Annotated in this window: 98 protein-coding genes, 1 tRNA gene and 5 pseudogenes; 56 read left to right on the forward strand and 48 right to left on the reverse strand. The window is 66.3% G+C overall.

Going from position 1 to position 107959, the window contains the following annotated elements:
• The 3 genes and pseudogenes from LH400_RS20180 to LH400_RS20190 form a co-directional block, all read left to right on the forward strand.
• Positions 1 to 88: pseudogene (locus tag LH400_RS20180) on the forward strand (IS5/IS1182 family transposase); the annotation flags it as partial.
• A gap of 26 nt (positions 89 to 114) precedes the next feature.
• Positions 115 to 294: a hypothetical protein gene (locus LH400_RS20185; RefSeq protein ID WP_370638444.1), complete on the forward strand. Its 180-nt coding sequence runs from the start codon at positions 115 to 117 to the stop codon at positions 292 to 294.
• 226 nt (positions 295 to 520) lie between these two features.
• Positions 521 to 1300 (forward strand): PLP-dependent aminotransferase family protein, encoded by a 780-nt coding sequence (locus LH400_RS20190; RefSeq protein ID WP_229155061.1) that lies wholly within the window; start codon positions 521 to 523, stop codon positions 1298 to 1300.
• On the opposite strand, the gene rsgA is transcribed toward LH400_RS20190, so the two are convergent.
• The 3 genes and pseudogenes from rsgA to LH400_RS26435 form a co-directional block, all read right to left on the reverse strand.
• A complete protein-coding gene (gene rsgA, locus LH400_RS20195; protein WP_229155063.1) occupies positions 1203 to 2288 on the reverse strand; it encodes a ribosome small subunit-dependent GTPase A in 1086 nt (361 codons plus the stop codon). The two genes, LH400_RS20190 and rsgA, sit on opposite strands and share 98 nt — an antisense overlap.
• A 488-nt stretch (positions 2289 to 2776) precedes the next feature.
• Positions 2777 to 5386 carry a cation-transporting P-type ATPase gene (locus LH400_RS20200; protein ID WP_229155064.1) on the reverse strand — a complete coding sequence of 870 codons (2610 nt, stop codon included), beginning with the start codon at positions 5384 to 5386 and terminating at the stop codon, positions 2777 to 2779.
• A gap of 770 nt (positions 5387 to 6156) precedes the next feature.
• A pseudogene (locus tag LH400_RS26435) lies at positions 6157 to 6297 on the reverse strand (IS3 family transposase); the annotation flags it as partial.
• On the opposite strand from LH400_RS26435, the pseudogene LH400_RS20210 reads away from it, so the two are divergent.
• The 3 genes and pseudogenes from LH400_RS20210 to LH400_RS20220 all read left to right on the forward strand — a co-directional run.
• Positions 6298 to 6471 (forward strand): annotated as a pseudogene (locus LH400_RS20210) (IS110 family transposase); the annotation flags it as partial.
• A gap of 106 nt (positions 6472 to 6577) precedes the next feature.
• Positions 6578 to 7324 carry a c-type cytochrome gene (locus tag LH400_RS20215; protein ID WP_229155066.1) on the forward strand — a complete coding sequence of 249 codons (747 nt, stop codon included), beginning with the start codon at positions 6578 to 6580 and terminating at the stop codon, positions 7322 to 7324.
• Positions 7324 to 8481 carry a c-type cytochrome gene (locus LH400_RS20220; protein ID WP_229155067.1) on the forward strand — a complete coding sequence of 386 codons (1158 nt, stop codon included), beginning with the start codon at positions 7324 to 7326 and terminating at the stop codon, positions 8479 to 8481. Before LH400_RS20215 ends, LH400_RS20220 begins: the two co-directional genes overlap by 1 nt.
• Positions 8482 to 8704: 223 nt before the next feature.
• Here the strand turns inward: LH400_RS20220 and LH400_RS20225 are convergent, their stop codons facing one another.
• Both LH400_RS20225 and dsbD read right to left on the reverse strand, forming a co-directional pair.
• A complete protein-coding gene (locus LH400_RS20225) occupies positions 8705 to 9511 on the reverse strand; it encodes a TlpA disulfide reductase family protein (RefSeq protein WP_229155068.1) in 807 nt (268 codons plus the stop codon).
• Positions 9508 to 11472 carry a protein-disulfide reductase DsbD gene (dsbD, locus tag LH400_RS20230; RefSeq protein WP_229155069.1) on the reverse strand — a complete coding sequence of 655 codons (1965 nt, stop codon included), beginning with the start codon at positions 11470 to 11472 and terminating at the stop codon, positions 9508 to 9510. Before dsbD ends, LH400_RS20225 begins: the two co-directional genes overlap by 4 nt.
• 112 nt (positions 11473 to 11584) lie before the next feature.
• Here dsbD and LH400_RS20235 point away from each other — a divergent pair, with 112 nt between their 5' ends.
• Entirely contained in the window at positions 11585 to 11773 is a 189-nt protein-coding gene (locus tag LH400_RS20235; RefSeq protein ID WP_229155070.1) for a response regulator, read from the forward strand.
• 204 nt (positions 11774 to 11977) lie between these two features.
• On the opposite strand, the gene LH400_RS20240 is transcribed toward LH400_RS20235, so the two are convergent.
• The 4 genes from LH400_RS20240 to LH400_RS20250 all read right to left on the reverse strand — a co-directional run bounded on the left by LH400_RS20240 (position 11978) and on the right by LH400_RS20250 (position 14008).
• The gene (locus LH400_RS20240; RefSeq protein WP_229155072.1) at positions 11978 to 12493 is read right to left on the reverse strand and encodes a DUF421 domain-containing protein; all 516 of its coding nucleotides are present in this window, start codon (positions 12491 to 12493) and stop codon (positions 11978 to 11980) included.
• Between the two features lie 101 nt (positions 12494 to 12594).
• On the reverse strand, positions 12595 to 12717 hold the full coding sequence (locus tag LH400_RS26100; RefSeq protein ID WP_255618061.1) for a hypothetical protein: 123 nt from the start codon (positions 12715 to 12717) through the stop codon (positions 12595 to 12597).
• A complete protein-coding gene (locus LH400_RS20245) occupies positions 12714 to 13103 on the reverse strand; it encodes a rhodanese-like domain-containing protein (RefSeq protein ID WP_229155073.1) in 390 nt (129 codons plus the stop codon). Before LH400_RS20245 ends, LH400_RS26100 begins: the two co-directional genes overlap by 4 nt.
• Before the next feature lie 11 nt (positions 13104 to 13114).
• A complete protein-coding gene (locus LH400_RS20250) occupies positions 13115 to 14008 on the reverse strand; it encodes an MBL fold metallo-hydrolase (RefSeq protein ID WP_229155075.1) in 894 nt (297 codons plus the stop codon).
• Between the two features lie 88 nt (positions 14009 to 14096).
• Here LH400_RS20250 and LH400_RS20255 point away from each other — a divergent pair, with 88 nt between their 5' ends.
• Positions 14097 to 14387 (forward strand): ArsR/SmtB family transcription factor, encoded by a 291-nt coding sequence (locus tag LH400_RS20255; protein ID WP_370638445.1) that lies wholly within the window; start codon positions 14097 to 14099, stop codon positions 14385 to 14387.
• Positions 14388 to 14495: 108 nt separating this feature from the next.
• On the opposite strand, the gene LH400_RS20260 is transcribed toward LH400_RS20255, so the two are convergent.
• The 4 genes and pseudogenes from LH400_RS20260 to LH400_RS20275 form a co-directional block, all read right to left on the reverse strand.
• Positions 14496 to 14571 (reverse strand) — tRNA-Val (locus LH400_RS20260).
• A gap of 198 nt (positions 14572 to 14769) precedes the next feature.
• A pseudogene (locus LH400_RS20265) lies at positions 14770 to 14961 on the reverse strand (IS3 family transposase); the annotation flags it as partial.
• A gap of 199 nt (positions 14962 to 15160) precedes the next feature.
• Positions 15161 to 16693, reverse strand: coding sequence for an aldehyde dehydrogenase (locus LH400_RS20270; protein WP_229155077.1), 1533 nt, complete (start codon positions 16691 to 16693; stop codon positions 15161 to 15163).
• 32 nt (positions 16694 to 16725) lie between these two features.
• Positions 16726 to 17361, reverse strand: a complete 636-nt coding sequence (locus tag LH400_RS20275) for a GntR family transcriptional regulator (RefSeq protein ID WP_229155078.1) — start codon at positions 17359 to 17361, stop codon at positions 16726 to 16728.
• Between the two features lie 253 nt (positions 17362 to 17614).
• On the opposite strand from LH400_RS20275, the gene LH400_RS20280 reads away from it, so the two are divergent.
• The 8 genes and pseudogenes from LH400_RS20280 to LH400_RS20315 all read left to right on the forward strand — a co-directional run.
• Entirely contained in the window at positions 17615 to 18850 is a 1236-nt protein-coding gene (locus tag LH400_RS20280) for an ABC transporter substrate-binding protein (RefSeq protein ID WP_229155079.1), read from the forward strand.
• 20 nt (positions 18851 to 18870) lie between these two features.
• The gene (locus LH400_RS20285; RefSeq protein ID WP_229155080.1) at positions 18871 to 19731 is read left to right on the forward strand and encodes a branched-chain amino acid ABC transporter permease; all 861 of its coding nucleotides are present in this window, start codon (positions 18871 to 18873) and stop codon (positions 19729 to 19731) included.
• Entirely contained in the window at positions 19728 to 20726 is a 999-nt protein-coding gene (locus LH400_RS20290; RefSeq protein WP_229155081.1) for a branched-chain amino acid ABC transporter permease, read from the forward strand. The genes LH400_RS20285 and LH400_RS20290 overlap by 4 nt, the downstream gene beginning before the upstream one ends.
• Complete coding sequence (locus LH400_RS20295; protein ID WP_229155083.1) at positions 20723 to 21466, forward strand: ABC transporter ATP-binding protein; 744 nt, start codon at positions 20723 to 20725, stop codon at positions 21464 to 21466. Before LH400_RS20290 ends, LH400_RS20295 begins: the two co-directional genes overlap by 4 nt.
• Entirely contained in the window at positions 21456 to 22175 is a 720-nt protein-coding gene (locus tag LH400_RS20300; RefSeq protein WP_229155085.1) for an ABC transporter ATP-binding protein, read from the forward strand. The genes LH400_RS20295 and LH400_RS20300 overlap by 11 nt, the downstream gene beginning before the upstream one ends.
• A 12-nt stretch (positions 22176 to 22187) precedes the next feature.
• Positions 22188 to 23000, forward strand: a complete 813-nt coding sequence (locus LH400_RS20305; protein ID WP_229155087.1) for an alpha/beta fold hydrolase — start codon at positions 22188 to 22190, stop codon at positions 22998 to 23000.
• A 17-nt stretch (positions 23001 to 23017) separates the two neighbouring features.
• Positions 23018 to 23839, forward strand: a complete 822-nt coding sequence (locus tag LH400_RS20310; RefSeq protein WP_229155089.1) for an alpha/beta fold hydrolase — start codon at positions 23018 to 23020, stop codon at positions 23837 to 23839.
• An 86-nt stretch (positions 23840 to 23925) separates the two neighbouring features.
• A pseudogene (locus tag LH400_RS20315) lies at positions 23926 to 24126 on the forward strand (transposase); the annotation flags it as partial.
• A gap of 12 nt (positions 24127 to 24138) precedes the next feature.
• On the opposite strand, the gene LH400_RS20320 reads toward LH400_RS20315, so the two are convergent.
• The 11 genes from LH400_RS20320 to LH400_RS20370 form a co-directional block, all read right to left on the reverse strand.
• Positions 24139 to 24453: an FCD domain-containing protein gene (locus LH400_RS20320; protein ID WP_229155090.1), complete on the reverse strand. Its 315-nt coding sequence runs from the start codon at positions 24451 to 24453 to the stop codon at positions 24139 to 24141.
• A complete protein-coding gene (locus tag LH400_RS20325; RefSeq protein ID WP_229155091.1) occupies positions 24359 to 24661 on the reverse strand; it encodes a hypothetical protein in 303 nt (100 codons plus the stop codon). The genes LH400_RS20320 and LH400_RS20325 overlap by 95 nt, the downstream gene beginning before the upstream one ends.
• 481 nt (positions 24662 to 25142) lie before the next feature.
• A complete protein-coding gene (locus LH400_RS20330) occupies positions 25143 to 26516 on the reverse strand; it encodes an amidase (RefSeq protein ID WP_229155093.1) in 1374 nt (457 codons plus the stop codon).
• Positions 26513 to 26713, reverse strand: a complete 201-nt coding sequence (locus LH400_RS20335) for a hypothetical protein (RefSeq protein WP_229155095.1) — start codon at positions 26711 to 26713, stop codon at positions 26513 to 26515. The genes LH400_RS20330 and LH400_RS20335 overlap by 4 nt, the downstream gene beginning before the upstream one ends.
• Positions 26710 to 27453 (reverse strand): DUF1028 domain-containing protein, encoded by a 744-nt coding sequence (locus tag LH400_RS20340; RefSeq protein WP_229155097.1) that lies wholly within the window; start codon positions 27451 to 27453, stop codon positions 26710 to 26712. Before LH400_RS20340 ends, LH400_RS20335 begins: the two co-directional genes overlap by 4 nt.
• 25 nt (positions 27454 to 27478) lie before the next feature.
• Positions 27479 to 28210, reverse strand: coding sequence for an ABC transporter ATP-binding protein (locus LH400_RS20345; protein WP_229155099.1), 732 nt, complete (start codon positions 28208 to 28210; stop codon positions 27479 to 27481).
• Positions 28207 to 30030 carry a branched-chain amino acid ABC transporter ATP-binding protein/permease gene (locus tag LH400_RS20350; RefSeq protein ID WP_229155100.1) on the reverse strand — a complete coding sequence of 608 codons (1824 nt, stop codon included), beginning with the start codon at positions 30028 to 30030 and terminating at the stop codon, positions 28207 to 28209. The genes LH400_RS20345 and LH400_RS20350 overlap by 4 nt, the downstream gene beginning before the upstream one ends.
• A complete protein-coding gene (locus LH400_RS20355) occupies positions 30023 to 30859 on the reverse strand; it encodes a branched-chain amino acid ABC transporter permease (RefSeq protein WP_229155102.1) in 837 nt (278 codons plus the stop codon). The genes LH400_RS20350 and LH400_RS20355 overlap by 8 nt, the downstream gene beginning before the upstream one ends.
• Before the next feature lie 71 nt (positions 30860 to 30930).
• Entirely contained in the window at positions 30931 to 32040 is a 1110-nt protein-coding gene (locus LH400_RS20360) for a substrate-binding protein (RefSeq protein ID WP_229155394.1), read from the reverse strand.
• Positions 32041 to 32117: 77 nt separating this feature from the next.
• Positions 32118 to 32987 carry a nitrilase family protein gene (locus LH400_RS20365; protein WP_229155104.1) on the reverse strand — a complete coding sequence of 290 codons (870 nt, stop codon included), beginning with the start codon at positions 32985 to 32987 and terminating at the stop codon, positions 32118 to 32120.
• 248 nt (positions 32988 to 33235) lie between these two features.
• Entirely contained in the window at positions 33236 to 33817 is a 582-nt protein-coding gene (locus LH400_RS20370) for a cupin domain-containing protein (RefSeq protein WP_229155106.1), read from the reverse strand.
• A gap of 638 nt (positions 33818 to 34455) precedes the next feature.
• On the opposite strand from LH400_RS20370, the gene LH400_RS20380 reads away from it, so the two are divergent.
• From LH400_RS20380 to LH400_RS20395, 4 genes are all read left to right on the forward strand, one after another.
• Positions 34456 to 36210, forward strand: a complete 1755-nt coding sequence (locus LH400_RS20380) for an alkaline phosphatase (RefSeq protein ID WP_229155107.1) — start codon at positions 34456 to 34458, stop codon at positions 36208 to 36210.
• Positions 36211 to 36323: 113 nt separating this feature from the next.
• Complete coding sequence (locus LH400_RS20385) at positions 36324 to 36788, forward strand: hypothetical protein (RefSeq protein ID WP_229155109.1); 465 nt, start codon at positions 36324 to 36326, stop codon at positions 36786 to 36788.
• A gap of 3 nt (positions 36789 to 36791) precedes the next feature.
• Positions 36792 to 37499, forward strand: a complete 708-nt coding sequence (locus LH400_RS20390) for an ABC transporter ATP-binding protein (protein ID WP_229155111.1) — start codon at positions 36792 to 36794, stop codon at positions 37497 to 37499.
• A gap of 38 nt (positions 37500 to 37537) precedes the next feature.
• Entirely contained in the window at positions 37538 to 38776 is a 1239-nt protein-coding gene (locus LH400_RS20395) for an FtsX-like permease family protein (RefSeq protein ID WP_229155113.1), read from the forward strand.
• Between the two features lie 162 nt (positions 38777 to 38938).
• On the opposite strand, the gene LH400_RS20400 is transcribed toward LH400_RS20395, so the two are convergent.
• The 3 genes from LH400_RS20400 to LH400_RS20410 all read right to left on the reverse strand — a co-directional run bounded on the left by LH400_RS20400 (position 38939) and on the right by LH400_RS20410 (position 42079).
• Complete coding sequence (locus LH400_RS20400) at positions 38939 to 39871, reverse strand: aminotransferase class IV (RefSeq protein WP_229155114.1); 933 nt, start codon at positions 39869 to 39871, stop codon at positions 38939 to 38941.
• A 267-nt stretch (positions 39872 to 40138) separates the two neighbouring features.
• A complete protein-coding gene (locus tag LH400_RS20405) occupies positions 40139 to 40972 on the reverse strand; it encodes a universal stress protein (protein ID WP_229155116.1) in 834 nt (277 codons plus the stop codon).
• Between the two features lie 213 nt (positions 40973 to 41185).
• Positions 41186 to 42079: a GntR family transcriptional regulator gene (locus LH400_RS20410; protein WP_229155118.1), complete on the reverse strand. Its 894-nt coding sequence runs from the start codon at positions 42077 to 42079 to the stop codon at positions 41186 to 41188.
• 237 nt (positions 42080 to 42316) lie between these two features.
• On the opposite strand from LH400_RS20410, the gene LH400_RS20415 reads away from it, so the two are divergent.
• From LH400_RS20415 to LH400_RS20430, 4 genes are all read left to right on the forward strand, one after another.
• Positions 42317 to 43363 (forward strand): ABC transporter permease, encoded by a 1047-nt coding sequence (locus tag LH400_RS20415; protein ID WP_229155119.1) that lies wholly within the window; start codon positions 42317 to 42319, stop codon positions 43361 to 43363.
• 87 nt (positions 43364 to 43450) lie between these two features.
• On the forward strand, positions 43451 to 44392 hold the full coding sequence (locus tag LH400_RS20420) for an ABC transporter substrate-binding protein (protein WP_370638449.1): 942 nt from the start codon (positions 43451 to 43453) through the stop codon (positions 44390 to 44392).
• A gap of 116 nt (positions 44393 to 44508) precedes the next feature.
• Positions 44509 to 45282: an ATP-binding cassette domain-containing protein gene (locus LH400_RS20425; protein WP_229155122.1), complete on the forward strand. Its 774-nt coding sequence runs from the start codon at positions 44509 to 44511 to the stop codon at positions 45280 to 45282.
• 40 nt (positions 45283 to 45322) lie between these two features.
• Positions 45323 to 46333, forward strand: coding sequence for a zinc-binding alcohol dehydrogenase family protein (locus tag LH400_RS20430; RefSeq protein WP_229155396.1), 1011 nt, complete (start codon positions 45323 to 45325; stop codon positions 46331 to 46333).
• Between the two features lie 99 nt (positions 46334 to 46432).
• Here LH400_RS20430 and LH400_RS20435 read toward each other — a convergent pair whose 3' ends face one another.
• Entirely contained in the window at positions 46433 to 47128 is a 696-nt protein-coding gene (locus LH400_RS20435) for a FadR/GntR family transcriptional regulator (RefSeq protein WP_229155124.1), read from the reverse strand.
• A gap of 270 nt (positions 47129 to 47398) precedes the next feature.
• Between LH400_RS20435 and LH400_RS20440 the strand changes: the two genes are divergently transcribed.
• The 12 genes from LH400_RS20440 (at position 47399) to LH400_RS20495 (ending at position 62406) form a co-directional block, all read left to right on the forward strand.
• A complete protein-coding gene (locus tag LH400_RS20440) occupies positions 47399 to 48277 on the forward strand; it encodes a fumarylacetoacetate hydrolase family protein (RefSeq protein ID WP_229155126.1) in 879 nt (292 codons plus the stop codon).
• On the forward strand, positions 48274 to 49053 hold the full coding sequence (locus tag LH400_RS20445) for an alpha/beta fold hydrolase (protein ID WP_229155128.1): 780 nt from the start codon (positions 48274 to 48276) through the stop codon (positions 49051 to 49053). The genes LH400_RS20440 and LH400_RS20445 overlap by 4 nt, the downstream gene beginning before the upstream one ends.
• A gap of 66 nt (positions 49054 to 49119) precedes the next feature.
• A complete protein-coding gene (locus tag LH400_RS20450; protein ID WP_229155129.1) occupies positions 49120 to 50451 on the forward strand; it encodes a metal-dependent hydrolase family protein in 1332 nt (443 codons plus the stop codon).
• Between the two features lie 28 nt (positions 50452 to 50479).
• On the forward strand, positions 50480 to 51478 hold the full coding sequence (locus tag LH400_RS20455) for a branched-chain amino acid ABC transporter permease (protein WP_229155130.1): 999 nt from the start codon (positions 50480 to 50482) through the stop codon (positions 51476 to 51478).
• Entirely contained in the window at positions 51475 to 52518 is a 1044-nt protein-coding gene (locus LH400_RS20460; RefSeq protein WP_229155131.1) for a branched-chain amino acid ABC transporter permease, read from the forward strand. Before LH400_RS20455 ends, LH400_RS20460 begins: the two co-directional genes overlap by 4 nt.
• A gap of 41 nt (positions 52519 to 52559) precedes the next feature.
• Complete coding sequence (locus LH400_RS20465; protein WP_229155132.1) at positions 52560 to 53813, forward strand: ABC transporter substrate-binding protein; 1254 nt, start codon at positions 52560 to 52562, stop codon at positions 53811 to 53813.
• 111 nt (positions 53814 to 53924) lie between these two features.
• Complete coding sequence (locus LH400_RS20470) at positions 53925 to 54707, forward strand: ABC transporter ATP-binding protein (RefSeq protein ID WP_229155133.1); 783 nt, start codon at positions 53925 to 53927, stop codon at positions 54705 to 54707.
• On the forward strand, positions 54700 to 56940 hold the full coding sequence (locus LH400_RS20475) for an ABC transporter permease (RefSeq protein ID WP_229155134.1): 2241 nt from the start codon (positions 54700 to 54702) through the stop codon (positions 56938 to 56940). The genes LH400_RS20470 and LH400_RS20475 overlap by 8 nt, the downstream gene beginning before the upstream one ends.
• 5 nt (positions 56941 to 56945) lie before the next feature.
• Positions 56946 to 57779, forward strand: a complete 834-nt coding sequence (locus LH400_RS20480) for a phosphoenolpyruvate hydrolase family protein (RefSeq protein ID WP_229155135.1) — start codon at positions 56946 to 56948, stop codon at positions 57777 to 57779.
• A gap of 64 nt (positions 57780 to 57843) precedes the next feature.
• On the forward strand, positions 57844 to 60414 hold the full coding sequence (locus tag LH400_RS20485; RefSeq protein ID WP_229155137.1) for a flotillin family protein: 2571 nt from the start codon (positions 57844 to 57846) through the stop codon (positions 60412 to 60414).
• A gap of 9 nt (positions 60415 to 60423) precedes the next feature.
• Positions 60424 to 60861: an SRPBCC family protein gene (locus tag LH400_RS20490; protein WP_229155139.1), complete on the forward strand. Its 438-nt coding sequence runs from the start codon at positions 60424 to 60426 to the stop codon at positions 60859 to 60861.
• A 24-nt stretch (positions 60862 to 60885) separates the two neighbouring features.
• Positions 60886 to 62406 (forward strand): zinc-binding dehydrogenase, encoded by a 1521-nt coding sequence (locus tag LH400_RS20495; protein WP_229155140.1) that lies wholly within the window; start codon positions 60886 to 60888, stop codon positions 62404 to 62406.
• A gap of 31 nt (positions 62407 to 62437) precedes the next feature.
• On the opposite strand, the gene LH400_RS20500 is transcribed toward LH400_RS20495, so the two are convergent.
• Positions 62438 to 63106: a pentapeptide repeat-containing protein gene (locus LH400_RS20500; protein ID WP_229155403.1), complete on the reverse strand. Its 669-nt coding sequence runs from the start codon at positions 63104 to 63106 to the stop codon at positions 62438 to 62440.
• A gap of 387 nt (positions 63107 to 63493) precedes the next feature.
• Here LH400_RS20500 and LH400_RS20505 point away from each other — a divergent pair, with 387 nt between their 5' ends.
• From LH400_RS20505 to LH400_RS20535, 7 genes are read left to right on the forward strand one after another with little or no spacing between them, the layout of a single operon-like run.
• Positions 63494 to 64624: a transporter substrate-binding protein gene (locus LH400_RS20505; RefSeq protein WP_229155141.1), complete on the forward strand. Its 1131-nt coding sequence runs from the start codon at positions 63494 to 63496 to the stop codon at positions 64622 to 64624.
• Positions 64621 to 65223, forward strand: a complete 603-nt coding sequence (locus tag LH400_RS20510; protein ID WP_229155142.1) for an ANTAR domain-containing response regulator — start codon at positions 64621 to 64623, stop codon at positions 65221 to 65223. The genes LH400_RS20505 and LH400_RS20510 overlap by 4 nt, the downstream gene beginning before the upstream one ends.
• Positions 65201 to 66115 (forward strand): ABC transporter permease, encoded by a 915-nt coding sequence (locus LH400_RS20515; RefSeq protein ID WP_229155143.1) that lies wholly within the window; start codon positions 65201 to 65203, stop codon positions 66113 to 66115. Before LH400_RS20510 ends, LH400_RS20515 begins: the two co-directional genes overlap by 23 nt.
• Positions 66115 to 67035, forward strand: a complete 921-nt coding sequence (locus tag LH400_RS20520; RefSeq protein WP_229155145.1) for an ABC transporter permease — start codon at positions 66115 to 66117, stop codon at positions 67033 to 67035. Before LH400_RS20515 ends, LH400_RS20520 begins: the two co-directional genes overlap by 1 nt.
• A gap of 25 nt (positions 67036 to 67060) precedes the next feature.
• Positions 67061 to 68737, forward strand: a complete 1677-nt coding sequence (locus LH400_RS20525) for an ABC transporter substrate-binding protein (RefSeq protein ID WP_229155146.1) — start codon at positions 67061 to 67063, stop codon at positions 68735 to 68737.
• Positions 68727 to 69671, forward strand: a complete 945-nt coding sequence (locus LH400_RS20530; protein ID WP_229155148.1) for an acetamidase/formamidase family protein — start codon at positions 68727 to 68729, stop codon at positions 69669 to 69671. The genes LH400_RS20525 and LH400_RS20530 overlap by 11 nt, the downstream gene beginning before the upstream one ends.
• Complete coding sequence (locus tag LH400_RS20535; RefSeq protein WP_229155149.1) at positions 69668 to 71533, forward strand: ABC transporter ATP-binding protein; 1866 nt, start codon at positions 69668 to 69670, stop codon at positions 71531 to 71533. Before LH400_RS20530 ends, LH400_RS20535 begins: the two co-directional genes overlap by 4 nt.
• 137 nt (positions 71534 to 71670) lie before the next feature.
• On the opposite strand, the gene LH400_RS20540 is transcribed toward LH400_RS20535, so the two are convergent.
• From LH400_RS20540 to LH400_RS20580, 9 genes are all read right to left on the reverse strand, one after another.
• Positions 71671 to 72054 carry a hypothetical protein gene (locus LH400_RS20540; protein ID WP_229155150.1) on the reverse strand — a complete coding sequence of 128 codons (384 nt, stop codon included), beginning with the start codon at positions 72052 to 72054 and terminating at the stop codon, positions 71671 to 71673.
• 369 nt (positions 72055 to 72423) lie between these two features.
• Positions 72424 to 75156, reverse strand: coding sequence for an ATP-dependent helicase (locus LH400_RS20545; protein WP_229155151.1), 2733 nt, complete (start codon positions 75154 to 75156; stop codon positions 72424 to 72426).
• A gap of 126 nt (positions 75157 to 75282) precedes the next feature.
• A complete protein-coding gene (locus tag LH400_RS20550; protein WP_229155152.1) occupies positions 75283 to 76254 on the reverse strand; it encodes an ABC transporter permease in 972 nt (323 codons plus the stop codon).
• Positions 76251 to 77192: an ABC transporter permease gene (locus tag LH400_RS20555; protein ID WP_229155153.1), complete on the reverse strand. Its 942-nt coding sequence runs from the start codon at positions 77190 to 77192 to the stop codon at positions 76251 to 76253. The genes LH400_RS20550 and LH400_RS20555 overlap by 4 nt, the downstream gene beginning before the upstream one ends.
• Positions 77192 to 78682, reverse strand: coding sequence for a sugar ABC transporter ATP-binding protein (locus LH400_RS20560; RefSeq protein WP_229155154.1), 1491 nt, complete (start codon positions 78680 to 78682; stop codon positions 77192 to 77194). Before LH400_RS20560 ends, LH400_RS20555 begins: the two co-directional genes overlap by 1 nt.
• 106 nt (positions 78683 to 78788) lie before the next feature.
• On the reverse strand, positions 78789 to 79814 hold the full coding sequence (locus LH400_RS20565) for an ABC transporter substrate-binding protein (protein WP_229155156.1): 1026 nt from the start codon (positions 79812 to 79814) through the stop codon (positions 78789 to 78791).
• Between the two features lie 44 nt (positions 79815 to 79858).
• Positions 79859 to 81139 carry a TRAP transporter large permease gene (locus tag LH400_RS20570; protein ID WP_229155158.1) on the reverse strand — a complete coding sequence of 427 codons (1281 nt, stop codon included), beginning with the start codon at positions 81137 to 81139 and terminating at the stop codon, positions 79859 to 79861.
• Between the two features lie 16 nt (positions 81140 to 81155).
• Positions 81156 to 81719, reverse strand: a complete 564-nt coding sequence (locus LH400_RS20575; RefSeq protein WP_229155159.1) for a TRAP transporter small permease — start codon at positions 81717 to 81719, stop codon at positions 81156 to 81158.
• Positions 81720 to 81798: 79 nt separating this feature from the next.
• Positions 81799 to 82779, reverse strand: coding sequence for a sialic acid TRAP transporter substrate-binding protein SiaP (locus LH400_RS20580; RefSeq protein WP_229155160.1), 981 nt, complete (start codon positions 82777 to 82779; stop codon positions 81799 to 81801).
• Positions 82780 to 82979: 200 nt separating this feature from the next.
• On the opposite strand from LH400_RS20580, the gene LH400_RS20585 reads away from it, so the two are divergent.
• The 3 genes from LH400_RS20585 to LH400_RS20595 all read left to right on the forward strand — a co-directional run bounded on the left by LH400_RS20585 (position 82980) and on the right by LH400_RS20595 (position 86273).
• Positions 82980 to 84494, forward strand: a complete 1515-nt coding sequence (locus LH400_RS20585) for a UxaA family hydrolase (protein WP_229155161.1) — start codon at positions 82980 to 82982, stop codon at positions 84492 to 84494.
• A 126-nt stretch (positions 84495 to 84620) separates the two neighbouring features.
• Complete coding sequence (locus LH400_RS20590; protein WP_229155162.1) at positions 84621 to 85082, forward strand: YbhB/YbcL family Raf kinase inhibitor-like protein; 462 nt, start codon at positions 84621 to 84623, stop codon at positions 85080 to 85082.
• A gap of 243 nt (positions 85083 to 85325) precedes the next feature.
• The gene (locus LH400_RS20595) at positions 85326 to 86273 is read left to right on the forward strand and encodes a ring-cleaving dioxygenase (RefSeq protein ID WP_229155163.1); all 948 of its coding nucleotides are present in this window, start codon (positions 85326 to 85328) and stop codon (positions 86271 to 86273) included.
• A gap of 69 nt (positions 86274 to 86342) precedes the next feature.
• Here the strand turns inward: LH400_RS20595 and LH400_RS20600 are convergent, their stop codons facing one another.
• Positions 86343 to 86729 (reverse strand): hypothetical protein, encoded by a 387-nt coding sequence (locus tag LH400_RS20600; protein WP_229155164.1) that lies wholly within the window; start codon positions 86727 to 86729, stop codon positions 86343 to 86345.
• 166 nt (positions 86730 to 86895) lie between these two features.
• Between LH400_RS20600 and LH400_RS20605 the strand changes: the two genes are divergently transcribed.
• The gene (locus LH400_RS20605) at positions 86896 to 88053 is read left to right on the forward strand and encodes a winged helix-turn-helix domain-containing protein (RefSeq protein WP_229155166.1); all 1158 of its coding nucleotides are present in this window, start codon (positions 86896 to 86898) and stop codon (positions 88051 to 88053) included.
• Between the two features lie 94 nt (positions 88054 to 88147).
• Here the strand turns inward: LH400_RS20605 and LH400_RS20610 are convergent, their stop codons facing one another.
• Complete coding sequence (locus LH400_RS20610) at positions 88148 to 88630, reverse strand: response regulator (protein ID WP_229155167.1); 483 nt, start codon at positions 88628 to 88630, stop codon at positions 88148 to 88150.
• A gap of 493 nt (positions 88631 to 89123) precedes the next feature.
• Here LH400_RS20610 and LH400_RS20615 point away from each other — a divergent pair, with 493 nt between their 5' ends.
• On the forward strand, positions 89124 to 89993 hold the full coding sequence (locus tag LH400_RS20615) for a GGDEF domain-containing protein (RefSeq protein ID WP_229155168.1): 870 nt from the start codon (positions 89124 to 89126) through the stop codon (positions 89991 to 89993).
• A gap of 147 nt (positions 89994 to 90140) precedes the next feature.
• The gene (locus LH400_RS20620; RefSeq protein ID WP_229155170.1) at positions 90141 to 90389 is read left to right on the forward strand and encodes a hypothetical protein; all 249 of its coding nucleotides are present in this window, start codon (positions 90141 to 90143) and stop codon (positions 90387 to 90389) included.
• A 185-nt stretch (positions 90390 to 90574) separates the two neighbouring features.
• Here LH400_RS20620 and LH400_RS20625 read toward each other — a convergent pair whose 3' ends face one another.
• Entirely contained in the window at positions 90575 to 91159 is a 585-nt protein-coding gene (locus LH400_RS20625) for a Uma2 family endonuclease (protein WP_229155171.1), read from the reverse strand.
• 165 nt (positions 91160 to 91324) lie between these two features.
• On the opposite strand from LH400_RS20625, the gene gatB reads away from it, so the two are divergent.
• From gatB to LH400_RS20650, 5 genes are all read left to right on the forward strand, one after another.
• A complete protein-coding gene (gene gatB, locus LH400_RS20630) occupies positions 91325 to 92824 on the forward strand; it encodes an Asp-tRNA(Asn)/Glu-tRNA(Gln) amidotransferase subunit GatB (protein WP_229155173.1) in 1500 nt (499 codons plus the stop codon).
• Entirely contained in the window at positions 92821 to 93330 is a 510-nt protein-coding gene (locus tag LH400_RS20635; protein WP_229155175.1) for a GNAT family N-acetyltransferase, read from the forward strand. Before gatB ends, LH400_RS20635 begins: the two co-directional genes overlap by 4 nt.
• Before the next feature lie 96 nt (positions 93331 to 93426).
• Positions 93427 to 93903 (forward strand): phosphate-starvation-inducible PsiE family protein, encoded by a 477-nt coding sequence (locus tag LH400_RS20640; RefSeq protein ID WP_229155177.1) that lies wholly within the window; start codon positions 93427 to 93429, stop codon positions 93901 to 93903.
• Between the two features lie 131 nt (positions 93904 to 94034).
• Positions 94035 to 94418 (forward strand): NADH:ubiquinone oxidoreductase subunit NDUFA12, encoded by a 384-nt coding sequence (locus LH400_RS20645; RefSeq protein WP_229155178.1) that lies wholly within the window; start codon positions 94035 to 94037, stop codon positions 94416 to 94418.
• A 168-nt stretch (positions 94419 to 94586) separates the two neighbouring features.
• Positions 94587 to 95015 (forward strand): DUF2155 domain-containing protein, encoded by a 429-nt coding sequence (locus tag LH400_RS20650; RefSeq protein ID WP_229155179.1) that lies wholly within the window; start codon positions 94587 to 94589, stop codon positions 95013 to 95015.
• Here LH400_RS20650 and aat read toward each other — a convergent pair.
• The 5 genes from aat to LH400_RS20675 all read right to left on the reverse strand — a co-directional run bounded on the left by aat (position 94955) and on the right by LH400_RS20675 (position 99941).
• Positions 94955 to 95620: a leucyl/phenylalanyl-tRNA--protein transferase gene (aat, locus tag LH400_RS20655; protein ID WP_229155180.1), complete on the reverse strand. Its 666-nt coding sequence runs from the start codon at positions 95618 to 95620 to the stop codon at positions 94955 to 94957. The genes LH400_RS20650 and aat overlap by 61 nt on opposite strands.
• A gap of 4 nt (positions 95621 to 95624) precedes the next feature.
• A complete protein-coding gene (accC, locus tag LH400_RS20660) occupies positions 95625 to 96974 on the reverse strand; it encodes an acetyl-CoA carboxylase biotin carboxylase subunit (RefSeq protein ID WP_229155181.1) in 1350 nt (449 codons plus the stop codon).
• Positions 96975 to 96984: 10 nt separating this feature from the next.
• A complete protein-coding gene (gene accB / locus LH400_RS20665; RefSeq protein ID WP_229155182.1) occupies positions 96985 to 97473 on the reverse strand; it encodes an acetyl-CoA carboxylase biotin carboxyl carrier protein in 489 nt (162 codons plus the stop codon).
• 303 nt (positions 97474 to 97776) lie between these two features.
• Positions 97777 to 98535 carry a DsbA family protein gene (locus LH400_RS20670; protein ID WP_229155184.1) on the reverse strand — a complete coding sequence of 253 codons (759 nt, stop codon included), beginning with the start codon at positions 98533 to 98535 and terminating at the stop codon, positions 97777 to 97779.
• Positions 98536 to 98558: 23 nt separating this feature from the next.
• Positions 98559 to 99941: a M48 family metalloprotease gene (locus tag LH400_RS20675; RefSeq protein WP_229155185.1), complete on the reverse strand. Its 1383-nt coding sequence runs from the start codon at positions 99939 to 99941 to the stop codon at positions 98559 to 98561.
• A 290-nt stretch (positions 99942 to 100231) separates the two neighbouring features.
• On the opposite strand from LH400_RS20675, the gene LH400_RS20680 reads away from it, so the two are divergent.
• On the forward strand, positions 100232 to 101389 hold the full coding sequence (locus tag LH400_RS20680; RefSeq protein ID WP_229155187.1) for a pyridoxal phosphate-dependent aminotransferase: 1158 nt from the start codon (positions 100232 to 100234) through the stop codon (positions 101387 to 101389).
• Positions 101390 to 101628: 239 nt separating this feature from the next.
• Here LH400_RS20680 and LH400_RS20685 read toward each other — a convergent pair whose 3' ends face one another.
• Together LH400_RS20685 and LH400_RS20690 are read right to left on the reverse strand one after the other, a co-directional pair.
• Complete coding sequence (locus LH400_RS20685; protein WP_229155188.1) at positions 101629 to 102453, reverse strand: PRC-barrel domain-containing protein; 825 nt, start codon at positions 102451 to 102453, stop codon at positions 101629 to 101631.
• Between the two features lie 247 nt (positions 102454 to 102700).
• Complete coding sequence (locus LH400_RS20690) at positions 102701 to 105763, reverse strand: Rne/Rng family ribonuclease (RefSeq protein ID WP_229155189.1); 3063 nt, start codon at positions 105761 to 105763, stop codon at positions 102701 to 102703.
• A 914-nt stretch (positions 105764 to 106677) separates the two neighbouring features.
• Between LH400_RS20690 and LH400_RS20695 the strand changes: the two genes are divergently transcribed.
• Entirely contained in the window at positions 106678 to 107808 is a 1131-nt protein-coding gene (locus LH400_RS20695) for an N-acetylmuramoyl-L-alanine amidase (RefSeq protein WP_229155190.1), read from the forward strand.
• Positions 107809 to 107959 lie beyond the last annotated feature (151 nt).

Here is a 107959-nt window from a genome sequence, read left to right on the forward strand (position 1 = left end):
GCGTGATTACGAACAGCGCATCGACGTCTCGGAAGCCATGATCCATGTCGCCATGGGCAGCCTCCTGCTCCGACGCATCAGCCATTGATACCATTCTCAAACGGACTCTCAGTCATGGATGCCGGGCGCCGTTCAGCCTTCGCCACCAACAAGCGCAGCGCCAATGCGCCGAAATTCGCCTCGAAGGGGCATGGCGCCGGCTGCGGTTGCTGCTCTCCCTGGAAGCCGACCGCCGCGACCGTCTCCTCCGGGGCCGGGGCGGCCAAGGGCTTCCCGGGAAGCGGCCTTGGATGATCAGCCACTGATACCAGCGGGCGAGGATGCTGCTGACGCATCCGCCCGCTGCACAGATCCAATTTTCGACGCCAAGCCGAAGACGTGACGAAAATCGGGGTTCGGAGCCAGGAGCCGTTTCCAACGCCTCCCGGTATGAGCCGCCCATGGAATTCGTCTGCCATGGTCGCCGATAGATCGTCGGCGACCATGGCCGCGAGGCTTTCACTCGTCGCGATGCACCCGCATGGGGGCCAGCTCTGACTACCGGCATCATCTCCAGCTGGTTGATGTTCATATGCGCGGGCAAGGTCGCGACCCAGAAGAACGTCTCGGCGATGTCGTCCGGTTGCAGCGGCTTGGCGCCGCCGTAGAGCTTGTCGTGGGCCATCTGGTCGCCGCCTTTGCGTCAGAGGCTTTGAACAGGGCCAGCGGCCGGCTTCGGTGGGCCAGGCGGGACCCATCGACAATTCGTCCTGGCTCTTTCCGGCGCGGGCCGGCTGCGCTCAGCTGCGGTCTTCCCGAGACGCTGACACGCGATGCTCGCCCGGCCGATGAAATTCACCCATCACTGGCTGCCGTTCACCTAAACCGCCTGTTTCGCGAGACCCCGCGGATGTTCGCGAAGGCGGAGGGCGTGCATTGCCTGACGTGTGAAGGCGTCGATATCCTCGACGGCTCTTCCGGCTCTTCCGGCTCTTCCGGCTCTTCCGGCTCGTTCTGCAAGCCCGCCAGCCACGCCCGCCGCGAGATCGCCGATGCGGTCCACGCGCAGCTGATGACGCTCGACTACACGCCCCATTTCCAGCCGGCCGCTCCGATCTCCTTCGAACTCCCCGAGCGGCTTTCCGGCCTTCTGCCGGAGGCAATCGACCGCATCTTCTTCGCCTCCTCCGGCTCGGAAACCGTCGACAGCGCCCGATATTCATCTAGGGTTCGTGGCGCGACTTGGTCTTCATCACGCTGCGTACCATTTTCCCGAATTCCCGGCGCTTGTGCCGGCGTTCGGCGAGGCTGGCGGAGTTGAAGGCATCTTCGGCCTGCAGCTTGCGCCAGCGGTCAAGGCGCGAAGGATCGAGGCGGCCGTCGGCGATCGCCGCTCGTACGGCGCAGCCGGGTTCGGTTTCGTGCCCGCAGTCGGTAAAGCGGCATTCCGCCGCCAGCGCCTCGATATCCTCGAAGACGTCGGCAATACCTGAGGCAGCGTCCGTGAGCTGCAGCTCGCGGATCCCTGGCGTATCGAGGACGAGGCAGCCGCCGGGAATCTGATGCAGCTCCCGGCTCGTTGTCGTGTGGCGGCCGTGCGAATCGCCTTCGCGAATGGTTTGGGTCGCGATCGCCTGCTGACCGAGCAGCGCATTCGTCAAGGTGGACTTGCCGACACCCGAAGAGCCCAGGAAGGCGATCGATCGCCCGGGCTCGCACCATTCCGCCAACGCCATCGCCGGCTCGTTGCCACGGGCATCGAGGGCGATCACCGCTACCCGGTCGGAAATGCCGCGAGCCGGGTCGACATACGGGGCAGGGTCCTCGACGAGATCGGTCTTCGTCAGCACGATAACCGGCTCGATTCCGGCTTCGAAGGCAAGCGCCACGTAGCGCTCCAGTCGGGGCACGTTGAAGTCCTGGTTGCAGGAGGTGACGACGAAGACCGTATCAATGTTCGCCGCGATCAGCTGCACCTGCCGGTCCTTGCCCGGCGCGCGACGCTTCAAGAGGCTTTTTCTGGAAAGCACGCGGCTCGCCCTGGGGCGGGCGGTGTCCAGCAGCAGCCAATCTCCTACGGTCGCCTCGATCCCGGGCGGGATTACCTCGTCAATGCCATCGCCGACCACCTGCAAGCCGCTGCGGTGAACCGCGACGACCCGCACCGGCGGTGTCTCGGCGAGAGCCGTCACGTCGATTTGTTGCGCGAAGAAAGGCCCCCAGCCGAGCCGTTCCAGAACGCTTAGCTCGCGTCTGGCGGGGCGGGCGACAGCGCCGCCGGGAAAAAGGACTGAATAGTCGCGTGCCATAGGTTCAGTTCTACCCTGTAGCGATCTCGGTGCCTATCGCCCAATGAGTTCCCGGCCGGAGGCATCCAATCTGTTTCCGTAGCTGCTGGCACCGCCGAGGCAGCCAAGAAGGCTCAGTTCGCGAGTTGCCAACCGTCCGACAGTGTCAATGTCACGGCGCCCCTTCCATTGTTCCGCGAATGCCTGCCACCTTTCGGAAGGATCGGCCTTCTGGGCTGCATCCGCACGAAGCTTGCCCCGTGGATGAATAATTTGCAGTAGCGCTGGCTCAAGCGGTTATCGGTCCGCCGCCCTCTCTTGAGGGCCTTGTTTCATCCGTCCTGCAACATTGCCGAACTCGGTTCCTAGCCGCTCGCGATCGGAGCCACGGAGGGGCTCAATCTCCAAATGTTCCTGGTCGCCGAAGCCATCGGCACGGCGCAATCGCTGATCGTGCGCAACGGGGCGGGTATTGAGACGCCGACCTGAAGGCAAGCGGGAAAGCTCGCTTAGCGCCGCAATCCCAGCCTGATCTGCTTCTCGATTTCGACGATTGCGAAGAAGGCAACGCCGACTGCGACGATCAGAAGGCCATCGCGCCAGGAAACCGGTTCGGTGCCCAGTATCGCCTGCAGCGGCGGGGCGTAGGTCACGGCGAACTGTGCGATCGTGATGACGACGACGACGGTCCAAACGATCTTGGTTCCCTTGGCCGCCGCCCATGTCAGCGAGGAGCCGTTGAGGTTGCGGATGAAAAACAGATGGAAAATTTCCAGAACCACGAGCGTGTTCATGGCCATGGTCTGAGCGGACGCCAGCGAGTGCCCGCTGTCGGTCGCGTAGGAGAACACGCCGAACACCGCTGCGAGGAACAGGAGCGCGACGAGCACGACGTGCCAGACGAGTTCGCCCGACAGGATGGGAGCGCTCCGCGGCCGAGGCGGGCGGGCCATCGTGTCCCGCTCGGTCGGCTCGAAGGCGAGCGCGAGCCCCAGGGTGATCGCGGTGATCAGATTGACCCACAAGATCTGCACGGGCGTTACCGGCAAGGCGAGGCCGGCCAGCAAAGCCAGGATCACCACCATTGACTCGCCGGCACCGGTTGGCAGCGTCCAACTGATGACCTTTCTCATATTGTCGTAGACGGTGCGCCCTTCTCGGACGGCGGCGACTATCGTGGCAAAATTGTCATCTGCCAGCACCAGATCCGCGGCCTCCTTCGCGGCTTCAGATCCCTTTAGACCCATGGCGACCCCAGCGTCGGCACGCTTCAGCGCGGGAGCGTCGTTCACGCCGTCCCCAGTCATGGCGACCGACAGACCGTCGGCCTGAAGAGCCTTCACGAGACGTAGCTTGTGCTCGGGGCTCGTGCGGGCGAAGATGTCGGTTGCTCTGACTTCGAGTGCCAGTTGAGCATCGTCCAGCCGATCGAGATCCGCCCCGGTCAGCGCTCTTTCCGTATTCTCAAGCCCGATCTGGGACGCGATGGCGACTGCGGTGCCGGCATGGTCTCCGGTGATCATCTTCACGCGAATCCCCGCAGCGCGACATTCCGCGACTGCGGCGACGGCTTCGGGGCGCGGCGGATCGATCAGGCCGACAAGGCCGAGGAAATTGAGGCTGCCTTCTAGCTCCGTGACGTCGATCCGCGCGCCGCTCTGCGTCTTCTCGGCGAGCGCGAGAACCCGAAGTCCACGGGCGGCCAGGGCATGAACGTGGCCCAGCCATTCGGCGACATCGACGTCGGCGCACATCCGCAGCAGCCGCTCCGGCGCCCCCTTCACGTAGGTCGTGCGAGTGCCTGCGCTTTCGGCGAGCACCGCCATGAAGCGGTGGCGGGAATCGAAGGGAACGGCGTCGAGCCGGCTCGCCTCGGCCTTGTCTCCACCCGCGGCCTTTCGCGCGAAGGCGAGGAGCGCTCCCTCCATCGGATCGCCTTGGACCTTCCAAATGCCGGTGTCGCAGACAAGGGCCGCGTCGTTGCAGAGCCTCGCGACCTGCGCGATGCGCGACAGATCACCCGCAGGTGTGACCTGACCTTCGGGAGCGTAGCCTTCGCCCGACACCTCGAAGGATCCTTCCGGAGTCATGACAGCGACCACGACCATCTCGTTTCGGGTCAGCGTGCCGGTCTTGTCGGTGCAGATGACGGAGACGGAGCCGATCGCCTCGATCGCCGGCAGGCGACGGACGATGGCGTTCCGGCGCGCCATGGCCTGAACCCCGATGGCGAGCGTGATCGTCATGACCGCCGGCAGGCCTTCCGGAATGGCGGCAACCGCAATCCCGACGACGGCCATGAACATTTCGGAGAAGTCGTGGTGGCCGACATAGTAGCCGTAGGCAAGCAGGAGAGCCGCGACCAGCAAGATCATGAAGGACAGCCAGCGCGCGAAGTGGTTCATTTGCGCGACGAGCGGGGTGGTCAGCGGCTCGATGTCGGCGATCAGTCCGCCGATGCGGCCGATCTCCGTGGCGGCACCGGTCGCCACCACCAGTCCGCGTGCCGTCCCTTGCGTGATCAGCGTCCCCGACCACAGCATCGACCGGCGGTCGCCCAAAAGCGCGTCGGCGGCAACGGGATCCGAGGTTTTCTCCACCGGCACGGATTCTCCGGTAAGGATCGCCTCCTGCGCCGCCAGCCCCCGTGCCTCGAAGACGCGAAGATCGGCCGGCACCTTGTCGCCCGCCTCAAGGATTACGATGTCGCCTGGAACGACTTCCGCAGCGTCGACGGCCACGCGGGTGCCGTCGCGCAGGACTGTTGCATGCGGGGCCAGCATGCTGCGAATTGCCGCCATGGCCGCCTCGGCTTTGCCTTCCTGGACGAAGCCGATAATCGCATTGGCGATCACCACCGCCACGATGACTCCAGTGTCGATCCAGTGCTGCAGCACCGCTGTGACTGCAGCGGCGCCCAGAAGCACGTAGATCAGCACATTGTTGAATTGTGCGGCGAGCCGAAACAGCGGCCCGCTGGCGCGTGTCCCGACCAGCCGGTTGTGACCGTGCTCTAACAGGCGCCGCGAGGCGTCTTCCGTGCTGAGGCCAGTCGTTTGAGAGTTCAGAGCGGCAAGGCAGGTCTCGGCCGGCAGGCTGTGCGGTTCCGTCAGGCGCATCGGATCTCTCTCGGGTCTGCGTCCGGCCAACCAGGCTCGCCCCGCGAGGCGGGTCCGGGCACGAAATCGCCCGACGCTTCAGACGGCGTGCCACCGCGAAGCGGCACATCGCAAGTCGGGGGACGCGGGAAAGGTTTTGTGACGCACGTGCCCCGGTGGTTTGATTTAGAGCTATAAACGGTAGTCGCAGTTGCCACCCCAGAGCGGGAGGCAAAGCTGATCGGAGGAGCGCTCCGGCCTTGCAGAATATTTTTGGCGCGCCCGGCGTTCTGGCGTATCCTTCCTTGCCTGGCCTTGTTGTCGAGGCTCCTGCTCCTGAATTCGAATGCCGGCGATACACAGGGTAGACGAAGAAATTCTGAGTACACCCCGGGGCGTGTCAAGTGTTCGGCGAATCTCCTGGCGGCTACCGAGGGAGTAATTTTGAATATGTTTCGGTTTCAGGAGGCTGCATTGATCTAGGTCAACGCGCAGCCGTGATGTCACTGCGATGCTTTAAACAAGTTCATCGGAGCGGTGATCGGGATGCATGGGAGGCTCACGCCCTCACGTGGGGAGAAGCGATCTCCCAAACACATGACGGCGTTCCCCGAGATGGCGCGGAAACGGTGCCGAGGGCGCGGCCGCCGCTGCAGAAGGCCAGCTCGACTGGACGGGCTCGTCGGTCGCGATCTCCGCAGGCCGGGGCCCTCCGCAAGAAGCGCGGTATGCTGATCAGACTGCGGCCGCGCATATGGCCTGCCCCTCTGGGTGGTCCGGTGGTAATCTTGGTGCGGTGTCGGCCGTTGCGCCACGATCGGCGTAGCCGGCGACGCCGATCCGTTGAGCGGCGCCGGCCACTCAACGGCCTGCGGTGCTGGCGGCCGGTAGCCGAGCGATGAGTGCGGACGCACCTTACTATAATGGCTTCGTCAGCGGGCAACTGTCACCGCACCCTCGCGCACCGGCTGCTGATGGCCAGGTTCGAGTTCCGCCTCGTCTCGTCGGTCGCGTTCGCCCGAACGCGGGAGGCTCTTCACTATGGCTGGGACATGAACGACCCGAAGGATGCAGAAGTCATCCTGCACATGCTGCGGATCGGCGCCACCGCGATAGGATGCTCCTGGCTTTAAGGCTGCCTTAAGCTTCCCGGGCCTTGGTCCCGGCCAATGACTGCGGGTGAGGCAGGCATCGCAGAACGAGGGAGGCGAGATGACATTGACCACGAGCTCGAACGGGGCGGCAGCGCCGGGGAGAGGCAGCCGCATAGCCAACTGCCTCGGTGCAATCACTTGTTTGGCAGGCGCGCTCGCGGTCGCGTCTGTCAGCGGCCAACCGGCCTTCGCGGCCGAATCCGACGGCGCAGCGATCGCCGCGAACGGCACGGATGCCGGCGCGCCGGCCTGTGCCAGCTGCCACGGCGAGCACGGCGAAGGGCAACCGGAAGGCCCGTTCCCGCGGCTCGCCGGCATCAATGCCCACTATCTCGTCCAGCAGCTTCAGGATTTTGCCTCCGGCAAGCGTGCGAGCGACCTCATGGGCCCCATCGCAATGGCGCTGTCCGACAGCCAGATGAATGCCGTCGCGACGTATTATGCCAAGCAATCGCCGCCGAAGGCCGCCGAGCCTGATCCGATCGACGAGGCGGCCATCACGGCCGGCGAGACCCTGGCGGAGCGGGGCGACTGGACGCGTGGCCTGCCCGGCTGCGCCCAGTGTCACGGCCCCGGCGGCGTCGGGGTCGGTTCGTCCTTCCCCAAGCTCGCAGGACAGTCGATGGAATACATCACCGGGCAATTGAAGGCGTGGCAGGACAAGCAACGGGCGAACGACCCGCTCGGCCTGATGGCGAACGTTGCCTTCAAGCTGAGTGACAAGGACGTCACTGCCGTCGCCTCCTATTACGCCAGCCTGCCGGCGGCCGAGACGACCACTTCCGGCGAAAACGGAGGCAAGTGATGAGCGACGATCCGATGAACGCGCGCAACTGGGCGATCGGGGTCATGGTGATTGGTCTGTCTGGACTCGTCGGGTACTCCCTGCCGCGCCACGACGGCGACCCGGGCGCAAGTTTCCGTAGCCGGGCCACCGGGGCGCCGGCACAAGCTTCCACGGATTCCCGCGACATGCAGCGGCAGATAGCCGACGCGGCGAGGACGGAGCCGAAAGCCGGGACCGGCGGGCAAGGCACTGCCGCTCCGACGGAACCAACAGCAGGCAGTGCGGCCCAGGACGCAGGCACGGCGGCTGCCGCCGCCGCATCGGCTGCCAAGCCTTCGGGCGCAAAGGCCGAAGCGGCGTCCTTTACCCCGCCGCCAGAGAGCGCCATTCCGAACGACGACTTCGGCAAGATGGTGCGCCTTGGCGAGGCGATCTTCCACGACACCCAGAAGAACGCCGGACAATTCCTCGGCAACGACCTCCAATGCTCGAACTGCCACATCGATCGCGGCCGGCTTGCCGGCTCGGCGCCGCTGTGGGCCGCCTATGTGAAATACCCCGCCTACCGCTCGAAGAACGACCATGTGAACACCTTCCAGGAGCGTCTGCAGGGCTGCTTTCGCTACAGCATGAACGGGAAGGCGCCGCCGCTCGGCGACAAGGTCCTGGTGGCGCTCGAGAGCTACGCCTACTTCCTGGCGAAGGGCGCGCCGACCGGGTCCGATCTGGCGGGCCGCGGCTATCCGAAACTGCCGAAGCCGGACGGCTTCGACCGCAAGAACGGCGCTGCGGTCTATGCGCAGAGCTGTGCGGTCTGCCACGGCGGCAATGGCGAGGGTCAGAAGACTGCGAGCGGCACCATGGTCTTTCCGCCGCTCTGGGGACCGCGCTCCTACAACTGGGGTGCCGGCATGAGCACGATCTCCAACGCCGCCGCCTTCGTGAAGGCCAACATGCCGCTTGGCAAGGGCGGCTCGCTCTCCGACAAGGACGCCTGGGACGTCGCGGCCTTCATCGACGGAAAGGAGCGCCCGCAGGATCCGCGCTTTGCCGGTTCGGTCGCAGAAACCCGGCAGAAGTACCACGACTCCGGGATGAATCTCTACGGGACCGAGGTCGATGGTGTGATGCTCGGCGAGAAGTCGCCGCCGTCGGGCCCGCAACCGGCGGACTGACGCGGCCGCCGCTCGCGCCGAGAGGAGGTCGGCGCTGCGGTATCTTCCAGCAGAACGAAGGGTCGTACGACGCAGGAATGCAGGAATGGATGAGGGCCCGGCAGCGTCTCGCTCCGGGCCTTCGGTGTCTTCGAAAAGCCCGCCTCGGGCACGGTCGAACGGCCGGCGAGGGACATTGTCGAAAGGGCAGAACAAGCGATCAGGACCATCGGTTGAGCGCCGATCAATTCTGATCCCTCTGAAGCGCGTCGATCGCCCCATTCAGGGCTTCGACCGATATCTCACCGAAATGCACACTTTGGAGAACTCCCTTGCGATTGAGGAACAGCGTGACCGGAAAACCCTGGACGCCGTAGTGGCGGGCGAGAGCCATGTCCTGGTCGAGCGCTACGTGATCGGTCGACAGACCGCTCGCGCTCAGGAAGCGGACAACCGCGCCGGCGCCTTCGCCCTGATTGGCTAGGACGAAGGCGGTATTCGTCCGCTTCTTCGCGGTCTGCATCAGGGTAGGCATCTCGCGCCGGCACGGCGGACACCAACTCGCCCATAGGTTGACGACCACCGGCCGCCCGGCGAAGTCCGACAGCCGAAGCTGCGATCCGCTGAGCGTCGTCATAGACGCAGACGGTGCGGCGAGGGCGGTCGTCGAGGCGACGAGTTGGAAGGCGATGTTCCAGACGAGGATCGCGGCGGCCAGGGACCCGAGTGAGCCGATCCGGGCCGGTGCCTCGCGCAGCTGGAAAAGACTGACGGCCACGGCCGCAACGAGCCCGATGGGAAGCGAGAAGCCGCCCTGCCAAACCATCAGCACGCGCCACGGATCGACGGCGAAGCTGGAGAGGTTGAGCAGCACATGCCCCGCTCGGGCCGCGACAATCCCGATGGCGAGGGCGCCGAGCGACCAACTGCCGATCCGGTCGTCGACCCGGGCGGACAGGATCGCTGAAATGCCGAGAAAAGCGACGATCGCGACGACGGCGGCCAGGCGATCGCCGGCGAAGATGAAGGGGCCGACTGCCAGGGCGGTCATGATGCGCCTCCGGCACGATCGGCCGCTTCGATGAAGCGGCGTGGTGAGACCTCGCCGATCAACCGCGAGCCGGAGACCTCGTGGCCGTTGCGGTCAACGAACAGCATGGTCGGCGGTCCGGCGACTCCGAGGTCCTGCATCAATCTGGAGCGCGCCGGATCGGCCTTGGTGACGTCGACCTCGAGAAGCTGCAGGCCGGCCATCCGCTCCTTGACGGCGGGATCGGGGAAGACGTCGCGCTTGATGACGTCGCAGGAGACGCACCAGTCGGCGGTGACGTAGATCAGCGACGGTCGGTCAGCGCCACTCAGGCTCTGGGCGATGTCGGAGGCGCTTGCGACCTGCCGGAACTGCGGCTCTGCGTCCATGGTCACCTTGGCCGATGCGATATGGGCCAGCGGGCGCAGGGGGTCGTTTCCGCCCGCTGCGGCCCCGACTGCGAGGATCGCGCCATAGAGGACGGCGAGGACGCCCACCGCCTTGGCCAGACGAAGGCGGGGCCTGCTGTCGGGGGAAACGACGTCCAGCGCTCCGACGAAGACGCCGACGCCGATGAGAAGCGCCGACCACAGGCTGAGCGTCGCGGTGTCCGGCAGGATGCGCGAAATCATCCAGACCGCGAGCGCCAGGAAGCCGAAGCCGAAGCCTTGCGTCACCCGCGTCATCCACGGCCCAGGCTTCGGCAAGGCCCCGGCGCCGAGCGTGCCGAAGGCGATCAGCGGCACACCCTGGCCGAGGCCGAGGGCGAAGAGCGCGCTGGCGCCGAGGCCGACGTCGCCGGTCCTGGCGATATAGAGGAGGCCGCCCGCGAGCGGCGCTGTGATGCAGGGGCCGACGATCAACGCGGATGTAAAGCCGAGGCCGGCGCTGGCGGCGAGGCCTCCGCGGCGGCCGGAGCGGGCTCCAGAGACGCGGTTCGTCCAGGCGGCGGGCAGGCGCAGTTCGAACAGGCCGAACATCGACAGCGCCAGCACGACGAACAGGACGGAGACGAGGATGATCGCGGCTTCCGACTGCAGCGCCATTTGCAGGTTCTGACCTGACCACGCGGCTGCGAAGCCGACGGTTGCGAAGGCTGCGGCCATGGCAAGGACATAGGTCGTGGACAGGGCGAATGCGCGCGCAGCCGACAAGCGCTCGCCGCTGCGTGCGAGCTGCCCGGAGAGGATCGGATACATCGGCAGGACGCAAGGAGTGAAGGCGAGACCGAGGCCGAGCGAGAAGAAGACGGCGATCACCCAGGCGCCACCGCCGTCGCCCAGCAGGCCGTCGATGAGGCCGGAGGGGGAGTCCAGCTTCATTCGGGTCGCATCGGGCGGGGAAGAGGAAGCGGCGGGAGCAGCCGCTGTCGGAAGGTTGCTGACCGTGCGCTGCGCCCCTGCCGGCCGCTCCACCGGACCCGGGCCTGGCGCCGCGGCGCTCTCCACGTCCGTTACCGGCGCTTCGGTCCACGGACTGGATGCAGCGGATGGCTTCGACAATTGCGCGAGCCGGTCCTGTACCGCCTTGGTCGTTGGCTGCTGCGACAGCGGGGAAAGGTCGGAGGGATCGACGGTGCGCGTGCGAGGGCGGTAGCAGATGCCGCCGTCCTGGCAGCCCTGGTAGGTCAGCGACAGCGTCGCGCCTTTCTGCAGCGCCCTCAAAGACTCTGCGGAGAGTTCCGCCGAGGCCGCATGGTGGTAGACTTCGAGCGGACCGAAGAATGGATCGTCCTTCGGATCGCCCTTGGGCGTGTCCAGCGCCAAGGGCTGGCCGCCGGCAGTCTCGAGCTTGATGCGGTCGCGGTAGAGATAGGTGCCTTCCGCGATCCGCCAGGCGAAGGCGATGCCGCCGGACGGGGTACGGTCGGCGGAGAGCGCGAAGGCCTGGTCGACGTCGAGCGGCTTGCCGGGATCGGCGTTCGCAGCGTTCGGCAACGCCAACAGAATGAGTGCGGCGAGCGTTCGCCTGAGATGCGACATCCTGGTCCCCCCTGATATGTGCTTCGATGCCGGTCGCCTTGCCGCCTTAAGGCAGGCTTAAGCCCGGACGGGGGAGGCGAGGGCATAACGAAGAGGTGAGGGCGGCGGACGGATGCGCATCCTGATCGTCGAAGACGACGATATCCCGGGCGACGGGCTGATGGCCCGGCTGGCGGTGAACGGCTTTACGCCGGACCTTGCCGCCGAGGTCGGCGCGGCGCTGATGGCCGGCAGCTTCTCCGCCGTCGCGCTCGACGTCATGCTGCCGGCCGCCCAGCGGCTGCGCGGCAGCGCCCTATGAGAGGAAAAGATCCGAGGCCGTCGCTGCCAGGATGGCGAGGCGGGAAGGAAAGCGTTTCGATGACATCGTTTGGAGCCTCCGGTTGACGGCGGGGAGCTTCTCCTTGCGAGCGCCCTTCGCTCAGCGAGCTTTCCGCCGCCGCAGGCAGGGCCTTTTTGGTCCCGGGCGCGTGGTTGTTTCCGGATCCCCCGCCGCCCTGGGGCTTTAGGCGCCGCCTTCCGGCGGCCCGGGGGAGGCTGCCTTGACGACGCTGATCGCGCCGTTGCGTTCCAGAAATGCCTCGGCAACCTCGGCGACGTTCGATACCCCCTTAAGGCGCAGACTTTCCGCGAGGTCGCGTTCACCGAGCCTTGCCCGACGCATCGCCTGCCAGTCTACCGTTCCGTTCCGCACCAACTGAATTGCACGCCCCTTCGCCAAGCGTGACAGCCATTGTGACCGCGGCGCGAGGGCGGAGAGCGCCGCGTACAGGCCCGCCAGCACCGCCGTGGCGGCAAGCACGGGGATCAGCGGCGCGTTAGCGGTGAGGGCCCGGCTGAGGCTCGAACCGAGGACAACCGTGACGACGATGTCGAGCGCTGCGGTGCCGCCGAACGCCTTGCGAGGCAAAAGCCGATAGAGGACCAGAGCATAGGCGAAGACGAGGACGGCCCGGTCGCACATCTGCCACCAGGCAATCGGTCCGGAGGCATCCCCGAAAACGAAGCGGAAGAGTTCCATCCAAGGGTCCAAGAGACGGCGGGTCGTCTTAGCCCAGCGCTTCCTCTCCCCAACATCGGCATCGTCCGACGCGACGCCCCGACGATGCCGGTGGTTGGGGTTCAGCGGCGCAGGTATTTCACCAGGGCCGCGAGAACCAGCACGATGACGACGAGCCACAGGAGGCCCCATGCTCCCATGCCGAAGGGCATCCATCCGCCCATGTCGTATCCCCTGTCCATCATCGACCTTCTCCTTCCCCGCCTTCGACCGGCCGTCCGGCCTCTCGCCAACCCTTGAGGCCACCTTCAATCGAACGGGCGGTGTAACCCATCTCCGTAAGCGTTGCGGCCGCCAAACTCGCCCGTGCGCCGGATGCGCAGAGGACGTGGACGGGCCGGCCTTCGGCATGGGCCGCGTGAAGCGCCTTCTCGCCGCCTTCGTTGGTGAGGTCGGCCTTGGCTTCCAGAAACCCGCGAGGCACGTGGAGTGCGCCGGACACGCGGCCGTCGTCGGCGAGTTCGTGTGCTTCGCGAACGTCGAGAAGCAGACCATTGGCATCGGTCGGCGAGATCGCTCCGCCGGTCTTCTCCTTCGCCGCGGCCACAAAATCCTTCATCGTCTTGGTCATTGGGTTCTCCCTCAGAAACGATTCGCGGGGATCTTCAGATAAACGTTGCCGTCGGCCTCGGCAGGCGGAAGCCGACCCGCCCTCAGGTTGATCTGAAGCGCGTGGAGCATCCGGTCGGGGAGCGAGAGCGTGGCGTCGCGCTCGGTGCGCGTCCTGACGAACTCGTCCTTCGTGATGCCGTCCCGGACGTGCTTGTTGGCCTTCCTGTGCTCGGCGACCATGGCTTCCCAGCGGATCTCGTCGCGGCCGTCGGCGCCGTAGTCATGGCCGACGAAGAGCCTGGTCCGCGGCGGCAGGGACAGGATCTCCTGGATCGAATCCCAGAGCATCCCGGCATCGCCGCCGGGAAAGTCCGCGCGGCTCGAGCCCATGTCCGGATACATCAGCGTGTCGTGCACGAAGGCCGCATCTCCGACGATGTAGGTCACCGAACCGAGCGTATGGCCGGGAGAGAGGAGAACCCGCACCTCGAGCGAGCCCACAGGAAAGGTCGCGCCGTCGGCAAACAGATCGTCGAAGTCCCGGGCCGGGTCGAACGCATCGGGAAGATTGTAAAGTTCGCGCCAGAGATCGGCGATCTCCAGCACCTTTTCTCCGATGGCGTTCGGCACGCCCAGCTTGTCCTTCAGATAGGCGGACGCCATGACGTGGTCGGCGTGCGGATGGGTGTCGAGCACGCGCTCGATCGTGATCCCCTGCCGTGCGGCGAAGTCGAGGATCTCGTCGGCGCTGTCGAAGCTTGTTCGTGCCTCGGCCGGGTCGAAGTCCTGGACAACGTCGATCAGGACGCCCTTTCGGGTCTGCGGATCGGCGACGAGATACTGGATCGAGCCCGTGTCCTTTTCGTAGAATCCCCAGACATCGGGCGACCCGGCGCCGCTCGAAGGGCTGTGGCGGGTCAGCATGAGTGCCTCCTTCTTCAGTCTTGCATCTGAATGCGTTACGCGGCATCTATGATGCATGTCTAATTTAGCAAGTGATGATATTATAAAGTTGGAGCAGCGCTCGGAGGAGGTCGCCGCCATCCTCTCGTTGATCGCCAACCCGGTCAGGCTACGGATCCTCTGCCTCCTCGCAAAGCAGGAGATGCAGGTGGGAGCGCTCGCCAGTGCCGTCGGTGTCAGCCAGTCTGCGCTTTCCCAGCATCTGGCCAAGCTGAGGGCTGGCGGGGCGGTGGAAACGCGCCGCGACCGTCAGGCCGTCCACTACCGTCTTGCCGAGGGCGAGGTCCGCGCCATCATGGGCAGCCTCTACGAGATCTTCTGCAAAGTCCGGGAAACGTAGGAGATGGCCGGCCGCCGGAAACGGGCTTACATTTCGGCTGCGATATCGGTAGCAGTCGCGGCAGGTACCCGATACCGCCGCGAAACGCCCGGCGGGACAACGGGTTGATGGTGGGCGGTGAGAGGCTCGAACTCCCGACATCCTCGGTGTAAACGAGGCGCTCTACCAGCTGAGCTAACCGCCCGTGCCTGTGCCATAGGGGTTTCTGGCCTTCTCCGTCAAGGCCGGTTTCCCCGTATGTTCCCGGTCATTACGCTCGTTTCGGATTACTCCGGATTTCGCGATCGGGGTTTGTTCACGTCCGGCGGAAGCGGCTTCAGCCCGCGCACCCTGGTTCATGATACTGATTGGACTTGCCCCGTTTTAGTGGGGAGCGTTTTGGTCATGCGACGGCCCGTCGTTCGAACTGGACGGGGCTGATGAAGTCGAGCGTGGAATGCCGTCGGACGGGGTTGTAGAAGCTGTCGATGTAGTGACCGAAGGCCGCCTTCGCCTCGGTCCTGGTCTGGAAGACGGTCCGCCAGACCAGCTCGGATTTCAACGTCTTGAAGAAGGTCTCGGCTTCGGCGCCGTCGTCACCAGCCTGATCTTCCTGAGCGTCATCGCCGCCTTCGTGACCTCGATCACTTTCACCGGCAGGGATCAGGAGATGGTCGCCGCGGAGGCGTCCGGCTGCCTCGGACACAAGCCTATGCAGTCTGGCAGGCCTGGATGAGCCGCCCAAACCCGCCGCCTCCTTCGCGCGGAGCGGCGGGCCCAGGCTTGATCGACGGTCAGTTCAGACGCGGCTGCCCCGACGTGTCCTGGTACCAGTCGAAGGGACGGTCGCCGGTGTTGACCATGACGCTCTTGACCTCGAAGTGGTCGTCGAAGGATTCCGGGCCGAACTCCCGTCCGATGCCCGAGAGCTTGACTCCGCCCCAGGGTGAGGCCGGGTCCAGGCGATGGTGGTCGTTGATCCAGACGATGCCGCATTCGATCGCCGCTGCGACCCTGTGGGCCCTTGCGACGTCCCGCGTGCGGATCGCCGCGGCGAGCCCGAACGGAGAATTGTTGGCGAGCGCGATCGCCTCTTCCTCCGTGTGGAACTTCGTTACCGAGGTGAAGGGACCGAACACCTCCTCCTGGAAGATCCGCATCTCCGGCGCGACGTCAGCGAAGACGGTCGGCTGGACAAAGTAGCCGCCGCTGTCGGCGAGGTCGGCAGGAATTTCTCCTCCCGCCACCAGTCGAGCCCCCTCATCGAGACCGGCGCGGACATAGCTTAGAACGCGCTGGCGCTGTTTCTCCGAGATCACCGGGCCAAGCTGCGTTTCGGGCTTCGTCGGATCGCCGATCTTGATCGCTTTCGCCTTCGCCGCGAGCTTTTCGACGAACTCGTCGTAGACGTCGGCATGGACGATATGCCGGCTGCCGCAGACGCAGGTCTGGCCAGCGCCGATGAAGGCGCCGAAGGCGGCGTAGTTGACGGCGCGGTCGACGTCGAAGTCGGGGAACACGACCACAGGCGTCTTGCCGCCGAGTTCCAGCGTCTGATGGGCGAAGTGGCGGCCGGCCTGGGCGCCGGCGATCTGCCCGGCCTCCGTGCCGCCGGTCAGAACGAGCTTGTTGAGGTTCTCGTGTCCACACAGAGCCTTGCCGGTCGTCGGTCCGAGGCCGGTGACGATGTTGAAGACACCGTCCGGAAGTCCCGCCTCGGTGAAGATGCGGGCCAGCGCCAGGGTCGTCAGAGGCGTGTATTCCGACGGCTTGACGACTGTGGTGCAGCCGGAGGCGAAGACCGGGGCGAGGCTCTTGCACATGATCATCAGCGGGTGGTTGAAGGGCGTGCAGTTGCCGACGACACCGATCGGCCGGCGCAGCGTGTAGTTCAGATAGTCTCCCTCGACCGGGATGACCGCATCGCGGCGCGCCAGGGCGAGGCCGGCATTGTAGCGGAAGAAGTCGGGCAGGCGGCGAAGCTGCGCCCGCGTCTCGTTGAGCGGCCGGCCATTGTTCATCGTCTCGAGCGTGTAGAGCTCGTCGAGATGGCTCTCGAAAGCGTCGGCGAGCTTGTTGACGAGGCGCGCGCGGGTCCGCAGCTCCATCTTGCCCCACTCGTCGCTCTCGAAGGCGCGGCGGGCGCTCTTCACCGCCCGGTCGACATCGGCCTGCGTGGCATGCGGGATACGGGCGATCACCTCGCCGTTTGCCGGATTGCGGACGTCGATCAGCTCACCCGTCTCGCCGGCGACTTCGCCGCCGTCGATATAGAGCCCATGGACCTCCACCTCCTTCGAGGCGCTGACTTTTGCTGCGGCGGACATGATATCTCCCTGTCTGCGGTTGGCTGCGGCGCTCAGGCCTGAACCGCGGCCCATTCGAGGGCCGTGATGAATCGCTTCTCGGCGGCGCTGGTATGGGCCTTGAGAAGGTTGACCGCCTGCCGGGCATTGCGTGCCTGCAGGGCGGTGATGATCTGCTCGTGCTCTTCGACGAGCTTGCGCGGATCGCGGCCGCGCGTCGCCGCGACGCTCATCCGGACGAGACGGTCCATCTCTTCGATCAGATCGCAGGCAGCACGGCTCATGCGGTTGTTGCCCGAACAGCGGGCGAGGGCGCAGTGGAAGTCGCGGTTGTAGGCGATGAAGGCTTCCTGATCACCACCCTCGAAGCTGCGGAACCGGTCGAGCGCGCGCAGCGTCTCGTCGCTGGCGCTTCGCGCGGATTCCGCGATGCAGGCGAGTTCGAGAACCTGCCGGAAAGCGAACATGTCCTGCGCATCGGACATCGAGACCGGCGACACGCGATAGCCCTGGCGGGGCATCACCGTCATCAGGCCCTCCCGGACCAGATGCTGCAGGGCTTCGCGAACCGGCGACTTGCTGACCTCGAACTGCTGGGCGAGTTCCTGCTCGCGCAGTTCCGCGCCGGGCGGGAGCTTGCAGGTCAGGATGTCATCCCTCAGCGACTGATAAATTTCGCTCTGTCTCATCGGCCTCTGTGATGTTCATTTTCGATTGGTATGGACCATCGTGAGATATCACGTCAACGGGAAAATGGCAGATAGGAGCTGTTAGATCTCAGTCTTTTGTACGGATAAATGGCGCAAAAACAGCCGAAATTCGCTATTCATACGAAATGTTGGTTTCACTATTGACACAATCTCGCTGGTAGTGAGATGCCTAAAAGAGCCAAGAATGATGTGTCAGTCGCATCACGAACATGTCTCTCGGGAGGAGAAGAAGATGTCACGGCAGGGTGGAATTCTATCGGCGGTCGTTTTGTCGGCCGTCCTCGGTGCGGCTGCCGCACAGGCGCAGGACAAGGGGCCGGTCAAGGTCGGCTTCCTGACGGTAAAGTCCGGCGCGCTCGCCGCCGGCGGCCGCCAGATGGAGGAGGGGCTGAAGCTCTGCATCGACCAGCATAATGGCGAGATGGCCGGCCGGAAGATCGAGGTCGTCACGGCCGACACGGCCGGTCAGCCGGCTGTGACCAAGACCAAGACCCAGGAGCTCGTCGAGCGCGACAATGTCGATGTCCTCATCGGCCCGCTCGCCGCTTTCGAGGCGCTCGCGATCGACGATTACATCCGCAAGGCGGAAGTTCCGATCATCTCGCCTTCCGCCGCCGCCGAGGATCTCACCCAGCGCAAGCCGAATCCGTGGTTCGTGCGAGCCGTGGGCACGTCGGCGCAGGCGCACCATCCGCTCGGCGAATATGCCGCCAAGGAGCTGGGCTACAAGAAGATCGCCATCATCGCCGATGATTTCGCCTTCGGCCATGAAATCGCCTCGGGCTTCCAGCGCGTCTTTCAGGACAATGGCGGGACCGTCGTCCAGAAGCTCTGGCCGCCGCTGAACACGGCCGACTACGGCTCCTACATCACCCAGATCGATCCGGACGTCGACGCGGTCTTTGCCGCCTTCGCCGGCGGCAACGGCATCAAGTTCCTCGGCCAGTACCGCAATTACGGCATGACGATCCCTGTCCTCGGCTCGATGACCACTGTCGACGAAGGGATCCTAAAGAGCATGGGCGACGAGGCGGTCGGCGTCATTTCGGCCGGCTGGTACAGCGCCGGGATCGACACCCCGACCAACAAGACCTTCGTCGAGGCGGTCCGCAAGGCCTATGGCGCCGATCCCGGCTACTACACGGTCGGCGCCTACATGGCCTGCGAGTTCCTCAACAACGCCCTTGAGCAGGTCGAAGGCGACGTCTCGGACAAGCAGGCCTTCATGAAGGCTCTGCGCAATGTCGATATCGACAAGAGCCCCTACGGGCCCGTCAAGGTCGACGCCTACGGCCAGCCGATCATGGATATCGAAATCCGGAAGGTCGAGGAGAAGGACGGCCGGCTGCAGAACTCCGTCATCAAGACGTATCCGGCCGTCAGCCAGTTCTGGACCTATGATCCGGAGAAGTTCCTGGCGGGTCCCGTCTACTCCCGCGACTACGCCGGCGGCGGCGAGTCGAAGTAAGGCCTGAGGGGGGGGAGCCGATGAATTTCTGGGTCATGCAGGGGCTGAACGGTCTGGCCTTCGGTTCCCTCCTGTTCATTCTGGCAGCGGGATTCTCGCTAATCTTCGGCTTGATGCGGATCGCCAATCTTGCACATGGCGCCTTCTTCATGCTGGGCGCCTATGTCGGACTTTCCGCGATCGACAACGGTGTGAACTTCTGGATCGCGATCCTTGCCGGCGGCCTCACCGTCTGCATTCTCGGCGGCCTGATGGAGCGGCTGATCCTGCGCCGTCTCGCCGGCAAGCCGCTGGCCCAGGTTCTCGTGACCCTCGGCATTGCATTCATTATCGCCGACGGCTGCCTATGGCTGTGGTCCGGTGACCCTCGGCCCTTGCCGATGCCTTCGGATCTGCAGGGCGTCTTCCGCTTCGCCGGGCTGGTCTTTCCGAAATACCGGCTGTTCGTCGTCGTCGTGGCCTTCTGCCTCGCCGGCGCCCTATGGCTCCTGCTCGAGAAGAGCCGCATCGGCGCGATGATCCGGGCAGGGGTCGACGACATGGAGATGGCCCGCGTCATGGGTATCCGGACATCGCTCCTCTTCCCGCTCGTCTTCTGTCTGGGCTCGGCCCTGGCCGGCGCCGGCGGCGTGCTCGCCGGGCCGATCCTGTCGGTCTATCCGAGCATGGACACCGATATGCTGCCGATGGCCCTCGTCGTGGTGATCCTCGGCGGCGTCGGCAGCCTCGGCGGGGCTTTCGTCGGCGCCCTCCTGATCGGCTTCATCTACAGCTACGGTCAGGCTCTGGTCCCGGACCTCGCCTATGTGATCCTGTTCCTGCCGATGGTGCTCGTCTTGACGATCCGGCCGACGGGGCTCTTCGGGAGGAGGCTCGTATGACTGCGCGCTCCCCATTCTGGCTCGCGGCCCTGGCCTTGGCGCTCGTCCTCGTGCCGATTTTCATCGGGTCCGATTTCTACGTCAATCTCGCCAGCCAGATCCTGATCGCGGCGATCCTGGCAATGAGCCTCAATCTCCTCGTCGGGTTCGGCGGGCTGACGTCTCTCGGTCATGCCGCCTATCTCGGCGGCGCCGCCTACGCGACCATCTACCTCACGACACAGCTGGGGTTCGGGCAATTGGCCGGAGCGCTCGTCGCGGTCGCCGCCACGACCGGGCTCGCAATGCTCTTCGGATTCCTGGCGCTTCGGGCGACCGGACTCGGCTTCCTGATGATCACGCTGGCCCTCGGTCAGATCCTCTGGGGCCTCGCCTTCCGCTGGGTGAGCCTCACCGGCGGCGACAACGGCCTCGGCGGCATGGTTCGTCCCAAACCCTTCGGCATCGATCTCGGCAATCCCGACGCCTTCTATTATTTCGCGCTGACCGCCTTCCTGATCGCCTTCGTCGCCATCGGCCTGTTCGTGCGCTCGCCCTTCGGCCAGAGCCTGCAGGGCTCGCGCGACCAGCCGCGGCGGATGCGGGCGCTCGGCTACGATGTCTGGCTCATCCAGTGGTGCAGCTTCGTCTATGCCGGATGCTGGGGCGCGATCGCCGGCCTCCTCTATGCCTATTACAACCAGTTCGTCAGCCCGCACGCGCTCAATCTGATGACCTCGGCCGAGACGCTTCTGATGGTGATCGCGGGCGGGGCAGGAACGCTGTTCGGCCCCGTGGTCGGAGCGGCACTCGTCGTCATCCTCAAGAATGTCGTCAGCGCCTACATCGCGCGCTGGGTCATGCTGCTCGGAGCGATCTTCGTGGTGATCGTCCTGTTCATGCCGGAGGGGCTGGTGCCCGGCACGACCCGCTGGGCCCGGCGGGCCCTCGCGAGGAAGCGCCCGGCCTCCGCAAAGGCACCGGACATCGCGGCGGTCCAGGAGCATTCGGCATGAGCGGATCGGTTCTGGAAATCGCCGGCCTCAACAAGAATTTCGGCGGTCTCCCGGCCGTCCGGGATGTGGCGCTCACGGTCGAGAGCGGCGAGAGACGTCTCCTCCTGGGCCCGAACGGAGCCGGCAAGACGACGCTCTTCAATCTCATCGCCGGGGATCTTCGCCCGAGTGCGGGGGCGATCCGCCTGTTCGGGCGCGACGTCACCCGGACCCGGACCGACCAGCGCACCCATATGGGCGTTGCACGCACCTATCAGATCATCACGCTGTTTGCCGCCAACACACTGGCGCACAACGTCGTCATGTCGCTGACCGGCCTGAGCCGGCGTCGCTTCGACCCGTTTACCGGCCTCGACCGGCGCACCGATCTGAAAGACAGGGCGCGGGAGATCCTTGCGACGGTGGGCCTCGAGCATCTTGCGGAGCGGAAGGTCTGCGAGACGAGCTATGGCGAGCGGCGCCGCCTGGAGATCGCGATGGCGATGGCGCAGGGGCCCCGGCTGCTCTTGCTTGACGAGCCGCTGGCGGGCCTGTCCTCCGACGAGCGGGGTGAAGTCCAGCGGCTTCTGGAATCCATCCCACGGAGCGTGACGATCGTGATGATCGAGCATGACATGGACGTCGCGCTCGCCTTCGCCGACCGCATCACCGTCATGCAGCGCGGCGCCGTCGTCGTCGAGGGCACCCGTGCCGAGGTGGTCGCCGATCCCAAGACCAAGGAGGTCTACCTTGGCCACTGACGCTCTCGTTCTCGATGGTCTCGACGCCTTTTATGGCGACAGCCACGTGCTCCACGATCTGTCGCTGCGCGTGAAGGCCGGAGGCGTTCTCGGCCTGCTCGGACGCAATGGTGCTGGCAAGTCGACCTGCATCGGCGCGATCGTCGGCCTGGTGAAGTCCAAGGGAAGGGGGATGACCCTCTTCGGCGAACCGATCCTCGGATTGTCGCCCGAGCGGGTCTCCCTGAAGGGGGTCGGGGTCGTGCCGCAGGGGAGGCGCATCTTCCCCTCGCTCACCGTCCACGAGAACCTGACGGTCGCCGCGCGCGGGCGCGCGAACGGAGGATGGCCGGGCTGGGGACTGGAGGATGCCTTTGCGGCCTTTCCCAGGCTCAAGGAGCGCCAACGCCAGTTCGCCGGGTCGCTGTCGGGCGGGGAGCAGCAGATGCTGGCGATCGGGCGGGCGCTGATGACCAGTCCCCGGCTGCTTCTCCTCGACGAGCCCTCCGAGGGCCTGGCTCCGCAGATCGTCGCGGAGGTAGCAGGCGTGCTGAAGGAACTCAGCCGCACCGGCCTCTCGATCGTCCTCGTCGAGCAGAACATGAAGCTCGCCATGGAGGTCGCGGACGAGGTGGTCATCCTGAACAATGGCCGTCTCGCCCATGCAGGGCCGGTCGACACGATCCGGAACGACGACGGTCTCGTCGAGCAATTGTTGGGCGTCTACTAGAGAAGGGGCAGCATGGCTTCCATCGAACTGAAGGGCGGCGTCCTCGACGTCGTCGAGGCGGGTAGCGGCAAGCCGCTGGTTCTCCTGCACTCGCTCCTGGCCGACCGGACGGTTTTCGACCGCGTGGTGCCGATGCTGGCGAAGAACCGCCGGGTGATCTTGCCGGACCTTCCGGGCTTCGGCGGATCGTCCCCCGCGGGCGCCTCGATCGAGGCGATCGCCGACCGCATCGCCGAGGCCTTCGGGCCACTGGGCCTCGAGGGCGACACCGACGTTCTCGGCAACGGCTTCGGCGGCTTTGTCGCCAGCACGCTGTCGATCCGGCACGGCCGGCAGTTCGACCGGCTCGTGCTTGCCGATACCGGCGTCGGCTTCTCGGAAGCCGGCCGCGCCTCGTTCCACACCATGGCCGAGCGCGTCCGCGAGCACGGCATGGAAGGCGTCGTCGACATCGCCATGAAACGATTGTTTCCGGAGGACTATCTCAGGGACAATCCGGAGATGCTTGCCGAGCGGCGGGCGGCTCTGGTCAAGACCAATCCGGCCTTTTTCGCTGAAGCCTGTGCCGCGCTGGCGCGTCTCGACCTTCGCGGCGACATCGGCCGGATCGCCAATCCCACCCTCGTCGTCGTCGGTTCGCTCGACGCCGCGACCCCGCCCCCGATGGCCACAGAGCTTGCCTGCGCCATCGACGGTGCGGAACTGATCGAACTGCCGGGGCTGGGACATGCGCCGATGGCGCAGGCCCCGGAGGTCTTCTTGGAGGCGATCGCCGACTTCCTGGGCCTTGCCGCGGCGGCAAAGCCCTCGCACGTCAGCGCCTGACAAGGAGGAGATTTGCCATGCCCGTCGCCTCCATCGGTCGCTACGAGATCAACTACCGCGAAGAGGGAGAGGGCGTGCCGGTCGTCATGATCCATGGCCTGGCCGGCGATCTCAGCGCTTGGACGCCGCAGGTGGCCGCGCTGCGTGACCGCTTCCGGGTGATCACCTTCGACAATCGCGGCGCGGGAAAGAGCACCCAGATCGACGAGCCGGTCTCGACGCACGATCTCGCCCGCGACACGATTGCCCTCATGGAGCATCTGAAGATCGATAGCGCTCATATCGTCGGCCGCTCCATGGGCGGCGCGATCGCTCAGATCGTCGCGCTCGAGCAGCCTGCTCTCGTGCGCTCGCTGGTGCTCTGTGCCTCCTTCGCCAAGCTCGACCCGCTGGGCGAACGCGTCCTCACCAACATGCGGCAGGTGCTGGAGTGGCGTGGCGACTGGGGCGACCATGCCCGTCACTCGATCGCCAACTTCGTCGGCTCCGATTTCTTCAATCGCGAGCGCGAGCAGATCGCCCGCATCGAGGCGCTGATCGGCGGCGAAACGCGGCTGCCGGCCTGCTATGTCCGGCAGAACTTCGCCTGCCTCGACCATGACACGCTGACCCGGCTCGGCGAAATCTCCTGCCCGACCCTAATCATGGGCGGGAGCCAGGATCCAATATGCTCGCCGACGGCGACCGGCTGGATGTCTGACGGAATTGCCCGGTCTCGCACGGTGATGTTCGAGGGATGCAGCCACTTCTTCCTGATGGAGCAGCCGCAGATGTTCATGCGCGAACTGTCGGCATGGCTCGACGGTGGCTACAAGGCAGTGAGCGATCACGTGACTTAGGCCGTTGGGCATCGGCTGGTTGCTCTCACCCGAACGACAACGTCCGTCGATAGCGGAACAGAGCGGCACGATAGCGCCGAAGTCAGGCGACCTACTTGTTCCTGCCGAAATACTCCCCCGACCTCAACCCGATCGAAATGGCGTTCTCCAAGCTGAAGACGCTGCTTCGAAAGGCGGAGGCTCGCACTCTGGACGAACTCTGGCGCGCCGTCGGCGACATCTGCGCCCTCTTCACTTCCGACGAATGCTGGAACTACTTCAAAGCCGCCGGTTGTGTGGCGCATTAAACGCCCGACGCTCTAGCCGTCCACTTCGGCGAATTCCGCGAATGCTCCGCTCTTCGCGATCTTGGCAAGCAGCCGGTCGCGAGTGGCGGTCACGTGATCGAATACGGCCCGACCCGCGCCTTCCGGATCGCGCTCCTGGAAGGCCCGTACCATCTTCTCGTGTTCGCGTATCACCGTGTCGTAAATGCCCCGCGTGTAGCCGCCGAAACTGTCGGCCACGGTCCTGACCACCCTAGTACGACCCGCAAGAATCATCTCCGCTTCCCAGTTGCCGGCGATCGCGTAGGTCCGGTCGTGAAACAGGATGTTCTCGCGCGAGGCGACCATCGGCTTGTCCGTTCTTCTCGAAGATGCCCGCATGCATGCCGACATAGAGGTTGATGTAGCCGAGGTTGTGAACCGCCTCGCTGAAATTGACTTCCTTCAAGTCCGCAGCGGCGGATGCCGCCGGATGGAACATCGCCGGCACGGCGGCGACTCCGGCGGCGAGAACCACCCGCACCATCAGCGCTTTAAGGGCGTCAATAATCTTCATTGATTTGCTCCGTTTCATTTCGCCGTTGCACACCGTGGGGAGGAGAGCGGGTAAGGCCGTGTCGGGACCGCGGCTCCCACATCGGATGGATTGGCAAGCGCCGTGCCAGATGCCGTTCGCACACCGCAGAACCGGAAAAATCGTAGTTATTGCAGGTAGTTGTGAGCATCCGCTGGTGCGAGGCGAGCGGATCCGGAGAATCGGAGACGCGACGGGCGCGCCCGATCTGCCGAGAAAGATCGAGCCCGTGGACGATCTGCCCTTCCGCCGTGCAAAGCGGGGCTCGAATGACAATTTTGCCAATGAAGCGCCCGGCGCGCCTCGAAGATGAGACCTTCGTCACACTGAGCGACGGCGTCCTCCCGCCGATCGACAGATGGACAGGGAAGCGTCTTCTTCGGGCACGGCCGTCGGGGAGCGCCGGCTCGCCTGGCTTTCGCCGGCCGGCCGGGAATCGTCGGAGTTGGCGGTCTTTCTCGACCTATTGGCGCAAGGCGCGCTCGACCGCCGCGGCGGCGCGCACGACATTTGCCTCGTCGAAGGCGGCGCCGGCGATCTGAAAACCGATCGGCAGGCCCTTTCCGTCGAAGCCGCAGGGGATGCTGATCGCCGGCAGGCCGAGGAGGTTCCAGGGATAGGTGAAGCGCCAGGAGGTCTCCAACACCGCCTCGCGCCGGCCACCCAACTCGACCTCCTTCTGGCCGACCTGCCAGGCGGTGATCGGCATGGTCGGGCCGACGACGACGTCGACGCGGGAGAAGACGTCCCGGAATTTTCGGCCGAGCATCGCCCGGTAGCGTTCGGCCTGCAGATAGTCCGAGCCGGTCACCAGCCGGCCCATCTCGACCAGCATGCGCACATCCTCGGCATAGGCGTCGACCCGGCCGGAACTCAGATGCGGCAGATGATAGGCCGTGGAGGAGGAAAGCTCGATCGCGAAGATCGCGCCGAGGCCGTATTGCAGCTCCGGAACCTCGAATTCGACGATCTTCGCTCCGTGGCGGCCGAGCAGGGCGATGGCGGATTCCACCGCAGCTTCCACCTCGGGATCGAGCGCCTCGAAGAAATGATTGCGGCAGACCCCGACGCGCAGCCCCTCGGCGCCCCGGTCGAGCGCGGCCGAAAGATCGGGGCACGGTACGTCGGCGGAGCCGGGGTCGTCCGGGTCGGCGCCCGCCATGATCCCGGTGAGGAGGGCCGCGTCCGCGACGGTGCGGGCGAGCGGCCCGGCGTGATCGAGAGACCAGGAATGCGGCACGATGCCGGAGCGGCCGATCCGCCCGAAGGTCGGCTTGAAACCGACATTGCCGCAAAGGCTCGCGGGAATGCGGATCGAGCCGCCGGTGTCGGAGCCGGTCGCGGCGAGACAGAAGCCTGCGGTGACGGCCGCTCCCGAGCCGCCGCTCGAGCCGCCGGGCACGCGGGTCTCGTCGTAAGGATTGCGAGCCGGCGGCGTCTCCATGCCCCAGGCGAATTCGTGCATCCGGGTCTTGCCGATCAGGACCGCACCGGCCGCGCGCAACCGGCGGATCGCCATGCCATCCTCGCGCGGGAAGGTGACATCCGCCTCCGTCCCGGCCGTCGTCGGCATGTCGGCGGTGAGGTAATTGTCCTTGATGGCGATGGGGATGCCGTGCAATGGCCCCGAAGCCGCGCCGGACCGGGCCGCTTCGTCGGCGCGCCGCCCCTGATCGAGCGCGTCCCCGGCGATGTGAACGAATGCCTGAAGCGTATCGTCGCGCGCCGCGATACTGTCGAGGCAGCGGGCGACAAGATCGGCGGACGACATTTGCCCGTCCCGAATGGCCGTGGCCACGGCCGCAATCGGCGCGGCCAGCGCATCGTCGGGCGTCATTGCGGGTCCTCCTTGCCTGTCGGCCGAAACACCACGGCCGGATGCGTTTCGCCGAGATCGAGCGAGCGCAGAATGGCGATCTGGCGGGCGATCGCCGCATAGGCCTTGCGCACCTCGTCCAGCCGGTCGGAGCGGATGAGCGTCTCCGGGTCGCGTTCACCGCCGCCGTTTCCACCGTCGCCCGTTGGCGCGCTCATGGCCGGTCGCTCCCGCCGCCGCCCGGCCTGTCGGGTGGAGACTTCAACAGGAGCTCCATGACGCCGGGCGGGAAGGCGCTCGGCTCGTCTCGCTTCGGCATCCCGTCGACGAAGGGCATCAGCTGCCGTTTGGCGATCTCGTAGACTTCGCGCAGCCGCGCGATCGGCGCTGCGTCCTCGTCGACCCGAAGATCGACCCGGGCATAGGCCTCCTTTCCGAAGACGAGGAGTGCGGCGGCCTGCTTGCCGCGCTTGTCGCCGCCGACGGCCTGCGCCGCTTCGAGGCACTGCATCAGTCGCTCGTCGAGGCCGTCGGCATGGCGCGCCGAAAAGGTCTCGGCGAGCGCCGCGATCACCTCCGGCCCGGTCAGCATGTTTCCCTGGGCGCTGAAGTCCGGACCGTGCTGCGATCCCTGCCATTCGGTGCAGGAGCCGCCGGTCCAGACGGCGGAACCGCCGGAGGCGTCGACCACGCCGACCTGACGCAGCTCCGCTTCCGCGTCGCTTTCAAGCGCACTTGCCAGGGCCGCCTCGGCGCTGGAGCCCGCCGAGAGCGAATCGAGGATGGCGGTTGCGAGATAGGGATTGACCCAGGACTGCGTGGTCACCGCGCCGACGCCGGCGCGGACATAGGGGCAGATCGCGCCGACGGCGGGGACGGCCGAGGCGACCGCGACGCCGAGTTCGCCCGTGCGCGCGCAACGCGCGACGATCGAGAAGGTGTTGGCTGCGATGCTCATCGAAAGTCTCCGCCTGGCGGGATCGTCAGATCCGCAAATGCTCTTCGAGGGTCGCCGCCGTGTCGGCATGGGCGACGTCGCCACGTTCGACGATCTCGCCGATCTTGAGGATGGCGTAGCGGTCGGCGACCGAGAGCGCGAAGGGCAGGTTCTGCTCCACGAGCAGGATCGCGACGCCGCTCTTGTCCTTGGTCGCCTGCAGGACTTCGGCCATCTTGGCGACCATGGTCGGCTGCAGGCCTTCGGAAATCTCGTCGATCAGCATGATCTTCGGCCGGGCGATCAGACCGCGCGACAGGAGCAGCATCTTCTGCTCGCCGCCCGACAGCGTACCCGCGCGCTGGCGCAGGCGCTGGGCGATCCGCGGGAAGGCGGCTTCGACATCGTCGAGGCGCTGCCTCAAGAGTTCATCGCTTTCGACGCCGAGCCGGAGGTTCTCCTCCACCGTCAGGTCCTGGAAGATCGCATATTCCTGGGGCGTGTAGGCGACGGCGCGGCGGGCGATGAGATGCGGCGCGCTGTTGGTGATGTCGGCGCCGGCAAGGCGCACCTTGCCGCTGGATGCGCGCACGAAGCCCATGATGGTCTTCAGGAGCGTCGACTTGCCCATGCCGTTCTTGCCGAGGATCACCAGGATCTCGCCGGCCGCGATCGAAAACGAGACGTTGCGCACGACCGGGGCGGCGTCGTAGCCGCTGGTCAGGCCCTCGACCGCGAGCACGCTGTCGGCGGGCTCCAGCTTACGGACGGCGCTCATGCCTTGGCTCCCGCGTCCTGGCCAGAATAGACGGCCTTGACAAGATCGGAGGAGACGACCTCCTCGACACTGCCGTCGAGCAGCATCTTGCCCTGGTGCAGCACCACGATCCGGTTGGAAATTTCGCGCACGAAGTCGAGATCGTGCTCGATCAGGAAGACGCAGAGGCCGTATTCCTCGACCAGCCGGGTCAGCACTGCGCCGATCGCTGTCCGTTCCGCCTTGGTGAGGCCCGCCGTCGGTTCGTCGAGCAGGAGCACGCGGGGTTCGGTCGCCAGCACCATGGCGAGCTCCAGCCCGCGCTTCATCCCGTGGGAGAGATAGCGCGTCTCCAGCCCGAGCTGCCGGTCGAGGCCGGTGGCCTTCAGGATCTCCAGCGCGGGCGTGGGAAGCGCGACCTTGTCGCTGCGCTCGAAAAAGCGCGCGCCGTCGATGCGGTAGCGGGCGAGGCGCAGACAGTCGCCGACGGTGAGGCTGTCGAACAGGCTGGTGTTTTGGAAGCTGCGGCCGACCCCGAGCGCCACAATCTTCTGCGGCGAGCGCCGGCCGATGCTCTCGCCGGCGATCGCCACCTCGCCGCCGGTCCGCTCGCTGCCATTGCTGATGCACCGCATCAAGGTGGTCTTGCCGGCGCCGTTCGGACCGACGATCGAGAGGAGTTCGCCCTTGCGTCCTTCGACCTCGATCCCGTCGAGCACGGTCAGGCTGCCATAGCGGCAGGTGAGGGCCTCGATGCGGATTGGAGCCGCGCCGTCGGACAGGTTTTCTTGCAGCCTGCGCCCCGATGCCGGGACGAGGGTCACGGTCGAGCGGTGCCTGTGAGCCTCCGCACCGTCCTTGCCGCGCGTCTTGTAGCGCCGCCAGGCGCCGGTGACGAGCGAGGCGATGCCGTTGGGCAGGAGGATGATCACGACGACGAAGGCGACGCCGACGATGAACTTCCACAAGAACGGCAGGCTGCCGGACAGATAGGAGGAGGTGACGTCGATGCCGATCGCGCCGAGGATCGGGCCGATCAGCGTGCCACGGCCGCCGAGCGCTACCCAGATGAGCGACTCCGTGCCGAGCAGGAAGCCGGCGAGCTCCGGCGCGACAACGTCGGTGAAGGCGGCGTAGCCGAAGCCTGCGACGGCGCCGATCGCGCCGCAGACGGTGAACAGCCCGGTCTTGATGCCGGAAACAGGGATGCCGAGATAGGCGCAGCGGTCCTCGTTCTCCCGGATGGCGATGAGGATGCGGCCGAAATCGCCGCGCACGAACAACCAGGCAAGCGATGCGACCGTGACCAGAAGCACGCCGGCGATGACGAACCAGGTGGCGATCGACCAGTAATAGGTCGGGAAACCGGAAAGCCCGCTGCTTGAGCCGGTGAATCGTCCGCCGGAGAAGATGACCTGAACGAGGACGATCGGCAGTGCCAGCGTCATGATCGACGAATAGAGCGGCGAGGCCCCGTGATAGAAGGACAGGAGCCCGACCAGCCAGGCGATCAGCGCCGCTGCCATGATGCCGATGAAAAGCGCGGCGAGGAACCAGCCAGGTCCGAAGCCCCAATGGGTGAAGACCAGCGCGCAGGCATAGGCGCCGATCCCGAAGAAGGCCGACTGGCCGAAGGTCAGGATCCCCGTATAGCCCCAGACGAGATCGACGGTCAGCGCCAGGACGCCCAGGAAGAGGGCGCGGATCAGGACGTTGGTCAGATAGATGCCGAGGAAATGCGGTGCCGCGACGACGAGGACGATCGCCAGGACGGCGACGATCGCGGTGGTCCAGTAGGGCGCGCGCGCGCCCCGCGGAGCCTCGGAGGTGATGTCAGCCACGGGACAGCCCCTGGGGTTTGATCCTGAGGATCACCGCCGCCAGGACGACGATGGTGATGCCGCCGATGATCGGGCTGACGAAGGTCGAAACCAGGACCTGAGCGCCGCCGAGAAGAAGCGAGGCGAGCGCGAGACCGGGAATCGCCACGCCGGAGACCAGCACCAGCATGAAGGAGTTGACCAGCCAGGGCAGGCCCATGTTCGGATCGACCGACAGAAGCGGCGTGATGAGCGCGCCCGCGGCGCAGGCGAGCGCCGCGCCGAGGCCGAAGGTAACGGCGCGCACCCTGACGCTGTCGATGCCGAGGCCACGCGCGAGGTTCTCGTTCATGATCACGGCGCGGGCGTTCAGCCCGAAGCGGGTATAGTAGAGAAGGGCGGTGAGGGCAGTGCCCAGGACGATCGCGACGAGGACGAGGATCAGCCGCCAGGACGAATAGCTGATGGCGAAGAGGTCGGCCGTCCCTGAGATCGGGCTCTCGGCGAATTGCACACCTCTGCCGAAGATGAAGGTGATGATCTGCGCGATGACGATGCCGAGGCCCCAGGTGGCGAGGATCGCGTCGAGCGGTCGGTCATAGAGCGGGCGCAGGATGACGCGCTCGACCACGACCCCGAGCACGAAGCCCACGATCGCGGCCGCCGGGATCGTCAGCCAGGCGTTGAAGCCTGCGTCGGTCACCACATGGGCCGAATAGCCGCCGACCGTCAGGAAGGCGCCATGGGCGAAGTTGATCAGCTTCATGACGCCGAGGATGATCATCAGACCCGCCGCGACGATGAACAGCATCGACGACGTCGTCACGATGTCGAGGAAGAGCGTCGCCATCTGGCTTCCTTCAGGTTCGCACGAAAGGAGCGGGCGGGCGGCATTGCCGTCCGCCCGCCGCACTCACGAGATTACAGGTTCGGGCACTGCTCGCCGGGATCGACGTCCTTGAACGTCTTGATCACCTCGACGCCGCCGTCGTCCTTGACCTGGCCGAGATACATGGTCAGCGGCGTGTGGTGCTGCTTGTCCATCTTGATGACGCCGCGCGGACCGGTGAACGAGACCTGCGGCAGGGCGTCGACGACGGCCTGCGGATCGGTGGAGCCGGCCTTCTCGACGGCCGCCTTGTAGAGGTAGATCGCCTCGTACTGCGGCACCGACAGGTCGTTCGGCGTCTTCAGGTCGGAGCCGAACTTCTTCTCCATCGCGGCGAGGAAGGTCTTGTTCTCCGGGCTGTCGATGCCGGTCAGATAGGATTGGGAGATGAAGATGTCGGACGCGTCGGAGCCCATGCTCTTGGCCGTGCCCTCATCGACGGCGAGGTTGCCGTAGGGAATCTCGACGCCGGAATTGCGCAGCTGCTTGGTCAGCGTCACGTTGGGAGCGCCGCCGGCCGTGGAGGTGATCAGCGCGTCCGGGTTCTTCGACTTCAGATCCGAGATGATCGCCGTCCAATCGGAGCCGTCCATCGGCAGATATTCCTCGCCGAGGACCTTGCCGCCGCTCTTCTCGATGTACTGGCGGGTGAACTCCAGCATGCCGCGTCCGAAGGCGTAGTCGCTGCCGATCAGGTAGAAGGTCTTGGCGCCGTCCTCGTTCATGAAGTGGTCGACGATCGGCGTCACCTGCTGCTCGGGCACCCAGGCGTCGACATACATCCACGGGCTGCAGGATCGGCCTTCGTAGAAGGAAGTGTAGATGTACGGCTTGCCGGCGCGGTTGACGATCGGCAGGCCCGCATTGCGGGCGGCGCTCGTCTCCATCGAGATCAGCACGTCGACATCGTCCTGGAAGACGAGCGAGTCGAAGGCGCGCTGTGCCCCCTGCGCGCCGCTGCCGTCGTCGGCGACGACCAGCTCGACCTTGCGCCCGAGAATGCCGCCATTGGCGTTGATCTCTTCGGCCGCGAGCTCGCTCGACTGGACGACCGACGGCGCCACGACGCTGTTCGCGCCGCTGAGGCCGACGGGAATGCCGATCTTGATCGGATCCTCCTGCGCCGAGGCGCCGTATGTCATCGCTCCCAGCAGCAGCAGGCTGCCGGCCAGATGGGTGAGTTTCATGACGTCGTTCCCTGTTTGAGAGCGGCTCGGTCTCAGTACCAGTTGGGTCGAGCCTCGGTCCCCAACATTTCCCCGTAGAGATCCGTCCGGCGGTCCCGGACGACCTGGTTGAAGGCGTTCCAGTTTCGCTGGCGGCGGGATTGCGAAAGGTCGACCTTCGCGCTGATCATCTCCGGCTCGTCCCGGCTTGCCGGTCCGGCAACGGGCCAGCCATTGTGGTCGACGATCACGCTCTGGCCGATGAAGGGCTGGCCGCGCTCGGTGCCGACGCGGTCGCAGGCGGCGACCACCATCGAATTGGAATGCGCCGCGCCCATGCAAAGGATGTTGGCCATCGCCGGAAGGTGTGGAGGCTGGCGCTCCATCGGCACCCAATTGGTCGGCACGCAGACGATGTCGGCTCCCTGCAGCGCGAGCAGGCGCCAGGCCTCGGGGAACCAGCCATCGTAGCAGATCAGAACGCCGAGCCGGCCGAAGCGCGTGTGGAAGACAGGAAAGCCGAGATCGCCGCGCTCGAAGAACAGGGCTTCGGCATCCCACAAATGCGTCTTGCGATAGGCCCCGATGACGCCGTCCGGCCCGATGACGACGGCGCTGTTGTAGAGTTTGACGCCGTCGCGTTCGAGAAAGCCGGCGACCAGCGTGACGTTCTCCTTCGCCGCGGCCTCGCACCATCGGGCGATCGTCTCGCCTGTCGCGGTCTCCTCGGCGAGCGCGTACGCCTCTTCCCGGCTCTCCAGCACGTAGCCGGAATTGCAGAGTTCCGGCAGGACGATCAGATCGGCGCCGCTCGCGGCGGCTCGGGCGATCAGCGCGAGGCTCGTCTCGACGTTCCGATCCTTCTCGCCGATGCGCGGCTCGAACTGCGCGCATGAAATCTGGATCTGGGCTTCGTGCGCCATCTATCCCGGCTCCCGGTTTCTCGAACCGCATCTCCCGCTGGTTCAGGGGGCTTGCGTCTTACCTCATGCATGAAGCCTACCCGATCCATTGTCTTGTTCAAGCGACTTGAATGGAAATTTGAAAAGAAACTGAGCGAGCCTAAGGATTGTGCACTTTGCGCCCGCGGCTTCCATCGAACTCAGGTTGTGGCCCCCGGCCAAGGCGAGCGGAAGGTTGCGTTTGCCCGCCCCGACCACTGCCGCCCGGGTCAGAAGGTCGGCGGGGTGTTGACCCAGAGTATGCGCGCCACTTGATCGCCGTCGTTCCGGTACTCGTGGGCTCTTTCAGACCGGAAGGCGAAGGAATCGCCGGCCGCAAGCTCGTAGACCGTCCCCTCGACGACGAGGGTGACCTGTCCTTCGAGGACGAAGCCCATCTCCTCGCCGACGTGAGAGAAGGCACCGTCAGTCGAACCGCCGGGATTGACGATGTGGATATTCGCCTCGAGGAGGTTCTGCGGAGACGCGGGCGGCAGGCGCTCCAGCATGATGCCGGCCCCGAAGCGCGACCGGCCGACGCCGATCACCGGGCGTTCCCCGGCGCGATGGACGACGGCGTTGCGATCGTCCTCGGCGCTGAAAAGGAAGGTGATGTTGATCCCGAGTGCATCGACGAGCTTGCGGAGCATCGTCAAGGTAGGGTTCACCTTGCCCGTCTCGATCTTCGACAGCATGCTCTCCGAGCAGCCGACCGTCACGGCCAACTGCTTGAGCGAGAGACTGTGCAGGGTCCGCATGTGGCGGAGTTTCAACCCGAGATCGGCGGGCAGGGCGCTGCTGCTGTCCTTCATGGGTGGCGAGCCTTGATCCGATGCAGGCGCTGACGGTTGCAACGACTCTGCCTGCACCGACAGTTAAACCAAAGATGGGGAAGACCGAAACCTCGAAGGGCGACGCGCGGCCTGCGACCGCGCTTCGCCGGCTTCGGCAGAAACGGTGCGAGCGTCATCCACTCCGCATCCGTCAGATCGTTCGGATCGCGCTTCGTCTTTCGCTCGATCGAAGCCATTCTCGCTCGGGTCTGTCGTGTCCACATCCAGAGTGTGAAACAATAAATCAGATCCAGACAAAACCCATTCTCAAACGGTCTCTATCCGCCCGCGCGGATTTCCCACGGGTTTCCTGGCCCGGGGGGCAAGACGCCCCGGTCCTCATGACGGGCAGGTTCAGCATTTCCGTGAGAAACGGCCGGAAACCGGCCCGCCGGAGACGCTGGTTCATCGGCGCCAGCCGGCATTCTTCCATGCTGAAGCGATCGCGGTTGCAATCGCGCGATCGCGCACCGGGCGAGCGTGCGTGCCGACGATGCAGTCGTTCCAAGACGAGGCGGGACTATCCCGGCGGTGTTGCTGTCATCCCACCGTCATTCTCAACTCGTATGGCCGGGCCGTAACCGATCCTCACCTACGACGTCTTCGGGAGAATATTCATGCGCGGGCTTCTCGCAGCATTTGCCGTTTCCACCTGTCTTGCCTCCGCGGCCGCGGCAGCGACCGTCTATCCGCTCGATCGTGCGACGATCCTTGCCGCTTCGCCCTTCGACATGAAGGTCGAGTTCGACAAGGTCGTCAGCCCCGACCAGGTGTCGGTGACGATCAACGGCACGCCGGTGAAGGACGTCTTCGGCAAGGAGGCCGAATTCGTCGAGAAGGAAGACGGCGCCGAGGCCTCGGCGGTCATCCTTCGTGATGTCAGGCTCGCCGAGCCGGGCACCTATACGGTCGAGGCGAAGGCCGGCGACGAGACGAAGTCGGTGACCTGGGAAGTGTTCGGCACCCAGGCGACCCCCAAGGCGAAGAACGTCGTCTTCTTCCTCGGCGACGGCCTGTCTGTCGGCCACCGCACCGCCGCGCGGATCATGTCCAAGGGCATGACCGAGGGCAAGGCGAACGGCCGTCTCAATATGGACGACCTCGACCACATGGCCTTCATCGGCACGTCCTCGACCCATGCGATCGCCACCGACAGCGCCAACACCATGTCGGCCTACATGACCGGCCACAAGACCCGCGTGAACGCGCTCGGCGTCTACGCCGACCGGACCCCGGACACCCAGGACGACCCGAAGGTCGAGACCATCGCGGAGGCGCTGCGCCGCACCGGCGACAAGTCGATCGGCGTCGTCTCCACGGCCGAGATCGAGGACGCGACGCCGGCGGCCGTCGTCGCCCACACTCGCAAGCGCGCCGACAAGGCCGACATTGTCGGCATGTTCTACAAGGTCCAGCCGGAGGTCATCCTCGGCGGCGGCTCGGCCTATTTCCTGTCGAAGGATGTCCCGGGCTCCAAGCGCAAGGACGACAAGGACTACATCCAGATGTTCAAGGACGCGGGCTATTCGCTGGCGACCACGAAGGACGAGCTGGAGCAGGCGACCGGCACCAACACCGGCAAGATCCTCGGTCTGTTCCACACCGGCAACATGGATACCATGCTCGACCGAGAGTTCCTGAAGAAGGGCACGGTTGAGAAGTTCCCGAACCAGCCGGGTCTCGTCGAGATGACGAAAGTCGCGCTGGATCAGCTTTCGAAGGACGAGGACGGCTTCTTCCTGATGGTCGAGGGCGCCTCGATCGACAAGATGTCGCATCCGATGGACTGGGATCGCGCCGAGATCGACACGATCGAGTTCGACAAGGCGATCGGTGTCGCGATGGACTTCGCCAAGGATCACCCGGACACGCTGATCGTCGTCACCGGCGACCACACGCACGGCGTTTCGCTGATCGGGACGATCGACGACGACAAACCGGGCGAGGAGATGCGCGAAAAGGTCGGCACCTATGACGACGCCGGCTTCCCCAATTACGAGGACAAGAACGCAGACGGCTATCCCGACCGGGTCGACGTCTCCCGGCGCCTCGCGATCTTCGCCAACAACTATCCCGACTATTACGAGACCTTCCGCCCGAAGATGGACGGGCCATTCGAGCCGTCGGTGAAGAACGAGAAGGGCGAGTACGTCGCCAACGAGCAGTACAAGGACGTGCCGGGCGCGGTCCTGCGCGTCGGCAACCTGCCGAAGGACGCCGACTCGGCGGTCCACGCTGTGGACGACGTCGTGCTGCAGGCGACCGGCCCGGGCGCGGAAGAGTTCAAGGGCTACATGGAGCAGAGCGACGTCTACAAGGTGCTGGCCGACGCTCTCGCCTTGGCGCCGACGAAGGAAGCGGCTGCCAAGTAAGCCGCCATCGTGCCGAAGTGACTGGCTCCGGGCGCCATGCGTCCAGAGCCAGAGCCGTTCGGCGCCGCCGCCCGGCGCGGCGCCTCGCCCCGCCTCGAACAGGAGAGAGATCCATGGTCGCCACTCTCACGTCTCGTCGGAATTTCCTGGCCTTTTCCTCCGCCGCCCTGGTCGGCCTGCCGCTGTCGGTCCGCCGCGCGCCGGCCGCGACGCCGCCGCTGACCTTCGACGAGCTCTACGGCAGCTACAGCGCGCTCGGCCTGACCTTTTCCGACAAGGTGGAGCGGCTGAAGGGCGAGACGGTCGTCATGCAAGGGTTCATGGCGCCGCCCCTGAAGGCGGAGGCGGACTTCTTCGTTCTCACCGAAATCCCGATGGCCCTCTGCCCGTTCTGCTCGACCGATGCCGACTGGCCCGACAACATCGTCGTCGTCTATCTCACGCGGACGCAGACCTTCGAGCAGGCGAATGCGCTGATCGAGGTGACCGGACGGCTGGAGGTTGGCTCCTGGACCGACCCGGAGACCGGCTTCCTCAGCCGGTTGCGCATCGTCGACGCCAGCTTCGGCGCGGCCTGATCCATGCTGTCCCTCGCTATCCGCGACCTCGAGGTGTCCTTTCCCGGTCTCGAACGGCCGGCTCTGGCGATCCCCGATCTGTCGCTCGCGCCGGGTGAACGGATCGCCGTGACCGGACCGTCCGGCTGCGGCAAGACCACCTTCATCAACATCGTCACCGGGCTGGAGCGCGTGCGCCGCGGCCGCGTGTCGTGGCAGGACACGGATCTGGCCGCTCTCTCCGAGGCTGGCCGCGATCGCTGGCGGGCGAAGAATGTCGGTCTGGTGATGCAGGATTTCCATCTCTTTCCCGGCCTGTCGGCGATCGACAACGTGCTTCTGCCGAAGCGACTCGCGGCCTTCCGGCTGGCCGCGGGCATGGCGGGAGAGGCGGAGCGTCTGTTGAAGCGCGTCGGGATCGAGCGGCTGGACCAGCCGGTCGAGACGATGTCGCGCGGGCAGATGCAGCGCGTCGCCGTCGCGAGAGCGCTTGTCGGCAAGCCGTCCGTGGTCGTGGCCGACGAGCCGACGGCCAGTCTCGACGCCGATTCGGGCGCTGCGGTCGCGGACCTCCTTCTGGAGCTTGCCGAGGCGGCCGGCGTCACGCTGATCGTCGCCAGTCACGAGCGTCGGCTCGTCGACCGGCTCGAACGGGTGCTGCGGATGGAATCCGGCCGCATCGTCAGCGACGCGCCCCAGGCGAGGGCGTCGCGTGTTCCCGTGCCGGCCTGACGGCGCGGATTCGTCTTCGACAGGAAGGAGAGGGTGCGATGTTTCGCTTCATCGCGGCGGATCTGAAGCGGCACTGGGTTGGAGTTGCCGTGGTGGCGCTGATCATCGCGCTGGCAACCGCGCTCGGCGTCGCGGTGACGCTGCAGGAACGGGCGCTCAGGGTCGGCAGCGCGCGGGCGGCGCAGGCCTTCGATCTCGTCGTCGGAGCGCCCGGCAGCGAAACCCAGCTCGTGCTCTCTTCCGTCTTCCTGCAGGTCGCGCCGCTGCCGCTGATGCCCGGCAGCGTCCTTGCCGGGCTGATCCGCGATCCGCGCGTCGCCTGGGCGGCCCCGATCGGATTCGGCGACTTTGCCGGCGACAGCCCCATCGTGGGGACGACGCCCGAGCTGCTCACCGGGGTCGGCGGGATCGGCGAGGGGGAGCCATTCCGCCGGCTCGGCGAGGCCGTCGCGGGAGCCTTCGCACAGCAAGAGATCGGGTCAAGGATCACGCCGCTGCACGGTCGCCTGCACGAAGGCGGGCAACCGCATGCCGCAGTTCAATACACCGTGGCCGGTCGGCTCAAGCCGACCGGCACGCCCTGGGACCGGGCGATCCTGGTGCCGATCCAGACGGTCTGGGCCGTCCATCACCATGAAGACGAGGAAGAGACCACGTCCGGCGCCCACGAAGACGACGAGGCGGAAGCGCATCTCGATCCCGCCGCGCTTATCGATCCGGCGGCACTTTCCGCCGCGGACGCGCCGGGCCTGCCCTCGATCCTCGTCAAGCCGAAGACCATCGCCGATGCCTATAAGCTGCGCCAGGAATATCGGAGCGAGAAGACGCTCGCCGTCTTTCCCGGGGAGGTCTTGACGAGGCTCTACGGCACGCTCGGCGATGCGCGCCGGGTGCTTGCGGCCGTCGCCGCCGGCGCGCAGGCGCTCGTCGCGGCAGCAATCCTTCTCGTCGTCATCGTCCACATCCTGCAGCGGCGCCGGCAGATCGGCGCGCTGCGGGCATTCGGCGCGTCGCGTGCGGTCGTCTTCGGCATCGTCTGGTCGGAGACCTTTGCGATTATCGGGACCGGCGTCCTCGCCGGCTTCGGGCTCGGCTGGCTCGTCGCCCGGACGGCCTCGGCCTTGCTTGCCGAGCAAAGCGGCGTCTCAATGCCGGTGAGCTTCGTCGGCGAAGACTGGCTGTCGGTCGCAGCGTTCTTTGCCGCGACCGCGTTCATCGCGCTGGTGCCGTCCATGCTTGCCTACCGGCAATCGCCTGCCGAAGCCCTCAGGGCCTAGAGAATCGCACCGAAGCGTGGGAGCGGTTTTCCCAAGAACCGTGCGACGTCAAAGAGATCGGTCGCAGGAGCGATTCCGGCTTACCTCCCGGCGCTCAAGACGCAGGGAGAATGGCGGGGAATTGCTTTACGCTTCCCCCCGGTGATTGCAGCCGTGATCTCGTCAGGCCGAGGGACCCTGCACATAGCGGGCATAAAGTTCGGCGATATGGGCGGTGACCGGCCCCGGCCTATGCGCACCGATGTGGCGCCCGTCGATCCGCCGGACCGGTGTCACGCCGCCGAGCGTGCCAGTCACGAAGGCCTCATCGGCCGAATAGACCTCGGCCAGCGTGAAATCGGTCTCGCGCACGCGGCCGCCGTCGCCAGCGTAAAGGTCGATGATCTTCTGGCGGGTGATGCCCTTGAAGTTGAAGCGCCCGGTCGAGGTCCAGAGCTCATTTCCGCGCACGATGAAGAAATTGGTGGAGTTGCAGCTCGCGACGAACCCCAGGGGATCCAGCATCAGCGCCTCGTCGGCGCCGGCCTCGATCGCCTGGATCAGCGCCTGGATGAAGTTCAGCCGGCTGTGGGAATTCAGCCGGAGGTCGAACACGTCCGGGCCACTGCAGCGGATCGCCGAGGTGAAGAGGCTGAGGCCCTTCGCCTTCTGCCCCGGGTCCGGTTTCTTGTACTCCGCGACGATGACGATCGTCGCGCGGCCGGTCGCAAAGCGGGGGTCCTGGTTGGGCGTTGTCTTCACCCCGCGCGTCACCATCAGCCGGATATGGGCGCCATCCGTCATCCCGTTCCTGTCGAGCGTCGCGCGGACGGCGCCAAGGAGCTCCTCCTTGGTCATGCCGATGTCGAGCCGGATCGCGTTCGCCCCCTCGTAGAGGCGCTTCATGTGCTCGTCCTCGGAGATCAGCCTGCCGTTGACGAGCCGCAGACCCTCCCAGACGCCGTCGCCAAGGACGAAGCCCGCGTCGAACACCGAGACCTTCGCCTCGTGACGGCGGAAGAACTCGCCATCGACATAGATGAGGACCTCGTCGTTGCGGTCGTCCTTCACATAGCCTTGCGAGCTGGTGCTGCTGCGCTGATCTGCGGCAGGCATGGCGGGATTCCTTCGTCTGAGGGGCAGCGTCCTGAACGGAGCGGAGGGCGTCCCGATCTCATGAAAGAGCATGCCGCCCTTGATCAAGCCCCTTGCCGGGACAAAGATCCTTCCACCGGCATCAGAACGCGGAGGAGCGGGAAATATGCGCGCACCTTCGCTACCAGAAGCTGACGGCTGTCTGCTCCAGCCATTTGAGCGGCGTCGTTTGCGATGACGCCGCTCGACGGGCGTGCGATCCCAGGTCCGCGACCGAGGGACCAGCGCTCAGCGGGCGAGGAACAGCGGCAGCGGGGGCTTTTCCGTCAGCTGCTTCGTGACCCCGCCGAAGATCCACTGGCGCAGGCGCGAATGGCCGTATGCGCCCATCACGATCATGTCGGCGGAAATGTCGATCGCATGCTGCCGCAGAACCTCGGCGATGTCCTTGCCGCCGCTCGGCAGGCGTTCGACGGTCACCTTGGCGCCGTGCCTGGCGAGATAGGCCGCGACGTCGGCGCCGGGCTCGGGTCCGTTGTCCCCGGCGGTCGCCTGCGGATCGACGAGAACCACATGCGCCGCCTCGGCTTCGGCCAGGATTCCGACGGCCTTGCGAACGGCCGACGAGGCTTCGAGGGTGGAGGACCAGGCGACCATGACCCTGCGCGGGCGCAAGGTCGGTGTCGCTCCTTCCGGGACGATCAGCACGGGGCAGTTCGCTTCGAACAGCGCGCCCTGGAGCACGGCCGCGGCGAGGCGTCGGTCCTTGATGAGTTCGGGCCCTACGAAGAGGAGGTCCGAATAGCGCGCCCGCCGGCCGACGGCGCCGGAGATGACCGGGCGCTCGGCAAAGACCGTGTCGACATCGGCCGACACTCCGCTCGCCCCGAGGTCGGCATTGACCGCGTCGACCCGCTCGCGCAGCTGGCGCGCGGCTTCTTCACGCTCGCGCACCCAAAGATCGGAGACCGCGGCATATTCCTCGATCGGCGGGGGCGGCGCCACCGAAGCGACGAGGACGGCAAGATGCGAGCCACTTTCCTCGCAAAGGCGTTCCGCCGCCTTGAGGTCGCGGTCTGACTGATCGATGGCGGTGACGCTGAGCACTGTCTTGAAGCGCATGAAACTATCCTTCCGGGCGGCGAGTCTGCCTGTCACGCTTTAACAGTAGCGGGTCGGACCGTGTCGCCGTTTGCGGCCGATCAATTCGCAGATCGTCGTGGAGGGTTGACCTGAGCGCGGCGAATTCGGGCGGGACATCACTCGCCGTGAGAATGGCCGGAGCCTTGCTGCTCACCGGTCGCGCTCGTCGTGATGCCGGATTGCGCGACCGGCCTATGGCCCCTCGATCGATGCGAGCAGGGTCTGGCGTGCGGTCGCGAGGTGGGCGTCCGCCGCGGCGAGGATGCGCTGCGGATCGCGCGAGCGCAGCGCTGCGATGTACAGGAGATGTTCGCCGATCGCCGCCTCGTTTCGCTCGCGCTCCGAGCGCTTGTTCCATTGATAGTGATAGTGGAACACGAAGGAGATCAGGTCCTGGAAGTCGAGTGCGAAGCGGTTGCCGGTGATCGAGACGATGGCGGTGTGAAAGCGGTCGTCGAGCGCCGAGAAGTCGTGAAAGGACGTCTCGATCGTCGCCAGCAGGCGGTGATGGGCCTCTTCCATCGCATCGAGGTCGCACCAAACGGCGTGGTCGTCGGGAAGATGCGCAAAGCGCTGTGCGGCGTCGAGTTCGATCATCCGCCTGAAGTCGGAGAGCTCCCTTGCATATTGCGCGGTGAAGCCCTCCAGCATCCAGCCGTCGCGCCCCTCGCGCCGGACGAGACCGAACCGGCTGAAGCGGGTCAGGAACGCCGTGATCGCCGGCGGGCTTACCGAGAAGCGGCGCGACAGGTCGCGGACGTTCAGCCGCGTATTCGGCGCGACGTCGCGGCGCAGGATCCATTCCAGGAACGCGCGCTCAACCCGCTCGCTGCCGGACCGCAGGTCCGTCGGCGCGAACCGGTCGGAGGCGAGCGGGCGGCGCAGGAGCCGCTTGCGGCGACCCCGCCAACTGACAATGCCGGTCTCGTCGAGCTCCTTCAGCACCGATCTGGCGATCGTCCGGCTGACGCAGAGCCAGTCGGCGATCACCTGTTCGGACGGCAGCTCGGTTCCGGTCGGCTCGTCCTCCAGCCGCTTCAACAGCGCGTTGCAGGCGGTCTTGAATCGCTCGTTGGTCCTGGCCACGACTTTCGTACCATTCCTTCAGCAAACTGATATCGTTACGGTTTCTCATGTCAGTATGGAAATAATTAAAAACCATTGACCGCAAATGTTCCTCCTGTCTAGTCTTTTGCGTGGGAGACATGGCGGTCGCCGCTCGGATGAGCGGCCCCGGCAGCATGGTGGATCGGCAAGCCGGACGGGAGCGCGTTGCCGCGGGGCGGCCGCGGCCTTCGAAGGCCGGCCAGCGGGAGGATCGGAATGAGTCAGATGGAGGGCTCCGCCGCCAAGACGGGGAGCCTCGACCTGATCGGCATCGCCGGCGCCATCAAGCGCCGGGGCGACCTCATCCAGAAGCTGTCCGCCCTGGCGACGCTGGTGATTCTTGTCGCCGCCTTCTCATTCGTCAACGGCGCCTTCCTGTCGTCCGCCAATGCGATGACCATCCTGCTGCAAACGGCGGTGATCGGCCTTCTCGGCCTCGGCATGACCGTGGTGATCATCACCGGCGGCATCGATTTGTCGGTCGGTTCGGTTCTGGCGCTGTCGGGCGTTTGCGCCGGGCTTCTGGTGAAGGCGGGACTGCCTGTGTCGGTCGGCTTCCTCGGCGGCGTCGCGGTCGGCACCTTCTGCGGCTTTTTGAACGGACTCGTCGTCACCAAGCTGAAGATCACGCCCTTCATCGCGACGCTCGGCATGATGCTGATCGCCCGCGGCGTCGCGCTGCAGATCACCGGGGCGGCGCCGGTCTCGCAGCTCGGCGAGAGCTTCGGCCTGCTCGGCAATGGCGCCTTGTTCCGGGTCGTCGAGCGGGCGCCGAACGGCTTTCCGCGCGTCATCTTTCCCGGCATCCCCTATCCGGCGATCCTGCTTCTCGTCGCGGCCCTCGTCATCGCCTTCGTCCTGCACAAGCGCGGCGTCGGGCGGCATGTCTACGCCGTCGGGTCGAACGAGGAGGCGGCGCATCTGTCTGGCGTCAGCGTCTGGCGCACCAAGCTCTTCGCCTATTCGCTGTCCGGCTTCATGGCCGGGCTCGCCGGCCTCGTCCTGATGTCGCGGCTCGTCACCGCGCAGCCGAGCGAAGGCGTCATGGCCGAGCTCGACGCGATCGCGGCCGCCGTCATCGGCGGTGCCTCGCTGATGGGCGGTTCGGGCACGATCTCGGGGACGATGATCGGCGCGTTCATCATCGGCATCCTGCGCAACGGGCTGAACATGGCCGGGGTGTCGTCCTTCATCCAGCAGATCGTCATCGGCTGCGTCGTCATCGGTGCCGTCTATGTCGATCAGCTGCGCAACCGGCGGTGACGCGGCGCGGGAGGCGCCATGCACCGCTTCCAACATGAATCGAACGGCCGAGGCGGCCGGATAACGGGAGGAATGCATATGAATTCGATTGGAAAATGGGCGGCTGCGACCATCCTGGCGGGTGTCGCGACGGCCTTCGCCGGGGCGGCTTCGGCGCAAGAGATCGCCGTCATCGTCAAGACCAATTCGTCGAACTTCTGGCAGAACGTCAACAAGGGCGCGTCCGCCGCGATCAAGAAGCACGACGGCTATACGATGAGCTTCGACGGACCGGCGACGGAATCGGCGATCTCCGACGAGGTCAATCTCGTCGAGAACGCGATCAATCGCGGCGTGAAGGGCATTGTGCTCGCTCCGTCGGACCCCGAAGCGCTGATCCCGCCGGTGAAGCGCGCCTATGAGAACGGCATTCCGGTGGTGATCATCGACAGCCTGCTCGCCGAAAGCGGCAAGGAATATTACCAGTCGTTCCTCTCGACCGACAACAAGGCGGCCGGCGAGGCGATGGCCAAGGAGATGATCGATCGCGTCGGCAAGACCGGCAACATCGCCGTCATGTCCTATGTGCCGGGCGTCGGCTCCGAGATCGGCCGGGTCGGCGGCTTCAAGGACTATATCGAGAAGAACTCGGACCTGAAGATCGTCTCGACGCTCTACTCCCAGTCCCAGATGGCGACGGCGCTGAACCAGACGACGGACACGCTGGCCGCCAATCCTGATCTGAAGGGCATCTTCGGCGCCAACGAGCCGACCGCCGTCGGCATGGGCCGCGCGATCGAGCAGGCCGGCAAGAAGGGGCAGATCGTCGCCCTCGGCTTCGACGGCAATGCGGACCTTCAGGCCATGATCAAGGACGGGACCCTCGACGCCATCGCCGTCCAGGGCTCCTACCAGATGGGCGAAAAGGGCGTCGACACCGTGATCGATCTGATCGAGGGCAAGACTGTCGAGCCCTATGTCAACACCGGCGTCGTCATCGTCACCAAGGACAATATCGACAGCCCGGAAGCCCAGAACGTCCTCTACTGAGCGGACGTTTCCACGAAGATCGCGGGCGGCGCAGCAGCGCCGGCCGCGACCCGCCCCTGGCCGCCCGGCCGCCGAGGCGACGCGGCCGGCGCCTGTCGATCAACCGAGGCAGCAGCATGCAGAACGCGCAGCCACCGCTCGTCGAGATGCGGCACATCTCCAAGCATTTCGGCGGCCTCCAGGCCGTCAAGGACGTCTCGCTGTCGCTTCATGCCGGAGAGGTCGTCGGCGTGCTCGGCCACAACGGCGCGGGAAAGTCCTGCCTGATGCGGATACTGTCCGGTGCGATGGCCGCCTCATCCGGTGAGATCCGCCTCGGCGGCGAAGCGGTCGACATTCCGACGCCGTCGGCGGCTCGGGAGCTCGGCATCGAGACCATCTATCAGACGCTGGCGCTCGCCGATCATCTCGACGCGCCGGCGAACCTCTTTCTCGGCCGCGAACTGAAGACGCGCTTCGGCAATCTCGACAAGAAGCGCATGCTGCGCGAGGCCGAGGCGGTGCTTCATCGGCTCAACCCGAACTTCAAGAACCTGACCGTGCCGGTCAGCGCCATGTCGGGCGGCCAGCGCCAGGTGATCGCGATCGCCCGGGCGATCTATTTTGACGTGAAGGTGCTGATCATGGACGAGCCGACCGCGGCACTCGGACCGTCGGAAACCGAGATGGTGTCGGGCCTCGTGGAGAAGCTGCGCGCCGACGGCATCGGCATCCTGCTGGTCTGCCACGACATGCACGACGTCTTCCGGCTGTGCGACCGGGTGATGGTGATGAACAATGGCAGGAATGTCGGCGACTACGCCATTGAGCAGGTGTCGAAGGACGACGTCCTCAGCCTGATCATCAAGGGCGAACTGCCCGCGGACTGGAGCGACCGCCGTGCAGCGTGAGGTGAAGACAGGCGCGACCACGGGGCTGGGCGCAGCGACGATGCGGGCCCTCGTCGTCGAGGCGCCGGGCCGGCTGCGGCTCGACGAACGGCTGCGGCCGGAGAGCGCGCCGGAGGGCTGGGTGCTCGTCGACATCGCCAGGGTCGGCATCTGCGGCACCGACTACCACATCCTCGAAGGCAACCAGCCCTTTTTCGACTATCCGCGCGTCATCGGCCACGAACTGAGCGGGCGCGTCGCCGAGGACAAGAGCGGCTTTTCCCGCGGCGAGCTCGTCACCATCAACCCCTACGTCTCCTGCGGCCGATGCCGGGCCTGCCTGCGTGGCAAGCCGAACTGCTGCACGAAGATCGCGGTCCTCGGGGTCCACCGGGACGGCGGCCTCACCGAGCGGATCGCGGTCCCCGCGCAAAACCTCTATCGCGCCGACGGCCTCACGCCGGACCAGGCGGCGATGGTCGAGTTCCTGGCGATCGGCGCCCATGCGGTGCGCCGGTCCGGGCTCACGGGTGCGGACTGCGTGCTGGTCGTGGGCCTCGGCCCGATCGGGCTTGGGACGGCGCTCTTTGCGCAGGCGCGCGGGGCGGAGGTTCATATCCTCGACGCCAACGCCGAGCGGCTGGCCAGGCTCCAGCGCGATTTCGGTTTTGCCAACACTCACGCTCTGGACGATGGGCCCGAGGTTCTGATGGCCGCGACGGGCGGGGACGGCTTCGACGTCGTCTTCGACGCGACCGGAAGCGCCCGCGCGATCGAGGCGGGCTTCGCCCTTGTCGGCCATGGCGGCACCTACGTCCTCGTCAGCGTCGTGAAGGACAAGATCAGCTTCCTCGACCCGGAGTTCCACAAGCGCGAGACGACGCTGATGGGCAGCCGCAATGCGACGCGGGAAGACTTCGAGACCGTGAAGGCCGCGCTCGCCGACGGCACGATCGATTCCTCGAAGCTGAAGACCCACGCCGCGGCGCTCCGTGACGTGGTGGAGGCGCTCTCCGGATGGAGCGCCGATCGCCGCGACATCGTCAAGGCGATCGTCACCGTCGCCGACTGAGCCCAGGTCCAGCGATGGGACGGGACCCGGCGCCTTCGCGGTCCCGTCGTGGCCGAAGCACTCCGCCTGACGGGCACGGCCTGAAAACTTGATCGCCGGCTATTCGGCCGCGTTGGACAGGCTCCAGCGGGCGAGCAGATTGTGCGAGACCGTCTCCAGATGCGCCTGCATGCCCTGCCGGGCCCGGGTCGGATCACGCCGCAGCAGCGCCTCCACCACCACGGCGTGCTCCTGGCAGTAGCGCTGGCGGCGTTCCTCGGAGAACGACCGCTTCTTCATCTCGAACCAGGGGGATTGGTTTCTCAGGATGCGCAGGAGTTCGTGCAGTTCCTTCAGGAGCTGGTTGCGCGCGCCTGCGAAGACGCGGTGGTGGAACTCAGCGTCCCAATCCTCGAACTCCGGCATGTCCACCGCCGCCACGGCGCGCTGATGCGCCTCCTCGAGCGCCTGCAGCTCGCTGGCGCTGGCATTGGTGGCGGCGAGCGCGGCGGCGGTCGGCTCGACCAGGAGCCGCAATTCCATGATGTCGGCGGGGCTGGCCCCCATCATCCGCTGGGCGACCGCCACGAGAGCGTCCGGCCGCGTGGACGCGACGAAGGTTCCGGACCCGCCGCGCCTGTTCAGGGTGCCGTCTTCCTCCAGGAGCGCCATGGCCCGCCGGACCGTGTTGCGTGCGACGCCGAACTGCTGCGACAGGTCGCGCTCGGCCGGGATCCGGCTGCCGTCCGCCCATTCGCCCGACAGGATCCGCTGCCTGAGCATCCGGGCGACTTCGTCTGCAACGATCCGTGGCATGGGCGGTGAATGCCTCTCGTTATGATCCGGATATGAACCAGTGCCGGTTGTAGCGACCACCTTGGCAGCCTGATTTCCCGACAGATCCCTTGCAAGAAGAACGTGCGGGTCGATTGCAAATTCGAGACTTTGCACGGGTGTGCCTGGAAATCAAGCAATGCAAGATGCAGATTTTCACAGTTAAGCCTCTTGCGCCGGTTCTTCATTCGGGTCTAGCTTGGTCTCGATGAAGCCCAAAGTGGTCCATCACCGGGGAGGAATTGGTTCACGATGAAGGTCGCGGCATTCACGATCGCGGGGGAGCGGCGAGTCGGTATCGTCGACGCGAGCAGGAACACGATCGCAGCGTTCGATCTGCCGGCCGAACAGGCCGCCAGCGGCGTTCTGGCATTGATCGAGCATGGCGAGCCGGAGCGAATCCGCACGCTCGAGCCGGTCGATCTGGCGCGGGTGACGCTGGAAGCGCCGGTCCCGCGGCCGCGCCGCAACATCTTCTGCATCGGCAAGAACTATCACGAGCACGCCCACGAGTTCGCCAAGAGCGGGTTCGATTCCAGCGCCGCCAATGGCGCCGTGCCGGGGGCTCCGATCGTCTTCTCCAAGGTGCCGGAGACGGTCATCGCAACGGGCCGCGTCGTCGGAATCGACGCCCGCGTCTCGGCCGCGATCGACTACGAGGCCGAACTCGCCGTCATCATCGGCAAGGCCGGCCGGGCCATCCGCCCGGAAGACGCCTTCGACCATGTCTGGGGCTACACCATCGTCAACGACGTCACCGCGCGCGACCTTCAGGGCCGCTACAGCCAGTGGCTGATCGGCAAGTCGCAGGACGGCTTCTGCCCGATGGGGCCGTGGGCGGTGACCAAGGACGAGGTTGATATCGCGTCGGCAGGCATTCGCTGCTTCGTCAATGGCGACCTCCGGCAGAATTCCAACACCGGGCTCCTGATCTTCGACATCCCGACGATCATCGCGACGATCTCCGCCGGCATCACGCTGCAGCCCGGAGACGTGATCGCGACGGGGACGCCCGCCGGCGTCGGCATCGGCTTCTCGCCGCCGCGCTACCTGAAGACCGGCGATGTGGTGCGGGTCGAGATCGACGGAATCGGGGCTCTGGAAAACCGCTTCGAGGAGATCGCGGCATGACTACGGTCCAGCTCGCCGGTATCGTTGCCGAAGTGAGCGGCGAGGGCATGCCGGTCGTCCTGATCCATGGTCTCGGCGGCACCGCCAACACCTACGAGCCGCTGATGGAGGCTTTGTCCTCCTATCGCGTCATCCGGATCGACATGCCGGGGTCGGGCCGTTCGCCGGTCCCGCACGATGCGCCGACGATCGAAAGCTTCGCTTCGGACATCGTCCGGGCGGTCCGCTCGCTCGCGGTGGAGCGGGCGCATTTCGTCGGCCATTCGCTGGGGACCATCGTCTGCCAGAAGATCGCCGCCGACAATCCGGCGCTCGTCGCCTCGCTCGCGCTCTACGGCGCGTTGACCGAGCCGCCGGAGGGGGCGCGGACCGGTCTCGGCAAGCGCGCGCAGATGGCGCGGGCAGGGGAGATGTCCGAGATCGCCGACCAGATCGTCGGGGCGACGCTCGCGCCCGGCACGCGGTCGTCGCAGCCGGCGGTTGCCGCCTTCGTGCGCGAGAGCGTGATGCGGCAGAACCCGGAAGGCTACGCCCGGACCTGCGAGGCGCTGGCCAAGGCCGAGCGCGTCGATTCCCGGTTGATCTCGGTGCCGACGCTCCTCGTCACCGGCGAGAACGATCCCGTCGCGCCCGTCGCCATGGCGCGAGAACTCGCCGATGCCATTGCCGGCGCCAGCCTTCACGTGCTGGCGCAATGCGGCCACTGGAGCCTCGTCGAGAGGCCGGCCGAATGCAGCCGCAAGCTCGTGGAGTTCCTGCGAAGGGTCGAGCGGTGAGGCGAACAGATATTTGAAGCAGTGCAGTGTCGGGCGGCGTGAGCCGCAGAAGACTGGGAGGTCGGCATGGCAGACAACGGACACGGATACGGCAACGGGCGCGATGGCGGCCAGACGCTGTTCACCAATGTGCGCATCCTCGATGCGACGGGCGAATATCCCTATACGGGCGAGGTGCTCGTCCAGGGCAATCGGATCAAGCAGGTCACCCGCGGCGGCTCCAGCCGCTTCGGCAGCGGGTCTTCGTCCGGCGGCGCGACGGTGATCGACGGCATGGGCGCGACGCTGATGCCCGGCATGATCGACGCCCATCTGCATCTGTCCTGGAACAACGCGCCCGGCATCGACCCCATCCAGATGATGGAGCTCGAGGAGCACATGCTGGTCACCATGGAGATGGCCAAGCTCGTCCTCGACGCAGGCTTCACCGGCGGCCGCGGTGCCGCCGCCGCCAAGCCGAGGCTCGACGTCGTCGCCAAGAAGTTCATCAACCAGGGCCGCTTCCCCGGGCCGCGCTATCTCGCGGCCGGTCCCGAGATCACCACCGTGGGCGGCCTCGGCGATGCCGCCCCCTCGCATATCCCGCATGAGGGGCTCAATCTCGGCCTCGTCGTCTCCGGGCCCGAGGAGGTTCGCCGCACGGTCCGAACGCTGATCAAATACGGCGTCGACTCCATCAAGCTGAACCTCTCCGGCGAGGCGATCACCGGCATGGGCGCCGAAGAAACGCCGATGTCGGAGGAAGAGGTCGCGATGGCCGTGTCCGAGGCCCGTTGCCGAAACAAGGTCGTCTCCGCTCATGCCCGCTCGTCCGGCTCGGTCAAGCAGTGCATCCGCCACGGCATCCAGAACATCTACCACGCGTCTTTCGCCGACGAAGAAGCGCTCGATATGCTCGAGGCGGTAAAGGACAAGCACTTCGTTGCGCCCGGCATCGCCTGGCTGATCAATACCGCGCGCCATGCCGAGCAATGGGGCATCAAGCCGGGTTCGCCGGTCACGATGGAGTACGAGCGCGAGCTCGAAATGTGCGTCGAGACGATGAAGAAGATGCACCGGCGCGGCATCCGCATCTGCATCGGCGGCGACTACGGCTTCGCTTGGACCCCGCAGGGGACCAACGCCAAGGACATCCAGACCTTCGTCGAGATGCTCGGCTTTTCGCCGATGGAGGCGATCATGGCTGCCACCAAGTATGGCGGCGAGATCATGTGCATGGGCGACGAGCTCGGCATGATCAAGGAGGGCTACCTCGCCGACATGATCCTCGTCGATGGCGATCCGATCGCCAATGTCCGGATCCTGCAGGAGAAGGACCGGCTGCTCGCCATCATGAAGGACGGCCAGTTCCACAAGCGGCCGCAGCTGCAGGAGCAGCGCCGCCGGCTGACGGCCTGATGCCGGCGAGCGGCGGCGGGAGCCCGACATGAAGCACCCGATTTCAGTCCTGGCGATCGCCCTCGCGGCCGCGCTGGTCCTGTGGCTGTTCCTCGCCGTCTGGCCGGACTGGCTGGTCGACCTCATCGGTGCGAAGAAGGTCTTCACCATCACGATCTTCAACGGCGTGACGGTCGCCGGGCTCTACTTCCTGGTCGCGAGCGGCTTCACGCTCGTCTTCGGCCTGATGCGCAACGTCAATCTGGCGCATGGCTCGCTCTACCTCTTCGGGGCCTATATCGGCTGGGAAGTCGCCAATCTTACCGGCATCTGGCTGTTCGGCGTCGCCGCCGGCTTCCTGGCCGGCGCGGTGATCGGCATCCTGCTCCAGCTCCTGGTGTTTCGCCGGATGGAGGGCGACGACCTCCGCCAGACCCTGGTGACCATCGGCATCTCGATCGTCGCAGCCGACCTGATGCTGGCGGTCTGGTCGGGCGGTACCTACCAGTTCTCGATCCCCGACTGGCTGAACGGCGCGGTGAAGACCCCGATCGTTACCTTCGTCCGCTCGAACGGGTCGGAAGTCTTCATGATGTACCCGTTCTACCGGCTCGTGGTCCTCGCCGCGGCCGTCGCGATCGGCATCGCGCTCTGGCTGATCCTCAACAAGACGCGGGTCGGCATGATGATCCGCGCCGGGGTCGACGATCGGGCGATGCTGTCGGCAACCGGGGTGAATGTCCATCTGGTCTTCGCCGCGGTGTTCGCGATCGGCGCGGGGCTCGCCGGCTTTGCCGGGGTCGTCGGGGGCAGCGCGCTGTCCATCGCGCCGGGCGAGGACGTGCGCTATCTCCTCGCATCGCTCGTCGTCGTCATCGTCGGCGGCATGGGATCGGTGACCGGCGCCGCGGTCGGCGCTCTCCTCATCGGCCTCGCCGAGCAGATCGGCCTCGCCTATTTCCCGACCTACGGCGTCGTCCTCACCTTCGTCATCATGGTGGTCGTGCTCGCGGTCCGGCCGCAGGGCCTGATGGGGAGGACGGCATGACGATCGCCGACACTGGGCCGGCCGAGGCGGGCTCGGCGCAGAGCTTTCTCGCCGCGATCGACGGCCGCTATCTCCTCGCCGCGACCCTCCTCATCCTTTACCCATTGGTGGCGAGTAACTTCTTCATCTTCCAGATCGGCGCCTGGGCGCTGATCCTCGGCCTGATCGCATTGTCCCTGATGGTGCTGGCCGGCTATGGCGGCATGGTCAGCCTCGCGCAGCTGACGGTGGCGGGTATCGCGGCCTATTGCGTCGCGATCTTCGGCACCAACGAGTCCAATCTTCTCGGCCTCGGCTGGCCGTGGTGGCTGGTGGTCCCGGTCTCGGTCCTTCTTGCGGCGCTCGCCAGCACGCTGATCGGTCTCCTGGCGGTGAGGACCGAAGGCATCTACACGATCATGATCACACTCGCGATCGGCACGGCCTTCTTCTACTTCGTCCGCCAGAACTACGACGTCTTCAACGGGTTCAACGGCTTTCACGGCGTGCTGCCGCCGCATGCGTTCGGGGTGAACTGGCGGGCGCCGGTGCCCTTCTACTATCTCTGCCTCGCCGTCTCGGGCCTGTTCTTCGCCGGGACGGTCTATGCGGAACGTTCCACCTTCGGACTGACGCTGCAGGCGATCCGCGACAATCCCCGGCGCATGCGCGCGCTGGGCTACAATGTCGCCGCGCACCGGGTCTTCGCCTTCTTCCTGTCCGGCATCATGGCGGGATCGGCGGGTGTCCTGCTCGTCTGGTTCAACGCCCAGATTTCGCCCGGAACGATCGGCGTCGACGCGGCGATCGACGTTCTCGTGGTCGCGGTCGTCGGCGGCATCGCCAGCCCGGTCGGGCCCTTCCTCGGTGCGATCCTGTTCGTGCTCCTGGAGAACTTCGCGATCGACCTCGTCGCCAGCGACCGCTTCAATACCGTCATCGGACTCGTCTTCCTGATCGTCCTCTTCGTCTCGCCGAAGGGCCTGCTCGGAATTCTGGCGAAGATGCGCGAGGCGGGTTCTGGAACTTCGTCGGGATCCGGTCGAAGCCGAGGAACCTGACGCAACCAGTCCAAAACCATCAACAAAGGGGAGGAAAGCTTATGTTGATCTCGAGACGCATTGTTATGGCCGCGGCGCTCGCCGCGTCCACCGTCCTGTCGACCGGGGCGTCGCACGCCGCCGACGGCACCATCAAGATGGGTGTCCTGGCGACGCTCGAGGGTGCCTTCACGGTGCTCGGAGAGGATGCCATGCGCGGCGCCAAGCTTGCGCTGCAGCAGCACGACAACAAGGCCGGCGGCAAGACGATCGAGCTGTCGACCGCCTCGTCCGACGCCTCGCCGGACAGCGCGGTCAAGGCCGCACGCAAGCTCGTCGAACAGGACGGGGTCGAGGTCCTGATCGGACCGCTCTCCGGGTCTGAGGGCATCGCGGTCAAGGACTATTCCAAGACCAAGCCGGAGGTCACCTTCCTCAACGGGTCGTCGGCCGCGCAGGACACGACGCTGTTCGACCCGTCGCCGAACTTCTTCCGCTTCTCGACCGACGGCGTCCAGTGGATGGCCGGGCTCGGCGAATACGCCTACAACGAGAAGGGCTACAAGCGTGTCGCGACCGTGGCGGAGGACTACTCCTTCCCCTACAGCCAGGTGGAAGGCTTCATGCTGCCCTTCTGCAAGCTCGGCGGCAAGGTCGTCGCCAAGTCCTGGGTGCCGATCGGCAACAAGGACTATTCCTCGGTCATCGCCTCGCTGCCGGACGATGTCGACGCGATCTACGTCGCGCTCGGCGGTGCCGACGCGGTCAACTTCCTGACCCAATACCAGCAGGCCGGCGGCCAGGCGCCGCTGATCGGCGGCTCGATCACCGTCGACCAGACCGTGCTGAGCGCCAAGGGCAACCTGAAGGACGCGCTGATCGGCACCATCGCGGCCGGCCCGACGGCCGACACCTGGGACGACCCGCGCTGGACGAAGTTCGTCGAGGCCTACAAGGAGGCTTATCCGGACGGCTTCCCGGTCCCCTCGCTCTTCGCCCATGCCTATTACGTCAACACCGAGGCGGCGCTGCGCGCGCTCGACGAGGTGAATGGCGATCTGTCGGATGGCGGCAAGAAATTCCGCGAGGCGCTGTCCAAGCTCGAATTCGATACGCCGACCGGGCCGGTGAAGGTCGACAAGAACCGCAACGGCGTCGCCAACATCTTCGTGACCGAAGTGGTCGAGAGCGACGACGGCCACCTCGTCAACAAGGTCATCAAGGTCGCCGAGAACGTCAACCAGACCCTCGGCGAGCCGGAGGACGAGTTCCTCAAGATCGGTCCGGCGAGCCGCGACAACCCGGACTGCCAGTAAGCGTCCGAACCCAGGTCATGGCCCCTGCCGCCGGTCGGGGCCATGACCTCCCGAGAGCACGAAACCCGCATCCGCCCGCCGTGACAGGTCGGGCCCCAAGGAGCAGCGACAGTGGCCGAGCCGGCTAGAAATCCCCTGAGCGAGAGCGGCGCGAATGCGCTCGAACTCTTCGGCGTCGGCCGCTCCTTCGGTGCGCTGACGGCGCTGGCGGACATCCACATGACGGTGCGCGCCGGCGAGCGCCGGGCCGTCCTCGGCTCGAACGGTGCCGGCAAGACGACCCTCTTCAACACGATTACCGGCGACTTTCCGCCGTCGACGGGCGAGATCCGCTTCTTCGGCGAGGACGTCACCCGCTTTCCGGCGCAGGAGCGCATCCGCCGCGGCCTGCGCCGGACCTACCAGATCTCGCTGCTCTTCGGCGGCCTCAGCGTCCGCGACAATGTCTATCTCGCCTGCCGCGGCGTCTCGCGGAGCCGTTTCTCGCTGGTCCGGCCGAAATGGGACGACGCGACGATGGAGCAGGCGGAACGGATCCTGCGCGCGGTCAAGCTCGACGACATCGCCGACACCCTCGTCGGCAACCTCAGCCATGGCCAGCAGCGCCAGCTGGAGATCGCGCTGGCGCTTGCCGGCGCACCACGCTTCATCCTGTTCGACGAGCCGGCGGCGGGGCTGTCGCCGACCGAGCGGCGGGACCTCGTGGCGATCCTGTCCTCGCTGCCTGCCCATATCGGCTACATCATCATCGAACACGACCTCGATGTCGCCCTGCGCGTCTCCGAGCGCGTGACGATGATGCACAACGGCCGGATCTTCAAGGAAGGCACGCCGCAGGAGATCGAGAACGACCCGCAGGTGCAGGAAATCTACCTGGGAGGCGGGCATGGCTAGGGACAGCGGCAGGTCGGCGCTGAAGATCCAGGGCCTCGACGTCTATTACGGTCAGTCGCATGCGATCCAGGGCATCGACCTGACCCTCGACCACGGCGTCTATTCCGTCGTCGGGCGCAACGGCATGGGCAAGACGACGCTCTGCAACACGATCACCGGCCTCAAGCGCGCGAACGGTGGGCAGATCCTTCTCGGCGGCCGCTCGATCACGCGGCTGGAGCCGCACCAGATCTCGCGCCTCGGCGTCGGCTACGTCCCGCAGGGGCGCCGCGTCTGGCGCAGCCTGTCGGTAGACGAGCATCTGAAGCTCGCCTTTCGCGGCGGCGCCGAGGCGCAATGGACGGTCGACCGCGTCTACCAGACCTTCCCCCGGCTCGCCGAGCGGCGCACCAATGGTGGCGGCCAGCTCTCCGGCGGCGAGCAGCAGATGCTGGCGATCTCGCGGGCCCTGCTCGGCAACCCGAAGCTCCTCGTCATGGACGAGCCGACCGAGGGCCTCGCCCCGGTCATCGTCGACCAGGTCGCGGAAATGCTGAGAACGCTCGGCGAGGAGGGCGAGATCGCCGTCCTCCTGATCGAGCAGAATATCGGAGTCGCGACCAGCGTGGCGGACAAGGTCGCGATCATGGTCAACGGCCGGATCAACCGGATCATGCCGGCGGCCGAACTTGCCGCCGACCGCGACCTGCAGCAGCGCCTGCTCGGCGTCGGCCGGCATTCCGATGAGCCGGAGGAGGATCCGACTCCCGAAACTTCCAGCGAGACGGAAAGCCGCGTCGCGGAAGTCTACCGGATCATCCGGCCGGGCGAGGAGGGCGCGTCGCAGCCCTCGCCCCGCGGCGAGGGCGGCTATCGCCGCAGCCTGCGTTCCGTGCCCAACCGCTGGTCCCTGAGCGATGCCCAGATCGGACGCGGCGGCGTCCGGCAACGGCCACAAGCGGCGGAAAAGGATGAGGCCGAGGCAGCCTCGACGATCTTCGAGATGCCGCGGATCGACCGCGCCTCGCGCACGGCGCTCGTCGTCGGCACCTTCGATACCAAGGGCAGGGAGCTGACCTTTCTGCGCGACCAGCTCCGCGCCGTCGGCGTCAGGACGCGGACGGTCGATCTGTCGACATCGCAGAAGCCATCCACGGCCGATGTCCGCGCGCAGGAGATCGCGAGTTTCCATCCGCGCGGCTCAAGCGCCGTCTTCGGAGAGGATCGCGGCCGCTCGGTGGAAGCCATGGCGGAAGCCTTTTCGCGCTGGATCGTCCGCGAGCGCGATATCGCGGCGATCATCTCGGCCGGCGGATCGGGCGGCACCTCGCTGGCGACGGCCGGCATGCGGCGGCTGCCGGTCGGCATCCCGAAGCTGATGGTCTCGACGGTCGCGTCGGGCGATGTCGGCCGCTATGTCGGGCCGTCCGACATCCTGATGATGCACTCGGTCGCCGACGTGCAGGGGCTCAACTCGATCACGGAGACGATCCTCTCAAACGCGGCGCATGCGCTCGCCGGCATGCTGGCCAAGCGGCCGAGCGCCCGCGACGCCGCTCGTGCGGCGGTGGAGAAACGCCCGGCGGTCGGGCTGACAATGTTCGGCGTGACGACGCCTTGCGTCCAGGCAGTGCAGCGCGAGCTCCAGGGCGAGTTCGATACGCTGGTGTTCCACGCCACCGGCACCGGCGGCCGCTCGATGGAGGCGCTCGCCGATTCCGGCCTGCTCGCCGCCGTGCTCGACCTGACCACGACCGAGGTTCCGGACATGCTGGTCGGCGGCGTCTTCGCGGCGACCGAGGATCGGTTCGGCGCGATCATCCGCAAGGGACTTCCCTATGTCGGCTCCTGCGGCGCCCTCGACATGGTGAATTTCGGCCCGCGCGACACCGTGCCGAAGACGTTCGACGGCCGGAAATTCGTCATCCACAATCCGAACGTGACGCTGATGCGCACGACGCGCGAGGAAAACCGCGCGATCGGCGAGTGGATCGCCGGCCGGCTCAACGAGATGCAGGGGCCGGTCCGCTTCCTCATTCCCGAGGGCGGGGTCTCGATGCTCGACGCTCCCGGCCAGCCCTTCCACGACCCGGACGCCGACCGGGCGCTATTCGAGGCGCTGGAGCAAGGGGTCCGCCAGACGCCGCAGCGCCGCCTCGTCCGGGTCTCCGCCAACATCAACGATCCCGCTTTCGTCGACGCCGTGCTCTCGGAGTTCCGGGCGATCGCCGCACCCATAGCCAAGAGGGCCTGAGCCGCATGCCGCGTTTCGAACGAACCGATCTCGTGGACAAGTTCCGGGGCATGGCCCGCCGGGGCGAGATGATCATCGGCGGCGGTGCCGGCACAGGCCTTTCGGCAAAGTGCGAGGAGGCCGGCGGCATCGACCTCATCGTCATCTACAATTCCGGCCGCTACCGCATGGCCGGGCGCGGCTCGCTCGCCGGGCTTCTGGCCTATGGCAACGCCAACGAGATCGTCATGGAGATGGCCTCGGAGGTCCTGCCGGTCGTCAGGAACACGCCGGTGCTCGCAGGGGTCAACGGCACCGACCCGTTCGTGAACTTCGATTTCTTCCTCGACCGGGTGAAGGCGGCCGGTTTCTCCGGCATCCAGAACTTCCCGACGGTCGGCCTGATCGACGGCACCTTCCGGGCCAATCTCGAAGAGACCGGCATGTCCTATGCCCTGGAGGTCGATCTCGTCGCCAAGGCGCGGGAGAAGGGCCTCTTCACCACGCCCTACGTCTTCTCGGAAGGCGATGCGGAAGCGATGGCGAAGGCCGGCGCCGACATCGTGGTCTGCCATCTCGGGCTGACCACCGGCGGCGCGATCGGGGCACAGACGGCGCTGAAGCTTGAGGACTGTCCGGCGCTGGTCGATGCCTGGGCCGAGGCCGCGCTGGCGGTCGACCCGGACATTGTCGTGCTCGTCCATGGCGGCCCGGTCTCCGAGCCGGCCGACGCCGAATACATTATGAACAATACGAAAAACTGCCACGGCTTCTACGGCGCCTCCTCTATGGAGCGCCTGCCGGTGGAGACGGCGCTCACCGAGCGCACCAGGGCATTCAAGGCCATCCGCAAGAGCTGAACGAAACGGACTTCCGGCGCCGCGGCCAAGGCCGGGCGCGGGATCGGAAGTGGGAGGATTGAAAATGGGCGCTGATATCGTCGGAGCCGTCATCTTGTGGCTCATCGTCGTCGCGGTCGTCGTCGTGATCGCGGTCTACCTCTTGCGCTGGCTCTATCGCCGCTCGACCAAGGAGCGGGCCTTCGTGCGCACCGGCTTCGGCGGCGAGAAGGTGGTCATCAATGGCGGCGCCTTCGTCATTCCGGTGCTGCACGAGGTGACGCCGGTCAACATGAACGTCGCGCGCATCGAGGTGCGGCGCGGCGAGGAGACGGCGCTGATCACCCGCGACCGCATGCGGATCGACCTCATCGCCGAGTTCTTCCTGCGTGTGCAGCCGAGCCGGGAGGCGGTCTCGCTCGCCGCCCAGACGCTCGGTAGCCGGGCGATGGAGCCGGCCGGCATCCGCGATCTCTTCGAGGGCAAGTTCGCGTCCTCGCTGCGTGCCGCCGCCGCGGAGATGACGATCGAGGAGGTGCACGAGAACCGCAGCCGCTTCATGGGCCGCGTGCGCGAACTCGCCTCAGAGGCGCTCGCCCAGAACGGACTGGAGATCGAGAGCGTCGCGCTGGTCGATCTCGACCAGACCAGCCTCGACTTCTTCGATCCGTCCAACGCCTTCGACGCCCAGGGCCTGACGCAGCTCACCGAGCAGATCGAGATGCGCCGCAAGATGCGCAATCAGATCGAGCAGGAGACGATGATCGCGATCCGCGACCAGAACCTTCTCTCCGAGCGGCGCACGCTCGAGATCGAGCGCGAGAGCGAATATGCGCGCCTGGAACAGGAGCGCGAGATCGAGGTGCGCCGGGCGCTGCAGCGCTCCGAACTGGTGCGTGAGCGGGCGCTGCGCGAGCAGGAGGGCCAGCAGGCCCAGCTCGTCGCGACCGAGGCCACCGAGAAGAGCCGGCTCGCCCAGGAGCGCGCGCTGGCCGAAAACCGGATCGCCAACGAGGAGGAGATCCAGCGCCGCGAGATCGCCCGCCGCCGGTCTCTCGAAGAGATCGAAATCCGCTCGCGTGAGGAGACCGAACGCGAGCAGATCGCCCTCGACCTCGCCTTGGAGCGCGAGCGCATCAACCGCCAGCGCGAGCAGGAGGAGCTGGAGGTCGCGCGCAGCCGGGCGATCGCCCTGGCCGAGCGCGAACGCGAGATCGCTCTGTCGCAGAAGGCCGTGGAAGTCGCCCGGGCCGAGGCGACGAAGCGCCAGGCCGACATCGACAACGAGCTCGAACTCGAACGCCGGCGCCTTGCCCGCGACCGCGACATCGATGCCGCGAGGGTCGAGCGGGAGCGTGCGCTGGAAGCCATGGAGATCGAGAAGCGGCAAGCCTTCGAATCGGCAGAGATCGCCGCGCGGCTTGCCGTGGAGCGCGCCCGCATCCAGTCCGAGGAGGAGGTCCGCCGCGCCGAGATCAAGGTCGAGCTGACGCTGCAGTCCGAGCGCATCCGCCGCCAGCAGGAGGAAGAGGCGCTGGAGGTCGCGCGGAGCCGAGCGCTCGCACTCGCCGAGCGCGAGCGCGAGATCGCGCTGGCCGAAAAGGCGCTGGAGGTCATCGAGGCCGAACAGGCGCGCGAACGCGCCTCGGTCATCTCCAAGGCCGATCTCGACCGCGAGCGCATGGTGGCGCAGCGCCGCCTCGACGAGGCGCGGCTGGAGCGCGAGCGGGCGCTCGAAGCGCTCGAGATCGCCAAGCGGCAGGCCTTCGAGGAAGCCGAGATCGCGGCCGGCGAGGAGGTCGAGCGGGCCCGCATCGCCACCGAGCGCGGCATCAACGAGGCCCGCGTCACCCGCGACCGGGACCTCAGGAAGCTCGAGGTCGACAAGGACCGGGCGATCGAGATCGCGGAGATGGAGCGTGCCATCGCCGTCGCGTCGAAGTCGCTGGAACGGTCGCAGGCGATCGCCGAGGCCGAAAATGCACGGGCCGGCGCGATCATCGCCGAGGAGCGCACCTTCACGGCACGCGAGCGCGAGATCGCCGAGCGGCGGAAGGCAATCGAGCTGATCACCGCATCGCGCGAGGCCGAGCGCGAGCGCGTGCGTCTGATCGCCAAGGCCGAGACCGAGAAGGATGCCGCCGGCAGCTTCGGCGAGGCCGAGCGCATGAAGGCCAAGGCCGAAGCCGATGCGGAAGGCATCCGCCTGGAGGCCGCGGCCAAGCGCATGAAGGTCGAGGCCGATGGTCAGCGCCAGGCGAACGAGGCCGACAACATCCTCACCGAGGCCGCGCGCGCGTCGCGGACGCGCTCCAAGCTGCTCGACAAGCTGGAGGGCATCGTGCGCGAGAGCGTCAAGCCGATGGAGAAGATCGAAGGCATCAACATCCTGCATGTCGACGGCATGCATGGGGGAGACGGCGAGCGGAAGAACGTCACCGACGAGGTGATCGATTCCGCGCTGCGCTACCGCGTCCAGGCGCCGATGATCGACAAGCTGATGAAGGAGGTTGGCATCGAGGGTGGTTCGATCGGCAGGATGACTGACGTCCTGCGCGACGCCAAGGACATCGACACGCTGGTGCGCAACAAGGAGAAGGGCAAGATCGCCAATGGCAGCGGTTCGCACCACGACGACGACGACCGGGATCGCTGAGGAGACATAATGGCCAAGGTCTTCGTCTCGACCGTGATCGACGCGCCCGCCGGGCGCGTCTGGTCTGAAATCCGCGACTTCAACGGTCTTCCCGGCTGGACGCCCTTCGTCGCCGACAGCCGGATCGAGCAGAACCAGCCCTCCGACAGGATCGGCTGCATCCGCAACTTCACCCTCAAGGACGGCGGCAGGATCCGCGAGCGCCTGCTCGGCCTGTCCGACTACGACCTCTCCTGCACCTACGAGATCCTGGAAAGCCCGATGGGCGTGACCGATTACGTGGCCCAGCTGAAGCTCGCACCGATCACCGATGGCGACCGGTGCTTTGCCGAGTGGAGCGCGGAGTTCGGCTGTGCGCCGGAACGGGAAGCGGAACTCGTCGGCCATATCGGCCGGGACGTCTTCCTTGCTGCGCTGACGGCGCTCAAGGGCCGGTTTTCCCGGTGAGCCAGGGACGATGAAGACACCGCAATGGTGAAGCTCTTGCGCAGCGCGGTGGTGGACGCGCCGGCCGACGAGGTCTGGCGGTTCCTGAGAGACTTCAACGGTCATGACCGCTGGCATCCCGCGGTAGAGGCGAGCGCGATCGAGGACGGTGAGACTTCCGACACCGTCGGCGCCGTCAGGGCCTTCCGACTGACCGATGGTGCGGCGCTCCGCGAGCAGCTGATCGCCATGTCGGACCGCAATTTGAGCTTCACCTATGCGATCGTGGAAGCGCCGCTGCCGCTTCACGATTACGTCGCGACCATGCGGCTGAAGCCGGTCACCGACGCGAACCGGACCTGCATCTTTTGGGAGTCGGAGTTCCGGCCGCCAGCCGCAAGCGCGGAGCGGCTGACGAGGATGGTGGCCGAGGACATCTACGAGGCAGGCCTAAAGGCATTGCAGCGGCATTTCGCGCGAAAGGGTGCGGGTCCTGCGGGATGGTCCGCGGCCGAAGGCGGCTTGACCGTCGCTCCGGCCATGGCGCCGGTCCGCCTGGCGGCGCCGCGGGCTTCCGCAGACACGGCCGGGGAAACCGACGCGATCATCGTCGAGAGCTATGGCGGGCCGCAGGTCATGCGCATGGGCCGGGTGAGCGTGCCGCGGCCTAGTCCAGGGGAGGTCCGGATCCGGCACCATGCGATCGGCGTCAACATGATCGATGCGCATTGCCGCACGGGCGTCGTGAAGATGATGCCGCTGCCGGGCATTCCCGGCATGGAGGCGGCGGGCGAGGTGGTGGAAACCGGGCCGGGCGTATCCCACCTCGCGGCCGGCGATCCGATCGTCTACGCCTGTCCTCCGACGGGCGCCTATGCGGGCGAACGCACCATGCCCGCAGACCTCGTCGTCCGCCTGCCGCGCGACATCGCCTTCGACCTTGCCGCCGGGGTTTTCCTCAAGGGGCTGATGGCGACGGTCCTTGCCTTCGACGTGCGCCCGCTCAAACCCGGCGAAGCGGTTCTGATCCATTCCGCCTCGGGCGGCATCGGCCTGCTCCTCTGCCAGCTCGCCCGCTCCGCCGGCGCCGAGGTGATCGCCGTGGTGTCGAACGCGGCCAAGGCGGAAGCGGCGCGCGAGGCGGGGGCTGCGGCGGTCTGCGTACGCGGACGCGACGATCTGCAGGACGTCGTCATGGCGCAGACGCAGGGGCGGGGCGCCGACGTCGTGTTCGACCCGGTCGGCGCCGCGACCTATGATGAGTCGCTCGCCGCCCTGGCGCCCCTGGGCCATCTCGTCAGCTTCGGCCAGGCGAGCGGCAGGCTGGGCCAGCGGGATCTTTCCGGGCTCGGCGCGAAGTCGGCCACGATCTCGCGGCCGAGCATCTCCCATTTCACCGACACCCGCGAGCGTCTTCTGCCGCGGGCGGAGCGATTGTTCGCACTGATCCGCGAACGGACGCTGACACCGCTCGCCCCGGCTCGTCTGCCGCTTTCCGAAGCCGCCAAGGCGCATCGGCGGCTGGAGGCCCGCGAAACCATCGGGGCGACGATCCTTCTGCCGTGAGAGGGGCCGTGCTCGGGTAACGCGATTGCGGTCAGTCGGCGCCGCAAGGCCAGGACTTCGGCTTCGTGAGGCCGGCGGGAAGCCTGGTCGCGTCGTTGCCGCAGGCAAGGTCGACCTGGCTCTGGACGAGGCCCTTCGCGCCGGAAAGATCAGTCCCCTCGATGCGTGTCAGGAACATGTAGGCGCTGGTGAAATCGAGCGGCCCGATGATGTCTGTCCCGCTGAAATCGGCGCGGGCGAGGTTGGCGAAGGAGAAGTCGTTGGCGCCGAGATCTGCGCCGGAAAAGGTCGCGCGGCCGGCCTCGGCCTTCACGAAGCTGGCGCCGGTCAGCTCGGCATCGGCGAAAATGGCGCGCTGGAGTTCGGCCCCGCGGAACGAGGCGCCCTTGGCCGACACGTGCGAGAAGTCCGTGCGGTAGCCCTCGATCTTGGTGAAATCCGCCTCGTCCGCAATCGCCCCGGCCAGCGAGGCCCGTTCCAACTTGGCTCTCTCCAGATTCGCCGACGTCATCTCCGCTTCGCGCAGGTCGGTCGAGCCGAAATCGGTGCCAGAGAGATTGGCCTGTTTCAGGTCCGAGCCCGAGAGCATGAGATTGCGCCTATCGCATCGGCTCCAGTCGATGCCGGACGTCGCGGCGGCCGAACAATCGGCTGCCGCCGCGGGTAGGGGAGAGACCGGGAGCAGCATGATCGTCATCATCACGAAACAGGGCGCCGGACGGCACCCGGGCTCGCGGCTGGAACTTGTGACGCGCCGTGTCTGTGGGCCGGCGAACTGGCTGCACCGGCGGAAACTTTGCGTGCGGCTGAGTGGTCGTTGAAGTGTCATGACGTCTCACGGGTCTCCTCGGCGGGACGGGGAACATCGCGCGGAAACCGCCCCGAGGCAATTTCAAGCTTCGCCGGACGGCCCACGCGCCCCGCTCCAATTCGCCGGCTCGGCTCAAGCTTGACTCCCCCGGATCCGCTGTTACGCTGCAATGCGACATACCGGCCCTGACCGCCGGTCGGCATTTGAGCCCCGTACGAGCGACCGAGACCACGGTTCCGCCCGTGCGGGGCTTTTGTTTTTCGAGGCCGTTGCGCATTGAAGCAGACGATCGAGATCGGCATCCTCTTTTCGCGTTCGGGGCATTATCAGCTCCTCTCCGACGCCTGTCATGCCGGCGCCATGCTGGGGATCGCCGCGGTCAATTCCGATTCGGCCGCCGCGATCAGGCTGATGGCGGTCGAGCGCGATCCGGAAGGCCAGATCGACCGCTACGCGCCGCTCTGCGAGGAAATCCTCAAGCAGAGCAGCGCGCGTCACGTCATCGGCTGCATCACCTCCTGGAGCCGCAAGGAGGTCATCCCGGTCCTCGAAAAGACCGGCGCCACGCTCTGGTATCCCTGTCCTTACGAGGGGTTCGAGGCGAACGAGCACGTCGTCTACATGCATGCCTCGCCGAACCAGCATCTGGTGCCGCTGCTGGCCTATGTCCTGCCGCGCAACGGCAGGGACGCCTTCCTCGTCGGCTCCAACTACATCTGGGGATGGGAGACCAACCGCGTCGCCCGCGACCTCGTCTCGGACGCAGGCGGCAGCGTGGTCGGCGAACGCTATCTGCCGCTCGGCGACACCGACGTGTCCCGCCTGGTCGCCGAAATCCGCGCGACCCGGCCGAGCTTCGTCCTCAATCACCTGATCGGCCCATCCTCCTACGCCTTCCTCAAGGCGCTCAGGGACCTCGCCGGAGAGGATCCCGCCTTCGCGCCGGAGAACTGTCCGGTCCTGTCCTGCAATCTCACCGAGATCGAACTCCCGGCCATCGGCCCGGCGGCCACCGGCCATCTTGCCGTCGGGCCGTGGTTCCAGGATCGCCAGGCGCCATGGCCGTGGGAGCGGCCTGCCGTGCCGGGGCTCTATCCGGCCGGGCCCTCCTCCTTTTTCGTCTCCGCCTTTTCCTCGGTTCTCGTTCTTGCCGACATGCTGATGGCGGAGGCCGGGGGCGAGCGGCCGCTCGCCTTTGCCGGCCGCAGCTTTTCCACCCCCTTCGGGGAGATCGCCATCGACCCGCAGACCCAGCATGCCAGCCTTCCGGTGAGGATCGGCAGGGTCCGAGACGGCGGCTTCGACGTCGTCGAACAGTCCGAGGGGCGGGTCGATCCGGACCCCTATCTCTCGCGCTACGATCCGGCCCGCGTCTTCGGCCGACCGTTTCTGAGGGCGGTGTCATGACCCGCCGTTCGCGCATCCCCAATCTCGGCGGAGCGAAGGCCTATGTCCTGCACCGGCCGCACGCGACGACGGCCGCGCTGTCGCGCCAGCTCGCGGCGATCGGGCTGCAGTCGGTCGAGTGCTGGCCGGATCTGCCGGCCGATGCGCTCGGCGCCGACTTCGTCTTCTTCGACGCCGACATGGGATATGACGAGCAGTTCCCCTGGAAGCCGGACGAGGCGCCGATGCCGCTCGTCGCGCTGATCGGATCGGAAGCGCCAGGGCGCATCGAATGGGCGCTCGGCCAGGGCGCCGACAGCCATCTCGTCAAGCCGGTCGGCAATTCCGGCATCTACTCGGCGCTTCTGATTGCCCGCCAGGGCTTCGAGGCGAGGCGAAGGCTGATGGACGAGGTCCGGGCGCTGCAGTCGCGCGTCGCGGAGCGCCGTACCATCGTCAAGGCGGTGATCACGCTCGCCGCGAACGGCCTGTGCGAGGATCAGGCCTACGCCCAGCTCAGGGCGCTGGCGATGAGTTGGCAGGTGACGATCGAGGAGGCCGCGCGGCAGGTGCTGGAACTGGGGAAGGGGGTGCGCGATGAGCGATCAGCTCGCGGCTGAGACGGTCGCGGCGAGCGGAGCCGCGCAAGAGCCGCGTCGCCGGCCCGGCGTTCTCGGCCGCCTCCTGCGCCGCCCGCTGGCGCTGATCGGCCTTGCCGTCATCATCGTCACCGTCGGCGGCGCGGTGTTCGCGCCCTGGCTGACGTCCTTCGATCCGAACGACCAGATGTTCGACGGCCTCAGCCTCGAAGGCGCCCCGATGCCGCCGGGGGGCAAGTTCCTGCTCGGAACCGACCTTCTCGGCCGCGATCTCCTGACCCGCATCCTCTACGGCGCGCGCACCTCGCTGATCATCGGCATCGTCGCGAACGGCGTCGCGCTGGTGATCGGTTCGCTGGTCGGCATCACCGCCGGCTTCTTCCGCGGCTGGATCGGCACGATCCTAATGCGCTTCACCGACCTGATGATGGCCTTTCCGGCCCTGCTCCTCGCCATCTGCCTCGCCGCCGTCCTCTCGCCGAGCCTGTGGATCGTCGCGCTGGTCATCGCGCTGGTGAACTGGGTGCAGACGGCGCGCGTCATCTACACGGAGACCTCATCGCTTTCGCGGCGCGAGTTCGTGGAGGCCGAGCGCTCGATCGGCGCGTCGACGCCGCGCATCCTCTTCCGCCACATCCTGCCGCATCTCCTGCCGACGATCATCGTCTGGGGCACGCTCGGCATTTCGACGACGGTGCTTCTGGAGGCGACGCTTTCCTATCTCGGCGTCGGCGTGCAGCCGCCGACGGCCTCCTGGGGCAACATCATCTTCGAGAACCAGACCTATTTCCAGGCGGCGCCCTGGCTGGTCTTCTTTCCCGGCGCGGCGATCCTCGCCCTTGCCCTGGCGTTCAACCTCGTCGGCGACGCGATGCGCGACATCCTCGACCCGACGCAGCGCGGGAGGCTCTGATGCTGGCCTATCTGACCCGCCGACTGATGCAGGCCGTCCTCATCCTCCTGGGCGTCTCCTTCATCACCTTCGCGCTGCTCTATCTCCTGCCGGCCGACCCCGTCCGCCAGATCGCCGGGCGCTCTGCGACGCCGCAGACCGTTGCGAACATCCGGCACCAGCTCGGTCTCGACCAGCCCTTCGTCGTCCAGTACTGGCGCTACCTCACCGGTCTCGTCCAAGGGGATTTCGGCCGCTCCTATCTGCAGCGGACCGACGTCGCGACGCTGATCGCGGCGCGGCTGCCGGCGAGCCTTCTCCTGATGGTCGGGGCGATCTTCTGCGAACTTCTCCTCGGCCTCACCATGGGGCTCGTCGCGGCGCTGAAGCGCGGCACCGCGCTCGACCAGGCGCTGATGGTCGGCTCCTTCGTCGGCGTGTCGGCGCCGCAGTTCGTCGTCGGCCTGCTGCTCCTCTACGTCTTCGCCGTGCGTCTCTCCTGGTTCCCGATCGGCGGCTACGGCACATTCGCGCATCTGGTCCTGCCCTCGGTGACGCTCGGCATCCTCGGCGCCGGCTGGTACTCGCGCATGATGCGTTCCTCGATGGTTGACGTCCTGAGGCAGGACTTCATCCGCACGGCACGGGCCAAGGGCCTCGCTCGGGCGACCATCCTCTTCCGTCATGCCTTGCCGAACGCCATCCTGCCGGTGATCGCGATGATCGGCATCGACATCGGCCTGTTCATGTCGGGCATCGTCGTCGTCGAGAGCGTGTTCGGCTGGCCTGGCATCGGCCAGCTTGCCTGGCAGGCGATCCAGCGGGTCGACATCCCGATCATCATGGGCGTCACGCTCGTCTCGGCCTGCGCCATCGTCCTCGGCAATCTCATTGCCGACCTCGTGTCGCCCTTCATCGACCCCCGTATCAAGCTGCAGTAACCGCCACGGAAAGGATCCTTCTCAGATGAAAGCATTCCTCTCATCGACCGTCGCCGCCTCGGCGCTGGCGTTCGCGCTCTTCGCCGCCCCGGCCGCAAACGCCCAGGACGCCAAGCCGTCGTCGGATGCGGGCTCCTATCAGCCGGATCCGGACGCCAAGGAAGGCGGCTCCATCATCGTCACCTACAAGGACGACGTCTCGACCCTCGATCCGGCGATCGGCTACGACTGGCAGAACTGGTCGATGATCAAGAGCCTGTTCGATGCCCTGATGGACTATGTCCCGGGCACCACTGAGCTGCGGCCCGCGCTCGCCGAGAGCTACGACATCTCCGAGGACGGGACCGTCTTCACCTTCCATCTCAAGAAGGGGGTCAAGTTCCACAACGGCCGTGAGATGACGGCAGACGACGTCAAATATTCGCTCGACCGGGTCACCAATCCGAAGACGCAGTCGCCGGGCGCCGGCTTCTTCGGCTCGATCAAGGGCTATGACGACGTGGCCGCCGGCAAGGCCGATCACCTCAAGGGAGTCGAGGTCGTCGATCCCCAGACGGTGAAGATCACCCTGTCACGGCCGGACGCGACCTTCCTGCATGTGATGGCGCTGAACTTCGCTTCGGTCGTGCCGCAGGAGGCGGTCGAGAAATGGGGCGCCGACTTCGGCCACCACCCGGTCGGCACCGGCGCCTTCAAGCTCGCCGACTGGACGATCGGCCAGCAACTGGTCTTCCAGAAGAACGAGGACTACTGGCGCGACGGCGTGCCCTATCTCGATAAGATCACCTTTGAGATCGGCCAAGAGCCGATCGTCGCGCTGCTCCGTCTCCAGAAGGGCGAGGTCGACATCCCCGGCGACGGCATCCCGCCGGCGAAGTTCCGCGAGGTGATGAGCGATCCCGAGCAGAAGGCCCGCGTCGTCGAGGGCGGCCAGCTGCAGACCGGCTACATCACCATGAACGTCACCATGCCGCCCTTCGACAAGAAGGAAGTGCGCGAGGCGGTCAACATGGCGATCAACAAGGACCGCATCGTCCAGATGATCAACAACCGGGCGATCCCGGCGAACCAGCCGCTGCCGCCCTCGATGCCGGGCTACGACAAGAGCTTCGAAGGCTACAAATACGATCCCGAGAAGGCCAAGGAAATGCTCGGCGAGGCCGGCTTCCCGGACGGGTTCGAGACCGAGCTCTTCGTCATGAACACCGATCCGAACCCGCGCATCGCCCAGGCGATCCAGCAGGACCTGTCGGAGATCGGCATCAAGGCGGACATCAAGGCGCTCGCCCAGGCCAATGTGATCGCCGCCGGCGGCGCCAAGGACCAGGCGCCGATGATCTGGTCGGGCGGCATGGCCTGGATCGCCGACTTCCCGGACCCGTCGAACTTCTACGGCCCGATTCTCGGCTGCGCCGGCGCCGTGCCGGGCGGCTGGAACTGGTCCTGGTACTGCAACGAGGACCTCGACAAGGAGGCGGCCAAGGCGGACTCCATCGTCGATCCCGCCAAGAAGGACGAGCGCGACAAGATGTGGAGCGACGTCTACGCCAAGGTCATGGCCGACGCGCCCTGGGTCCCGATCTTCAACGAGCAGCGCTTCACCATGAAGTCGCCACGCATGGGCGGCGCCGACAACCTCTATGTCGACCCGGTCCACATCCCGATCAACTACGACTACGTGTATGTGAACGATGTGCAGTAACTGCGACTATACGATCCACGGCCGCCAGCATCATTTCGGCTGGGACAATTCCTTTGAACCGGTGGCGCGCGTCGCCCCCGGTTCCACGATCGAGTTCGAGTGCATGGACTCGTCCGCCGGCCAGCTCACCAAGGATTCCACCGTCGCCGATGTCGCGGCGATGGATTTCGGCAAGATCAATCCCGTCACCGGGCCAATCTTCGTCGAGGGGGCCGAACCCGGCGACGCGCTGAAGGTGACGATCGAGAGCTTCGTGCCGTCGGGCTTCGGCTGGACGGCGAACATTCCGGGCTTCGGGCTGCTGGCCGACGACTTCAAGGAGCCGGCGCTGACGGTCTGGAAGTACGATCCGGACAGTCTCGAGCCGGCGCTCTTCGGCAAGGAGGGCAGGGTGCCGCTGAAGCCGTTCTGCGGCACGATCGGCAATGCACCGGCCGAGGCGGGCCTGCACTCGATCGTCCCGCCGCGGCGGGTCGGGGGCAATCTTGACATCCGGGATCTGTCGGCGGGCACCGTGCTCTACCTGCCGGTGGAAGTGGCCGGCGCGCTGTTTTCCGTCGGCGACACCCACGCCGCGCAGGGCGATGGCGAGGTCTGCGGCACGGCGATCGAAAGCCCGATGAAGACGGTGCTGACCCTCGATCTCGTCAAGGATGCGCGGCTGAAGATGCCGCGCTTCACGACGGCGGGGCCGGTAACGCGGCATCTCGACGCCAAGGGCTATGAGGTGACCACCGGCGTCGGACCGGACCTGATGACCGGCGCCAAGGAGGCGGTGGCGCAAATGGTCGATCTCCTGGCCGGGCGCTACCAGATGGACCCGGTCGACGCCTATATGCTGGTCTCGACCTGCGGCGATCTTCGGATCTCGGAGATCGTCGACATGCCGAACTGGGTCGTCTCCTTCTACTTCCCGCGCTGCGTCTTCGAATGACGCCGGCTGCGGAAACGGGCCGCGCCGGTGAGGGGCAAACGGCGCGGCCCGCCTTCTCCAAACTAGGAGCCGCGCGTGAAGAAGCGCGCGGCGAAGCCGACGAGCCCGTTCTGAGCGTCGACGGCCTCACCGTCGTCGTCGGCGGCGAGGACGGCCCGCGTCCCGTCGTCTCCGACCTCTCCTTCACGCTTCAGCGCGGCGAAACGCTCTGCATCGCCGGCGAATCGGGGTCCGGCAAGTCGATGACGGCGCTCGCGATCATGGGCCTGTTGCCGAAGCCGGGGGCGAAGATCGGGAAGGGCCGGATCCTGCTCGGCCGGGACGATCTTGCGCAGCTTTCGGAAGGCCGCATGCGGCAGGTGCGCGGCAAGCGCGTCGCCATGATCTTCCAGGAGCCGATGACCTCGCTGAACCCGGTGCTGACCATCGGGCGCCAGCTGACCGAGGCGATCATGGCGCATGAGCCGGTCGGGGCCACGGAGGCGAAGCGCCGCGCGGTCGCGGCCCTCGACGCCGTGCGCATCCCCGAGGCGGCACGCCGGATGCACCAGCATCCGCACGAACTCTCCGGCGGCATGCGCCAGCGCGTGATGATCGCGATGGCGCTGGCGCTTCGTCCCGACGTCCTGATCGCCGACGAACCGACCACGGCGCTCGATGTGACGGTGCAGGGCGAGGTGCTCGAACTCCTGCGTGACCTGCAGCGCGATCTCGGCACGGCGGTCATCCTGATCACCCACGACATGGGCGTCGTCGCCGAAATGGCGACCCGCGTCATCGTCATGCGGCACGGCCGCATGGTCGAGAGCGGACCGGCGGAGAGGATCTTCGCCGAGCCTCGCGAAGCCTATACGCAGGAGCTCCTTGCTGCCGTGCCGCGGATCGGCTCGGGCGCCGGCCGGGTCGGGACCAAGGTGCGCGAGATCCCCGACGGGGAGCATGCGGGGCCGATTCCGGTCGTCTCCGTCCACGACCTCGCCGTCCGCTTCGATCTTCACGGCGGCTTCTTCGGCCGGGTCGACCGGCGCGTGCATGCGGTGGAAGGCGTCAGCTTCTCCGTCGGCGAGCGCGAGACGCTGTCGCTCGTCGGCGAATCCGGCTGCGGCAAGTCGACGACGGCCAAGGCGTTGGCCGGGCTTGTGCCCTATGAGGGCGACATCATCGTGGGCGGACGCAACATGGCGGGCCTTCCGAAGAAGGACGCCAAGTCGCTACGCCGCGACGTCCAGATGATCTTCCAGGACCCGTTCGCCTCGCTCGATCCGCGCATGACGGTCGGCGATCTCGTCGCCGAGCCGATGCTGATCCACGGCATCGCCTCGGGCGCCGAACGCCGCGAGCGCGTCGCCGGCCTGTTCTCGCGCGTCGGCCTGTCGCCCGACCAGATGAGCCGCTATCCGCACGAATTCTCCGGCGGCCAGCGCCAGCGCATCTGCATCGCGCGGGCCTTGGCGCTGCGCCCGAAGCTGATCATCGCCGACGAGAGCGTCTCGGCGCTCGACGTCTCGGTGCAGGCGCGGGTCCTCGAACTCTTGCGCGAACTGCAGGCCGACTTCGGCATTGCCTATCTCTTCATCTCGCACGACATGGCGGTGGTGGAGAACATCTCGGACCGGGTGGCGGTGATGTATCTCGGCCAGATCGTCGAGACGGGCACGCGCGACCAGGTCTTCTCGAACCCGCAGCACCCCTATACCCAGCGGCTGATCGCGGCGGTGCCGATCCCCGACCCGGCAAAGAAGCGCGGCACCTTTCCGCGGCTCGACCGGGACATTCCGAGCCCGGTGCGCAAGCTCGGCGACGAGCCGGCGCGCCTGCCGTTGAAGGATGTCGGCGGCGGCCATCTGGTCGCAGCGGCCTGAGGGGCTGTGGCACAAGGGGCGGCCTGCTGGTCGTTCCTTGGCTGGCAGGACACTTCGGCCCATCGCTAGGACGATCGGCTGTCGCCCGTTTCCGTGTCGCGGAAACTGAGGCGGCGCGGAGGAGGGGCCAGCCGCGCTCAGTCGAGGGGGCGGACGAAGGCGACGCGGTAGCTGTGGCCGCGACCGTGATGGACGACGGAGACGATCTCGCCGGGGACGAAGCGCTCGGTCGCCACCTCGAAGCCGAGTTCGTCATCATCGTCCTGGTGCTGGTCGTAATGGAAGACCCAATGCCCGTCCGCCTTGCGCTGAAAGCGGCCCACGGCGTCGGTCAGGCCCTCTTCGAAGCGCCGCACGCGCCCGGCGTTCGCCTCGCTCGCCAGCCCGTCCGCATCGAGCCGCCCGTCCGCTGCGAGCGGCACGATCAGGTCGTAATCGGAGTGGTGGTCGCTCAGTTGGCCGGTGTCCAAAACCGGCTCCAGCCGGACATGGCGCAGCGCCGGGTGAACGTCTTCGAGCATGGCTGCCTCCTTTCGCGGGCGCCGAGCGGCCGAGTGCACTGCAGGCGCATCACGGCGCACAGACCCGGCGCGGACATGGATCGCGGTCGCGCGGGAAACCCGGCAACTGTCGCCGGGCAGCCGCGGCCTCGCGTTACGGCAACAGCCTATGCGGCGAAGGGAAGGGCGCTTTGACGGGGATCAAGGCGGGGCAGTTTCGGAGTGTCTGGCGGGCCTTGCGGAGGTGCCTGTGCCGAGACGCCCCTCTGCCTGCCGGGCATCTCCCCGCCAGGGGGGAGATTGGCTGTCTCATCGGGCATCGGCCAGCCACGGAGGACGGGTGCGAGGCCGGCCCTTCGAGTTTGGATCTGGACGCTCGGTGCCCGCGCCTCACACCGCCTCGACGAACCCCTCCAGCACGCGCTTCTGACCCGCCTTGTCGAAGTCCACCGTGAGCTTGTTGCCCTCGACGCTCGCGACCGTGCCGTTGCCGAATTTCAGGTGGAACACCCGGTCACCCTTGTCGAAGCGGCTCTGGTCTGTGGCGACGGATTTGGCCACAAGTTCGCCCTCGATCTCGCGCGGGCCGCCTTGCCTGGCGGAGGAATAGAGGCCGAGGCCCTTTCTCGGCGGCTGGTTGTGGCCGCGGCCGGCGCGGGGCCCGGGGCCGTCGTTCATGCGCCCGGCAAAGCCGCTGCCGCCGCCCTTGCCGCCTTTGCCGCGGTCGTCGTCATAGCTGATCTCGCGCGTCCGTCCACCGGACCAGCCGTCGCCGCCTGAACGCCCGCGATTGTCCGCAAAGCCCGCGCCGGGCTGGCCGCCTTGCGCGGCCGCCTGGGCGCGCCGCCAGCCCGGCGTCGTATAGGCCGATTCCTTGAAGGCGTTGCCACCGTCCCAGCGCGAGGCGCCATAGCCGCCATAGGAGGTGTTCGCCTCCATCACCTCGACGTGGCGCTCCGGCAGCTCGTCGAGGAAGCGGGACGGGATGGTCGACTGCCAGAGGCCGTGGATGCGGCGGTTGGAGACGAACCAGATCTTCACCCGGCGCTTGCCCCGTGTCAGGCCGACATAGGCGAGGCGGCGCTCTTCTTCCAAGCCGCTGCGTCCGCCCTCGTCGAGGGCCCGCTGGTGGGGGAAGAGGCCTTCCTCCCAGCCGGGCAGGAACACCGTCTCGAATTCGAGCCCCTTGGCCGAGTGCAGCGTCATGATCGAGACGGCGTCCATCTCGGCATTCTGCTCGGTGTCCATGACCAGCGCGACATGTTCGAGAAAGGTCGGCAGCGACTCGTACTGCTCCATTGAGCGGACGAGTTCCTTCAGGTTCTCCAGCCGCCCCGGCGCCTCGGCCGAGCGGTCGTTCTGCCACATCTCGGTATAGCCGGATTCCTCCAGGATCTGCTCGGCAAGCTCGGTGTGCTTGGTCGTCGCCAGGAGCTCCGACCAGCGCCGGAAGTCGGCGACGAGCGCGCGCAGCGTGTTGCGCGGCTTCGGCTTCAGCTCTTCCGTCTCGACCATCTCGGCCGCCGCGGCGATCAGCGGGATCGCGCGCGCGCGGGCATAGTCGTGGAGGAGGCGAATGGTCGCATCGCCGAGGCCCCGCTTCGGCGTGTTGACGATCCGCTCAAAGGCGAGGTCGTCGGCTGGCTGGCACACGCAGCGGAAATAGGCGAGCGCGTCGCGCACCTCCATGCGCTCGTAGAAGCGCGGGCCGCCGATGACCCGGTAGTTGAGCCCCATGGTGACGAAGCGGTCCTCGAACTCGCGCATCTGGAAGGATGCGCGCACGAGGATCGCCATGTCGTTGAGATTGTGGTTCTCGCGCCGCTGCAGGTCCTCGATCGCCTCGCCTACGGCGCGCGCCTCCTCCTCCGAATCCCAGCCAGCATTGACCTCGACCTTGGGGTCATCGGGATCGGCCGCGTCGGTGAAGAGGGTCTTGCCGAGCCGATCCTCATTGTGGGCGATGAGATGCGAGGCGGCGCCGAGGATGTGGGCGGTGGAGCGGTAGTTGCGCTCGAGCCGGATGACGGTGGCGCCCGGGAAATCCTTCTCGAAGCGCAGGATGTTGTCGACCTCCGCTCCGCGCCAGCCATAGATCGACTGGTCGTCGTCGCCGACGCAGCAGATATTTATCTGCTGGGGTTGGTTTGCGCTCACGGTCGAGCGCTCGCTGGCCTGCGCGGGCGCGGCCTGACCGGCCGACGGGCGGTCGCCCTTGCGGCCTTCGGCCGAAAGATCGGCGGAGCGTGACGCGTCGATCTGCCCCACAAGGGGGGAGATCGAGGCTTCGGCGCCGCGCGACGCCTTCGGCCGCTGCGCCAGAAGCCGCAGCCAGAGATACTGCGCCGTGTTGGTGTCCTGGTACTCGTCGACGAGGATGTAGCGGAACCGCCGGTGATAGTCGGCGAGGACGTCAGGATGCGCCTTGAAGATCGCGATCGGGTGATTGAGGAGGTCGCCGAAGTCGCAGGCATTGAGCGAGAGAAGCCGCGCCTGATAGGCGGCGAACAGCTCGCGGCCCTTGCCGTTGGCGAAGGCGCGCGCGTCGCCCTCGGGGATGTCCTTCGGACCCCAGCCCTTGTTCTTCCAGCCGTCCAGCATGTTGGCGAAGGTGCGGGCCGGCCAACGCTTGTCGTCGAGCCCTTCCGCCTGGATCAGCTGCTTGATCAGCCGGATCTGGTCGTCGGTGTCGAGGATGGTGAAGTTCGACTTGAGCCCCGCGAGCTCGGCGTGGCGGCGCAGGAGCTTCACGCCGATCGCATGGAAGGTGCCGAGCCAGGGCATGCCCTCGACCTGGCCGCCGACGAGGAGACCGATGCGCGTCTTCATCTCGCGCGCGGCCTTGTTGGTGAAGGTCACGGCGAGGATCTGGCTCGGATAGGCTCGGCCGGTGGCGAGGATGTGCGCGATGCGCGTCGTCAGCACGCGCGTCTTGCCGGTGCCTGCGCCGGCCAGCACCAGCACCGGCCCCTCGGTCGTCTCCACCGCGGCGCGCTGCTCGGCGTTGAGGCCGGCGAGATAGTCCGGAGCGGTGCTGCCACGGGCCGCCATGGCTCTCGCGGCGATGCCGCCCTGCCGCGGCGCGGGAGCGGGAGCGGGGGCTGATTCGTCGAATTCCGTCATGGGCGCAATGTAAGCGCCCGGCCTTCAAACGCCAGCATCGGCCGGAACAAAGCGCGACCCGCGGCGGCCGGAACCCGGCTCTGGCGCGTCGCGGGGCCGGGGCTCGGGCGGTGTAGAAGAGTGCTCTCAGCCGCGTCCGGTTTTGCGGCTGCCGGCGAGAGTGATCACCGCGACGATGATGGCGCCGGTCAGGATCTGCCGGAGGCCGGAGCCGACGCCGAGCGTGTTCAGCATGGTGACGAGGAGGTAGAGGAACAGCGCCGCGCCCCAGATGCCGGAGACGTTGGAGAAGCCGCCGGCGACCGAAGTGCCGCCGATGACGACGACCGAGATCGAGGCGAGGAGATACTCCTCGCCCATGTTGAGCGAGGCGCCGCCGGAAAAGGCGGCGAGGAGGGTCCCGCAAAGCGCGGCGAGGCAGGCCGAGAGCGCATAGGTCGCAAAGCGCGCCCGCCCGACGCGAATCCCGGCGAGGCCCGCGGCGCGCATGTTCTGTCCGATCGCGGTCACGGAGCGCCCGTAGACGCTGCGATGAAGGACGATCGCCATGACGATGGCGAGACCGATCGTCAGGACGGCGATGATCGGCACGCCCGCAATGCGGCCGGTGGCGATCTGGGCGAGGAGCGGCGGCGGCGACAGCCTGAGGCCGCGCCCGTAGACGATCGCCAGTGATTGCACGATGAAGCTCGAGGAGAGCGTCGCGATGATCGGCGGGATCCGCAGCATGCGGATGAGAAGATAGTTGAAACTGCCGATCAGGAGGCCGGCGCCGAGCGCGGCGGCGAGGCCGAGCAGGATGGCCGCGTCGCTGCCGCCCATGATCTTCATCGCGACCGCGCCGGTCAGCGCGATCGTCGCCGGCACCGACAGGTCGATATTGCCGGGGCCGGTGGTGATGACGAACATCTGGCCGATGCCGACGATCGCATAGAATGAGCCGAAGGTCAGCGCCGCGACGATGATCTGTTCGCCGCCGTTCCAGTCGTTGGCGGCGAGCGTCACGAGAAGGATCGCGAGCGCTCCGACGAAGGAGAAGAGGAAGGGCGCGCGCCGCGTCAGCCGCGCGAGGGAGGAAGCCGTGGTGCGGGTCGTCATGCCTGATGCTCCTCCAGCCGGTTGACCAGCGAGCGCAGCGCCAGGACGAGGATCAGGATGATCCCCTGCGCACCGATCTGCCACTCCGGCGCGATCCTGAGGAAGGAGAGGAGCGAGCCGACGAGGGCGAGCGTCAGCGCGCCGAGCACGGCGCCGATCGGCGAGACGCGGCCGCCGGTGAATTCGCCGCCGCCGAGGATGACGCCGGCGATCGACAGGAGCGTGTAGCGCAGCGCGATATTGGCGTCGGCCGATGTCGTGGTGCCGACGAGGATCATGCCGCTCATGACGCCGAACAGGCCGGCAAGCGCGTACATCGTCACCTTTGCCCGCAAGAGCGACCAGCCGGCTCGCTCCACCGCCTGCGGATTGCCGCCGGCGCCTCTGAGGACGACGCCCGCGGCCGAGCGCATCAGCGCGAAATGGACGATGACGCCGAGGAGGATCGAGGCGAGGATCGACAGCGGCACGAAGGGCAGGCGGAACTTGACGATCGCCGCGAGCCAGTCCGGGGCGGCGCCGCCGGGGCTCGGCAACAGGAGCACCGCGCAGCCGGTCCACACGAAGGACATGCCGAGCGTGACGACGATCGAGGGCAGGTTGCGCAAATGGATCAGCGCGCCGAGGGCGGCATAGGCGGCAATGCAGCCGAGAAGCGCGGCGATGCCGAGGAGCGGCGTGTCGTGGAGCCAGGTCGCCGAGATGCAGGCGACCATGGAGACGAAGCCGCCGATCGACAGGTCGAGATCGTTCACCGTCAGGATGAACATCTGCGCGATGGTCGCGAAGGCGATCGGCAGCGCGAGGTTGAGCATCAGGTTGAGCCCGAAATAGCTCATCGTGCGCGGCTGGATGATGAAGATCGCGGCGAGGAGCAGCGCGAAGGAGAGCGCGGGGACCAGAGCTCGCAGGATCTTCGGGTCGAAACGCACGCTCATCAGGCCGTCGCTCCCTCGAAGGAGGAGGAGAGGACCTTCGCTTCGCTCAACCCGCCGGCGGGAAGGTCGGCGACGATCTCGCCGTTGCGGAAGACGTAGACATGGCTGCAGTTGACGAGTTCGTCGAACTCGGTCGTGTACCAGAGGAAGGCACGGCCGCTTGCGGCCTCGCTGCGGATCCGCTCGTAGACCTCGCGCTTGGTGCCGACGTCGACGCCGCGCATCGGATCGTCCATGGCGATGATCTCGGCGTCGGATGCGAGTGCCCGCGCAAACAGCGCCTTCTGCTGATTGCCGCCGGAGAGCGTCAGGATGTTGTCGTCCATGTCGGGCGTGCGGATCTCCAGTGCCTTGCGCCAGCTCTCTTCCATCTCCTTCTCGCGCCGCCTGTCGATCAGGCCGAAACGGGCAAGGGCCTGAAGAGATCGGGCGGTGACGTTCTGGCCGATCGACCAGAGCGGAAAGACGCCGTCGGCCTGGCGGTCGCCAGCGACGAAGGCGACCTTGGCGGCAACCTTGGCGAAGCGCGAGCGGCGACCGGCGGCGTTCTGGACGAGGCGCAGGAGCGCGGTCTGGCCATGTCCGGCAAGACCGGCGAGACCCACGATCTCGCCGGGATAGAGCTCGAGTTCGATGTCTGAGGTCTGCCGCGGCGGCCGGGCCCTGACCAGCGGCTCGCCGCGCCGTTCCCCCGAATGCGCCGCGGTGCCGGCGGCCGGCGACGGCGCGTGGTCGGCGACATGGCCCATGGCGGCGACCAGGCTGTCGCGATCGAACCCGTCGGCCGGCCTCTCGTCGACGATCCGGCCGTCGCGCATCACCGCGATCCGGTCGCAGGTCGACAGGACGTCGCTCAGGATGTGGGAGATGAGGATGATGCTGCCGCCGTCCGCGACGAAGCGGCGGACATAGGCAAGGAGCTGCTCGGCGACCGACTGGTCCAGCGATGAGGTCGGCTCGTCGAGGATGACGAGAGCGGCCGGCGCGTCGGTGGCGGTGAAATTGGCGGCGATCTCGACCATCTGGCGGCGCCCGATCGACAGGTCGCCGACGACGTCGTCCGGCCGGATGCCGTGGCCAGGGAAGATCGCGTCCAGCCGCTCGCAGATGAGCGATGCCGCGCGCCTCCGCCAGCCGACGCCGGAGATGGCGGCATGCCGCAGCCGGGTGTTCTCGGCCACTGTGAGGTTCGGGCAGAGCGACAGTTCCTGAAAGACGCAGCGGATGCCGGCCGAGTGGGCATCTCCGACCGATCCTCCGGATGCGGCTTCGCGCCGGCCAGAAAGAACGAGTTCGCCGTCGTCGTGGGACAGCGTCCCCGCGAGGATCTGCATCAGGGTCGACTTGCCTGCGCCGTTGTGGCCGACGACGCCGAGGCACTCGCCGGGACGCACGACGAGGTCGACACCGGCGAGCGCGCGGACGGCGCCGAAGGATTTGGCGACACCGCGAAGCGCGACGATCGGCTCTTTCGAAGCGGGGGATGACATGGGACCGACTGGAATTCATGACGGGGCCGGCGCCGTCCATAAGGAACGACGCCGGCCGGAAGCGGGGACCGGCCTGCCGTGACAGGTCCGGTCGGCGAGAGGCCTGTTACTTGCCGCCGGCGATGATCTCCTTCGCCTCGGCCTGGGTGTATTCCTTGTTGGTCACGCCGCCCTCGGGCGTCATCTCGAGTCCCTTCTCGAGACCGTCCTGGTCGATGCGAAGGCTCGGCACCATCAGGTCCTTCGGCACGTCGGCACCGGCCAGGACCTGCTGCGCGACCCAGAAGCCGAGGGTGGAGACGCCCGGCGCGATCGACTGCGAGAAGGTCTCGTAGCCGTTCTTGTCCTTCTGCTCCTTCCACCACTTCAGCTCGTCGTCGCGATTGCCCATGATGATCGTCGGGAGCTTGCGTCCGGCGGCTTCGAAGGCCTGCGCGGCGCCATAGCCGTCGCCGCCCTGGGTGACGACGCCGACCACCTCCGGCAGGCTCGGCAGGACGCTCGCCACCGCCTTCTGCGCCACGGTCTGCGTCCAGTCGCCCTCGACCTCGCGGGCGATCTCGAATTTCGGATGGTTCTTGATGCCCTCCAGAATGCCGGCGTGGATCTCGTCGTCGACCGACGAACCCGGCAGGCCGCGGATTTCCAGGAGTTGACCGCCGTCGGGATAGCGCTTGGCGAGATAGTCGATCTGGTCGGTGCCCATCTTCTTGAAGTCCACGGCGATCCGCCAGGCGCAGGGCTCCGTGACGACCGCGTCGAAGGAGATCACCTTGATGCCGGCGTCGCAGGCTTCCTTGACGGCGCCGTTGAGCGCGGTCGGCGAGGCGGCGTCGAGAACGATCGCGTCATAGCCCTGCAGGATCATGTTCTGCAGCTGCGCGGCCTGTTCGGTCGCCGAATTCTCGGCGGTGGTGTTGGCGTCGGCCGAGGCGACGAAGCCGTCGGAAACCGCCTTGCTGGTCGTGTCCTGCCAGCTCTTGATCATCGCTTGGCGCCAGGAGTTCCCGGCGTAATTGTTCGACAGGGCGATGTTCTTGTCGCTGGTGTCGGCGTCCTGGGCGAGCGCCGGCACGGCGGCCGCGGCGAGCGCCAGCGACGCCGCGAAGGGCAGGAGCTTGGATCTGTACATGCGTTCCTCCTCAGATTGACAGTGTGGGGGCTGCCGCAGCCATCCTAGCGGTAGATGAGCGTCGGCAGCCATAGGGTGATCGCCGGCACGAAGGTGACGAGCGCCAGGACGACGAAGAGCGGGATCAGGAACGGCGCGGTCGCCGAGACGCATTGCTCGAACGGCACCTTGGAGACGCGCGAAAGCACGTAGAGCACCATGCCGACCGGCGGCGTCAGCAGGCCGATCATCAGGTTCAGCACCAGGATCACGCCGAAATGCACGGGGTCGATGCCGACCTTCTCGGCGACGGGCAAGAGGACGGGAACGAGGATGGTTATCGCCGCCACCGTCTCCATGAAGCAACCGACGACGAGCAGGATCAGGTTGATCAGCAGGAGGACGACGATCCAGTTTTCGGAGACGCCGAGTATCAGGCCGGCGAAATGCTCCGGCACGCGGTTGGAGGTGAGGATCCAGGCGAAGATCGCCGCCGCGCCGACGATGAAGAGGACGACGGCTGTCGTCTCGATCGTATCGATGGAAACGCGCAGGAAGCGCCGCCAGGTGAGCGTGCGGTAGACGAGGACGCCGAGGATCATCGCCCAGGCGCAGGCCGCGATCGCCGCCTCCGTCGGGGTGAAGGCGCCGGACAGGATGCCGCCGACGATGATGATGGGCGTGAGCAGCGCCAGGAAGGCGCGCAGGAAGGACGAGCCGAGGACGGAGACGCTGAACGCCTGGTCGCGCGGATAGCCGCGGCGGCGGGCGTAGACGGCGACCATGAGCATCAGCGCGACGGCCATCAGGAGGCCCGGAACGAAACCCGCGGCGAAGAGCTGGCCGATCGAGGCGCCGGCGACGACGCCGTAGATCACCATCGGCAGCGACGGCGGGATGATCGGTCCGATGGTGGAGGAGGCCGCGGTGATGCCAACGGCAAAGCCCGGCTCGTAGTTAGCGTCGCGCATCGCCTTGATCTCGATCGCGCCGAGGCCGCCGGCATCCGCGACGGCGGCGCCCGACATGCCGGCGAAGATGACCGAGGCGCCGATGTTCACATGGCCGAGGCCGCCGCGCATCCAGCCGACCAGCGACTTGGCGAAGTCGAAGATGCGCTCGGTGATCCCCGCCGTGTTCATCAGATTGCCGGCGAGGATGAAGAACGGCACGGCGAGCAGCGGAAAGGAGTCGACGCCGTTGATCATCCGGTGCGCAACGACGACCGTCGGCACATGGCCGTCGACGAGGAGGAAGATGGTCGAGGCGCCGGCAAGCGCGATAGCGACGGGCACGCCGAGGATGATCAGGCCGAACAGGACCCCGAAGAGAAGTGCGAGAAGCATGAGATGGGACGCCCTGTCAGAGGCTCGGACCGGTGGTGGTCGCGGATTCGGGATCGATGAGACGGCTGGTGCGGGTTCTGACGTGCCGCGCGAAGACGATGATCTGATAGATCGTCATGCCCGCAAAACAGGCGGCGACGATCCAGTAGATCAGCGACTTCGGCACGTCGATCGAGGTCATCTTCTGGAGCGTCTTCTGGGCGAGCTGGCTGCAGAGCCAGGTGAGATAGGCGTAGAAGGCCAGCGAGACGACGTCGACAAAGAGCTGCAGCGCCACCCGGACGCTACGGGAAACGCGCGTGTAGAGGAGTTCGACCGCGATGTGGCTCTCGCGGCGCACCGCCGAAACCGCGCCGATGAACGTCACCCCGATCAACAGGTAGCGGGCGATCTCCTCGGTCCAGCCGAGCGAATCGTTGAGGACGTAGCGGGTGAAGAACTGCAGGAAGACGACGACCGCCAGCGCCCAGAAGAAAACGATAACGGGCGCGTCGAGCAGCTTCAGGTCGGACAGGTCCTCGTCCGCATGGCGGACCGGCGTCGGCTCCGCGCCACGGGCGCTCTTGGTGTCGGTCGGCATTGCCGGCGGCTCCGGAAGAAAGAGAGGGGGGCGACGGCCGAAGCCGCCGCCCGTCGATCAGCGACCGATCAGCCGCGGTCTACTTGATCGCCTGCAGCCGGTCGTAGGTCGCCTGGTCCCAGGTCGCGTCCGGCCCGTTGTGGAGCTTGACCGTCGCGTCGCGGAAGGGCTTGCGGTCGACCTCGTTGACCTGGACGCCCTGGTCCTTGAACCACTGGACGAGGTCCTTCTCGTTCTGGATCACCTGGCTGGTCGCGCAGGCCGCGGTGTCGTCGAGCACCTTGTCGAATGCCTGCTTGTCCTCGTCAGACAAAGAACCCCACACCGAGCCGGAAACGATGGTCAGAAGCGCGTCGGTGATGTGGCCGGTCAGGTTGATGTCCTTCTGGACCTCGTAGAACTTCTTCGCCTGAATGGTCGGGAGCGGGTTCTCCTGCGCGTCGACGGTTCCCTGCTGCAGTGCAAGGTATACCTCGGCGAAGGCGATCGGGGTCGGGTTGGCGCCGACCGCCTTGGGGAACATCTCGTAGAGCGGGGCATTCGGCACGCGGATCTTCAGGCCGGCCATGTCCTCGGGCTTGAGGATCGGCTTGTTCGAGGTGACGTGCCGCTCGCCATAATAGGTCATCGAGGTGACGTGGTTGCCGGCGGCCTCCTCATAGCCCTCGGCGAGTTCCTTGAAGAGGTCGGAGTTGCGGTACTTGTCCCAATGGTCGAAGTCCCGGAACATGTAGGGCGCGCCGCCGATGGCGATCGGACCGTAGGCCCGGCCGGCAAACAGCTGGCCGGTATAGATGATGTCGACCGTGCCGAGGCCGAGACCCTCGTTGATGTCGGTCTCCTTGCCGAGCGAGGAAGCCGGATAGACCTCGATCGAATAGCGCCCGTCGGTGGCCTCCTTCAGCTTGTCGGACGCGGCGACGGCGCAGGTGTTGTACGGCTCGTTCGCCTCGTAGACATGGGCCCATTTCAGAACGGTCTCGGCGGATGCCGGCAGCGCATACAGGACGGCCACGGCGGTGGTTGCGGCCAGACAGGCCCTCAGACGATTGTATTTCATGTTTCTCCTCCCCAATGTATACGCTGTTTTTCGGGCCATCATATTGGCTCGAGCCGGAAGCGCAATGCCGATGATCCCGCTGGGCCGGAAAAGCACGAACCTCGTTTCGCCGCGATCCGGTTTCATGCGATGGAAAGCGCTTGAAATAACCCGGGCTTTGCGCCCGCCGACGCAAGCTTCGACCTTGGGATTAAGACGATATGTCCACGAATGCCGTCCGCCTCGATCCGTCCGACAACGTCGTGACGGCGCTGAAGACGCTGGAGACCGGGGCGGAGGTCGAGACCGTCTTCACGCAGTCGCTGGTTCCGCGCGGCCACAAGATCGCGAGCCGGGCGATCGCCAAGGGCGAGAAGGTGGTGAAATACGCCCAGGTCATCGGATATGCCGCAGAGGACATTCCCGCCGGCAGCCATGTCCATACGCACAATGTCGAGTTCCGCGGCACCGCGCATGACTACGACTTCTCGACCGATCTGCGTCCGGTCACCATGGTGCCGGAGGCGAACCGCGACACCTTCATGGGCTATCGCCGCAAGAACGGCACGGTCGGCACGCGCAACACGATCGCGGTGATCACCTCGGTCAACTGCTCGGCGACGGCGGCCCGCAAGATCGCCGAGGCCTTCGGCCCCGAGGAGCTCGCGGCCTATCCGAACGTCGACAACGTTACCGCCTATGTCCACGGCACGGGCTGTGGCATGGGCGGAGACGGCGAGGGCTTCGAGGCGCTGCAGCGCGTGATGTGGGGCTATGCCCGCCACCCGAACGTCGCCGGCGTGCTGATGGTCGGGCTCGGCTGCGAGGTGAACCAGATCGACTGGCTGCTCGAAGCCTATGGCATCGAGAAGGGCCCGATGTTCCAGGCGATGAACATCCAGGACGTCGCCGGCCTGCGCCGGACGGTCGAGGTCGGGATCGAGAAGATCCGGGGGATGCTGCCGATCGCCAACGAGGCGCGGCGGGAGCCGTGCCCGGCCTCGGAGATCATGGTCGGCCTGCAGTGCGGCGGGTCGGACGCCTGGTCCGGCATTACTGCTAACCCGGCGCTCGGCTATGCCTGCGACCTCCTGGTGGCGCAGGGCGGCACCGGCGTCCTCGCCGAGACGCCGGAGATCTACGGCGCCGAGCACCTTCTCACCCGCCGCGCCAAGGACGAAAAGACCGGCCGCAAGCTCGTCAGGCTGATCGAGTGGTGGGAGGATTATACCGCTCGCAACAAGGGCTCGATGGACAACAATCCCTCGCCCGGCAACAAGAAGGGCGGGCTGACGACGATCCTGGAAAAGTCGCTCGGCGCGGCGGCGAAGGGCGGCACGAGCCCGCTCAACGGCGTCTACCGCTACGGCGAGCCGATCACCGAGCGAGGCTTCGTCTTCATGGATTCGCCCGGCTACGACCCGGCCTCGGTCACCGGGCAGATCGCGTCGGGCTGCAATCTCGTCGCCTTCACCACCGGGCGCGGCTCGGCCGCGGGCTTCAAGCCGGCCCCGTCGATCAAGATCGCGACCAACACCGAGATGTACCGGCGCATGACCGAGGACATGGACGTCGATGCCGGCCGCATCGTCTCCGAAGGGCTGTCGATCGAGCAGTCCGGCCGCGAGATCTACGAACTCCTGCTGAAGGTCGCCTCGGGCGAGATGTCGAAGTCGGAGGCGCAGGGGCTCGGCGACTACGAATTCGTGCCCTGGCAGATCGGCGCGACCATGTGAGACGGGCGGCACGGGAGCCCCGCCCGCAAGGCGGCTAACGGCCCGTCCCGGAACCCTGATGGCGGCACATGGTTGGTTGGGCGAAGGGCCGCAAAAGGCCCGAAGCCAAGCAATACGGAGACGACCATGGCCTTCCTGCTCTCCAGCCCGGATTTCAAAGACGGGGACAAGATCCCGCCCCGCCACCTGAAGACCGGCGACAATCTCTCGCCGCAGCTCGAATGGACCGATCCTCCGGGCGGGACGCTGAGCTACGTCCTGTTGATGGAGGACGTGACAACCGCCGATAAAGCGCATCGGCACTGGGCAATCTTCAACATTCCTGCCGATCGCCGGCATCTCGCTCCAGGACGTTCTTCCGGCGCCCGGACCGAGGATCTGCCGCACGCGGTCAACGACTTTGGCGAGCCGCGCTACGACGGCCCGCATCCGAGCGACAGCGAGCACAGCTACCGCTTCCGCCTTGCGGCGCTCGACATCGCCGAACTCCCGATCCTCGAAGATGTCCCGGATGCGGCGACCGTTTGGGATCGCGCCCGCGACCACATCATCGCCGAAGCCGGAATCATGGGGACCGCGAAGGCCTGATCCGGCAAAGCCCGCAGAATCGACAAGAACAGATCGATACGGCCCGGGCACTCATCGCCCGGGCCGTATCGTTACGGCCGTGCCGTTCGGCCGCCGGGACCAACACGGTGGACCGAGCCGGATTGGGGCGCCGGGCGAAGACAATCCGTCGCTCGCGTTCCACACGGGCAGGGCGGTGCCTATCTGGCTTGACGACGGCGGCAGCGCAGCGGAGCTTGCGGGGACAGCAAGGGACGGAGCACCATGAGCAACGGCATCCACCATGTCACGGCGATCGGCGGTCCGGCCGCGCGCAATCACGACTTCTACACCCGGGTCCTGGGAATGCGGCTGGTCAAGACGACCGTCAATTTTGACGATCCCGGCACCTATCACCTCTATTACGGTGACGAGGCCGGGCGGCCCGGGACGATCCTGACCTTCTTTCCCTGGGAGCATGTCGCGGCCGGACGGCTCGGCGTCGGCGAGACGCAGGAGACGGTGTTCCGGGTGCCGGAAGCGGCGATGGGCTTTTGGGCGCACCGCTTCATCGAGAAGGGCGTCGACCATCAGGCGCCGGAAAAGCGTTTCGGGGAGACCGTCTGCTCCTTCAAGGACCCGGACGGCACGCGGCTGGCACTCGTCGCTGTGCCGGGCGCCGAGGCCGAGCCCGGCTGGAGCGACGGCACGATCCCGGCCGAGCACGCGCTGCGCGGGATGCAAGGGGTCAGCCTGCTTCTGGAGGAGGCGGGCGCGACCGGCGCGATCCTCACCGACATCTTCGGCTTCCGTGAGAGTGGGAAGGAGGACTCGACGACGCGCTATGTCCTGCCCGGCACGCCGGTCGGCGGCGTCGTCGATATCCGTGCGGTCGGGGGTTTCCTGAAGCCGCGTGTCGGCGGCGGCTCTGTCCACCATGTCGCCTTTCGCGCCAGGGACGATGCCGAGCAGGCCGAGATGGTGAAGCGGCTGAAGGAGAACCACGGCATCGAGACGACCGAGCAGAAGGATCGCAACTACTTCCGCTCGGTCTATTTCCGCGAACCCGGACACATCCTCTTCGAGATCGCCACCGATGCTCCCGGCTTCTCCGTCGACGAGCCAGCGGATGGGCTCGGCACGTCCCTGAAGCTGCCGGCGCAGTTCGAACCGATGCGCGAGCGGATCGAACGGGCGCTGCCGGATCTCGGGAGAGAGCCCGCGCCACAATAGGCCCGAGGCGTCCAGCATTTGCAGGTTTCGGCAGCCCGGCGCGATATCGCCGCGGCTGCCTCGCACGCCTTACTTCGCCTGCGGCTGGTCCGGCACGCTGCTCGGCGGGATGACCGGCGTGGTTTCAGGGGTGGGATCGGGCGCCGGAGCCTGGATCTCGGGATCGTTCGTCGCCGGGGGCGTCAGCACGCCGGAACAATCCGCCAGCTTTCCCGACAGATCCTGGCCGGTCGCCGCGCCTCCCGGCTGCGCGGCGCAGGGATCGCCCATCGGCGAGGCGTCCGGAGTCGGCGGCGCGCTCGAATCGGGGCCGGGTGCGGGAACTTCCGGGATCTGGGTCAGCGGCGCCTCCGGTGCCGGTGTGCCCGGGGTCGGAGATTGCTGTGCGGCCGACATCGTGGTGGAGGAGAGGAGGGCGAGGCCGGCAAGAGCCGCTGCCTTGGGGAATAAAGTCATGAGATCATTCCTGAATCGGATCGGGGTCCCTTATCGCGAACAACGTTCGGCAGGAGGCTTTGGCTCCCGTGCCCCGGGCAGCTCCATGACGTCAGCCGTAGCGATCCTGCTTCTCGTGACCGGCGATGCCTGACTTTTCGCGCCGGGCTGCTATAAACCGCGCGCCATGCCATCCCGACCCTTGAAGCCCTTCCACATCACCAGAGAGCAGGCCCGGCGGATATGGCTACGGGCGCAGCGGCTCGATTCCCGTGAGCCTTTCGGGGAGGGCCCCGAGGCCACCGCTGCGGCGGTCGCCCATCTCGGCTATGTGCAGATCGATACGATCGCGGTGGTCGAGCGCTGCCACCATCACATCCTCTGGAACCGCATTCCGACCTACAGCCGGGCCCATCTCCAACACGCCCACAGCGTGGAAAAGTCCGTCTTCGAATACTGGACCCATGCGCTGTCCTACATTCCGGCGCAGGACTTCCGCTTCTTCATGCCGGCCATGAAGCGACACAAGGCGGCGCCGTCCTCCTGGTTCGGGACTGTGACGCCGGCAGACATGAACAAGGTCTTGCGACTGATCCGAAAGGAAGGGCCGCTCTCGATCCGCGACATCGAGGACGACGTCCTCGTCGAGAAGGAGCATCCCTGGGCTAGCCGAAAGCCGTCGAAACGCGCACTCCAGCACGCCTTCTACTCGGGAACGCTGACGATCAGCGCGCGCGCCGGCATGGTGAAGACCTATGAGCTGACCGAGCGCCATTTCGGCTGGGAAAACCGTCCGCGTCAAGCGACCGAGCGGCAGGTGAACGACTATGTGCTGGACCGCGCGCTGAAGGCGCAGGGCATCGTCAGCCTCGACTCCATCTGCCATCTCGACGCCAAACGGAAGCCGGCGGTACGCGAACACATCGAGGCCAGGATGAAGCGGCGAATGCTTGTCCCCGTCACGATCGAGGATGGCGAGGCCGGCGAGCACTGGGCGGCGCCGGAGACGCTAGATGCGCTTCCTGAGGCCGGCGAGCCGCTCGTCCACATCCTCTCGCCCTTCGACCCGCTGATCATCCAGCGCAAGCGGCTGAAGCTTTTCTTCGGCTACGAGCATCGCTTCGAGGCCTATGTACCGCGGAACAAGCGCGTCTACGGCTATTTCGCCCTGCCGGTGCTTCTGGGGGACAGAATCGTTGCGGCTCTCGACCTGAAGGCAGATCGCGCGAAAGGCGAGCTTCTCATTCGGCAATGGACCGATGTCGCTGGCGCCGTCTCGGCCGGCGAGCGCGCTGCGATCGATGCCGAACTCGAGCGCTTTTCGGCATTCCAGTTCGCAGACTGAGGAAGAAACGACCGCGGCCGAGGCTATCGAGGGCCGACGCAACGCGCCGAGTGGTCGACGTGGCCGCTCGTCAATACCGCGGGAACCAAAGTGCCTAGATCGCGACGCCGCGCTTTCGCATCGCGTCGGCTGCGCGCAGCGCTCCCAGCAGCCAGGTCTCGGCAAAGGGCTTGTCGATGAATCCGATCGGTCTGGACCGGAGTGCCCTTACCTCGTCGTCCGGCTCGATCCCGCCGCTGACGAACAGGGCGGGGATGTCGTGCTGCTGGCGCAGGACCTCCGCCACACAGACGCCGTCAGGTCCGCGCGCCAAGTGGATATCGATGATCGCAATGTCGACGTCACCGGAGCGCACGATCTTCAGTGCTTCCTCCAGATCTTCCGCAATTCCGGCAATGGTATAGCCGTGGCAGGTCAGCAATGACTCGAGCCCGAGCGCAACGATCGGATCGTCTTCGACAATGATGATCTTGGGCGAGGACGGGGCCATCTGGAACCTTCCTTTTGGTATCACAAAGTCGTGCGGAATGGATTGGTTCCCGACGACGCAAAAACGTCTTGCATCGATGCAGGTCAAGCTTTGCCGGCCCAAGCTGCTATGCGGCAGCGATTTGAATTCTTGGGCAAGGGTGCCGTCCTCGCCACCCCATCAGTCGAGCGTCACCGCCGCACTGCGTCCTTTCGTTGTATCGCCTTAACAAATCGCGGCTAGCGTCTGGCGGAGCTTCAAGGCGCATCGAAAGCCTTGGCGAGTGGTGCCATCGATCGACAGCAAATAGCGGACATGATGCCTCCGATTCAGTCGAATTCGGCCCGACTGTGGCGCATGTCCGCTCCGACCCAGCGGGCGCGCGAAGGGAATCCCGTTGATCGTATCGATGTTTGCCGAATTTCCGCCATCGGTGCCGTGTCTCCCGCCCGAATCGGCCTACCGATCGAGGAGGGAAGACTGCTGATGTCGCACCAATTGTTAGCACATCGTCAACCATGCCGGCATGCGAGTGCGGATCATGCCGTATTCGATCCGTTGTCTTCCTAGTATCGGCGGGGCTGGGAAAGGGAGAATCTCTGTGCGGTTGTATGCGTTCATGCAGGGCGTCGGTTGGCCGAAGTCCTATGTCGGAAAGATCCTGGCCATCTGCTTCGTGGGAACCCACGTTCCTCTCGTCTCGATCGTGTTGTGGCTCGTTCTGCGGGGCGAGATGCGCGACTCGCTCCCGATCCTGGGCGTCGCTCTCGTCGCGACGCTCATCGGTACCGCACTGACGTTTGCCGGCGTCGCCGGAATGCTCGCTCCCGTCGTCCAGTCCACGGCCGCGCTCGACGGTTATTCGGCAGAGCGCCGGCGGCCGGCTCTGCCGACGAATTATCGTGATGCTGCAGGCCGGTTGATGGCGAGCGTCCAGTCGACCGTGTTGTCGCTCGACGAGACGGTGGGGGAGCTTCAATCGCGTGCGACCACCGATCCGCTGACGGGGCTGCGAAACCGTCACTGGCTTTCCGACCAGGGCGTCAAGATGGTCGAAGCGGCAAAGCGCCGGGGCGAGGCGATGTCGCTGCTCGTCATCGACATCGACCGGTTCAAGTCGCTGAACGACATGCACGGGCATCTCTTCGGGGATCAGGCGCTGATCATCGTCGCCGACGCATTGCGGGAAAGCGTGCGACGGGTCGACCAGGCCGTCCGGATGGGAGGCGACGAGTTCTGCGTTCTCCTGCCCGGCACGGAGGCGGCGCTGGCGAGCGAGATCGCCGAGCGGATCCGGCAGGCGGCGCGGCTGTCGGTCGACCGGCTGCTGGGGCCCGATGTCCTGACGCTGAGCATCGGTCTTTCCGAATTGGGCGCGAGCGACACGGGCTTCGTCGATCTCTACTCCCGCGCCGACGGCAATCTCTACCGCGCCAAGGCCCGCGGTCGCGACCAGCTCGTGGTCGGCTGATCAGCCCGTCTCGATCACTGCCTGTCCGACCAACGAGCGGACGGACGAGACCTGGACGCCGCCGGGTTCGCAGCATTTCTGCGGCGGCGCTTGAGGGCCCGTGTGGCGGAACCCATGTAAATCGGGCGAAAGCCGTATGAGGATGCGATGGCGGATGATCTGAGACTGGCGCTCGACCGGCTTGCGGACGGGGACTGGGACGCGGCCCACGCGATCGTTCAGGACGATCCGTCGGCGGACGCTGCCTGGATCCACGCTCATCTCCACCGCGTGGAGGGCGATCCCGGCAATGCCGCCTACTGGTATCGGCGCGCCGGACGCCCGCCCGCGACAGGGACGCTCGACGAGGAATTCGCGGAGATCAGGCGGGCCCTCGGCGGGACACAAGCCAGTTGAGCCGCTCCCCGGCCGGTCGGTTCCAGTCGGTTTGCCAGCTGATCCGACAGGCCGGCGCCGGGGCTTCGTTGCGAGTCACCCCGCGCTGCAGATCCTGAAGAGTCCTTGAAGAGCGCGACCGCATCGCGGGTGAAGGTGGCGTGAGCGGCTCTCAGCCGGGGATGCGCATCGGACGGGTACGACTCCTAGGAAAGCTTGAAGATATTCCGGTAAATCTCCGGGAGCGGCAACGAGATCTGCAATGACTCCACCGCAATCGTTCCTGTCGTGAGGATCGCCGGAGTTTCCTCCCAAGTGCCGTTTCGTCGGAGCCATGCCCAAAGGCAGGGCTTATCCTGGTCTACGATCAGATAGGTCTGGAGGTTCGGTAGCGTCTGATACTCGAGCCGCTTGGGGCCGAAGTCGTTCGGCGCAGTGGAATCCGAAAGAACCTCGACGATGAGTATGGCGCGATCCGTAGTGCGCGCAGCGAGGTCGTCGGAAGCTTCGTCGACGAATATGTCAGCATAGCGGATTGAGCGCGGCCCGGTGCGGATGGCAAAGTCACCCTGCGTGACAAGGTATCGATCAGGATCGAGCGCTCGCTGCAGCATGCGGTCGATATTGCTGACAATGCGGGCGTGCGAGCGCCTGACGTTGGGCAGCATCAGCGGTGTTCCCTCCACCAGCTCAAAATGCCGCTCCTGCCTCTCCAGCCAGTCGAAGAATGCCTCGACCGTCAAATCGGTCGGCAGATCCGCCGGCAAAATGGTTTCAGCGAAAGCGCTCATCGACCGCTCCTTGGAATAACGCACGCAATCTATCACATGGTGCCGGTCGAGCGAGTAGCGATGCCCCGCGCCGGTTCAGCCCATGCAGAGCCCACATGCGCTTGAACCCCTGCCGGCTTTGCTCTAGCCAAAACCGAAACGCGCAAATCGAGAAGCTTTCCGCCCATGACCCTCGTCGACACACGCACGCCAAACCCGAAGGATTTCATCTCCGGCGCCACCGGCGACTGGGAGATCATCGTGGGCATGGAGGTGCATGCCCAAGTGAAGTCCGAGGCGAAGCTGTTCTCCGGCGCGGCGACCAGCTTCGGCGCCGAGCCGAACAGCCATGTCAGCCTGGTCGATGCGGCGATGCCGGGCATGCTGCCGGTCATCAACGAGGAGTGCGTCGCCCAGGCGGTCCGCACCGGCCTCGGGCTGAAGGCGAAGATCCACCATCGCTCGGTGTTCGACCGCAAGAACTACTTCTATCCGGACCTGCCGCAGGGCTACCAGATCTCGCAGTACAAGGATCCGATCGTCGGCGAGGGAACCGTGATCGTCTCCGTCGGGCCGGACTCCAAGGGCGAGTTCGAGGACATCGAGGTGGGCATCGAGCGGTTGCATCTCGAGCAGGATGCGGGCAAGTCGTTGCACGACCAGCATCCGACCATGAGCTTCGTCGACCTGAACAGATCGGGTGTCGCGCTGATGGAGATCGTGTCGAAGCCGGACATGCGCTCTGCCGACGAGGCGAAGGCCTTTCTCACCAAGCTGAGGACGATCGTCCGCTATCTCGGCACCTGCGACGGCAACATGGACGAGGGCTCGATGCGGGCCGACGTCAACGTGTCCGTGCGCCGCCCCGGTGGCCCGTTCGGCACGCGCTGCGAGATCAAGAACGTCAACTCGATCCGCTTCGTCGGCCAGGCGATCGAATCGGAGGCGCGGCGCCAGATCGCCGTCATCGAGGATGGCGGCGTGATCGACCAGGAGACGCGGCTGTTCGACCCGGTGAAGGGCGAGACGCGGGCGATGCGAACCAAGGAAGACGCGCACGACTATCGCTACTTTCCCGATCCGGATCTCCTGCCGCTGGAATTCGACCAGGCCTATGTCGACGCGCTCCTCGCCGAGTTGCCTGAACTGCCGGACGACAAGAAGGCCCGGCTGATCCAAGATGCCGGCCTCTCGGCCTACGACGCTTCAATCCTCGTCTCGGAAAAGGCGATCGCCGATTATTTCGAAAAGGTGGCGAAGGGCCGCGACGCCAAGCAGGCGGCGAATTGGGTGATCAACGATCTCCTGGGCGCCTTGAACAAATTCGGCTTGAGCATTGAAAAGACGCCGGTTTCGGCCGATCAGCTCGGTGCGGTCCTGGACCTCGTGCGCGACGGCACGATCTCCGGCAAGATCGCCAAGGACCTCTTCGAGATCGTCTGGGCCGAAGGCGGCGACCCGAAGGAGATCGTCGAGAACCGCGGCATGAAGCAGGTGACCGACACCGGCGCCATCGAAAAGGCCGTCGACGAGGTGATCGCCGCCAACCCGGAAAAGGTCGAGCAGGCCAAGGCCAAGCCTTCGCTCGCCGGCTGGTTCGTCGGCCAGGTGATGAAGGCGACCGGCGGCAAGGCCAATCCGCAGGCGGTCAACGCGCTGGTCAAAGAGAAGCTCGGCGTCGAATGACCTTCTTCGTCCGCACGGCCGGAACCCGAGACCTGGAGGCGGTCAGCCTCCTGCTCGGCGAGACATGGCATGCGACCTATGACGGCATCTATGGCCTGGAGCGTGTGTCGGAGATCGTCCGCTCTTGGCATTCGGTCGAAGCGCTGCGGCCGCGCGTGACCCGGCTGAACACCGAGTTCCTGGTGGCCGACGACGGGACTCGCCTCGGCGGCATGGCCTTTGCGGCCTTCGAGGCCGAGCGCAAGCTCGTCGTCCTGCATCAGCTTTACGTGCATCCCGACTATCAGCGGCAAGGGATCGGGCGCGAACTCCTGGCCGAGGTCGAGGACGGTTTCCCCGGTGCCGAACGCGTCCGTATCGAGGTCGAGGAGGCGAATACCGGCGCAATCGCCTTCTACGTCGCGTCTGGCTTCGAGCCGGCGGGAAAGTCCGAAGCCTGCGGCGGCGACACCCGTTTCGCCATTCCCGCCGCGATCTACGAGAAGCGCATGATCTGGACAGGCTGAGCGTCCAGAACATTGGACAAAGCGTCAGCATTGGGGCAGCTTTGGACGGGGGCGCTACCCGCAACCCGTTTCGACCCTCGTGCAGGCGGACCGGCCATGCATCTCGTCAGGCTCTATTTCCGCTTCGAGCGGATCGTCGCCCATATTCTCCTGCTGGGGATGGTCGGCGTCGTCCTGCTGGCGCTCTGGAGCTTCCTGCGGGCGACGGGGCTGGCGCTCCTGGATCTGTCGCACCCGCTCGAATATTCCGCCTTCCAGACGCTCTTCGACCGGGTTCTCGCCGCGATCATCGCGCTCGAACTCGCCCATTCGATCCACCAGATGGCGCTCGGCGACCATCGCTTGGCGCAGGTGCGCACGGTGATCGTCATCGGCGTCCTGGCCGTGGTCCGGAAGCTGATCATGCTCGAGGTCGATACGACCAGCGGCACGTTCCTCGCAGGGCTGGCCGCGACATTCCTGGCGCTCGGCGGTCTTCTCGTCATGGTCCATTTCGTCGATGCCCGCGAACAGCGCGGCAAGAAGACGACGGTCACCGGCGGCGAGCATGCCCCTTCGAAAGATCCGGATTGAGTGCGCCGGGCCGCCGCGCGCCAAAGGCACTTGCCGTGTAACGGAACCGTCGCCGCGGCGCAGCGAGCCGGGTGGACATTTTCCCGCCGCCGCAGCATAACGAGCGCGAAATCGGACGGATCGGTATCCTCATGAAGAAATGGCTCCTGGAGATCTTCACCTGGTGGCAGGGCCAGACGATCGGAACCCGCTTCTACACATGGCGCGTGGGCAAGCGTGTCGGCGAGGACGAGTTCGGCAATGTCTACTACACCAATGCGGATGGCACGCGGCGCTGGGTGACCTTCAACGGCCCGGCCGAAGCCTCGGCGATTCCGACCGGCTGGCATGGCTGGATGCACCACAGGGTCGATACGCCGCCGAGCGAGGAAGACTACAAGCCGCGCGACTGGCAGAAGCCGTTCGAGCCGAACCACACCGGCACCTCCAAGGCCTATCGCCCTGCCGGCTCGCTGCTGCGCCCCGGCGCGGAGCGGCCACGCGTCACCGGCGAATACGACGCCTGGACACCCTGAACCCGGCTGGCGGCAGCGTCCGCAAAGCGGCCTTCGCCCATCCACCGGCGACAAACGGTTCGCACGGGATCGTCGCGGGACCGAACCCTGCCGCATTCGCCAGCTAGCCCCGGAGGGTCCGCGCGGTATGGTGCGCGGGCAGGCGAATCACCGGGATACACGATGCGGATGAAACGGCTCTCGATCTCTTCGCTGATGGCGCTGACCTGGCTCTGCGCGATGCAGCCGGCTCTCGCTCAGGATGCGGCGCCGGCCGCCGATCAGGAGCGGGTGAAGAACCCTGTCGCCGTGTTTTCCGGCCTCGACAAGATCACCGGCCGCATCACCACATTCGACGTCTACGTCGACGAGACCGTCCAGTTCGGTACGCTGCAGGTGACGCCGCGGGTCTGCATGACCAGCCCCAAGGGCGCGGCGGAGCGGACGGATGCCTTCGTCCAGGTCGACGAGATCACGCTCGACCGCGAGATCCAGCGGATCTTCTCCGGCTGGATGTTCGCAGATTCGCCCGGCCTCAACGCCGTCGAGCACCCCGTCTACGACGTCTGGCTGAAGAGCTGCAAAACCGATTCGGACGTTCCCGCACCGGAAGGGTAGAAGGTCGCGTCGGCTTCGACCGCCTCCGCGAGGAGCGCCTGATACTCGTCGCGATGGATCTCGATCGCGCCGAACCGGGCGAGATGGCTGGTCAGGAACTGGGTATCGAGCAACTGGTAGCCGCCGCGCATGAGCCGCTCGCAGAGAAAGGCGAGGGCGATCTTGGACGCGTCGGTGCGCCGCGAGAACATGCTCTCGCCGAAGAAGGCCGCGCCGAGCGACACGCCATAGAGCCCGCCGACCAGCCGGTCGCCCTCCCAGGCCTCCACGGAATGGGCGAAGCCCTCGCGGAACAGCGAGAGGTAGAGCGATCGGATCTGGGCGTTGATCCAGGTCTGCTGACGGCCGGGCGCCGGCTCGGCACAGCCATCGACGACCGCCGCGAAGGCGGTGTCGACCCGGATGTCGTAGGGTTGGCGCCGGATCGCCTTCCTGAGGCTGCGCGGCATGTGGAGCGCGTCGAGCGGGAGGACGCCGCGCTCGGTCGGGTCGACCCAGAAGATCCTGAGATCGTCGACCGCCTCCGCCATCGGAAAGATGCCGCAGGCATAGGCCTTGAGCAGGACCGCCGGCGTGATCTCGAAGCGCTGGCGACCCCGGGCCATGGTCTCAGGCCTTCGCCGAATCCGCCAGGTAATGCTCCAGCCAGTGGATGTCGTACTGCCCAGCGGCGATATCGGCATTGTCGACGAGGTCGCGGAAGAGCGGGAGCGTCGTCTTAACCCCGTCGATGACGATCTCGTCGAGCGCCCGGCGCAGGCGCATCATGCATTCGGAACGGTTGCGTCCGTGCACGATGAGCTTGCCGATCAGGCTGTCGTAGAAGGGCGGGATCGAATAGCCCTGATAGACGCCGGAATCGACGCGTACGCCGAGGCCGCCCGGCGTGTGGTAATGCGTGATCTGGCCGGGCGAGGGCGCGAAGGTCCGCGGATCCTCCGCATTGATGCGGCACTCGATCGCATGGCCGGAGAACTGGATCTCGCTCTGGGTGGTCGACAGGCCCTGGCCGCAGGCGACGCGGATCTGCTCGTGGACGAGGTCGAGGCCAGTGATCGCCTCGGTCACCGGATGCTCGACCTGCAGCCGCGTGTTCATCTCGATGAAGTAGAACTCGCCGTTCTCGTAGAGAAACTCGATCGTGCCGGCGCCCCGGTAACTGAGCTCCGCCATGGCTTCGGCGCAGGTCTTGCCGATCTGGGCGCGCTGCTCCTGCGAAAGGGCAGGCGAGCTCGCCTCCTCCCAGACCTTCTGATGCCGGCGCTGGAGCGAGCAGTCACGCTCGCCGAGATGGATCGCGTTGCCGGCCCCGTCACCGAAGACCTGCACCTCGATATGGCGCGGTTTCTCGAGGTATTTCTCGATGTAGACCGCGTCGTCCCCGAAGGCCGCGCCGGCCTCCTGACGCGCGGCCTGCAGGGCCGACGAAAGCTCCTCGCGCGAGCGGGCGACCTTCATGCCGCGCCCGCCACCGCCGGCCGATGCCTTGACGAGAACCGGGAAGCCGATCTCGTCGGCGATCTTCAGCGCCTCGCCGTCGTCCGTCACGGCGCCGGCCGATCCCGGAACCACCGGGATGCCGAGCCGCTTGGCGGTCCGCTTGGCCTCGATCTTGTCGCCCATGATCCGGATGTGATCGGCGGTCGGACCGATGAAGGTGATGCCGTGCGCATCGAGGATGTCGGCGAAGCGGGCGTTCTCCGACAGGAAGCCGTAGCCAGGGTGCACGGCATCCGCGCCCGAAACCTCGCAGGCGGCGACGATCTGCGGAATGTTGAGATAGCTGTCGCGCGAGGGCGGCGGGCCGATGCACACGCTTTCGTCGGCAAGGCGCACATGCATCGCCGCGTTGTCTGCCGTGGAATGAACCGCGACGGTCGAGATGCCGAGTTCCTTGCAGGCGCGCAGGACGCGAAGCGCGATCTCGCCGCGATTGGCGATCAGGACCTTCTTGAACATGTTCCGTCCCTTACGCGATCACGACGAGCGCTTCGCCGTATTCCACGGGTTGGGCATTCTCGACGCAGATCCTGGCGACCTTGCCGGAGCGCGGCGCCGGAATCTGGTTCATCGTCTTCATGGCCTCGATGATCAGGAGCGTCTCGCCCTCGGTGACCTCTTGGCCGACCTCGACGAAGGAGCGGGCTCCGGGAGCCGGCGAAAGATAGACGGTACCGACCATGGGCGAGGGGACGGTTCCAGGCTCGGGACCGGTCGGCGCTGCGAGCTGGGGCGCGGGAGCCTGGCCCGGGGCGGGAGCAGGGCCGGCGGGGAGATATTGCTGCGGAGCCTGCATGTAGGCCATCGCCGGCGGGTAACCGCCCATCTCCTTCTGCCGCGAGACGCGCACCCTGAGGGAGCCGCGCTCGATCTCGATCTCGGTCAGGTCGGTTTCATTGAGAATCGACGCAAGTTCGCGGACGAACGTCGGGTCGACGGTCTGATCTTCTTCTGACATATGCTTCCTTGAGCCGCTCGGTTTCGTCCTCGGCTCCTTCCTTCGGGTCACGACCGTCCGGCCGTCGCCCTGGTGGTTGCCCGAGGGGAGCCGGGCCTCGATGCGGTCCCGCCTCTCGCGATATCGTGACCGCAGTTTCGCAGACGGCTATAGGGCGGGAACCCGTCTGAGGAAAGCGGCAATCGGAAAAGCCGGTATCCGGATCCGCGAATTCTGCCCGCTCGCAGCCTGCGAAATCGACGACGCGGTCGCCGGCACAGGATCCGATCCGGAACCGGCACGCGGTCGACCGATCCCGCGGTGTCAGCAGCTGGCGCTGCCGCATTTACGGACATTGGCGATGGCCGCGGTCAGGTTGTCGGCCCCGACGGCGCCCGCGAGCACCCGGTCGTTGATGACATAGGTCGGCGTTCCGCTGATCTGAAGCTTGTTGGCGAGATCGCTCTCGGCTTCGATCTGCGCCTGGATGTCCTTGGACTCCATCACCGGCCGGAGCTCGGCTTCCGTCACACCGAGATCTTCGGCGACCGACAGCGCGCGCTTCTCGTCGGCGACGCCGCGCGAGCCGAGAAGCTTGCGGTGAAACTCGCCGTAGAGTTCCGGCTTCAGGTCCCGGAAGGCCAGGCTGACGCGCGTCGCTTCGACCGACTGCGGCCCCAGCACCGGGATTTCCTTGAGCACGAAGCGCAGATTCGGGTCGGCCTTCAGGAGGGCGTCCATGTCGGAAAGCGCGTGCTTGCAGTAGCCGCAATTGTAGTCGAAGAACTCGACGACGGTGACGTCGCCGGTGGGGTCGCCGAGGGCGGTGCCCTTCGGTGTCTGGAAGATCTCCGATTCATTGCTCTTGATGGCGGCGGTCTGGGCGGTGAGCTGATCGCTGTTCCGCTTGGCCTCGAGAGCGTTCAGCGTCTCGACCAGCACCTCCGGATGCTTCAGCAGATAGTCGTGGACGATCCCTTCGATCGCCTTGGTCTGAGCGTCGTCGAAGGCCGGCTCGGCGGCGCTCGCCGCGCCCGTGAGGCCGAGGGCGAGGATCGTGGCGAGAATAGCGGTGCGGGGCATGAGAATCGAAGTCCTTCCAGGCGTCAGCGAATCTTGGTGGTGATGATGTCTTGCGCCTGGCGCCAGGGCGGCGAGCCGGGCTTCAGCTTCTGTTGGGCGCGGGCGGCGAAGATCTTGGCCTGGCGGAATGCGCCGGCCTGCCAGTAGCCTTCGGCAGACGCGAGTTCGGCTCGGCCGATGTCGCCGGTGCGACCATATGCCATCGCCAGGAAGCGGTAGGCAACGGAATTGCTGGGATCGACGCGGAGGCCGGCGCGAATGAGGTCGATCGCCCGTTCCATCTGCGACGGGTCGCCGGTGGTGACCAGCGCTTGGCCGATCTCGGCCTTCAGCAGGCCGGAATTGCTTCCATCGAGCTTGGCGGCCCTGCCGAAGGCGGCCGCCGCTTCCGATCCGCGACCGGCCTCCAGAAGGATCTCTCCCCGCATTTCCTCGAACCAGGGATTTTTCGGCCGCGACGCGATCAGGGCGTCGATCTTCCTGAGGGCGGAGGCGGTCGAGCCGGCGAGGAAGGTCGCGATCGCGTCGCCGTAGAGCGCGCCGATCGAGCGCGGATCCCGCGCGAACAGGCGCCTCACATCGCTCATCCCGCCATTGTAGGCGGCGATCTTGGCACGGGCGAGATTGTGGCGCTCGACGAGTTCGGCCGGGTCGGTCCGCCCGTAATAGGGGCTGCGCTTGGCCGCTTCCTCGATCGCCGCGCGGCGATCCTGCGGCATCGGGTGCGACGAGAGGTAGGAGCCGGCCCGGGAACTGGCGAAGAGATTGTTGCGCGCCAGAATGTCGAAGGTCTGGACGAGGCCCTTTCCGGACTGGCCGGAGCGATCGAGATAGGTGATCGCGGCGCGGTCGGCGGTCGCTTCCTCGCCGCGCTGGTAGCTGAGAAGTCCGCGATGGGCGGCTGCGGCCCCGCCGGCGATCAGTCCGGTTCCGGCCTGGGCGGCGCCGCGCGTGCCCGAGGCGGCGCCGGCTGCGGCGATGCCGGCACCGAGGAGACCGGCCACGATCGCGATCGTCTGGGCGCGCTCGATCTGATCGCGCAGCCGCTGCTGGTGGTTGCCGGCGAGGTGGCCGATCTCGTGGGCGAGAATGCCGATCAACTGGTTCGGCGTGTCGGTCGCGGTGATGGCGCCCGTGTTGACGAAGATCCGCCGGCCAAGGACGAAGGCGTTGAAGTCCGGCGAGTTGACGAGAACGATGTCGATGCCCGAGCGCGACAGGCCTGCGGCCTTGAGGAGCGGCCTGGCATAGTCGGCGACCAAGCCTTCGATCTCCGCATCACGGACGATTGGCAAGTGCGCCTTCTCGCTGCGTGCGGCTGTCGCACTCGTCGGCAGGAGGGCGAGGCTGACGGCCGTCAGGATCGCGACGCCATGCGCGGCGATGCTGCGAAGTCGGTGGATCATGCTGTCTTCCGGTTTCGAATTTCGCACGGGTTCATTTCAAGCTCGCGCTGGTTCGGGTATCGACGGATCGAGTGTCGGCACGGACCCCGTACCGTCAAACGTCGCGCCGAGGCATCCGCCTTTCGATAACACGACAGGCGCCCGCTGCGCGATCACGAGACCCGGCGCATCCGTGAATGCCGGTGAACGAGACGACAGGGCTGCCGAATTTTCCTCGGGAGCCCGTCCCAGCCACGCCAAAGCGGCGAATTGTTGGCGCGGCGAGGCTGCAACAGGAAGGACGTACACCGATGATGACGCCGTCGCTCAGATCCAAAGTCGATCCCTTCCGCGCGATGGATGTCCTGGCCGAAGCCAACCGGATGATCGCCGCCGGGGAGCGGGTGCTTTCGCTGGCCGTCGGGCAGCCAGCGGCGCCGGCGCCCGACGCTGCCATCGACGCTGCCAGAGCCATGCTCGGCCACGGCCGCGTCGCCTATACCGATGCGCTCGGGCGACGGGAGCTTCGTGAGCGAATCTCCCGCTACTACCTCGAACGCCATGGTCTGGCGGTCGATGCGAGCAGGATCATGGTGACCACGGGATCCTCCGCCGGCTTCAACCTCGCCTTCCTCGCCGCCTTCGACCCCGGCGATCGGATCGCGATCGCCTCGCCGGGCTATCCCGCCTATCGCAACATCCTGAAGGTGCTGGGGCTCGAGCCGGTGGAGATCCCGGTCGGCGTGGAAACCGACTACATCTTCACCGCAGCGCATCTGCAGTCGGCGCATGAGGAGAAGCCCGTCACCGGGGTTCTGGTCGCAAGTCCTGCCAACCCCACGGGAACCGTGACGCCTCCCGAGGAACTTGCGCGGCTCGTCACCTATGCCGACGCGCAAGGCATCCGCTTCATCTCCGACGAGATCTATCATGGCCTCACCTATGGCGGCGAAGAGGCGAGCGCGCTCGCTTTTTCCGAGCATCCGATCGTCGTCAATTCCTTCTCCAAATACTACTGCATGACCGGCTGGCGGATCGGCTGGCTGGTGCTGCCGCCGGAACTGGTGCGGGCGGCCGAGCGGATCGGCCAGAGCCTCTATATCTCGGCGCCGGAGATCTCGCAGGTCGCGGCCACGGCCGTGTTCGACGCGGCGGAAGAACTCGACCGGGTGCGCGACGGCTATGTCCGGAACCGCGATCTTCTGATCCAGCGGCTTCCGGAACTCGGCTTTCGCGATATTGCGCCGATCGACGGCGCCTTCTACGCCTATGCCGGCATTCCCGAAGGATGGGGCGGCTCGACGGAGTTCGCCCGCAGCGTCCTGCACGAGACCCATGTCGCCATCACGCCAGGCACCGACTTCGACCTCGTTCGCGGCGAGTCCTTCGTCCGTCTCTCCTATGCCTGCGACTATGCAACGCTCGAAGAGGCGCTCGGTGGCATTCGGAGGTTCACCCAAAGGCGGTGAGGAAAGTCCCGCCAGCTGAGAAATTGCGTTCGAGCGGGGAGTGGAACAACCAGACCGCTTCACGCCTGCGCAAGGCTTTGGGCGCGAGATCCAATCGGTAAGCGGCGTTGTTGAAGATAGAAGAAGGCCCGGGACGCGACTGTCCCGGGCCTTGATGGCGAACGCGGTGAGCGTCGCCGGCATGTCTTGTATCCGGAGCCCCTTCCGGCCGAAGGCGCGATGATGCGGCGACCGCTGCCTCAGCCGTCGAACATCGAGCCGTCGAGAGGCTCCCGGTTGGCGATGTCGTTGCGGCTGTAGGGCATGTCGTAATTGGCGAGACCCGGGCTCCAGCCATAGTCGTAGCCATAGAACGGATAAGCATAGCGACCATTGGCGCCGAAGGCGTTATCCGGCCTTACGACAACGGCCGAGACCATTCCATCCTTCAGCAGGATGTCGTCGACATAGCCATAATTGGTCCAGCCGCCCTGGTCGTTGAGGCGGACATAATCGTCGACCAGTTCCGTCGCGCGCCAGACGCGCGGCCCGGTGTCGGCATCCTCGAACCATCCGCTGTCGACGTTCTGAATATTGGTGCTCGCCGTCTGCTTGGTGATCATATCCCGGTCGAACAGCGAATAATCCTCCAGATTGTCCTCCGTGACGGGAACGGTCACGCGGTTCTGTCCGGCGTCGATCTTCGCGACATCCCAGGGGATGCTGACGTGCGTGTCGCCGATGTCCCAGACGCCGCCCACCTCGGCGATGATCGAAAGAGCCTTGCCGTCGGCGCCGATCAGGACGTTCTCGACATCGCCGATCTCGTCACCCGTCGGTCCATAGACGGGACGATCGATGAGGCTGTCGACGCTGACGGAGTTCGCAGCGGTGAGGTCCGGATGCCAGTCCGGCAAGGAGATCGCCCGGGCGGTCCCGTCGATGCCGGAGGCCGCGTTGGTCGTGCTCGCCGTGGTCCGGTCCTGCTGATCGTCCATGCCGCTCGTCTGAGCGGAAGCGGCTGTTGCGCTGAGGGCAAGGGTCGCCGTCGAGGCGATCAGGATCTTGGTCGCGTTGTGAAGCATATCGTTGATATCTCCCTTGGTTCGTTTCAGCCGACCTGCCGGCGCGTCGACTTCGCGTCCGGCCGCATTCGGCTTCGTCATGGGAGACCAACGAGGGCTTCGGCCGTGTCGTTCACCGGAAACTCGCTTCCCGCCTCGCAATCACGCCGCATTACAATCTGTTTCGCGCAATGGAATTGCTGCGCCAGAACGAGTTCGGGCGGCCAGATGGCCGCCCGTCCAATGTCGCATTTCGTCTTGCCGAAGATCAGAAGAAGCTGCGACGGGCCCACCACCCGGTGCGGCGCGGCTTCTGGGGAGCCTCTTCCTCATCGCCCGCGATCGAAGAGGTGACGACGGGCTCCTTCGGCATCGCGGCCGCGGCGGCCGGAGCCTCATCGGCCGGCTGATCGTCGTTGGCCGCCTGATCGGCCGCCTCGCCGGAGGGCGCCGCTGCCTGGTCCTCGATCACGGCCGCGGCCGGCTCGGCCTCTGCGGGCGTCTCAGACATGAATGCCGGCTGCGTCTCCACGGGCTGTGCCGCCACCGGCTCTTCCGTCACTGCCGGCTCCGCCTGCAAGGCCGGGGCCTCGCTGGCTTCGGCGGCAATGGCGGTGTCAGCCTCGGCGGGCTCACTCGCAATTGCCGGAGCGGCTTCGCTCGGCCGGTCCTCCGACATGTCCGGGATCTCGGTCACGACGACTTCGCCATTCTCGTTGTTGGAAGCGTGGCTCTCGCCGCCGGTCTCCACTTCGCGGGAGGCGGCCTGCGCGGGCTGCTCACCGCCGCGCGTGTCCCCGTCACCCTCGCGATGGCGCCGACCGCCGCGGCGACCGCGGCGGCGGCGCTTGCGGTTGCGGCCGCCATCGTCGTCCTGCGCTTCGCGGGTGTCCGACCCGGAATCTCCGGCGTCATCCTCGTCCTCGTCTTCATCCTCGTTGTCCGAAGCACCGTCTGAGGCTTCGCTCGCATCGGCCGAACCGTTCGCGCCACCGCGGCGCCGCCTGCGGCGGCGGCGGCGCTTGCCGCCGTCATCCGTGTCGCGCTCGCTCTCGTCGGCGGTCTCGACGCTCTGCGTCTCGTCGTCGGTCAGCGCTTCCGCCGCCTCGTCGGCGGCGGCATCGGCTTCGTCCATCGCGACGACCGATTCGGGATGCACGACCTCGGAATGAGCGATCGGCTTCAGCGCCTCGGCGCCGCGTTCGATCGCAATGCTCTGGTGGCCGGCGCTCTCGTCGGCCTCGATGACGATCTTCAGACCGTAGTGATGCTCCAGTTCGTCGATCCGCTTACGCTTCTCGTTGAGGACGTACAGCGCGGTCGCGGTCGGCACCTTCACGATCAGATCGTGCGTGGCGTGCTTCTGCAGGTGCTCCTCGATCGTCCGCAGGACATGCAGCGCCAGCGACGAGGAGGAGCGGATCAGCCCGGCGCCCTCGCAGATCGGGCAGGCCTGCATGGTGGATTCGAGCACGCTGGCGCGGATCCGCTGCCGGCTCATTTCCAGCAGGCCGAAATGCGAGATCTTGCCGACCTGGATGCGGGCGCGATCGCTCTTCAGGCAGTCCTTCAGCCTCTTCTCGACGGCACGGTTGTTGCGCTTCTCGTCCATGTCGATGAAGTCGACGACGATGAGGCCGGCGAGATCGCGCAGGCGCAGCTGACGGGCGACCTCCTCGGCCGCTTCGAGATTGGTCTGGTAGGCGGTGTCCTCGATCGAGTGCTCCCGCGTCGAGCGGCCCGAATTGACGTCGATCGCGACCAGCGCCTCGGTCTGGTTGATGATGATGTAGCCGCCGGACTTCAGCGTCACATGCGGCTGCAGCATCTTGTCGAGCTGCGATTCGATGCCCTGCCGGGCGAAGATCGGCGTCGGATCGCGATAGGGCTGCACGACCTTGGCCTGGCTCGGCATCAGCATCCGCATGAAGTCTTTCGCTTCACGGTAACCGCCTTCGCCGGCGACGAGGATCTGGTCGATATCCTTGTTGTAGAGATCGCGTATCGACCGCTTGATCAGGCTGCCTTCCTCGTAGACGAGGGCAGGGGCGATCGAGGAGAGGGTGACGTTTCGCACCGTCTCCCACAGCCGCATCAGATATTCGTAGTCCCGCTTAACCTCGGCCTTGGTGCGGTTGGCACCGGCCGTGCGCAGGATGATGCCCATGCCGCGCGGCACGTCGAGGTCGCGCACGACATCCTTCAGTCGCTTGCGGTCGGCCGCATTGGTGATCTTGCGGGAGATGCCGCCGCCGCGCGCCGTGTTGGGCATCAGCACCGAGTAGCGGCCTGCGAGCGACAGATAGGTGGTCAGCGCCGCGCCCTTGTTGCCGCGCTCCTCCTTGACGACCTGGACCAGGAGGATCTGCCGGCGCTTGATGACTTCCTGGATCTTGTACTGCTTGCGCATGCGCGCCTGGCGAACCGGCACTTCCTCCATGGCGTCCTCGGAGCCGAGATCGTCGATCTCCTCGGCCTCGTCGCCATTGTCATCGCCATTTGCATCATCGTCGTCCGAACGCGAGCGACCGCGCGGACGTCGTCCCCGCCGGCCGCGGCGGTTGCGGCCTCCGTTCTCGTCCGAAGTCTCGCTGTCACGCGAGTCCTCGTCCTCGGCGGAGTCGTCGTCGGCATCCTCCGAGGAGTGGCTCTCGGTGTCAGCCTCGTCGGAACGGCGGAAGCTCGTGCCGGCGTCGCTATCCGCGGATGCCTCGGAGCGGGCGAACGCGTCCGCGTCCGCATGCGACTCGGGCCGCTCATCGCCAAGCTCGGTAACGGCCGAAGCCTCAAAGACACCGCTCGCGTCGGCACCTTCGCTTGCCTCGTCGCTGGTGCCTGCATCGCCATGCCGTGCATCGTCCTGGGAAGAGCCCTCCTGCCAGGCGTCCGCATCGGCCGTCGCTCCATGGCCTGCCTCGTCGGCATCCACCGCTTCTGAGACCCGGTCGTCACCGCCGCGGCGTTCCGCGGCCTTGGCCCGGGCCGGCTTGCGGCTGCGAGACGAGCGAGCCCGCGGCTCCTCCGGCTCGTCATCCTCTTCCGCCCGTGCCAGCTCCTCGGCGATCAGCGCTTCGCGGTCGGCCTTCGGGATCTGGTAGTAGTCGGGATGGATCTCGCTGAAGGCGAGGAAGCCGTGGCGGTTGCCGCCATACTCGACGAAGGCGGCCTGCAGTGACGGCTCAACCCGCGTCACCTTCGCCAGATAGATATTTCCCTTGAGTTGTTTCTTGTGCTCTGATTCGAAATCGAATTCTTCGATCCGGCTACCGCGGACGACGACGACGCGCGTCTCTTCCGGGTGGGACGCGTCGATCAGCATTTTGTTTGCCATGAAGGAACTCCCCGGCGCTCGCGCGTGCGGTGCACCGACGGCATTCCAAAGCCTGACGGTCGACGGCCGGGCGCGAGCCCGAATGGGTCGTGTCGCACAACCGACTGCTGCCGCTGTGCGACGACCATCCAGCCCGCGGCGTTAAGCGGGGGGATATCGGGCAGACAGCGGCGAGTGGCAGCAAAATCACGACCTGCAACAACTGATGGCCGCTGAGGCGACCGATGAAACGCGCGGATTTCCTGCCGCTTGCCGCGGGGTGCATCCGCATCGTTGGAAATTCGGCTGGAGCATGCTCCAGCGTCGATGGGAATCTTCCAAGAGATTCGAAAACGGGCCTTCGTGTCGCTGGGATCACTGCGCCACTACCGCCCTCGCGAAGTCTCGCGATCCCGGTAGCATGGCTCTCGTCTCGGCGACGACGCGGTCTCCACGTCGCTTCAAACCTCACTTTCGCTTTTATGACGTGTGCGACTAAGAAACAAGAGTAATGCCATCCAGGCCGTCTGGACGCGACGGCATGGCCAGATTCGCGCAAGCTTCGCCATGAGATAGCCGATCTGAGCGTGCCAGGATGGATGCGGAAGCGCTGTAGCGGGCGAACGTGATTCGCTCGGCGGAGAATGGGGCGCCGCGGATTCTGGTCAGCTGGCGGTCCAACAGGATGAGGGGCATCGGGATGCGGGTCGGCCGGGTCATGCCGTCATCGTCTCGTCACGATTGGGGAATTGGGCGTGCCGGAAGGAAACGAGCTCGAGCCGCTTTCGAACCCTATGATCAATGCATCTGCCACACTTGGCCGTGCCGTCTCGTGCGCTGCCGCTGCGTCATCGCGAATAGCCGCGATCTGCCTGTGCCTTGCGCTGGCGGTGCTGGTCTCTTCTGCCAGTCCTTCGGCGGCCGGGGAGGAGAGGGTGATCACCGCCTTCGAGCAGACGCCGACGGAGGACGGGCTTCGGGCGCGCTTCACGCTGAACGGCGAGACGAAGGTCCGGCTTCTGCATTTGCACAATCCCGATCGCATCGCCGTCGATTTCGTCGGCACGGTCCCGGCCATCACGATTGCGCCGGCGCGCGACAATCCGATTGTGGAGACGATCCGGCACGGCCTCGTCGCGAAGGACCGCTATCGCGTCATCTTCCGGCTGAAATCGCCCGGAACCGGCCGGCTCGAACAAAGCCGGACCGATGCGGGGGAGATCGTCACCCTGTCGGTCGGCCCCGATGAGCGCTCGACTGTGGTGACCCGCCGGACGGGCGCTGATGCGGCAAAGGCCGCTGCCGATGCGGCGGCTCCGGCAAAGGGCGAGCGTCCGGCCGTGGCGCAGTCCCGGACGCGGCAGCTGGTGATCGTCGTCGATCCCGGCCATGGCGGCGAGGACAATGGCGCGGTGTCGCCGTCCGGAACCTTCGAAAAGGACATCAATCTCGCCATGGCGCGTGCGATCCGCGAGTCCCTCTCGGAATTTCCCGGCGTGAAGGTCGTGCTGACCCGCGACGGCGACACTTTCATTCCGCTCGACGAGCGCTCGGCGATTGCCCGCAAGGAACATGCCGACCTCTTCATCTCCGTGCATGCCGATTCGATTCGCTACAACGATTTGCGCGGCGCCACCGTCTATACGCTCTCCGATCGGGCCTCGGACGAGCTGTCGCGCCAGATCGCTGCGTCGGAAAACGCCGCCGATCGGTTCGCCGGACCGGAATGGCAGCAGAGCGAGCCCGACGTCTTCGACATCCTGCTCGACCTGACGCGGCGCGAGACGGTGAGCTTCTCGGAGCATTTCGCGACCTCGCTCGTCACCGACCTGTCGCGTGACAAGATCGACCTCATCAAGAATCCGAAACGGTCCGCCTCTTTCGTGGTGCTCAAGGCGCCGGATGTGCCTTCAGTCCTCGTCGAATGTGGGTTCCTGTCGAACCCGGACGACGAGACGCTCCTGAAGGACGATTCCTGGCGCAAGAAGATGGCGAATGCGATCGCCGAAGCGGTGGTGACGTTCTTCCGCGGGAAGGACGCCTCCCGCTCCGTGGATGCCGGATGACATCCGAAGCCGCACCGGTTTGCGCCGGACGCCGACATAAGCAAGGTTTCGCTCAAGTTTTCCGCGCAATGCTTCATGTCCCTGCCGCAATTGCGGGACAGAAGGATTTCAGCATCGTGCGCAGGCCGGGCCCGACCGGCCGCCGGGGCCG

This window comes from Jiella soli (assembly GCF_020615385.1).
Taxonomy (GTDB): Bacteria; Pseudomonadota; Alphaproteobacteria; order Rhizobiales; family Rhizobiaceae; genus VKMB-3413.

Coding starts and splice junctions, on each gene's coding strand:
- LH400_RS20380 (WP_229155107.1), top strand. CDS start 34,456: ATGCGCGGGCTTCTCGCAGCATTTGCCGTTTCCACCTGTCTTGCCTCC.
- LH400_RS20525 (WP_229155146.1), top strand. CDS start 67,061: ATGAAAGCATTCCTCTCATCGACCGTCGCCGCCTCGGCGCTGGCGTTC.
- LH400_RS20240 (WP_229155072.1), bottom strand. CDS start 12,493: ATGGAACTCTTCCGCTTCGTTTTCGGGGATGCCTCCGGACCGATTGCC.
- accC (WP_229155181.1), bottom strand. CDS start 96,974: ATGTTCAAGAAGGTCCTGATCGCCAATCGCGGCGAGATCGCGCTTCGC.
- LH400_RS20490 (WP_229155139.1), top strand. CDS start 60,424: ATGGCCAAGGTCTTCGTCTCGACCGTGATCGACGCGCCCGCCGGGCGC.
- LH400_RS20360 (WP_229155394.1), bottom strand. CDS start 32,040: ATGACATACGGCGCCTCGGCGCAGGAGGATCCGATCAAGATCGGCATT.
- LH400_RS20355 (WP_229155102.1), bottom strand. CDS start 30,859: ATGGCGACGCTCTTCCTCGACATCGTGACGACGTCGTCGATGCTGTTC.
- LH400_RS20480 (WP_229155135.1), top strand. CDS start 56,946: ATGCCGCGTTTCGAACGAACCGATCTCGTGGACAAGTTCCGGGGCATG.
- rsgA (WP_229155063.1), bottom strand. CDS start 2,288: ATGGCACGCGACTATTCAGTCCTTTTTCCCGGCGGCGCTGTCGCCCGC.
- LH400_RS20545 (WP_229155151.1), bottom strand. CDS start 75,156: ATGACGGAATTCGACGAATCAGCCCCCGCTCCCGCTCCCGCGCCGCGG.
- LH400_RS20555 (WP_229155153.1), bottom strand. CDS start 77,192: ATGAGCGTGCGTTTCGACCCGAAGATCCTGCGAGCTCTGGTCCCCGCG.
- LH400_RS20625 (WP_229155171.1), bottom strand. CDS start 91,159: ATGAGCGCTTTCGCTGAAACCATTTTGCCGGCGGATCTGCCGACCGAT.
- LH400_RS20585 (WP_229155161.1), top strand. CDS start 82,980: ATGTCCACGAATGCCGTCCGCCTCGATCCGTCCGACAACGTCGTGACG.
- LH400_RS20530 (WP_229155148.1), top strand. CDS start 68,727: ATGTGCAGTAACTGCGACTATACGATCCACGGCCGCCAGCATCATTTC.
- aat (WP_229155180.1), bottom strand. CDS start 95,620: ATGGCCCGGGGTCGCCAGCGCTTCGAGATCACGCCGGCGGTCCTGCTC.
- LH400_RS20330 (WP_229155093.1), bottom strand. CDS start 26,516: ATGACGCCCGACGATGCGCTGGCCGCGCCGATTGCGGCCGTGGCCACG.
- LH400_RS20225 (WP_229155068.1), bottom strand. CDS start 9,511: ATGACCGCCCTGGCAGTCGGCCCCTTCATCTTCGCCGGCGATCGCCTG.
- LH400_RS20535 (WP_229155149.1), top strand. CDS start 69,668: ATGACGCCGGCTGCGGAAACGGGCCGCGCCGGTGAGGGGCAAACGGCG.
- LH400_RS20680 (WP_229155187.1), top strand. CDS start 100,232: ATGATGACGCCGTCGCTCAGATCCAAAGTCGATCCCTTCCGCGCGATG.
- LH400_RS20250 (WP_229155075.1), bottom strand. CDS start 14,008: ATGCTGACCCGCCACAGCCCTTCGAGCGGCGCCGGGTCGCCCGATGTC.
- LH400_RS20460 (WP_229155131.1), top strand. CDS start 51,475: ATGACGATCGCCGACACTGGGCCGGCCGAGGCGGGCTCGGCGCAGAGC.
- LH400_RS20305 (WP_229155087.1), top strand. CDS start 22,188: ATGGCTTCCATCGAACTGAAGGGCGGCGTCCTCGACGTCGTCGAGGCG.
- LH400_RS20640 (WP_229155177.1), top strand. CDS start 93,427: ATGCATCTCGTCAGGCTCTATTTCCGCTTCGAGCGGATCGTCGCCCAT.
- LH400_RS20200 (WP_229155064.1), bottom strand. CDS start 5,386: ATGCGCCTGACGGAACCGCACAGCCTGCCGGCCGAGACCTGCCTTGCC.
- LH400_RS20310 (WP_229155089.1), top strand. CDS start 23,018: ATGCCCGTCGCCTCCATCGGTCGCTACGAGATCAACTACCGCGAAGAG.
- LH400_RS20475 (WP_229155134.1), top strand. CDS start 54,700: ATGGCTAGGGACAGCGGCAGGTCGGCGCTGAAGATCCAGGGCCTCGAC.
- LH400_RS20405 (WP_229155116.1), bottom strand. CDS start 40,972: ATGCGCTTCAAGACAGTGCTCAGCGTCACCGCCATCGATCAGTCAGAC.
- LH400_RS20565 (WP_229155156.1), bottom strand. CDS start 79,814: ATGTACAGATCCAAGCTCCTGCCCTTCGCGGCGTCGCTGGCGCTCGCC.
- LH400_RS20670 (WP_229155184.1), bottom strand. CDS start 98,535: ATGCCCCGCACCGCTATTCTCGCCACGATCCTCGCCCTCGGCCTCACG.
- LH400_RS20190 (WP_229155061.1), top strand. CDS start 521: ATGGGGGCCAGCTCTGACTACCGGCATCATCTCCAGCTGGTTGATGTT.
- LH400_RS20520 (WP_229155145.1), top strand. CDS start 66,115: ATGCTGGCCTATCTGACCCGCCGACTGATGCAGGCCGTCCTCATCCTC.
- LH400_RS20365 (WP_229155104.1), bottom strand. CDS start 32,987: ATGGCGCACGAAGCCCAGATCCAGATTTCATGCGCGCAGTTCGAGCCG.
- LH400_RS20275 (WP_229155078.1), bottom strand. CDS start 17,361: ATGAGACAGAGCGAAATTTATCAGTCGCTGAGGGATGACATCCTGACC.
- LH400_RS20485 (WP_229155137.1), top strand. CDS start 57,844: ATGGGCGCTGATATCGTCGGAGCCGTCATCTTGTGGCTCATCGTCGTC.
- LH400_RS20385 (WP_229155109.1), top strand. CDS start 36,324: ATGGTCGCCACTCTCACGTCTCGTCGGAATTTCCTGGCCTTTTCCTCC.
- LH400_RS20415 (WP_229155119.1), top strand. CDS start 42,317: ATGAGTCAGATGGAGGGCTCCGCCGCCAAGACGGGGAGCCTCGACCTG.
- LH400_RS20650 (WP_229155179.1), top strand. CDS start 94,587: ATGAAACGGCTCTCGATCTCTTCGCTGATGGCGCTGACCTGGCTCTGC.
- LH400_RS20430 (WP_229155396.1), top strand. CDS start 45,323: ATGCGGGCCCTCGTCGTCGAGGCGCCGGGCCGGCTGCGGCTCGACGAA.
- LH400_RS20450 (WP_229155129.1), top strand. CDS start 49,120: ATGGCAGACAACGGACACGGATACGGCAACGGGCGCGATGGCGGCCAG.
- LH400_RS20685 (WP_229155188.1), bottom strand. CDS start 102,453: ATGCTTCACAACGCGACCAAGATCCTGATCGCCTCGACGGCGACCCTT.
- LH400_RS20320 (WP_229155090.1), bottom strand. CDS start 24,453: ATGGTCGCCTCGCGCGAGAACATCCTGTTTCACGACCGGACCTACGCG.
- LH400_RS20515 (WP_229155143.1), top strand. CDS start 65,201: ATGAGCGATCAGCTCGCGGCTGAGACGGTCGCGGCGAGCGGAGCCGCG.
- LH400_RS20425 (WP_229155122.1), top strand. CDS start 44,509: ATGCAGAACGCGCAGCCACCGCTCGTCGAGATGCGGCACATCTCCAAG.
- dsbD (WP_229155069.1), bottom strand. CDS start 11,472: ATGTCGCATCTCAGGCGAACGCTCGCCGCACTCATTCTGTTGGCGTTG.
- LH400_RS20435 (WP_229155124.1), bottom strand. CDS start 47,128: ATGCCACGGATCGTTGCAGACGAAGTCGCCCGGATGCTCAGGCAGCGG.
- LH400_RS20575 (WP_229155159.1), bottom strand. CDS start 81,719: ATGCCGACCGACACCAAGAGCGCCCGTGGCGCGGAGCCGACGCCGGTC.
- LH400_RS20340 (WP_229155097.1), bottom strand. CDS start 27,453: ATGAGCATCGCAGCCAACACCTTCTCGATCGTCGCGCGTTGCGCGCGC.
- LH400_RS20675 (WP_229155185.1), bottom strand. CDS start 99,941: ATGATCCACCGACTTCGCAGCATCGCCGCGCATGGCGTCGCGATCCTG.
- LH400_RS20500 (WP_229155403.1), bottom strand. CDS start 63,106: ATGATGACGATCATGCTGCTCCCGGTCTCTCCCCTACCCGCGGCGGCA.
- LH400_RS20220 (WP_229155067.1), top strand. CDS start 7,324: ATGAGCGACGATCCGATGAACGCGCGCAACTGGGCGATCGGGGTCATG.
- LH400_RS20605 (WP_229155166.1), top strand. CDS start 86,896: ATGCCATCCCGACCCTTGAAGCCCTTCCACATCACCAGAGAGCAGGCC.
- LH400_RS20445 (WP_229155128.1), top strand. CDS start 48,274: ATGACTACGGTCCAGCTCGCCGGTATCGTTGCCGAAGTGAGCGGCGAG.
- LH400_RS20235 (WP_229155070.1), top strand. CDS start 11,585: ATGCGCATCCTGATCGTCGAAGACGACGATATCCCGGGCGACGGGCTG.
- LH400_RS20570 (WP_229155158.1), bottom strand. CDS start 81,139: ATGCTTCTCGCACTTCTCTTCGGGGTCCTGTTCGGCCTGATCATCCTC.
- gatB (WP_229155173.1), top strand. CDS start 91,325: ATGACCCTCGTCGACACACGCACGCCAAACCCGAAGGATTTCATCTCC.
- LH400_RS20185 (WP_370638444.1), top strand. CDS start 115: ATGGATGCCGGGCGCCGTTCAGCCTTCGCCACCAACAAGCGCAGCGCC.
- LH400_RS20590 (WP_229155162.1), top strand. CDS start 84,621: ATGGCCTTCCTGCTCTCCAGCCCGGATTTCAAAGACGGGGACAAGATC.
- LH400_RS20295 (WP_229155083.1), top strand. CDS start 20,723: ATGAGCGGATCGGTTCTGGAAATCGCCGGCCTCAACAAGAATTTCGGC.
- LH400_RS20635 (WP_229155175.1), top strand. CDS start 92,821: ATGACCTTCTTCGTCCGCACGGCCGGAACCCGAGACCTGGAGGCGGTC.
- LH400_RS20440 (WP_229155126.1), top strand. CDS start 47,399: ATGAAGGTCGCGGCATTCACGATCGCGGGGGAGCGGCGAGTCGGTATC.
- LH400_RS20335 (WP_229155095.1), bottom strand. CDS start 26,713: ATGAGCGCGCCAACGGGCGACGGTGGAAACGGCGGCGGTGAACGCGAC.
- LH400_RS20645 (WP_229155178.1), top strand. CDS start 94,035: ATGAAGAAATGGCTCCTGGAGATCTTCACCTGGTGGCAGGGCCAGACG.
- LH400_RS20560 (WP_229155154.1), bottom strand. CDS start 78,682: ATGTCATCCCCCGCTTCGAAAGAGCCGATCGTCGCGCTTCGCGGTGTC.
- LH400_RS20600 (WP_229155164.1), bottom strand. CDS start 86,729: ATGACTTTATTCCCCAAGGCAGCGGCTCTTGCCGGCCTCGCCCTCCTC.
- LH400_RS20215 (WP_229155066.1), top strand. CDS start 6,578: ATGACATTGACCACGAGCTCGAACGGGGCGGCAGCGCCGGGGAGAGGC.
- LH400_RS20495 (WP_229155140.1), top strand. CDS start 60,886: ATGGTGAAGCTCTTGCGCAGCGCGGTGGTGGACGCGCCGGCCGACGAG.
- LH400_RS20370 (WP_229155106.1), bottom strand. CDS start 33,817: ATGAAGGACAGCAGCAGCGCCCTGCCCGCCGATCTCGGGTTGAAACTC.
- LH400_RS20550 (WP_229155152.1), bottom strand. CDS start 76,254: ATGACGACCCGCACCACGGCTTCCTCCCTCGCGCGGCTGACGCGGCGC.
- LH400_RS26100 (WP_255618061.1), bottom strand. CDS start 12,717: ATGATGGACAGGGGATACGACATGGGCGGATGGATGCCCTTCGGCATG.
- LH400_RS20390 (WP_229155111.1), top strand. CDS start 36,792: ATGCTGTCCCTCGCTATCCGCGACCTCGAGGTGTCCTTTCCCGGTCTC.
- LH400_RS20285 (WP_229155080.1), top strand. CDS start 18,871: ATGAATTTCTGGGTCATGCAGGGGCTGAACGGTCTGGCCTTCGGTTCC.
- accB (WP_229155182.1), bottom strand. CDS start 97,473: ATGTCAGAAGAAGATCAGACCGTCGACCCGACGTTCGTCCGCGAACTT.
- LH400_RS20280 (WP_229155079.1), top strand. CDS start 17,615: ATGTCACGGCAGGGTGGAATTCTATCGGCGGTCGTTTTGTCGGCCGTC.
- LH400_RS20395 (WP_229155113.1), top strand. CDS start 37,538: ATGTTTCGCTTCATCGCGGCGGATCTGAAGCGGCACTGGGTTGGAGTT.
- LH400_RS20325 (WP_229155091.1), bottom strand. CDS start 24,661: ATGAAGATTATTGACGCCCTTAAAGCGCTGATGGTGCGGGTGGTTCTC.
- LH400_RS20580 (WP_229155160.1), bottom strand. CDS start 82,779: ATGAAATACAATCGTCTGAGGGCCTGTCTGGCCGCAACCACCGCCGTG.
- LH400_RS20690 (WP_229155189.1), bottom strand. CDS start 105,763: ATGGCAAACAAAATGCTGATCGACGCGTCCCACCCGGAAGAGACGCGC.
- LH400_RS20595 (WP_229155163.1), top strand. CDS start 85,326: ATGAGCAACGGCATCCACCATGTCACGGCGATCGGCGGTCCGGCCGCG.
- LH400_RS20540 (WP_229155150.1), bottom strand. CDS start 72,054: ATGCTCGAAGACGTTCACCCGGCGCTGCGCCATGTCCGGCTGGAGCCG.
- LH400_RS20345 (WP_229155099.1), bottom strand. CDS start 28,210: ATGAGCGCCGTCCGTAAGCTGGAGCCCGCCGACAGCGTGCTCGCGGTC.
- LH400_RS20400 (WP_229155114.1), bottom strand. CDS start 39,871: ATGCCTGCCGCAGATCAGCGCAGCAGCACCAGCTCGCAAGGCTATGTG.
- LH400_RS20455 (WP_229155130.1), top strand. CDS start 50,480: ATGAAGCACCCGATTTCAGTCCTGGCGATCGCCCTCGCGGCCGCGCTG.
- LH400_RS20510 (WP_229155142.1), top strand. CDS start 64,621: ATGACCCGCCGTTCGCGCATCCCCAATCTCGGCGGAGCGAAGGCCTAT.
- LH400_RS20620 (WP_229155170.1), top strand. CDS start 90,141: ATGGCGGATGATCTGAGACTGGCGCTCGACCGGCTTGCGGACGGGGAC.
- LH400_RS20245 (WP_229155073.1), bottom strand. CDS start 13,103: ATGACCAAGACGATGAAGGATTTTGTGGCCGCGGCGAAGGAGAAGACC.
- LH400_RS20465 (WP_229155132.1), top strand. CDS start 52,560: ATGTTGATCTCGAGACGCATTGTTATGGCCGCGGCGCTCGCCGCGTCC.
- LH400_RS20270 (WP_229155077.1), bottom strand. CDS start 16,693: ATGTCCGCCGCAGCAAAAGTCAGCGCCTCGAAGGAGGTGGAGGTCCAT.
- LH400_RS20290 (WP_229155081.1), top strand. CDS start 19,728: ATGACTGCGCGCTCCCCATTCTGGCTCGCGGCCCTGGCCTTGGCGCTC.